Genomic DNA, 115,343 nt, shown 5'->3' with positions numbered 1-115,343 from the left:
CGCGCTTTGTGAAGACCCACTTTCTTACGTTCAACGCGACGTGCGTCACGAGTAACGAAGCCAGCTTTACGAAGTGCTGGACGTAGTGCTTCATCATACTCCATAAGAGCACGAGTAAGACCGTGACGGATTGCGCCCGCTTGACCGTTAGAACCACCACCTTTTACAGTGACGTAAACGTCAAACTTTTCAGCCATTTCAACAAGTTCAAGTGGCTGACGAACAACCATGCACTCTGTTTCACGACCAAAGTACTCGTCAAGAGCGCGTTGGTTTACTTTAATGCTACCTGTGCCTGGACGTAGGAACACACGAGCAGTAGAACTTTTGCGGCGGCCTGTGCCGTAGTATTGAGTATCTGCCATGTTAATAGCTCCTTAAATGTCCAAAACTTGTGGTTGCTGTGCTGCGTGAGAGTGTTCTGCACCAGCGTAAACTTTCATTTTACGGAACATTGCGCGACCTAGAGGGCCTTTTGGCAACATGCCTTTAACTGCTTTTTCAAGAACCATTTCTGGCTTGTGAGCAATTAGTTTTTCGAAGTTTGTCTCTTTAAGACCACCTGGGTAACCAGAGTGCGCATAGTACATTTTGTCTTGCGCTTTACGGCCTGTTACCGCAACTTTTTCAGCATTGATTACGATGATGTAATCACCAGTGTCCACGTGAGGCGTGTACTCTGGCTTGTGCTTACCACGAAGGCGTAGTGCGATTTCAGAAGCCAAACGGCCTAGAGTTTTGTCTGTGGCGTCTACCACATACCAGTCACGTTGTACCGTTTCTGGCTTAGCAACAAAAGTTTTCATTTTCAAATTCACCCGAATAATATCGTCGTTACTGATTTCTGAACACCAGAAATCACCTTAAAATCAACACAAAGACCCCTTCGAGCCGGCTGATTCTTCCACCTTCCCAAAGGTGGGCGTAACTGGGCAGGGCGCGAATTATACAGGAATTGACATAAATGCGAACCCCTAAGAATAAAAAATATGGATAAAATTTGGTCATGGAAAAATCACATAAAAATCTATGACCACTTTAACCATTCTACTTAGCGTTGACGAGACAACAGTTGAGCACTAATCAGTGTTTAACGTTCGCAGAAACGGGAAGTAAGTAAAGAAAGCTGGCTAACTAACAAATAAGCTTTCGTAACTTTCACTAAAACAGTAACTTGTCTGCCCGCACAATAGAGTTCTTAAGGTTTTCTTAAGTTTTCTGGTATACACTTTTACGGATCTCATATCGTCGAGTGTTTGAATGCGAATATTATTGGTTGAAGATGACAGGCCTTTATCTGATGCGTTAGCCTTGTCCCTTAAAAATGCAAACTATGCTGTTGACTGCGTTTATACAGGTGCAGACGCAATGACAACCCTTAGTATCGGGCAAACCGATATCGTTGTTCTTGATTTAGGCTTACCCGATACAGATGGTTTGAATGTGCTTAAATCGATACGCAAAAAGAATGCGACACTCCCGGTATTAATTCTTACTGCACGAGATAAAGTATCCGATAAAATCTCTGGGTTAGACGCAGGTGCTGATGATTATTTACCAAAACCGTTTGAAATTGATGAACTACTCGCCAGATTACGCGTTCTTGAACGCCGCCTAGGTACGGCTTCTCAAACAATTATTACGATTAAAAATGTGAGTCTTGATACCGCACACCACACGTTGACAATCGATAATGAGACCATCTACTTACCGAGACGCGAGCTTATGGTACTTAAAGCGCTTGTAGAAAATGCCGGGCGCGTATTGAGCAAAAATCAACTCGAAAACAAACTTTATGAATGGGGCGAAGAAGTAGCAAGTAACACAATAGAGGTTCATGTGAGTCATTTGCGAAAAAAAATGCCTGATAATTTTATCAAAACCATTCGCGGCGTGGGTTACTGTATATCTAAATCGGGAGAATGAGTTGTCGTCTATTCGCCGTTTTCTAATCCTTACACTAATCAGTGCTCTCGTATTGGTGATTTTTAGCGCAGCCCTTCATGGCTATCGCGCGACTCTAAATATCTCAAGTGCACTTTTAGATGACGAATTGATTGAACTCTCCCACGCCATTGCTTACTTCGATAGTAATCAACAGGAAGAAGAGCATGAACTGTTGTTTCAGATTTGGAAGAGGGGCGAACTAATAAGCACCTCTTCGGCTGAACTCACTACCCCAATAGCCGCCTTCACACCCGGTTTTTCTGAAGTCAACGCGTTAGGCACTCGTTGGCGTGTGTTTGCTAAGTACCAGGAACAAACTGCCACTTGGTACATGGTCGCCCAGCCGGTAAGCAACCGCTTTATGCTTACCGATTCACTCACCGTAGCGGCCATTACCCCTTTCATATTGAGTGTGCCTTTACTCGCTCTTATTCTGTTCTTTGGCATAACATGGGGCTTGTCACCTTTAAAACATTTATCTAGATTGCTAGCAAAGCGAAAAGGAAACGACTTTTCTGTCATTGCACTGCACAGAGAACCAAGTGAACTTACACCTGTGGTTTCCACACTGAATACCATGTTCAATCGTCTTAACGCTGCATTTGAGCGTGAACAACAGTTTGCTTCCAATGCGGCGCACGAACTTAGAACGCCTTTAAGTGTTATGAAAATCAATATTCACAACATCGCAAACGAATTGGGCGAAAAGGGTGAAGCACTTAAAACACTTAAGGCTGATACTGACAGAATGATCCACGCAGTAAACCAGTTTCTCTTGCTAACGCGAACAAGCCCAGAGACCTTTGTTGAACAACGAGAGCCTATTAATGTGCACCATGTCGCTCAAGAGGTTATTAGTGACCTTTATGGAAAAATAGAAAATAAAGCACAGGAAATTGCGCTGGAAGGAGATGAGGTTTGGCTTCAAAGCTCGCAGTTTATGCTATATACGCTGCTTCAGAATTTGGTAAGTAATGCGAGTAACTATTCGCCTAAAAATGCGCAAATTTTAATTAAAGTAGAATGTCATCACCGTGGTGTCTCATTAAGTGTATGCGATTCTGGCCCTGGCATTCCCGCTGATCAACGACCTGAGGTTATAAAACGGTTTCAAAGGGGGCCTACGAGTAAACCCACTTCGGGGAGTGGACTAGGTCTCGCAATTGTTGCGCAAGTTGTTGCTTTACATAATGCAGAACTGACACTGCACGAAAGCTCGATGGGCGGTTTAGAAGTAAGGGTGAATTTTTCAAATGACTTCGTACTTTAAGTCATCCCTTGCCTTTGCCTTTTTTGCCTGCCACGTACCAAGTGCCTGGGCGCTACCTGAGGTTGTAGTTGAAATTAAATCACATTTGTTTTACCCCCAAGAAGTCACTGTTCCAGCTGGGCAAAAGGTAAAACTTACTTTTATCAACTTTGACAATACACCAGAGGAAATCGATAGCTTCTCTTTAAACAGAGAGAAAGTGATATTTGCAAATAGCAGAGGCACCATATTTATCGGACCGCTCACACCAGGAGAATACCCCTTCTTCGGAGAATTTCATCCCAACACCGCAGTGGGTAAAGTGGTAGTGAAAAGCGCAGAGGACAATCAATATGCTCATTAATACTGTTGTGCTTTTTCTGCGTGATACGTTACCTATTTTCTTACTTATTAGCGTGCTGTTGGCCCTACCTCGCGTTTCCGCGGTCACTCTCTTATGGCGTTTGTTTGCGCTTATATTTATCGCATTATTGATCTATCCAAAGCTGGGCGTGGTGTCAGAATTTTACGAAGGCGCAGGATTTGAACTTCTTAAGACGTTATTATTTTTTATTGCGTGGATTGGCATGTGCTTTCTCGCGTCATCCGGCACATCGAGTTCATCATTGCTTAGCATTGGAATCTCGCTGCTCGTATTGGGCATTGGATTACCCAATTCGCTGCACTTTTTAGTTTACTTCATCTCTGAACTGACGAGAAACAGCGATAGCACCTTGCTATTTCTGGGAACCACTATTGGGCTTGGTATAAGCATCAGTATTGCTATCTTGCTCAATATTTTTCTCACTCAATTTGTTAGTTTAAAAACAACGCATTTCTTTGTTTCTGTTTTTGTTGCAGCGCAGGCAGCCAATATCGCTTTATTATTGGAGCAAACCGATACGTTTCCCTCGCCAAACCAACTTTGGGATAGCAGCGAAATTGTGAGCGATAACAGCGAATACGGGCACTTGCTTAACGCGCTTGTTGGCTATGAAGCCACGCCCTCTTTAAGTTATATCGTTGTCTTTTTGATTGCTTTGATTGTCCCTAATCTCATCACCTTTTTGTGTATAAGACAAAGGTCTACCCCTCTCAAGGAGGCCGCATGTTAAAACGTGCTTTTTTCTCCTTAATCACGTTTTTGTTACTGTTTGCCAGTCAGGCACGCGCAGATAACTTTACCGTCGATAAGGTATATCATCCTTACGTTCTGCCGTTTGAGCGAGAATTCGAATGGCGCCTAACATCGAGACAAAACGACGATGGAAATGTACTAATGCAACGTTTTTCATTCGGGCACGCACTTTCCGAATTTTTAATTTTAGAGGCCTATGTGGTAGGAGCGCGTGATGAGAATGAAGATTTTCGCGTAGAGGGTTACGAATTAGAACTACGTTGGATGATGACCGAACAGGGACAGTATTGGGCTGACTGGGGCACATTGTTTGAGCTTGAAAAACAACACAATACTGATGACTGGGAAGTAAAGGCTGGCTTGCTGACTGAAAAAGAGTTTGGTCAATTTAGCCTTACCACCAACATTACCGTCGTTTATGAATGGGGCGAAACGGTTGCTAACGAATGGGAAAGCGAATTTAAAGCCAAGTTTAGATACCGCTGGCTTCCCGAAATACAGCCTGGCGTTGAAGTTTATGTTGCTGAGGATTTTATTGGCGTAGGTCCAGCTTTCATGGGCATAAAGCGTTATGACAGACAGAAGCAGCTAAAGTGGGAACTGGGCTTTATAGCTGGACTAAACGGCGACAGTAAAGATCACACACTTCGCATGTCGTTGGAATACGAATTCTAGTGTAAGTTTGTACTTTAGCGCCCAACTTAAGCTTCCCTTAAGGTTCGACTTATAAAGTGCACGTCATTCGATGATTTACCAAATATTCTTATGCGCCAGTTTGACGTCAGTGTTGTTTTACCTGCTAAAAATGAAGCCAAAAACCTTTCTGCTTTGTTGCTAGAAATTTCAGAGGTGGTCCCTAATGCAACAACAGAAATTATTGTTGTAGATGATGGTAGCAGCGACGAATCTCTATCCTTACTGCGTAACCTTTCAAGCACCTTGCCGGTAAGTTGTCGTGTCATCGTCCACCCTATAAGCTGCGGTCAAAGCACGTCCGTTTTTCACGGTGTTTTGCAGGCAAAAGGAAAGTGGATCATCACCCTTGATGCTGATGGGCAAAACGATCCTGCTGATATACCGCGACTTATTCGCGCAGCTAAAGAAACTAACGCAGCGCACTTCTGCGTTATCGGACATCGTAAGAAGCGAAAAGATACCCCGTGGAAGCGATTTCAGTCTAAAGTTGCCAATCGTGTTCGCCAGTGGATCCTACAGGACGACACACCAGACACGGGCTGTGGCTTGAAGCTACTCCCAAGAAGCACCTTTTTACTTTTACCCTACTTTGACCATATGCACCGATATATTCCCGCTTTAACTAAAAGGCTTGGGGGAAAGGTGGTATGTGTATCGGTCAATCATCGCGCGCGTTTAGAAGGTAAATCAAATTACACAGCGTGGAATCGTGGCTGGGCAGGGATCATCGATATGCTTGGCGTCAGATGGCTAATGTACAGAAACAAGCTTAATCACATTGTCAGCGGAATGGGTCATGAAGACTAATATCCGCCGCCTCAAAAGCGTCATACAGTTTTTCATCGGGGCAGCTAGCATCGCGCTTATCTGCTATGTGTCGCTAGAGGTCACTGGTGAAGTATGGAAGCACGGTGATGATACAGATTGGTTGAATGCCTATATTTCAAATTTAAATTGGCAATCGCTGTGCATGATACTGGGTGGTTGTGTTGTACTTTTAACCATGGGTTTTCCCCGTCAGGCTGTCAGTTTTTTTTGCGGAGTGGGCTTTGGCGCATTGCAGGGAGGATTAATTGCCTTGTTGCTAACGGTATTGTCTGCATGTGTAGCCTACGCATTAGCAAATGGCCCTCTGCGCTCACTCGCCGTCCGTCTTTTAGGTTCAAAATTAAAACCTGTTGAAAACAAACTGGCCAAGCGAAGTTTTCGCAATGTGTTAATTGTTCGTTTATTCCCTGTAGGCTCAAACTTAATCACAAACGCCGTCGCGGGTGTGCTAAGCGTTCCGTTTGTCCCGTTTATTCTGGCAAGTGCAATCGGCTTTGCGCCTCAAACTTTTTTGTTTACCTTGCTTGGAAGCGGTTCTCGATTTGTCAGTTCCCTTGAACAGCCTTTACAAATTGGTGGCTTAATCATTAGCCTTCTTCTACTTCTATCCTTATCAGGCATTTCTCGTAGGAGTGAGCCGTCGTGAGGCTTGTGCTTAATTCAAATAGCCATGCATCTACCCTGTTCTTTTTTGCCTGTGCTCTGATATTTGTTGGTCTGGGTTTCAGAGATGCTTGGCCCCCCGATGAGCCTCGATTTGCCTTGGTCGCAAAAGAGATGGTGAACAGCGGACAGTGGCTTGTGCCCATGCGCGGTGGCGAAATTTATCCAGACAAGCCTCCTGTGTTTATGTGGTGTATTGCCTTCTTTTACCTTATAACGGGTAGCCTGAAGGTGGCTATGCTCCTGCCTAACGCTATCGCAAGCCTTGTCACTTTGGGGTTAACCTACAAGCTATCGCTAAGACTTGCCAGTGAAAAAGCGGCAATGTTGAGTATGCTCGTACTTCTACTGAGCCCTCAGTTTCTTATTCAAGCCAAATTTGCTCAAATAGATGCCCTTGTCGCCTGCTTTATCTGGATTAGCGTCTACGGACTCATTCAGCACTTTTATGTGCATGTTAATTGGCGGTGGTACTTTGCAGCATGGTTCTTTATGGGGCTTGGGATCATAACCAAAGGCGTTGGCTTTTTACCTGTTCTTTTATTTATCCCCATTGCATTTTTCGCATTTACCAGCGGCTCACATCGCGGCAAGTGGTCATTGCGCATGTTGTTTGGCCCCTTAGTCATGCTATCAGTTGTGGCGATGTGGCTTGCACCTCTACTTTATCTTGGTTTGATAAAACAAGATCCTCAAATACAACAATACTTGTCGAACATTTTGTTTAAACAAACGGCTGAGCGATATGCCAATGCCTGGCACCACATAGAGCCCTGGTATTACTATATTGTTGAAGTTATTCCTGTATTTTGGATAACTCCAATTGCCATACTTGTATCAAAAGCTAAGTCGTTAAAAGATGCACTTACTCACAACCACGCTTACTCATCCTTGTTGATATGGGTAATATTGGTTGTCATTTTCTTTAGTATCAGCCCAGGTAAACGTGGTGTTTATGTTCTACCGGCACTGCCTGCGTTGAGTATGGTTGCAGGCCTGGTACTTGCGAATTCAACTGTATCAAGAGGGTTGGTGCTTTTTGCGCGCGCAGTTACTTCGTTAATCTCTGCCGTTTTATTGATTGCTGGCTTAGCACTGCTATTTCACGAGCCCACCGCTGTTAAGCTGATGACGCGCTTTGACAGCGACAGCGAAACCCTTGTTCGTTTAAGCATAGTATTACTTGTACTCGGTTTCGCTGGGCTTTGTACTCATATTGTCTACTATGTTTACAATAAAAAGCGCAACGCAGGGGATGGAGAATTACTCGCCCGCCAATTACTGGCATGGCTTTTCATTTTAACTGTAATTCCTTCAACATTCGGTGCATGGCTGCTAAATGACTACCGAACTCCCCGTACAGTCCTTCAAAATGCAGAAAGCCAAATAAGTAATATGTTGACGAAGGATTCAACTGCCTTCGAGGTAGGGATAGTCAGCTTTAAAGAACAGTATTTGCTTTATTCACCCTTTGAAATGGCTCATTTTGGTTACCATACCCCTAAAGAAGTAGAAAACGGTACAGCGTGGGCTTGGTTGACCGATACTTCCGAGCCTTTCCGCGAGCAGACAAAGATTTCAGACCAGCGGCTTAGACCGCTAACACGTCAACGCTTTTTGTTAGTTCCAAGTGACTACAAATTTCAATGTGTAGACTTATCACAAGCCACTTCACTGGGTGTAGCTCACCGTGACGAATGGTTATTGCTTCCTGACACTGCTGCGAACGCTACCTGTGATTTACCGGCTAACGGCCCAGTTTTTAATAGCTATGACGGCTCAAGCGATTAATTAGCTTGGGCGTTCTTAACATTTTGGGCTGACATTTATAAAAGTTTTTCCCACTTAAGGTTCTCTTAAGGTCTCGCGTAAATACTCATAACATCGCAAAACCAATGAGCATGTTTATGAGTCACGTTTTAGCTTCTGTTCCAACCCAGGTTGCTAGTCAGCAATCTGCGATTGTCTCAAAGGAAAAGCCCGCTATAACCTTTATCGCGGCAAAACATGGACATAATGCCCGCCGCCGTATTGAAGCGTTTATAGCGAGTGGTTTTAAAGCTCGCTACAACGCACGAGTGACTTCCTTTATGCCTATGCTGTTTGCTCTTGACGCTAAGGGAGTTAAAGCCGCCGCAGGCGCAAGATTTGCCGCCTATGATGGTCAGTATAATTCTCTTTTTATAGAGCAATACCTTAACACTTCGGTAGAAACTGCCCTCACCTTACAAGGGATAACCGTAAACAGAGCGCATATTGCTGAAGTTGGTAACCTTTTTAGCAGTGCATCGCGCTATACCCTCCCCTTGTTATTTGCCCTGTTCTTCGTTTTAAAACGATGTGGTAGCAAATATCTGGTTTTCAGTGCGACCTCACAGCTCACCTCTTTACTCATGGGCGCGGGTATTCAACTCCTCCCCCTTGTTAAAGCCGATGCGTCAAAACTTAAAGGGAATAGCGATGATTGGGGCACCTATTATGACACCGCTCCTCAGGTTACTGCCCTGTCGCTAAATCACGTAACCCAACACATAATTGGCTGCCCTGAACTTAATGCTCATTTCCAACGTGCAATTGAGCTTATTTCCGCAAATGTGGATGCGTTAACGCAAAATATCTGCACAAAAAAGGAAACAGCGTATGTTGCTTAATCAGTATATAAACGGGCACGACGATGACGTTGCGCTGAAATGCAAAGACGGTTCAATGACTTACCGCGCCCTTTTGAGCGCCGTCGAGAACCTCGCAAGCTGGATAACAAACCACAATGCCGAGAGGGTGGGCATTGCCTTTGACAATAGCTTTGCATGGGTGATTGCTGATTTAGCCTGCCAACAGGCTAACGTTTGCTGTGTCCCCGTTCCGCTATTTTTTAGCGCTTCCCAACAAGAACATGTATTAAATGAGAGCCAGTGTCACTTTTTATTAACCAATTGCGGTGGTGAACTAAGTGAATGGAGTGAGTCACCGACTGTTATTGATAGCGAATACGACATTGTCGCTCATCCACTCAAACATGACTCTCGTGTATACACACCTGTAGGTACTAACAAAATAACCTTTACTTCTGGCTCTACGGGCTCACCGAAAGGCGTGTGCCTGTCTACTGAATCGCAATGGAAAGTTGCCCATTCTATTGAGCGCGCTGTTCAACCAGAAATAGTGAACCACCTATGTTTACTGCCATTGTCTACCCTACTTGAAAATATTGCAGGTGTTTACGCCCCTCTGCACCACGGCGGCACGGTTTATTTAGCCACGGCATCTGAGCGCGGATTTCAAGGAAGCAAACTCGTCAATCCAAACGCACTGCTGTCACTGATAGACCGCGTTCAACCAACGTCTGTGATTTTGGTGCCCGACTTGCTAATGGTGCTAGTAGAGGCATGTAATCAGGGCTGGACACCACCTTCATCACTAATGTTCATTGCTGTTGGCGGTGCACATGTAGCGCCCACTTTGCTGGCGCAAGCTCAAGCGAAGGGACTACCAGTATTTGAAGGTTATGGCTTATCTGAGGCGGTATCAGTATCAACATTGAACACGCCCAATTGCAATACGATGGGCAGTGCCGGAAAAACGCTTGGTCATAATCAACTGCACATCGAAGAGGGTGAAATCGTAGTTACAGGCAACCACTTTCTGGGCTATCTGAATCAACCTTCCTCATTTTATCCGACCCAGGTCAGAACCGGCGATTTAGGCTTTTTTTCTGACAACACACTTACGCTGAATGGGCGTATAAAAAACATAATGGTGAACAGCTTTGGCAGAAATGTATCGCCAGAGTGGATTGAATCTTTATTGCTGGGAACGGGACTGTTTAGGCAGGCTTTGGTGTATTGCGAAGCTAAACCCTACTGTGTCGCGCTCCTCGTACCCGCTTCCAATACTATTTCTAATACACAGATTCAAAGCACCGTGGCGCTTATCAATAAGCAGTTACCTGACTATGCGCAAGTTGTTAGTTTCGCCACCATCGGTCTTTGTACACCAGAAAACCAACTGCTTACCCCAACGGGAAAACTGAAGCGTGACGCAATAATTGCCCGCTACGCGACTGACTTAGACATGCTCTACCAGGGCCAAGACCAACACCAGTACAGCGTTCAAAGTACAACAGCATTTTCTTCTCAATTTGTTATCAAGGAATAATTTATGAATTTCTATCAGCAACTTCAAAGCAACACCGAACATGCCAGACAGTCATTCTTACAGGCGCCGATTATACAACGCTGCTTTAACGGTGATTTTAACCTAAACGACTATATTGCCTTTCTTCAACAGGCTTATCATCACGTTAAGTTTACTGTACCCCTGCTTATGGCTACAGGTGCCAAACTCAACGAAGATAAGGAATGGCTAAGAGAAGCAATTGGTGAATACATTGAAGAAGAAATGGGTCACCAAGAGTGGATCCTTAACGACCTTGCAGCCTGTGGTGTTGATAAAGAACAGGCGAGGAAAAGTCAGCCTGGACCCGCCACCGAATTAATGGTTGCCTATGCTTTTGATGCAATAGCACGCAAAAGCCCACTGTATTTCTTCGGCATGGTATTCGTTTTAGAGGGCACAAGTATTGCGCTTGCCGACGCGGCTGCAAAACAAATCAAAGACAAGTTATCTCTGCCTAAATCAGCGTTTAAATACCTTACCTCTCACGGTGCGCTAGACCAAGAGCACATTGTTTTCTTTGAAGGGCTTATGAACAAAATTACTGACCCCAAAGAGCAGCAAATGATCATTCACAGTGCGAACATGTTTTATCGCTTATACGGAGATATCTTTCGCGAATTAACACCTGAACACGGCCTGGAACAGGTTGCTTGAATTCAAGGGTTTACCTCTGGTGCTTATCCCCCGAGGTAAATTGATAACACGTTAAGGTAAATACAATGAATATTGAGTGGCGTAATCAAGTGGTGCTTCTTACAGGTGCTACTGGCGGTATTGGTAAAGCAATAGCCAAGGCGCTTGATGAAAAAGGCGCGCACATTATCCTAACTGGCAGAAGTAAGGCGAAGCTCGAACAGCTGCAACAAAATTTAACCCTTCATCATACCGCCGTTATGGCTGACATTACGTCAGATGAAGGCAGAGATAGAGTAGTAAGTGCCTGCCAACGACTTCCTTTAAGTATTCTGGTTAACAATGCCGGCATTACCTATGTTGGCGAGTTTGTGGGCACCCCTATCGAGTCGATTGTGTCGACAAATATGCTGGCACCCATGCTACTAACCCAACGCCTGCTGCCGTTACTAGAACGTAGACCGTCTGCGCACATTGTGAATGTAGGCTCTGCTTTTGGAGGTATCGGTTTTGCTGCGCACGGAACCTACTGCGCAACTAAATTCGCGTTGAAAGGCTGGACGGAAGCCATGCACAGAGAATTCAGCGATAGCAAAATCAAATTTCATTATCTAGCGCCACGTGCAACGCGCACCGACATAAACGACCAACGCGCTATTGCGCTAAACGACGCATTAGGCAACCAGACAGACGAGCCTGATGCAGTAGCACAAGCATTTATTAAACAGTTAGAAAACAATTTGCCAAGAGTGGCGCTAGGACGTGCTGAACGCTTTTTTGCCAAACTTAACGCGCTAGTTCCCAGTGTTGTTGACAACGCGTTGGCAAAAAAACTTCCAATAATTAAACGCTATGCCTTTCAAAAATCGCGATCACAAGACAAACAAACCAGCGCTCAAAACGATACCCGCCTGGGTAATAAGCTGATTTAACACGAGGACATTACTATGAAGAAATTAACCACGCTTAGCACCACGGTAATTCTAGGACTCGGTCTGGCATTAAGCCATACGGCTATGGCTCAAGCTAACGAGGTCACAGAAAGTACAGCGCCGACATCTGCCTTAAGTGAAACAGCAACCAACCCGTTAAAGACACTTCAGCATCAGTGGGCACATATTAACTATGAACTTGATGATGCAGAAAAGGAAAAAGCATTCGTCGCCCTTATTAATACCGCTAAATCTTTCGTTAAGGCAGAACCCAACAACCCTGAACTATTGATTTGGCAAGGCATAATTCAATCCAGTACAGCCGGTGCCAAGGGCGGACTTGGTGCTCTGGACTTCGCAAAGGATGCTCGTAAGAGTTTTGAACAAGCAATGCGATTGGACGAAAACGCACTCTCTGGCTCTGCGATGACCAGTCTAGGTGTGCTGTATCATAAACTTCCGGGCTGGCCTATTAGTTTCGGTAGCGACAAAAAAGCTGAGAAATTGCTAAAGCATGCGCTTGAAATAAACCCTGACGGAATAGATCCCAACTATTTCTACGCGGAGTATTTATTCGATAACGGTAAATATGACGAAGCCCTTAAATTCGCCAAAAAGGCGCAGGTCGCTCCAAGTCGTGCAGATCGCCCTCTTGCAGACTTAGGTCGCAAAAGAGAGATCGCTTTACTGGAAGCTAAAATAGCGAGAAAAAGTTAGTTGGCAGAGCCTAACTGTTCTAGATATTAGCGGTAGAAAGGTGTATTAGGCGCCTTTCTTCGCTTAATTAATTTACATAGGCTACGTTTATCTTAATGTATAAATTGTAAACAGTTCTCATATGAGATCGGCGCTCCTATTATGGAAGAAAAAAGGAGTGGCCTAATGCCTAAAATCCCACGTTCTTCAGACAACGACTATACCCATGATATGAGCCAGACCCGCCGTGAGTTTATTGCCCGCGAGACAGGCACTCAGTTAAACCACTTAGGGCACTACTCCATTCCGCCTGAAACCTTATCAGGCAACATAGAAAACTTTGCCGGCGTTGCACAGGTACCTATTGGCTTTGCGGGCCCAATGTTAGTAAACGGAGAGCACGCAAAGGGGGAGTTTTACGTTCCGATGGCGACGACAGAAGGCACGCTAACAGCCAGCTACAGCAGAGGTATGCGCTTAACGAGAGAGGCAGGCGGTATTACTACGACGGTTATTGATGATGCTATGCAGCGAGCACCTATGTTCGCGTTTTCTAACGCCAGAGAAGCCCTCGAATTTGGCAAATGGGTTGAGCAAAACTTTGAAGCCATCAAACGCGCCAGTGATAACACCACCAGCGTGGGCAAACTAAGGGATATCGAGCAATATGCTGCATCTAAGCTACGCTGGCTTAGATTCAACTTCACCTGCGGCGATGCCGCTGGTCAAAACATGGTGAGCAAAGCCACGAAAGCAGGCTGCGAATGGATTCAAGCGAATTACCCCGGCGCTATCGAGCATTTTGTCTTAGCGGCGAACCTAGATACCGATAAAAAGCACTCTCACTTAAACTCGCTACATACCAGAGGAAAGCGCGTTGTCGCTGAGGTCACTTTACCCAAGCAACTTATGACAGACATTATGCACTGCCCACCCGAAGCTTTGTTTAAACAGCGCCAATATTCGAACATGGGCGCGCTGATGGCCGGTAGCGTTAACAATGGCGCCCACTTCGCTAACGGCATTACCGCCATGTTTATCGCTTGCGGGCAAGATGTCGCTAATGTGGCTGAGTCGTCGGCGGGGTTTACTTACGCCGAGATCACGCCAAATGGTGACTATTACTTCTCGGTCACCATTCCATCGTTAATTGTGGCTACGTATGGCGGTGGGACGGGCTTGGCAACCCAAAACGAATGTTTAAGCGTACTTGGCTGTACACAAAGAGGTAGCGTGAATAAGTTTGCTGAAATTGTTGCGGCGACTGTGTTGTGCGGCGATCTGTCTTTGGGTTCTGCTGTGGTCGCGGATGAATGGGTGAGCAGTCACGAGCGACTAGGTAGGAACCGTTAGAACTAGCAGGTTAGTCGCAGCACGATTACCGTCAAGAAAGGGAAAGCATGCGCGAGCAAAGATTTAGTGGGTACTGATAACAATACTAAACGGCTGACATACTGGGGCGTGTAACCACAAAGTACGCGCCTACTCCCATAAACATCGCAATGCCTATATAAGCGGGAATGGGCATAGATGCAAATAGACAAACAAGAATAAAGCTTATCAACATGCTGCAGCAGGCAATGCATTTCACTTTTTTCGATATTGCCCCGTGCTTGCGCCACGCAACCAGACTCGTGCCGTATTTGGGGTGCTGAATTAGCCAACTTTCAAGGCGCGGTGAAGATTTTGTAAAACAGAAAAGCGCACCTATTAAAAATACCGTTGTCGGCATTACGGGTAAGAAGGCACCAATAATACCTAAACACGTTAAAAACAGCCCTAAGGATAAATATAGTACTTTTTTCATAAAACAGTCACGCCCAATCCAGTCCAACTCCGTGGTAAGTGTTATGACACAACACCGGCTACGCACATTTCCAACGTGCTATTTTTATACACAGATTATAGACAAAATGGATCTACATCCCTTTGCCATAAATCAAACCTACTTAATAACCATACGCCAAAATAAAGAAGTTTCCATCTACATTAGGCTAATTCGGTAGGGTTAGCATTAACCCATAGCGCATCTCAGCATTGCACTACGGATTTACTGGCATGAAAAATGACGAGTGAGTTTATGAATAAGGTGTGTTTTTAGTTCGCAAGACGTGCAAATCACTTAGCACTTGAAGACTGCTTGACCTGCTGCCACAAAGCTTCCATTTCATCTAAGGTCAATGCGTCAAGCGTCTCGCCTTGCTTTGCCGCCAAACGCTCTACACCTTTAAAACGGTTAGCGAACTTGTTACTGGCGTTTCGAAGTGCGGTATCAGCATCTACCTTGCAGTGTCTTGCTAAGTTAACCATAGCAAAAAGTGCATCGCCAATTTCTTCTTCTATGGCATTTTGATTGTCGTGAAGCGCTTCGCCATCGGACGTGCTATTGACATGCTGCGACGCTTTTTCGGCAGCGGTTTCTGCTCGCTGCTTATAATCTAATTCTAGCTGAATCTCTTCTACTTCCTCGCGCACTTTATCAATTACAGGTGCGACATCAGGCCAGTCAAAACCTACCTTTGCACAAGCTTTCTGTAGCTTTTGCGCATACATGAGTGCCGGCATGCCTTTGGGAACGCTGTCTAAAATACTGGTTTCTGCGGCATGAACACGTTGCTCAGAACGCTGCTTTTTGAGCTGTTTTTCCTGCGCTTTAATCGCATCCCACTGTGCGTTTAAGGCAGTGTCGCTGAGCGACGTTCGCTGAAGCGCTTCGCCGCCCTTTTCACTGCCTTTCCCATCATCGACAGACTGCGCGCCAAAAACATGCGGGTGGCGACGCACTAGCTTATCACTTATGCTTTGCGCTACATCGTCAAAAGAAAATGCGCTCGTTTCACTGGCGATCTGCGCGTAGAACACAACTTGAAACAGTAAATCACCTAACTCATCTTTAATGTCGTGTATATCGCCGCTGGCTATAGCGTCAGCCACTTCATAAGCTTCCTCTATCGTATAGCGAGTGAGGCTTTCCATGGTTTGTTTTACATCCCACGGACACCCAGATTCCGGGTCGCGTAGCTGCCTCATAATTTCAAGCAGCCGCTGCATTTCGCTAAGCCTAACTTTGCTTGCGTTTTGCATCAGTAATGCCTTTAAGCTGTCTTAATCTTGTCAGCACTTTCGATACCGTTTCTAAATCCTGCACTTCAATGGATATCGTGATAAGCGCCGTTTGCCTGTTTTTATCACTTAAGCTATTAACCCCTAGTAGCGGGACGTTTTCATTGGCAAGCACAGTGGTAATGTCACGCAGTAAACCATTTCTATCATGGCAGAATATGTCTATGCCGGTTTCAAACCCTACTTTAAGCTCTTCTGACCAGTTAACCTCTATCTGACGCTCAGGGTGCTGTGACAACAAGTTCTGCAGCTGATCGCAGCTTTCTTTATGAACGCTAACTCCTCGCCCTTGCGTGATGTAGCCTAGGATAGGCTCGCCGGGCACAGGCTTACAGCAATTGGCTAATTGGCTCATTAAGTGGCCCACGCCCTGTACGACCACCGCATCTTTTTTGCCCGTCCCCGCTGCCGTTTTACGGGTTTTCACCTTAGGACTTATTTCTGGTTCTGGCGCTGGCGGTTCCTGAAGGTGATGGATAAAGTTAATCACTTGCATAACCCGCACGTCGCCCGCGCCTACGGCAGTATATAAATCGTCAAGCGTTTGCAGATTAAACTTCTCGACAGCCTCGTGTGGCACTTTGGCGGGTAAATGGGCCCGCTGTAATTCACGCTCTAAAAGCTCTTTACCTGCAGCAAGGTTTTTGTCCCTGTCCTGCTTTTTAAAGTACGAGTGAATAGTGGCTCTAGCCCGTGATGAGTGCACGTAGCCGAGGCCGGGGTGCATCCAATCTCGACTAGGGTTTGGCTCTTTACCCGTAAGCACTTCTATTTGATCGCCGCTTTGCAGCAAATAAGTAAAGGGCACTATACGCCCATTCACTTTAGCGCCAATGCAGCGGTGGCCCACATTACTGTGAATGTAATAGGCAAAATCAAGAGGCGTAGCACCTTGTGGCAAGTCAATCACATCCCCTTTCGGCGTAAACACATACACCCGGTCGTCGAACACTTGGCTGCGAAGCTCTTCAACTAAATCGCCAGATTCAGCCACTTCCTCTTGCCACGCGAGTATGCGACGTAACCAGTTTATGCGCTCGTCATAGCCCGACTGTTTACCCGTGCTGCCTTCTTTGTACTTCCAGTGGGCCGCCACGCCTAGCTCTGCGTCCTGATGCATTTTCTGAGTGCGAATTTGAATCTCAACCGACTTACCTTCAGGCCCAACGATAACGGTATGAATCGACTGGTAACCATTGGGTTTTGGGGTCGCGATATAATCGTCGAACTCGTTAGGTAAATGCTTGTAGCTAGCATGCACCGTTCCTAGCGCTGCGTAACAATCCTGTAGCCGCTCGGCAATAATGCGCACCGCGCGAATATCAAATAGCTGTTCAAACGTAAGCCGTTTTTTCTGCATTTTTTTCCAAATGCTGAAAATATGCTTAGGTCGACCGTATACCTCAGCACGGATTTGCTCTTTGTCTAGCAGGCCTTGAAGGTCGTCAACAATAGCATTGATGTATTCGGCGCGTTCTCTGCGCTTTCCGTCTAACTGTTTTGCGATTTGTTTATAAGTAATAGGGTGCAAGTAGCGAAAGGCGAGGTCTTCAAGTTCCCACTTTAACTGGCCAATGCCTAGGCGGTTTGCCAACGGGGCGTAAATGCTAGCGCATTCTCGAGCCACCATTACGCGGGTTTCTTCGTCCGCTTTTTTAACCTGTTGCAGCGCGCAAATGCGCTCGGCCATTTTAATAACCACCGCACGCACGTCTTCAACCATGGCAAGCAGCATGCGGCGAATGCTGTCAATGTGCTGTTCGTCTGACTTTTCTGCAAACCCAGACCCGTTTACTTTGCGGGCATGTAAAGACTTAATAGCGTCCATTCTGCGCACGCCAACAACCAGGTCGCGAATTTCGTCGCCGAATTCTTCATGAATGTCGTCTTCGCTTAGCGCGTGCTGTTCGCAATAAGGAAATACTAAGGCGGCCTGAAGCGTCGCGTCGTCCATATTGAGCTGACACAGAATCTCTACCATTTCCTGACCGACTAACAAGCGCTCAGGAATAGACGATACAGCGCTAAGCTTGTCTTTCGTTTCTGCGTGTAAATTCAGGCTGTCTAGCCACGCTTCGAAGGGTGGCCGGTCGGCTTCGTGGACCTTTCTTGTCGATACCATATCCGTTACTCGCTACTGCTGCCTTTGCGTAAACAAGGCCATCATTTCCATGTGATGGGTGAAGGGGAACATCTCTGCTACGCCCGCTTTTTCCATTTCATAACCCCCGTTTATCAACACTTTTGCGTCTCTAGAAAACGTACTTGGGTTGCAAGAAACATACACTATCGTTTTTGGTAGTGCTTTTACAAGCGCGTGACAAACCGTCAAGGCTCCCTCTCTTGACGGGTCGAGCAATACTTTATCAAAACCCTGCTGCAAAGACGCTTCGACGTTAGCCTTATTGGCCAAGTCTAAATGCAGCCACTCAACGTTTTCAATGCCCTGTTGCTGTGCATTATCTCTAGCACGGCGCACCATCTCTGCAACCCCTTCAATTGCCTGTACCAAGGCGCCCTTTTTCGCAATGGGCAAGGTAAAATTCCCTAAGCCGCTAAACCAATCAGCGATACGTTCATTAGGGCGCGGGTCTAGCCATACTAAAGCCTGATTGATCATTTTTTCGTTAACCACTTTATTAATTTGGATAAAGTCGTTAGCACTGGGGGAAATCGAGCAGCCGTCAACGGTATGCATAATTAAGCCCTGAGCTTCCCCTACACTGCGCAGGCGACCTTGCTTATTTTCAAGCACCACATCTAAACCATGAGCTTTAGCAAAAGCATCTACCGTTTCGATAAGCGCATCTTCTAGTGCCTTAGTGTGTTTAATAACTACTTGCGCCCTGTTGTCGCCAGCAATAAGGCTGATATGCCCAATATGGCGCGCGCTATCATACCCCTCTAGCGCATTACGCAACGGGCCTATAGCCGTTGATAGTGGGTTAACGAGTATAGGGCAGGTGTCAAGGTTAACTACTTTGTTGCTGTTGGCCTCTCTGAAACCCAATTTAATATTATCTGGGTTGCGGGCATCAATAGCTAACCGCGCTTTTCTGCGATATTGAGGGCGCGGTCCTACCAGTGGAGCTTGCCAAACGCCACTACCGATAGAAAGCTGACGCTCCATCATAGTTTTAAGCGCGTTATCTCTGTACGCTAACGCAGCGTCGGCATCAATATGCTGCAACTGACAGCCACCGCAAGCTTCAAATACCGGGCAGAAGGGGGGTTGCCGCAATTCGCTTGGCCCTTGGATGCTAATTGTTTTAGCACTAACAACCTTCTTTTTGCTCGATATCACCTCTATGTCACAAGTTTCACCGGGTAGTGCACCTTCAACGAAATACATCGTAGCGCCGCGAGCCACGCCCTGTCCCATCCAATCTAATTCCTGGATGGTTATGGCATTATTATTGGCGTCTTGCGCGGTATTGTGTTCTTTTGATTGCTTGCTTTTTTTAAACCTAAGCCCGGCGACTTGCGCATTCGCCCTAGCACTTCCCTTCGTGTTTGTCTGAGCTTGGGATGGGGTTGTTTTATTTTTTTGCTTAGCGCGAGACTGTTTAAAAAGGTTTGCCAAGGGCGACTCCGGATACCTGTATTAACGTAATTAGGTGTAAATAGGGTCTGTTGACCGTTGATATTAGCCCACAGAGACTAAGGGTAAATCTACCTTGTAGGTAAGAGCGCCGCGTATCGAGAACGCTGCGTAACGAAAAGCTGCACTTTTCTATACTGTCTCTAGTATAACGGTGGCCACCGCATAATGCTGCTCATCTGAAATACTCACCACACTTCGTGTAATACCCCTGACTTCACACATCGCTGCGAACTCGCCAGAAAAGTGTAGCTCTGGCGCGCCAAGGTTATTGTTGCGCACTTCAATATGCTGCCAGCTTATGCCGTTTCCTATGCCCGTCCCTAACGCTTTCACCGCCGCTTCCTTTGCCGCAAACCGTTTTGCTAAAAAACGTACCGGGCTGGCATGTTCGCAGAACTGTTGCCATTCAGCAGGTGTAAGCACCCGCTTTGCCAAACGTTCGTTGGCGGTCTCGCCTTTTCCAAGACGCGAAATCTCAACAATGTCAGTACCGAGCCCTGCAATCGCCACGTTTTATCTTACCTTTATTAAATGCCCGCTCGCGCTTCAAGCATTAGCTTACGCATATCGGCAACGGCTTTGTGCAATCCGTCAAACGCCGCCCGTGCAATAATGGCGTGGCCAATGTTGAGTTCAATAAGCTGAGGAATAGCCGCTATCGGTTTCACGTTGTGATAGTGAAGCCCGTGTCCGGCGTTAACTTTCAGCCCAAGGCTATCGGCGTATTCGATACCTTCAACTAAACGCGCAAGTTCTTCTTGCTGCGCTTCTTCACTAGTGGCTTCTGCATACTGCCCGGTGTGAATTTCAATGTAAGGCGCATTACAGGCAGCGGCAGCGTCAATTTGCGCTTTGTCGGCATCGATAAACAGAGATACAAGAATATTTGCATTGGCAAGCCTATCACACGCCGCTTTAATATTATCGACGTTACCCGCGACATCAAGCCCACCTTCTGTGGTCAGTTCTTCGCGCTTTTCAGGCACTAAACAACAAAAGACCGGCTTCACTTCTTCAGCAATGGCTAGCATCTCATCAGTTACTGCCATTTCTAAATTCAAACGGGTATTGATAGTTTGCGCTAAAATGCGTACGTCGCGGTCTTTAATATGCCGGCGGTCTTCACGCAAATGAACAGTTATGCCGTCTGCACCAGCTCTTTCTGCAATATCTGCAGCATGCACTGGATCAGGGTAATGGGTACCGCGCGCATTGCGAAGCGTTGCGATATGGTCGATGTTAACGCCTAATAAAATCGTGCTCATTTCACCACCTAGCATGTAAGGGCATGGACAATTGTACCCTTCATATAAAAATTTCTATTAACAACGGGGTCACGTCGTTTCAACGTGCGGCAATTGTAGCAAATTTTTTTATCTAAGGTGTCGATTAAGCGCTTGTGTTACGAGAAAATAATCCGAAAAACGGTGACGATACGTTAGGGTTTCATTAGCGCGGTTTAGTCATAAATAGCTCTCGACTTTTTAACGGCTTGTCCCCAATCAGCGGCTTGAGTAAATCGCGACACAGTACCTTTGCGACCTTTTTGCTCAATGGTGTGAATTCCCCCTGAGATAGGCTAAGTAATGCTGTACCGGGAATTCCTCTAGCCCCTACTACGTCATCGGGAATCTGTATAAAACCAGCATCTAGCTGAAAGTGATAGCGACCGTTTTCTTCAATAGGCATTTCGTATTCAACATCACTGGTGAAATCAGGAAGCAACCCCATTTCATCAAGAAGAGCAAACTCTAGCTGCCGTAACGTCACTTCAATGTCAGCTTCATCTCGCAACGCCAAAAGCGCAGCTTCATAGGCGCTATATACTCCATCACTGGCTAGCCCCTGGGGCATTATTCTATTGGTCAACTCATTGACATACATTGCACAAAATAAAGCGATGCCAGTGAGGGAAATTGACGGCGCTACACTTTCCACGTGACGTAAATTCTTTAAATCAGATTTACCACTTAGCTGCAGACGCAAATGCTGAAAGGGTTGAAGCAGGCTCTTTTTATCAGACTTGCTGTTTTTTACCCCCTTTGCGACGGCACTTATGCGGCCTTCTTCTAACGAGAAAAAATCAACAATATAGCTGGTCTCCCTGTAAGGGCGTCTATGCAATACATAGGCGTTTAACCATTCGTTATTCATTGTTGCTCTCTGTAATAGTAGGGGGTTATAACAAGGCCGTTTATGTTTAACCGGCGGGATCATTCGCTGTCAGCTTTAAAAGCAAAGCACAGGAAGGCTCAAGCCAGCGGTGGGCGCGCCGTGCTAACTGCGCTTAATACGTACTACCTTCATGGTTTCAAACTCTATGCCCGCCACATCTTCTACGTGCCGATAGTAAGTGACATTAACCCGCGCGCCTTTTAGACTCTGGTATTGCTGCTTACGCCGGTAAATAAACGGTACATCAATACCTTCCAACATAATGGTGTGGCGAACCCAATCACTGTCTTTCTCTTCCCGCTGCACGTGAGAGATCACTTTAGCATTGTCTGTCTGGTTAAGTTGTTTGTGTTTTTCAACCAGCTTTTCTCTTTCGCTCTTCACCGTCGAATTACCTATTTACCTTACTTTCTACCCACACTCATAATACGTGCAATCTTTTAACTTACCGGTTTTATTTGCGCACAACCCAGCCCATCGGCCCGCCAGTGTTGCGCCCGCATTAAAACTACAGGGCTTCTATTTGCTCAACAATAAGCTGAACCGTTTCTTGTCCTCTGAATACGTTAATATCAAGGCGATAAGCTATATGCACACGCTTAACCATGGCATTAGGCCACGCTTTCAAGTCCACATTAAACGCTATAGCATCGACTTCATTAGCCCCGTCGCCTTTTAACACCATCTTAAGGTGTTTTTGCCCAACTAAGCGCTGGTCAAGAAGCGAGAATTCACCGTCAAAAAGCGGTGACTCAAAACCTTGTCCGAACGGGCCCGCTTGGCGAAGCAAATGGGCGAAGGGTAAGCACAGTTCGCTGGCGGATAAGTCACCATCAGAAAGCAGGGCATGGTTTCCATCTAATTTAGCTAAATGTTTACCGGCAATGTCGATAAACGCACGCTCAAAGTCACGCAGTTTAGCTACCGGCAGGCTAAGACCCGCCGCCATCGCATGGCCACCGAACTTCTCGATAACGCCAGGGTATCGTGTATTAACTTCATCGAGTACGTCTCGAATATGAACGCCGGGAATAGAGCGAGCAGAACCTTTAATAATAAGGTCATCTTGGTGCGCAAAGGCAATCACGGGCTTAAGGTATTTCTCTTTTAAACGCCCAGCGACAATACCAATAACACCTTGGTGAAAGTCTTCGCGATAGACCACCAGTGCGCTTGGCATATCGCCTTCATCAAGTACCATTTGCTCTAGTGCCATTTCTGCCTGCGCTTTCATGCCCGTTTCTATTTCTCGTCGCTCTTTGTTGAGTGCATCAAGTTCGGCGGCAATCATACGCGCTTGAATCGTGTCATCTTCTAATAAACACGCAATGCCTTGAGACATATCATCTAAGCGTCCAGCGGCATTAAGTCGTGGGCCTACCACAAAACCTAAATCTGTTGACGTTAAGTGGGCACAATCCCGATTTGCCATTTCCACCAGCGCTTTAATGCCAGGCCTACACTGCCCTGCACGAATACGTTGAAGGCCTTGATGTACTAATATTCGGTTATTTTTATCCAACACGACAACATCGGCCACCGTACCTACAGCAACGATATCAAGCAGTGATGCCAAGTTAGGTGGAGCTATGCCAGCTTTTTCAAAATGCCCTTGCTGCTGTAGCTTGGCTTTTAACGCAAGCATGATGTAAAAAGCAACGCCCACCCCTGCCAAATTTTTAGAAGGGAACTCGCACCCAGGTTGGTTAGGATTCACTATCGCATCAGCTGGCGGAAGCACATCGCCCGGCAAGTGGTGATCGGTAACGACAACTTGTATTCCTAACCCTTTTGCATGGGTAACACCGTCAATACACGATATGCCGTTATCCACGGTAACAATAATATCTGCGCCCTGCTTGGCTGCTTCATCAACAATAGGAACGCTGAGCCCGTACCCAAAGTCGAATCGGTTAGGCACAAGAAAATCTACGTTATCAAAGCCCATTGCCCGTAGCGCCAAAATACAAACCGACGTACTAGTTGCACCGTCGGCATCAAAATCGCCAACAATGATAATGCGTTTATTTTGTTCTATCGCTGTGGCAAGAATTTGCGCGGCCTCAGGCATTCCTTTTAGCGCGTCAAAGTGAGTAAGCCCTCTAAGCCCGTTTTCCAAATCATCGATATTCGCAATATTACGACCTCGGTAAATTCTATCAATAACGGGGTGTAAGTCGGAACTTAAGGATGCACCGCTTATCTCGCGGCGAACAATAGGCAAAATCATGAGATACCACTAAACCAAAATTGTAATTACAGCTAACGATGCACAGGATGAAGGTGCTGATACCCCCAAACAAGATTGCTTATTCAATAAGTCAAAGTTTCACTGTGCGAAAGCTGTGATGAAAATCTTTTAGGGAAGAACTGGAGAAATCATACCGCAGAAAAAGAAAAAACGCACAAGTGCGTTTTTTCTATAAACTTAAGGCGTGTATTAACGCGTTACTCTGTCGCTGCTAATGCCTTCGCTAACATTTTAGCAGGTTGATACCCTGGGATAAGTGAACCATCAGGTAACACAATATTTGGCGTGCCGTTCACCCCTAATTTTTGCCCCAGCATATATTGTTCAGCGACCTTGTTTTTACAACTTGCGCTTGCAACATCGCTTCCCGCTTTCGCTTTAGTCAGCGCTTTTTGAGGATCTTTAGCACACCATACCGATACCATATCGTCGTAATTCTGGCTGTTTAAACCAGAACGGGGAAAGGCAAGATAATGAACGGTAATGCCCGCATCGTTCAACTCATCAATTTCGTTATGAAATTTACGGCAATAACCGCAGGTAATATCGGTGAACACGCTAATTTCGTACTTCTCGTTTTCCGCTTTAAACGTAATTGACGACGACTTCATTTGTTTTACGCCGTCTTTACGCAATCCTGATAGGGCAAGCTCTGTTTCGTTACGCATTTCTTCATCAATGTTAAAAACCCGCGCTTGAAGCAAGTATTGCCCGTTTTCGCTCACATAAAATAACCCGCGGTTAGTAGAGACTTGCACCAAGCCTGAAACGGGTGAATCAGCAATCGTTTCCACGTCTAACCCTAACATTGAGGTTAGCTTGTCGCGAATGGCGGCTTCATCTGCAGCCTGTGTACTTATGCTCAACAAAGAACCTACGGCAAAGGCGCCGGCTAACAACATTTTCTGTACTGCTTTCACTTCAAATTACTCCATTGCGCCAATTTGGCTGCTACGCAGATGCTTCATCTTTTCGCCCAAGGCAACTAGCGCACCTGCTGATAATCTTCACTTTATAAACCTTTAGGCCGAAATTCATAAGCCCCGCAATAATAAGAGCGTACAAAGCGCAAAATAATTGCATTAAATTTAACTATGCTTTTATTTTACTGAACGCGCTTTGCGTTACTTTACGGCCATATTTGACTTACCTCAATCCTATCATACGCGCTGCAATTTTATATACGGCCATACCGAGCCTCATCGTACATAGGTGCCAACTTGTAGCATTAATGCCCCACTTTAGCCCCTAGGGTGATGACTGTGAATCAACGTTTGCAACCTTTCAGTGGCTACGTGCGTGTATATTTGGGTTGTCGATAGGTCGCTATGTCCCAACAACATTTGAACCACTCGCAAATCAGCCCCGTGGTTGAGCAAATGCGTGGCGAAAGCATGTCTTAGGGTGTGAGGAGACAAGTGCTGCTCTATTCCCGCCTTTACTGCATAATATTTAATGCGATGCCAAAAAGTTTGCCGCGTCATCTTTTGGCCCCGCTTACTGAGGTACACAAAATCAGAGGTTTTAGTAGCGAGTATAGGTCGCGCTGTTTTGATATAGGTAAGCAGCCATTCTATGGCTTCCTCACCTAGCGGAACTAAACGCTCTTTATTACCTTTGCCTACCACCCGTACCACACCTTGCTGAAGGCTTATCTGGTCCATCGTTAAACCGATAAGTTCACTGACTCGAAGTCCAGTAGCGTATAGCACTTCAAGCATGCTTCTATCTCTGCATTCAATGGGGTCGTCGGTTTGGGGGGCATTAAGCAAATCTTCTACCTGCTGTTCACTAAGTGAAGCAGGTAACGCTTTAGGTGTTTTCGGGTTCGACAAGGCAGAGACCGGGCTGTCCACTCTTATCTGCTTACTAATAAGGTAAACAAAGAAGGCGCGAATAGCACTTAGCGCGCGCTGAGTACTGCGGGTAGATAAGCCTTTATCATGACGATAAGCAAGGTAGTCTTGAAGCTGTTCAGTACTCAGCACTGCAATGTCTTTTATGCCTTGGTTGTTGCTGAAAACAGCAAGCTTACTAAGGTCAGTACGGTAGCTTTGTTGGGTGTGCTCTGACAAGCCCTTTTCCAGCCATAGCATTTCGATAAAGCCATCAATATGTGCCTGACTTGCTGGCGGCACATAGGTTAACTCACGCTTTGTTTTTGCCATTTAAAAGCCACGCTTTTGCTTAATCAACTCGTAAGCCGACTGAATGTCTTGGGCCTTCTTTTTCGCAATTTCCATGGCTTGCTCCGGTAAACCCTTAGACACTAACTTATCAGGGTGATGCTCGGCCATTCTTTTTCTGTATGCCCGTTTTATTGTTTTTTCATCATCAGATGAAGCAACACCCAATATGCGATAGGCATCGTCTAGGCTTTGCTGCTCCGAGTACGCCGACTGCTGACCTGCGCGGCCGTGTTGACGCTGACCCGCACCAGAATGAGTGCGTTGCCCTCCCCGCTGTCTAAAGCGGATTTCCGCTTCATACATCGAGATTAAGTAATCTAAATCACGGCGTCTAAATCCAAGTGGTTTCGCTACTTTTTCAAGTACGTTGTATTCTTCTTGAGAAAGTTGACCGTCAGCAAAAGCCGCTTGTATAAGGATTTCTAGAAATACCTGAAGGATATCTCTTCTGCCGTGGCTGGCATCGTAAAAGCCTTTTAACGTATCCACCAAAGGAAAGTCTCGTGCCTTGCCTTCTCTAAATGCATCTTGCGCTTCACGGCGGGCATCACCGGTCAGGCGCATCTCATCCATCAGCGCCGTTGCAATTTGAATTTCACGGTCGGTAACTTTGCCATCCGACTTTGCCAAATGCCCAAGTGCGCTAAATAAGCTATGAAAGAAAATGGCCTGCTGCTTGAGGTTATCTTGGTCGGTAAAAAAGCGCCCAAAGCCACCTAGCTGATTGAAATCTTGTCGATATGCTTTATCAAAAAAGTGCCCGACTAACAGCCCTAAAATGGCACCGGGTATTTTTAAAAACATGAAACCAAATAAGGCGCCGAGGATTTTTCCCCAAATTGACATCTCGTCATACTCCGTTAGTGCACGATATAAAAAGGTGATGTTTGAATTACCTATCCACGCCGCATTCAGCGCGCTAAGTAATCCATCATATCAAATACATAAGTGAATAAACTAGGGCTTAATGACCTGTGCTGCAAACCAAAAACTCGTTGTCAAAAGACCCGTTTAACCTTTGGTCTGCACCCTGTGAAATCAAGCGACACCGCAATATTTATTCAGCACTTGGATAAGTTGTACGTATAAAAGTGCATTTTTTTGCCTGAATGGTTGGTAATTATGCCAGAAGTGCTTAGAATTGGGCGCTTAAATAAATAGTAATAGCGAGTGATTCATCCCTACCTGCTAAAACATAAGTGGATAAAGGGCACTATCACTGGTTTTTTTAAACGTTATGTCGAACTAACCGAGACGCGTGCCGTCTTATTTGGGTTTATAAGCAACATACAACAAAACAGGCCACTCATTAACGCATGAAAAAGACCTGCGCCATGCTTGTTTCCGCGACTCTTTTGCCTACAGTCGCGTTTGCACAGGAAACGACAGCTTCAAATTCTAAATCAGACTCAGATGCAGTGCCTCTAGCATTTTGCTCAGTCGAGCCTGTTACCTTCAGCAGCCAAGCGTTAATGCCTAAAGGCCACGTGAAGGTTGAAGCCAACCGTACTGAGATTATCCAAGATACCGTAGCGCTGTTTTCCGGCAATGTAGATATTACCTCAGACACTGCGGTTATCAGCGCTTCTCAGGCGCAAGTCAACGGAAGCGGTCGCGACTTGATAGCGAAAGGCGACGTTACTTATCAAGATGCGCAGCTAAAAGTAGAAAGTGATGTGGTAACGCTGCGCTCTGAAGAAGAGCGTTTAGAAATGCAAAACACCCGTTACCAGTTAACGGGCTTTGTTGGTCAAGGTTCAGCAAAAGATATTGTGTTAGATACCGATACCGGCATAGTACTAAAAGAAGTAAGCTTCACAACATGCCCCGAAGGGGATGAAGACTGGCTTATTCGCGCGAGTGAAATAAGCCTGGAAAAAGGAACGGTGTGGGGACAAGCCAAGCACACCCGTTTCTACATTGCCGATGTGCCCGTTTTCTATCTGCCCTATTTTGCCTTTCCTGTCAGTAATGAACGTCAAACTGGCCTACTGTTTCCCGAGCTTACGAGTTCAAGTAGAACGGGCGTCGACTATACCCAGCCTTTTTATTGGAATATTGCGCCTAACTACGACATGACTATCTCGCCTCGCCTGATGAGTCTTCGCGGCCTTCAGCTAAATACTGAGTTTCGTTATTTAACAGCCCGTAGTCAGGGTAAAGCATACGTAGAATACTTGCCTAGCGACTCTGACATTACAGGTAACCCAGACCGCTACTTTTATCGTTTTGAGCATCAGGGCCTGATAGCCGATAACTGGCTCTTAAATGTAGATTTTAACGGTTTGAGCGATGACAACTACCTTGTCGATTTAGGCTCAGACTATTACAGTCGCGCCGATACACATCTTTACCGCAGTGTGGGCCTGAGTTATTACTCGACCAATCTATCGGTAAATATGCACATAAAAGATTTTGAAGTACTTGGCGACACCGCTGATAGCTATCGCGCCGTTCCTGAAATCAAAGTTAATTACACAAAGCCCTTGGGCGAATACTTTGAATTCAACCTCGACTCTGAAGTCGCCCATTTCGACAATACGCTAGACACGGCCCCCACCGCCACCCGTTTTCACGTAGCGCCAACACTTGCCATGCCGCTAAGAGCAGCATGGGGCGAATTTGTTGCCGAAACCACCTTATTTCAAACGGTCTACCAACAAGATAATGTGGAAGGAACGGACCTAAAAGAAGACGTAGAACGAACCCTTGGTCAGGCTCGCCTTTATGGTGCCCTGTACTTTGAACGAGATACCTCTTGGTTTAGTGACGACATGTCCATGACGTTAGAGCCGAAAGTTCAGTATTTATATACGTCATATGAAGACCAAACGGCGATTGGTTTTTACGATTCTACGCCCCTTTTAACCGACGTTGAGGGGCTGTTTCGAGGTCAGGAGTTTACTGGCCTTGATAGAATTAGCGACAACAACCAAATTACCCTTGGTGCAACCACGCGCATGTTAGATAAAAACAATCGGGAACAATTTGTTCTTAGCGTGGGTCAGATATTCTACCTTGAAGATAACGAAGTCGTTGCAGCGACCAAAAATCAAGATCGCTCCGCCTTAGCGGCTGAAGTAGACTGGCGCTTTAACAATAACTGGTTTTTCCATTCTGATGTGCAAGTGACCACTGACACAGACAAAGTTAACTTAAGCGGTGTGGGTATTGAATACCGCAAAGACGATTCGCGCTTTATTCAATTAAGTCATCGCTATGTTCGCGATCTCAGTGGCGAAACCATAGACCAAATTGGTATTTCTGCTAGCTGGCCTATTTCTGAAAATTGGCAGTGGGTAGGTCGTACTTATCGCGATCTAGAGCGCAACAGAAGTGTAGAGACTTACGCAGGCATTCAATACGAATCATGCTGTTGGGCCGTGCGACTAGTAGCGCAGCGCAGTTTGAACAACCGCTACAATGATAGCGGCCAACAAACGACGGACGACTTCGATTCCGGTATTTCGCTGCAATTTATCTTTAAAGGAATAGGTTCGTCGGGAACCCAAAGAAGCATGCTTCAAGACGGTATGTTTGGCTATCGTCAGCCTTATAGTTTAAATTAACCCGCAGTTAAGCGTTTATGAGCGCTTAAGTGCAATTAACCAATAATAAAAGAGTGTGTATGAAGTTCATTATCCGTGCATTGATGTTAGGTGCCCTACTCTCGTTTAACAGTATTGCGCAAGAAGTTATGCTTGACCGCGTTGCTGTAATTGTCGACCAAGGCGTAGTGCTTGAAAGCGAAATTGATGCCCTTGTACAAGAAGTTAAACGCAACGCTGCAGCGAATGATCAACAGCTGCCCTCTGATCGTGCGCTTCGTACACAAGCAATCGAGCGTTTAATAACCAAAAGCCTGCAGCTACAAATGGCTGAACGCATGGGTATTCGTATTAGCGACCCTCAGTTAGAACAAACCATTGGCAACATCGCTTCTAACCAAAACGCCACCGTTGAGCAGCTTCGTGCCCAATTAGCCGCAGAAGGGATTGCTTACGATGATTACCGCGAAGATATTCGTGAAGAAATCATTATGGGTGAAGTGCGCCGCGCTAACGTGCGCCGCCGCGTTTATATTACGCCTCAGGAAATTGAAACCCTTGTTGACCTTATCGAGCAGCAGGGCGCGCAGCAAGCAGAATATCGCTTGGGCCATATCCTTATCGGTTTCCCACCTGAACCGACAGACGAAGACATTCAAGCAGCGCGTGAGCGTGCTGACAAAGTAATCGCGTTATTAGAATCAGGCTCTGATTTCGCAAAAATTGCCATTGCGTCATCATCAGGTAACGAGGCGCTAGAAGGCGGTGATATGGGATGGCTTAATATCAATGCCATGCCAACACTATTTGCCGAAGCTATCCAAAACAAAGATAAAGATGCGCTTGTGGGCCCTATTCGAAGCGGTGCTGGCTTTCACATTTTGAAAGTGCTCGATACGCGCGGTATTGAAAAAGTCACTGTGGAGGAAGTAAATTCACGCCATATCCTTGTTAAGCCATCAATTATTCTTAGCGAAGACAAAGCAAAAGCCATGTTAACGCGCTTCAAAGAAGAATTGAAAAACGGTGAAGCGGAATTTGCCGACCTAGCTAAAGAGCATTCAGAAGATCCAGGCTCAGCCCTTCGCGGTGGCGAATTAGGTTGGTCTGACCCAGGCAATTATGTACCTGAGTTTAAAGAAGCGTTATCGCAGCTTGAGCCTGGCGAGTATAGCGACCCTGTGCGCACAGTTCACGGCTGGCACTTAATACAGCTTATCGACCGCCGCATGGATGACGCCACAGATAAGCGAAAAGAAGACAAAGCGTACCAGCTAATCTTCAATAGAAAATTTTCAGAAGAAACCGAGAACTGGTTACGTGAAATGCGCGATGCCGCTTACGTAGAAGTTATCGATTCATAACAATAAGTTATTCATGAGTAAACCAATTAAAATAGCAATTACACCGGGAGAGCCGGCAGGTATCGGGCCAGATTTAATTATCAAACTGGCCCAAGAAGCATGGCAAGCTCAGCTTGTCGTGTTCGCCGACGGTGACATGCTCAAAGACCGAGCCGCCACGTTAGGCCTTCCTCTTACACTTATCGATTACGATGAAAATAACCCGCAGGTACAAGCTGCGGGTTCGTTGTTTATAAAGCAAATAGATAAATCAGTGAAAGTGACTGCGGGTGAGCTTGATAGTGAAAATGGCTTGTATGTAGTAGAAACGCTGCGCCAGGCTTGTCAGGCAAATATTAATGGCGACTTCGACGCCGTTGTTACCGGCCCGGTTCACAAAGGCATTATTAACAAAGCTGGCGTGTCGTTTAGCGGTCATACCGAGTTCTTTGCGTATCAATCTAATACCATTGACGTGGTGATGCTACTTTCCACTGAAGGGCTTAATGTAGCGCTTGCTACAACCCATATCCCTCTTGAATATGTAGCAAAAGCCATAACCCGCGAGCGACTTTACAAAGTTATCCATATTATCAATACCGACCTGAAACTGAAGTTTGGTATTAAAGAGCCTCATATTTATGTGTGTGGTTTGAACCCTCACGCCGGTGAAGACGGTCATATTGGTACTGAAGAAATCCATACTATTATTCCTGCGCTAAATGAATTGAGGGAAGAGGGGCTAAATATTACGGGTCCTCTACCTGCAGATACTATTTTTCAACCTAAATACCTTGAAAATGCCGACGTGGTGCTTGCTATGTATCACGATCAGGGCCTTCCCGTGCTAAAATACAAAGGTTTTGGGGCGTCAGTGAATATCACATTAGGGTTACCTTTTGTTCGTACTTCAGTTGATCACGGTACTGCATTAGATTTAGCCGGTACCGGAGAAGCCGACGCCGGTAGTTTCAGAAAAGCATTGGAAAAAGCCATTGAGCTTGCACATCATCAACAATGAGTAAAACACATTTAGGCCATACGGCCAGGAAGCGATTCGGTCAGAATTTCCTTCACGACGACTACGTGATAGGTAAAATTGTTGCGGCCATCGCCCCTAAAAACGAACAGAACTTGGTGGAAATAGGGCCGGGTTTAGGCGCGTTAACAGACCCCGTTTGCGAAGAAGTCGACGCATTAACGGTTATAGAACTAGATCGAGATCTTGCCAAACGTTTGCGCCATCATCCGTTTAATGGTGAAAAGCTGACTGTTATAGAGCAAGATGCAATGACCATGGACTTTGGCGCGCTGTCTAAAGAGATGCCGCTCAAAGATAAAAAGCTGCGTGTTTTTGGTAACTTGCCTTACAACATTTCAACGCCGTTAATGTTCCACCTTTTTGATCATGCTCATTGCATTGAAGATATGCATTTTATGCTGCAAAAAGAAGTGGTTAACCGCTTAGCAGCAGGTCCCGGTTCAAAGAACTACGGTAGACTTTCGGTAATGGCGCAGTACTACTGCCATGTGATCCCCGTATTGAATGTTCCACCCGGTGCGTTTAAGCCGCCGCCGAAGGTAGATTCAGCGGTAGTGAAACTTGTCCCGCATCAGTCGCCACCGGTTGACGTTGTGTCTGTTAGTACGCTAGAGCGGGTTTGTGCACAGGCTTTTAATCAGCGCCGTAAAACCATTCGTAACTCACTTAAGGACAGCTTAAGCGAGGAAGAAATTCGTGAGCTAGGTATTGACCCTACCTGTCGCGCTGAAGTGCTATCTCTCAATGATTTTGCCACCATTGCCAACGCAGTGTCTGCAAAAGAGAGTCAACAAGAGCAATAGCCATCTATGGATGTACTTGATATAAAGGTGCGGGTGAAAACCCGCCACCTTCCAGACCACCTTCCTTCAGATTCAAAGCAGTTTGCTTTTGCCTATCACATCACTATTGAAAACAAGAGCAATCATACCGTTCAGCTGATCAACCGCTATTGGAAGATCACCGATGCCAACGGTAAAACCTCTGAAGTAGAAGGTGCTGGGGTAGTAGGGAAACAACCTATCTTAAAAGCCGGTGAACAGTTTGAATATACCAGTGGTGCGGTTATTGACACACCTGTGGGGAATATGGAAGGCTATTATGAGATGGAGCTAGAGAGCAAAGAACGCTTTCGAGTTCCTATCAATGTATTTCGATTAGCCATTCCAAGCATTCTTCATTAAGGTTTCTATGTCACAAGGTAACACCTACGTCATTGGCGATATTCAAGGCTGCTATGACGGTCTTCGACGCGCTTTAGATAAAGTACAATTTGATGAAGAAAACGATACGTTGCTTGCCGTGGGCGACCTTGTCGCTCGTGGTGAAGACTCTTTAAGCACCCTTCGTTTTCTAAAATCGCTTGGAGATAACTTTAATAGCGTTTTAGGTAATCATGATCTCCACCTACTCGCCGTAGTCAACGGCATTCGCAAGCCTAAGAAATCAGACAAGTTAGACGACTTATTAAGCGCGCCTGATTTGCCGGAAATGATTGACTGGCTTAGACAATTCCCCTTAGCCATGAAAATAGATAAGCGCTCTATTATGGTCCATGCTGGGCTTTATCCTAAATGGTCAATTGATAAGGCCGTGTCGTTAAGCGACGAAGTCAGTACCATTTTGAAGTCAGATAATTATGCTAATTTTCTAAGCAGCATGTATGGAAATAGCCCCGATAACTGGTCTGAAAAATGGACCGGCGAAGCGCGGCTGCGCTTTATTGTTAATGCCTGCACGCGAATGCGCTTTGTTTACAGTGATGGAACGCTCGATTTCGACAATAAATCTCACCCTAGCGCAGTGTCGCACAGTACAAGTAGCACAATTATGCCGTGGTTCGAACGAAAGAATGAACAGCTACTTGCCAATCAGCGCGTTGTATTTGGCCACTGGGCGGCTCTTTCAGGCCAAACTAATAGCGCTCAGTTTATTGGCTTAGATACGGGCTACGTGTGGGGGCAAAGTATGACCATGCTTAACATTAGCAGTGATACGCTGGTAACCGTAAAAGCTTAAAGACAAAAATGCAGGCTTTACGAGCAAGTCTGCCTACCTTGCCCACCTTATTTGAAGCGCAAACTGGTATTACCACCTATAATTACGCTACTATTTCTATACCAAGTTGCTAAATAAAATAAACATTAAGTTATTGTAGCCGATACACTTACGTAAGTTAGTAACGATGATGTTTCATTACCTTCTCTCGTTGAGGGCAAAGTCTTGCGCTTAAGCGCTATATTTTGTTAACTGAGACGGGTAATATCGTTAGGGATAAAAATAAAAACACTCATCCAGGAGTTCCGATGAAAATAACGGTAGCCACACGCGTAATCGGGGGATTTGTCGCGATTAGCGCACTTCTAATCGTCATTAGTGTTGTTTCACTTTACAACCTCAACTCAATAGGCTCTGCTACAGAAGAAGTTAATGACGTTGCTCTACCTACGGTAGCGGGCAGCAACGCATTAAAAGCCAGCTTCCTCAACATGGGGCGGCTAACTTTTGAAAGCTATATCGAAGAAAACGTCAGTGAATTAAAGGACAAACGAGCGTCTTTTAACTCTGCAAAAGATACGTTTGAAAGCGAGTATAAAAAGTTAGCGCAGGCTGTTAACAACGAGCCAGAGTTAAAAAGCACACTCAACAGTGTGCGTGAGTCATACGAAACGTATATTAACAACGTTGAAGCTATGTATAAAAACCACCAAATGTATCTTGATTTACGCAACAGTATTGAAGATAGACTAGGTGATGCGGAAGATAACGCCGATGATGCTTCAACCTACCTTCTGGACTTTTCAGATTTAGATAGCGTTCAACAAGATTCAAACCTTAGACGTGCAGCTGAGATTGGCGGTCAACTTGAAACGTCACTGCTGTCTTTACTCACCGTATCTTACGAGTACATTAAAACCCAGACGCTAGTGCGTTCACAGACGCTAGGTAACGAAGTAGACCTTGTTGTTGAGAAAGTGGTTACCCAGTTAAGCGACATGATGCAAGCTGCTGGCGGTCGTGACGACTCAGGTACGCTAGATGATATTAATGACCTTGTAAACGACGCAATAAATGCAATAAAAGCAAACGATGGCGTAGTCCAACTCCACGTGGACCGCTTAGAGCGTAGAAATGATGCAGAGAAAGCGCTGAACGCATCTGATCAAAACATTACGCAAGGTGTGGTTGCACTTGAAAACTTGCTAACGTTGGCTGACAAAAAAGCGTCACACGTAGAAAGCCAAGTAAACAGTGCCATTGCAACGGGCAACACGTTTGTTATTGTTGTTGTGATCATTTCTATCGCCGTTGCTGCGTTCATAGGTTACGTAACAGTACGCGCTATTACACGCCCACTTTATCGCGTCAATGAGTTACTCACTGTTGCCTCATCGGGTGACCTAACTCATCGTCTTGATGATTCAGCACAAGACGAATTCGGTCTGTTAGCTCGCAACTGTAATACTTTAATAGGCAGCCTTAAAGAGCTGATTACCGGCATCAATGTTCGCGCTGAGCAGTTAGCTGCGGCGTCAGAGCAAACGTCGGCAGTCACCGCGCAAACTACTCATTCAATTCAGGATCAGAAGTCTCAGATTGGCCAAATAGCGACAGCAACAACAGAAATGCACTCTACGTCTCAGCTGGTCGTGCAAAATGCTGAAGATACGCTTAGCCAAATTCGCCATGCTGATGCTGAAGCCGAAAACGTGCGTCAAATTTCGTTAGAGAATAAGAACACCATCGAAATTCTGTCTCGCGACGTGCAAGAAGCGGCCGACGTTATTAACAAGCTGCATCAAGACAGCGCTAGTATTGGCGGTATTCTGGACGTTATCCGCGGTGTTGCCGATCAAACTAACTTGCTAGCCTTGAACGCAGCTATCGAAGCTGCCCGTGCCGGTGAACAAGGCCGAGGCTTTGCGGTAGTTGCTGATGAAGTAAGAACCCTTGCTAGCCGAACCCAAGAGTCGACACAAGAAATCAATGCCATGATTGAGGTGCTTCAAGCGGGCGCCGAAAAAGCGGTAGCGGTTATGGACCAAGGCAAAGACCAAACAGCGGCATGTGTTGAGCAAACAGAGAAAGCAACGCAGGCGTTAGACATTATTACAGACGCGGTTCACAAAGCGCATGATGTAAGCTCGCAAATTGAGCAATCTGCCCGCGAACAGAACACGGTCTCGCAAGAAATCAGTGAAAAGCTTGAAACCATTGTGGGTATTGCAGAAGAAACCACAGCAGGTGCACAGCAAACGTCTGAATCTAGCCATGAAGTAGCGCGTCTGGCAGACGAACTTCAACAGTCTATCAGACAGTTTAAAGTGTAATAATTTACGCGTAATACAAACAAAAACGGCCGATATCATATCGGCCGTTTTTTTATCTTACACTTGCTTACTCAAACAATGCGCTGTGAAGCTTGCGAACCACGTCATCACTGTCTGTCTCGTTTACTAAGAACGACAAGTTATGCGGGTTTGCACCAAAGCAAATCATACGCAGGTTAAAATCTGATACCGCAGATAGAATCTTGCTTGAAACGCCAATAGCCGTTTGCATGTTGTTACCCACAACGGTTACTAAATCATACCCTTTCTCTACCTTTACATCACAGATAGTTTCAAGTTCAGCAATGGTCTCTTTATTCAGGCGCTGGGCTACCGAGTTTGCTGGGTTATCTAGGGTAAACGATACCGAGATTTCTGACGTGGTTACCAAGTCAACGCTCAGTTTGTGCTTAGCGATAATCGCAAATACCTGCTGTAGGAAGCCCTGAGCGTACATCATCTTAGGTGTTTTAACCGTTACCATTACCTGCTCTTTACGGCGGGTGATAGCGCGATATGGTGGCTCGTGCTCACAATTGCGTACAATCCACGTACCGCCCTTTTCAGGCTCTTTGCTTGACCCTACGAACACTTTAATGTCTTTGCGAAGCGCTGGCTCCATGGTGGCAGGGTGCAGTACCTTTGCACCAAAGGTTGCCATTTCTGCCGCTTCTTCAAAGCTCAGTTCAGGCAGAGGGTGTGCTGCTGGTGTAATCCGCGGGTCGGTTGTGTATACCCCGGTTACGTCGGTCCAAATCTCGCACGCCTCGGCATCAAGGGCTTCAGCAAGTAGCGCTGCCGTAAAATCAGACCCACCACGACCAAGTGTTGTAGTACGACCTTCTTCATCTGCGCCAACAAAGCCTTGGGTTACCACAATGGCCTCTTTGATTTCAGGCGTGAGCAGTTGCTTCGCTAGTTTTTCAATTTCTTCGATTTGCGGCGCGCCTTCACCGAACTCGCTATCCGTACGAAGTACCTTGCGAACGTCGAAGTTCATGGTCTTCACGCCCTGCTCAGCAAGCACTGATGAGAACATAAGCGAGGACATACGCTCGCCCATAGAAAGCAGCTGATCTTTTAAGTCGTCCCTATGAAGAATTTCTTCGTGAAACGCTAAGCTTCGCATCTCTTCAAGTAAATCGTTGAGCTTAGGTTCAACGGCCGCTTTGTCGTCAAGCTTGTTAAGAATAGCGTGCTCGATGTCGACAATGGCTTGGCAGGTTTCTTCAATTTGCTGTTGCGTCATCGGCGTGTGCGCTAGACTCACCAGGTGGTTAGTTACCCCTGCTGAGGCACTCACTACCACAATGCGCGTTTTGTCATTACCGGCAACAATTCGGGCGCAGTTTTGCATTACTTCGTAATTCGCTACGCTAGTTCCACCGAACTTGGCTATCGATAAGGCATTTGTCACTATATTAAACTCCAGAATAAAACTAGCCTACAGCTAGCGAAACCGCGCGTTTTGCGCGGTCAATCAATCGTTACTTGGTCGCCTACTTTAATGTTATTCTCGGCAAACCACCCTTGGTTCATTTCCAATGCGTAAAGTACCTCTTTCGATGATCCGACCGACTCCAAGCTATGGGGAGTGAGAGGTTTTATATCCGTTATTACGCCATTTCTGTCGATAAATGCTACGTCTAGCGGAACAAAAGTATTTTTCATCCACATCCCCGCAAATTTGGGGCTGGAAAACTTAAAAAACATACCGCAATCTTCACAAAGGGCTTTGCGAAACATCAAGCCCTGAGCGCGTTGCTCAAAGGTTTTGGCATACTCAACTTCATAGTGCTTATCGCCAATTTCAAGTGATATGGAATCGAAGTTCACCGAATCGAGCGACGATGCAGGGTCAACCTGCGCTTTTGCACACCCTAAGGTTAATACAAGTGCAGCAACAATAAAGAAAGATTTTCCCATTAGACATTCCTTTTCGCCATAAAAAAAGCCGGTCACCTCAAGGGGAACCGGCTTTGTAGTTTATACACTATTTTAAGCAACATTCAATGTCGGAATAATGCGCGCTTTTGCCTCTTCTTCTGCCTTCTTAAAGCTTGGCATTTTGTCGAAGTTTAAGTAGCGGAATACTTCACCCGACATAGCGTTAATCTTGCTGGCGTACTCCATGTACTCTTCGGCACTTGGAATGCGCCCCACAATTGCTCCTACTGCAGCAAGTTCAGCGGATGTCAGGTACACGTTTGCGCCATCACCCAAGCGATTCGGGAAGTTACGGGTAGAGGTTGAAAGTACGGTAGCGCCAGCGTCTACACGGGCTTGGTTCCCCATACACAAAGAACATCCAGGCATTTCGGTGCGCACACCAACACGACCATAAATATTGTAATACCCCTCTTCCATCAACTGGGCTTTATCCATCTTCGTTGGTGGCGACATCCACAAACGAGTTGGCAAGGTTTTATTAAACTGCTCAAGCAATTTACCGGCAGCGCGGAAGTGACCAATGTTTGTCATGCATGAACCAATAAAGACCTCATCCACCTTATCACCCGCCACCTCAGACAAGGTTTTCGCGTCGTCTGGATCATTCGGGCAGCACACAATGGGTTCTTTAATATCATCAAGGTCGATTTCGATAACCTCAGCATATTCCGCGTCGGCATCGGCGCGCATTAGTTCTGGATTTGCGAGCCACTCTTCCATTTTCTGAGCGCGGCGCTCTAATGTGCGCGGATCGCCGTAACCTTCGTTAATCATCCAGCGAAGCATAGTGATATTTGAACGCAGGTACTCGGCAATCGATTCTTCAGAAAGGTTGATGGTACAGCCTGCCGCTGAACGCTCTGCCGATGCATCGGATAACTCAAACGCCTGCTCTACCGTCAGGTTTTCTAACCCTTCAATTTCTAGAATACGGCCAGAAAAGGCGTTTATTTTGCCTTTTTTCTCTACCGTTAATAGCCCTTGTTTAATACCGTACAAAGGAATAGCGTGTACAAGGTCTCTTAAGGTAATGCCTGGCTGCATTTCCCCTTTAAAGCGCACAAGAATAGATTCAGGCATATCAAGAGGCATCACGCCCGTGGCCGCAGCAAACGCCACCAGCCCTGAGCCCGCTGGGAATGAAATACCTAATGGAAAACGGGTATGGGAGTCGCCGCCTGTTCCTACTGTGTCAGGCAACAACATGCGGTTTAACCAGCTGTGAATAATGCCATCGCCGGGACGAAGCGATACCCCACCGCGATTCATAATAAAATCAGGCAATGTGTGCTGGGTTTCGATATCCACCGGCTTAGGATAAGCCGCTGTGTGACAGAATGACTGCATGGTTAAATCGGCAGTAAAACCAAGACAAGCTAAGTCTTTGAGCTCATCGCGGGTCATAGGTCCTGTGGTATCTTGCGAGCCCACAGTTGTCATTTTGGGCTCGCAGTAAGTGCCCGGGCGAATGCCTTCAACACCACAAGCCTTGCCCACCATTTTCTGCGCTAACGAGAAACCCGCTCCGCTGTCTTTTGGTTGTTCAGGCGTGCGGAAAAGATCTGTTGGACCTAAACCTAACGTCTCTCGCGCTTTCTCTGTAAGACCGCGCCCAATAATCAGGTTAATGCGTCCCCCCGCACGAACTTCATCTAAAATCACTTTCGACTTATAGCTATATTCTGCGAGAAGCTCACCGGTTTCGTGGTTGGTAATTTTGCCTTCAAATGGGTAGATATCTATCACATCCCCCATATTCATTTTTTCCACATCGGCTTCGAAAACCAGTGCGCCAGCATCTTCCATGGTGTTAAAGAAAATAGGCGCAACTTTTGAGCCGATACATACACCACCGCCACGTTTATTCGGCACGCCCGGTAAATCTTCGCCAAAGAACCATAACACTGAGTTCGTCGCCGACTTACGTGACGAGCCGGTACCGACAACATCACCCACAAAAGCAACCGGATATCCTTTACTTTTGACTTCTTCTATTTGTGTCATTGGGCCTTTAACGCCGGGTTCTTCGGGCTCCAATCCTTCGCGAGGCATTTTGTAAGCCGCAAGGGCGTGCAGAGGAATATCAGGGCGAGACCATGCGTCGGGCGCTGGAGATAAATCATCAGTATTGGTTTCGCCGGTTACTTTAAATACTGAGTAGGTAATTTTGTCATCCATGAGTTTGCGCGAAGTAAACCACTCACCTTCGGCCCAAGACTTGATAATGTCAGTAGCGTACTCGTTACCCGCTTTGTGTTTCTCTTCCACATCGTGATAAGCATCGAACATTAACAGCGTGTGTTTAAGCTCTTTGGCAGCCAACGGCGCTAGACTCTCGTCATCAAGCAGTTCTACCAGCGTGGCAATGTTGTAACCGCCGTGCATGTTTCCCAATAGGGTTACTGCCTTTTCCTTAGAGATGAGCTCGCAGCTGTCTTCGCCTTTTGCGATGGCACTTAAAAAACCGGCTTTAACGTAGGCCGCTTCATCGACGCCAGGCGGCACACGTTCTGAAAGTAGTTCTAGTAAGAATTCACCTTCACCCTCTGGCGGATTTTTTAATAAATCGACGAGGCTAGCAACCTGTTCGGCATTAAGCGCTTTTGGGGGAATGCCTTGTTGTGCACGTTCTTCAACGTGTTTGCGATAGTCTTGTAACACAGTCTCTTCCTCTAAGTTAGCTTGCGCAATGGGAGTAAACGGTCTTGTACGCACTTGACGCAAGGAGTGTTTAGTAAATCATCATCAGTATAACTTCAAGGGCTAGATTTTTAAATTTTAAGCCCTTTTTATTCACTTATAATCACTATTCATAGCGTTACTTTTAAACGCTAAAATCGATTAAATAAAAGCCTCGAAATCAACATTAACAATTGACATATGAATAAGGTATAAGGCTTTATGAGGTAAAGACAAGGGGTAGCCTTTAGATGACCCTTTTAAGAGCAGTGAAAAACGTAAACCGTAGAAAACAGCCTTTTTAACACGATTCGTTAGGTCTATTGAAACATTTCGGCAAACTATTACTTGGGTAAATCAGAGGGCGGCCTTACACGAAGAAAGCTCGCAAACCTCGGTTTCCCGTTTTTCGTTACACCGTAAAACTTAAAGGTCACCCAGCTGCCAACAGCGGGCGGCGCTCGACGCTCTTTTTCAGAAAAGCCCGTTCCTAATTTGAACTGAACGCCGGCGGGCGTTTCTACAAGCAGCGAGCCCATCATGCCTTTGAATTTTCCTTTCCCGGCAAGGTGCGCCAGTACTTTCGCTTCAGCATCTTCAAACTGCTTTACCTTAAGTAGTTTGTCACTGCGCCCTGAATGGTAAAACGCCTTTTTGTGGTGAAGCATTAACCCTTCCCCGCCGCTTAATGTTACTTGTTCAAGCTTTTCTTCAAGCGCATTAACAGAAGAAAGGGTAAATTGGGGAACAACGGCAAACGTAGGATTGGGCGTAGCTTCTTTAAGGTTATTCAGCATGTTGAGTCGACTGTCAAAGGACTGGCCCGCTACAGGCATGTCGAACGCCATAAACCTAACCTTAGCCCAGCGTTTGCTTGGTAGGGAATGTGTAGCGGTCATGGCATCGACTGTAGATTCAGTACGAGGTAAAGATCCGGCTACAGATTGAGGCGCAACGCTCGTTAACTTTGAAAGCACAATGGAAGCCGTACGTTCAAACTGCCCTCTCGCAATCCAGAGCTCACCATCAATGGTTGCTTTAGGCCAATTGGCAGTAAACCATGCCGGAGCGTCTATTTTGTTGTTATTGCGGGTTCTCAGTTCAGTGCCGTCCCATCGTGCCCGAATGCCGTCTAATTTTTCGCTCACCCAATACTCGGCGATATTTATATCTTGCCGGCTGTGGCCATATTGCTTGGCAAGCTGTAAACCATCGACAATATCGTGCTTATCCTCTGCATTAACGTGGGTAACAGCAGTGATTAAAAGAAGACAAAATACTGTTAGAAAAAATTGCACTAAATCCACCTTGGTTCGTTAAAAGTTACCCGCTTCAACGCTTCAAAATAGAGACGTTAAAACAGAGAAGGCAGAGTAAATTACTCTGCCTTCTTGGTTTTTTTAACTGTACGTAAGATGGTTTTTCGTTTAATTGAAACGGCTCTAGTCAGTAATAATATTAATAACAGAGATAAGCACGTCTTCAGCAAAGGCTTCACCTACCGTTCGTTCTTTATTGCGTCGCAGTTGGTAAGTTTCTAAGCAGGCATTGAGTTGTTCATCGGCCGTATTCACCCCGTGAACATCTGCGTTATTAGCTTGCTCAATACAGTCTTCGGTTTGGCCTGTCGTGACGGTAGTACACCCGCTTGCTCCCACGGTAATTCCAACCATGACAACTGCAGTGCTAGCCCAGTTTAAATGTTTAAATTTGCTTTTGTGTTTCAAGGTTACTTATTCCTTTAGTAAAGATTGCAAGCGCTTTTGTCTATTTAGATAAACTTGGGGACCCTCGTGCTGCGGTGTCGAGAGCACCTTATCAAAAGCTATGCTAAATGCTTAACTAAGCTGCTTTTTCTGAATCATTTAGCTATTCAGGTGGGCGTTTACTTAACATTACTTGGTATGCAAATTTTAAGCAATAAACGAAGAGCCTTGCCATGAGTTCTCACCTTTATCAATCGCTATCATCGCCCTAATAAAGTTGCTAACATTTAGCGACCTTGTTGGCTCGAACTTTGCCCTAGTGTCTATCTGAGGCTGTGCTAATAGCTATTTATCGCAATTACGTGCAGTACTCGCTCATCAACCGCACCTTATTGGTGCAAATAATAAATTAAATAAGGTCACTATGCGCTTAAGTAGTTTTGTTTTTTTCGTGTGTATATCGCTGTCGTCTTTAGCAAATGACGATACCAGCCAGTACGGCCCTAAAGATTTTTCCAATGTTAAAAACAAATGGACAGCCATGGTTGCTGCTTACGAGCCAGAAATTGAAGCGATTGACGCCGCGTTTGCAACCATGGACGATGCTCAGATTACGCAAACGGTTTATATTAAAGGGGTTAAGTATCAGTTAGGTACTTATAAAGGTGAGCCCATTGTTGTATTTAGTACGGGTGTCAGCATTACCAACGCAGCGATGACCGTACAGATGGCGCTGGATTACTTTCCTATTGATAAACTGGTAATGATGGGGATTGCAGGGGCCATAAACCCGAAATACACGCCGGGCGATATCGCAGTACCTGAACGTTGGTACTTCCACGATGAATCTGTCTATATCAACCCGAAGAAAGGTGACGCTAACGTCTACGAGCTACCGGACTATTACGCTAAGCAGCTCGAATATTACAAAGCGCGACGGGAGACTGATAAGCACTCGCCTAACTATAAAAACATTGGGTTTATTCACCCTACCGAGGTTGCTGTAGTTAAAGAAGGTTGGGACACCCGCAAAAGAATGCCCTATTTTACGGCAGACAAAGCGCTATTGGCGATGGCACAGCGTGCTTTGAAAAAAATCCCGCCTATTACTATGCCATCGGGTAAAGAAATACTGGTGGATATTGGCGGTAACGGGGTGACAGGTTCGGTATTTGTCGATAACGCAAAATACCGCGAATGGCTTCGCGATGTTTACACTGCCGATGTAGCAGAAATGGAATCAGCAACCGTTGCACAGGTGAGCTTTGTTAATGACGTGGATTGGTTAATTATCCGCTCAATTAGCGACCTAGCGGGTGGGCAGCACGGTAAAAATGTTGAAAATGTATTTGACGCAATTGCCTCTGGCACCGGCACAAAACTACTACTTGGTATACTCGATGAACTCGTAACAACCGAGACTCAGTAAATAATAAATGGGGTCAGAGATAAAAAAGCCCCAACCTTGGTTGGGGCTTTTTAATGTTTTGTTTAGCGGTAAGTGCTTATACGCGCTTAACTGCTACGTCTGCTTCGAACTTAGGCTTAACAGCTAAGTCTTCAGATGGTGGAGCAAACTTAGTTAGGTCAATGCCTTCAACCGCTTGCTTGTACTCTTCCGTGGTTGGGAAGCGACCAAGTACAGTTGAAAGTACTACTAGCGGCGTAGAGCCTAGCAGTGACTCACCTTTTTTCTCATCAGAGTCAGCAACAACTCGACCTTGGAACAAGCGAGTAGACGTTGCGATTACGGTATCGCCCGGCTCAGCTTTTTCTTGGTTACCCATACATAGGTTACATCCAGGGCGTTCTAGGTAAAGAATATTGTCGTACTTAGTACGCGCTGCTTCTTTTGGCTTAGCATCGTCGAATTCAAAGCCTGCGTATTTCGCAAGTACTTCCCAGTCGCCTTCGGCTTTTAGTTCGTCAACAATGTTGTATGTAGGTGGCGCAACAACAAGTGGCGCTTTAAACTCTACAGAGCCGTTAAGCTTCTCTAGATTACGCAGCATTTGCGCGATAATTTGCATGTCGCCTTTGTGCACCATACAAGAACCAACGAAACCTAGGTCTACTGGCTTACCATCGTAGTAAGAAACTGGACGGATAACGTCGTGGGTATAACGCTTAGACACGTCTTCGTTGTTTACGTCTGGGTCAGCAATCATTGGTTCGTCGATTTGATCTAGGTCGATAACCACTTCTGCGTAGTACTTAGCGTTGTCATCTGGTGCAAGCGCTGGTACTTCGCCAGACTTGATTTCAGCAATACGCTTGTCAGCAAGGTCGATTAGACCTTGAAGCATGTTCGCTTCGTTATCCATACCCTTGTCGATCATGATTTGGATACGGCTCTTAGCAAGCTCAAGTGACGCAACCATAGTCTCATTGTCAGAGATACAGATTGACGCTTTCGCTTTCATTTCTGCAGACCAGTCAGTAAACGTAAACGCTTGGTCAGCAAGTAGAGTACCGATTTGTACTTCAATTACGCGACCTTGGAACACGTTCTCGCCAGCGAATTGCTTAAGCATTTGCGCTTGAGTAGCGTGAACCACGTCACGGAAGTCCATGTGTTCTTTCATGCTACCTTTAAAGGTCACTTTCACAGACTCTGGAATTGGCATTGCCGCTTCACCTGTCGCAAGTGCTAGTGCTACCGTACCTGAGTCAGCACCGAACGCCACGCCTTTCGACATACGCGTGTGTGAGTCACCACCAATGATGATAGCGCGGTCGTCTACCGTGATGTCGTTAAGCACTTTGTGGATAACGTCAGTCATTGCGTGGTAAACGCCTTTAGGGTCACGGGCTGTGATTACACCAAAGTTGTTCATGAATGACATTAGCTTAGGAATGTTAGCCTGTGCTTTCTTATCCCATACCGACGCCGTGTGACAACCTGACTGATAAGCACCGTCAACAGTAGGTGAAATAGTCGATGCCGCCATTGACTCTAACTCTTGGCACGTCATTGGGCCGGTAGTGTCCTGAGAACCTACAATATTTACTTTAACGCGTACGTCAGAACCCGCGTGAAGTGGTGCGTCTGAGTTTACGCCTACCGCGTTGCGGTTAAAGATTTTTTCTACAGCAGTAAGGCCTTGGCCTTCGTGTGAAACCTCTTTTGATTGCGCGTAAACTGCTGGTGCTTCAACACCTAGTGTACGTGCAGCAAAAGATTGTAGCTGCTTACCGAAAACTACGGCGTAAGAACCACCCGCTTTCATGAACTCCATTTTCTGAGGAGTAAATGACGCAGATACGTCAGCAAGTTCTTCTGAACCATTGAAAAGCTTCTTCGCTTTGGTATCGATGGTCAGTACCGTACCTGTTGCTACAGAGTAAGCTTCTTCAAGCACTGGGTCGCCGTTTGCATCGCGAACGATTTCGCCATTTTCGTCTGTTTTCTTAACCCAGTTTTTAAGGTCAAGACCAATACCACCGGTTACGTCTACAGTAGTAAGGAAGATTGGTGCGATACCGTTAGTACCAGCAACAATTGGCGCTTTGTTTACAAAAGGAATGTAAGGGCTTGTTGGCTCACCGGCCCATAGTGCAACGTTGTTCACACCAGACATACGAGAAGAACCTACACCCATGGTACCTTTTTCAGCAATAAGCATAACTTTTGCGTTAGGGTGTTTTTTACCTAGTTCAACAATTTCTTGCTGCGCTTCTGGCGTGATCATGCACTGGCCGTGAAGTTCACGGTCTGCACGAGAGTGCGCTTGGTTACCAGGAGATAGAAGGTCTGTAGAGATATCACCTTCAGCAGCAATGTAGGTAACGACTTCGATTTTCTCTGGTACGTCAGGCAGCTTGGTGAAGAATTCAGCTTTCGCGTAGCTTTCTAGCACGTCTTTAGCAATCGCGTTACCCGCTTTGTATGCTGTCTCTAAACGCTCAGTATCAGCTTCGTATAAATAAACCTGCGTTTTCAGTACTTCAGCCGCAGGGTTTGCAACCGCTTCATCGTCAGAAAGCGCAAGGTCTAGTAAAGCTTCTACCGATGGACCACCTTTCATGTGAGAAAGAAGCTCAAGTGCAAACTCAGGGGTGATTTCTTCTACTTTTTCTTCGCCAAGTACAATTTCTTTTAGGAATTGTGCTTTAACACCGGCAGCAGGTGTAGTACCCGGCAAGGTGTTATAGATAAAGAATTTTAGAGAGTCTTCGCGGTGCTCGTTTGTTGTATCTTTAATTTGAGCAATAATTTCAGACAGCAGTTCTGCACTGTCAATTGGCTTAGGGTTAAGACCTAATTCCGTTTTACGGGTTTCGATCTCTGCCAGATATTCTGAATACAAACTCATATAGTTCTCTCGGTCTTAGTTTTACTTGAGCGTAGTGTTAAGTCGGTCTTAGCTATACGCATATAAAAATGAGGGATATTTTAACCGATTTTTAGCAGTTACGTAATGACTGAAAGTAATCAGATAGGCAAACATCTCGCTAGCGTGTAATTATCTTGCGCGCCGAGAAAAATGGCAGCAAACCCGAAACTTTGCAACAAACAAAAATAAACATTCTATTACAGCAACTTATGAAAAATAAAAGCTAAATGCACCCTACTTCCACCCTCTATTGGTAATACCAATACCGATAAATAATAGTGTTGCACTTATGACAGACATTCACTTTACTTATGGTGCTACCAGTATAAATTACCATCAATATTGAAACAAAGTTTCAATCAATCGTTAGTTTTTGGCAGTGTAGCTTTCTTTGAATGAGAGTTTGAACACCTTCGCGCTTTCACCATCTGTAAGAAGTAGAATATTACCGTCGCTATCTACTGCAATATCCCTTAATCGTTCATTTAGCGCGTCAAAGACCTTCGTTGACGTATAACCATTTTTGTCATGCGATACTGCGAACAAGGCTTTTGCTTTTAAGCTGGTAACCAGCAGCGTATTGCTGAAATGAGGCTGCTTTGAATTTATGTAGTAAAGCATAGAAGATGGCGCGATAGAGGGCGTCCAATCTACAAGCGGTCCTGTCATGCCGGCATACTCCGAAAAGGGCGAGATTCTTGCGCCCGAGTAATCTTTTCCTAAAGTAACCACAGGCCAACCGTAATTATTCCCTTTTTGAAGAAGATTTAGTTCGTCGCCTCCATCAGGCCCGTGTTCGTGTAAGAAGATTTGACCGTCAGCGCCATACACTAAACCTTGTGGGTTTCTATGACCGAGCGTAAACACATAAGGCGCCTCTGGAAAGGCCGGTGCGGCCAGCGGCTTACCATTAATTGTAAAGCCAAGCACTTTTCCAAGCTGGGAAGTGACAACTTGGGCCTGTTCGCGATAATCAAAACCGTCTCCGGTAGTCACGAGGAAGGCATGCTCTTTAGCATTTTCTCCTTTAGTCACGTTATCAATTTGAAGTAGTTTTCCACCGTAATGAACGGGTGTATCTTTCGATTGAGCAATGTCGAGTACTGGCTGCACATCACTGATCCCAGCGGTTAGAGAGAACTGTGCTTTGACCACAGCTAAATGATTGGCTTCATCGCTTCCCTTCGAATAACTCAGCAGCACGGTTTTATCTTGAGGATAAGTAAAAGGGATCAGTATATCTAATACGCCGCCCTGCCCTTTCGTATAAAGGTTATCTAAGGGCAAAGTGAAGCGGCTTACTTTTCGTTCATCGTTAACAACAATTAGCTCACCGTCTCGGGTGGTTATTATTATATGCGTGGTTGATTTTTCTTTATCCACGACGGTTGTTATTGCCTTAGGGTAGGACAGCGCGTCAATAACCGTGTTGATTTCTACGCGCTCAGCCAAACTTTGTAAGACGCTTGGCTGCGTGGTGTTTAATGTACTATTTAATGTGCTGTTTTTAACACTTTCACTCTCACTTGCTAACAAGGCAGTGCTAAATAACAGAGCGCTTAACGCGAGCCATGATTTCATTGTTATTGTCCTCTTTTAATCAGCATACTATGGCATATCCCATTCATACGCGCATAATGATGGCACTTATTTCACGCTATTTAGCTTAACCGGATAAATAAGGTCGACAGACTTTAGGTTGTAAATTATGAACAAAGCCATTCGCCACATTCTATTTAGCTTTATCCCTGCATGGGCCGTGGGCTTCTTGCTGGCAAGTATATTTCACTCCATTGCCGTTTTAATCAACCTTTCGCTCATTCACGTTAAATTGCAGCCACGCGATTGGTGGTTCATGATAAGCCAAGACCTAGTAGGGCTGTTACCTACCTACGGGCTTATCATAGGGTTTTCTCTGTTTTTAGCTTTTATAATTGCTCATAAGGTTACCCGTCGAGTCGAGAAACATTTAGAGCGCCGCACCACTGTGAGCACCCGATTGTTATTATTTGGCGCTGCCGGCGGCCTATCTTTTTTAATCATGTTGCTAGCGATGCAGCCTATCTTAAACGTGACGCTAATTGCTGGCGCGCGCTCTGTCGCAGGGCTGTGCGCCCAATGTTTGGCTGGTGTGGCGGCTGGCAGTGTTTACACCTATTTAAGTAATAAATTTGCGCTTAAATAATAACTAAAACTTATAGAATTAAATAACCCAACACAGATGTAAATAAAAAGTTAAGTTTGCTACTGTATGGCGTAGATTGAATTTTTACGCCCTACTAGGAACAAGCAACATGATAACTTACCCTGATAATGTGACCTGTCTTGCCGACTACATTGAAAGCGTAATGCAGCGATTTGCTGACAGGCCCGCGTATACGGCCCTTGGGCAAACCCTTACCTTTGCTGAAATTGATAGCAAGTCATCAGCCTTAGCGCGCTACTTTGTTCACGAAGCTAAGCTTACCCCTGGAACCAGAGTTGCTATTCAACTTCCTAATTTAATTCAAAACCCCATTGTCGTTTATGCTGCATTACGCGCAGGTTTAGTGGTAGTGAATACCAACCCGCTCTACACAGAGCGCGAAATGAAGCATCAATTTACTGACAGCGGCGCAAAAGCCTTAGTCATACTTGGCGATTTACTTCCTAAATTTACTAGTATTAAAAATGATACGAGTATCAATACGGTTATTACCACATCAGCAACAGAGCTCTTAGACCCCAATACGGCCCCCGCATTAGATGGCACAGTATCCCTTAGCCAAGCGGTAGAAATTGGCAAAGGTCTTCCGCAATTCGAACGCCCTAAGATTCAGTTAGATGATCTTGCCATGCTGCAGTACACAGGCGGTACCACAGGGGTATCGAAAGGGGCAGCGTTAAGTAACAAAAACGTACTTGCTAACTGTATTCAAATGCTTGACCGTATTGGCGATGGCTTTAAAGACGGTGAAGAAGTGTTGGTGTGCCCATTACCGCTATACCATATCTATGCCTTTACCGTAGGAATGACGGCGCTTTTCGCCAAAGGAACACAAATTATCCTGATTCCAAACCCTCGCGATATTGACGGCTTTATACAAACCTTAAAACCTCATAAAATATCTGCCTTCATGGGTATTAATACGTTATTTGTTGGCCTTGGTCGTCACCCGGAATTTGCCAAACTAGACTTTTCTAATTTACATCTCACCATGTCAGGCGGTACGGCTCTTACACAAGCTGCGGTATCTATTTGGCAAGATGTGACGGGTAACACCATTACTGAAGGCTACGGCTTATCGGAAACAGCCCCTGTTGTGTCATTTAATATTCCAGGCAAAGAAGAAATTGGCACCGTAGGCCACGAACTTGAAGGCACGGAAGTCGCGTTGTTAGACAGCCAAGATAAACCAGTTGAAGAAGGCGACTCTGGGCAGATAGCGGTGCGCGGGCCACAAGTAATGATGGGATATTGGAACCGTGATGACGAGACGGCAAAAGTCATGACCGAAGATGGCTTTTTTAAAACCGGAGACATCGGCATACGCACAGAATCTGGTGCTATAAAAATAGTAGATCGCCTTAAAGACATGATCATTGTGTCTGGCTTTAACGTGTACCCGAACGAAATAGAAGACGTATTAACCTCTCACCCCAATGTTATGGAAGCTGCAGTGGTAGGAAAGCCCGACGATAAAACTGGCGAAAGGGTATGCGCCTACATTACGTTATCCAGTGAAGTATCCACCGATGATGTAACCGAATTCTGCAAAAAGCACTTAACCAACTACAAAATCCCAAAATCTATCACCGTATTAGAAGAACTTCCCAAATCCACAGTGGGTAAAATTTTACGTCGAGAATTACGTTCAGCGTAAGCTTAGAAGAGAGAAGCAATCAGAAAACGCATAGTGATAACTTCCTATGCGTTTTTCACATAAAAATCAGATTATTGCTACCAAAGAATAAGCTTAGCTTATTGAAAAAGTTTTAGTTCTGGCTAAAACTTAACCTTACACTTTTCACTTTCGTTGCACTTATGCAATTTATGACATTCTCAGTCAACAAGTACCGAACCACTCGCTTTATAAGACGTCCCTTTAAAGGGATCGAACTATGAACGCTATGCTACTGCAGCGACAAGCCATGGACAAACATGGCATGGTCGTCACCATGGATGTAAAAGGTAAAATTCTTAGCGCTAATGAAAAGTGTAGCGAACTTTCAGGGTTTGCAGAACATGAAATTGTTGGTAAATACATTACAGCCTTCGATATTACTAACATTTCAAATTCAGATATAAGCGCAATTTTTAGCGCTCTTGCCTTAGGGAATATTTGGCAAGGCGAAGTACACAGCTTAAGAAAAACGGGCGAACCTTGGTTTGTGTTTGCCACCGTCGTACCTGTTGTAAAGAAAGCCCCTCTTGTCGATCACCTTATCGTAATCGCTACCGACATTTCCCAGCAAAAGCGTTTAGAGAAAAGCTTATCTGAAGGACGAGCATTTTACCGCAGCATCACCGATAGCATCGGCGAAGGGGTTTACGCCGTAAACGCAGAGGGCAAGACCCAGTTTCTCAACCCGGCCGCTTCTCGATTACTAGGTTGGACGTTAGAAGAACTTCAAGACCGCCGTTTTCACGATACGGTTCACTATCAAAAAGGCGACGGCACCCTTCTTAAAAGAGAGCAATGCCCCGTTAATCTCACTATACGCGACGGGAAATCTTATACTTCCTACGAAGATTTTTTTACCGACAAACGAGGGAGACTGTTTCCCATCTCCATTGTAGCAGTACCACTACTTAACAACGAAGGTAAACCCGATGGGCACGTAGGTGTTTTCAACGATATAAGCAGTCAAAAAGCGATTGAGCATAAGCTACAGAAGGCGTATGACGAAGCACAAAGTGCGAATAAAGCGAAAACTGATTTTCTCGCTACCATGAGTCACGAGATCAGAACACCGATGAACGCAATAATCGGTCTAACGCACTTGGCGTTAGAGACTCAGGATAACGACCAACGCCAGCAATATTTAGAAAAAGTCCAGAAAAGCTCTAACGCGCTGCTTGAGTTAATGAATAGCATCTTGGATTTCTCCAAAGTTGAAGCCAATAAAATAGACATTCTTGACGAGCCTTTCACTCTTACGAAAACCATAGATAAACTGGCTCAAGTATTTCAGGTAAAGGCACAACAAAAGCAGCTTCAGCTTCTTTTCGATATTCGATGCAGTACCAAGATACGGTGCAGTGGTGATAGCGAGAAAATCTACCAAGTTTTGCTCAACCTTTTGAGTAACGCCATCAAGTTCACAGAAACAGGCCATGTTTTGCTTAAAATTGATAAGCGTGGTAACGAGCTCGGTTTTAGCGTAAGCGATACCGGCATGGGCATTAGCGATACAGGTAAAACCAAATTATTCAATGCTTTTGAACAAGCAGACGCATCAATCTCGAGAAAGTTTGGCGGTACAGGGTTAGGACTTGCTATTTGTAAACGACTCGTTGAGCTAATGGGTGGCGAACTAACCATTGAAAGTAAGGTTAACGAAGGGACTAATTTTGCATTTTCACTGCCAATTTGTATTGAAGACACTGAACCAAGCGACTCTCTTCTTCCTGTGTCCATCCCTTCTGAAGTACTTTGTATTCAAACACATAAAAGCGTAGAACAAGGCTGTCAAATCCTTTGTCAAACGTTACAAAGGTTCAATATTCACTGCCTCATAGCTGACCCAAATGAGAACCTTCTACCTAAACAAGCAGACTTTAGCATTGTTTTTTTACCTGTCGATGAGTCCAGCTGGAAAAGCTTTTTACGTCATGTCCAGTTTGGTGAATACCACGAGCTAAACTGCAATGTGCTAATAAGTCCGTTTAGCAAAGAAGAAGTGCAAAAGCGAATCGGAACATCCCTCTCTAAAAATATTCGGATTATCGAGCTTCCCTTCACGGAAGGTGAACTTATTTCCGCTTTGTCTCCGCTGCATGCGTCGACGAACAAAAAAACGAGTGAAGGGCTGGAAAGTAAAAAGTGGCGAACTAAGCGCCTATTGAATAAGCGCGTGTTAGTGGTCGACGACGACTTAATTAGCGTTGAAATAAGTCAGCAGATACTGAAAGATTTAGGCGTCAACGTGGTATCGGCGATGACTGGCGAGCAAGCGCTAGCGCTCTGCAAGTCGAATACATTTGACGCTATATTGCTGGACTGCCACCTTCCAGGCATAACAGGTTATGACATCGCTGAAACGCTTACACATAAAGAAGGGTGTTATACCCCAATCATTGCGTTGAGCGCGGATGAAACGAATGAAGCGTCTGAAAAAGCGTTATCTGCCGGCATGTGTCATCACTTAGTAAAGCCCGCAACCGCAGACGAGATTGTACACACAATCGATATTCACATACACGCCGGATACATGGAAATTACCCCGCCAAGCGAGACAGACGCATTTATCGCTTCACTGTTGTCTTTTTACGAAACTTATAGCCAGCGTAGCGTAATGTCTAATTTACTCAATATTTTTCACGAACCGACACACACCAGTCAGCTATTAACCGAATTACTTGCTGACGCCCAGAAAATAGGAGCAACAACATTAGAACGGTGTTTACGTCGTTTTATGGAGGCGAAGCAGAGGCCTGATACTATCAACGCAAAGCACATATCAGTCATCTCCTTCGAGCTAGATGCAACACTTCGCTTAATTGCTCATACTATTGATAAAAGTGACGTGGGCAATGAGTGTAATGAAAACAGCGATGTGGACAATGCATCACTACGCTCTTCTTTAAAAGAGGTAAAACAGGCCCTTGAAGCCTACGATGCTAGGGCACTTGAGTTAATAACAGCGCTTGCAGCTCGCCACTTCGGGCTGGGTCATTCACATACGTTAAATCAATTGAAAAAGCTTGCCTCTATATATGATTTTGAAGGGGCTTTGGTCGTAGCGCAATCACTGATAGATGAAATTAATAATGACCGAACAGAATAAAACAAAACATAGATTTAGTATTCTCGTTGTTGACGACGAGCCGGCAAATATCGATATTTTACTTGGAATTCTTGGCCCTTTTTATGACGTTAAAGTAGCACCATCTGGCGCCATCGCTCTGAAAATAACGCAGCAGTTCACGCCCGATCTTATTCTGCTAGATATTATGATGCCGGGAATGGACGGGTTTGAAGTCTGTAGGCAGCTTAAGTCGGATAAACTATTGAGCCGTATACCCGTCATTTTTGTAACCGCGCTAAGTCAAGGCGAGAACGAAGAAAAGGGTTTTGAGTTAGGTGCGGTCGACTATATCACTAAGCCCGTTTCCCCCAGTATTGCGCTAGCCCGAGTTAAAACTCACATTAGCCTTGCACACCAAATGCAGACCACGGAAAACCTTGTGGTCGCACGCACAGAAGAGCTAACGAGAAGTCAACAGAGCGCCATTACCATGTTGGCAACAGCAGGGCATTACAACGATACGGACACCGGGCACCACATTTGGAGAATGGCGGCTTACAGTAAATGTTTAGCTATTGCATCGGGGTGGTCTTATAACGATGCATGTCTGCTTGCGCAAGCCGCCCCCATGCACGACACCGGGAAAATTGGTATACCCGATTCCATTTTGAAAGCCCCACGCCGGCTTACAGACAGCGAAATGGAAGTAATGCGAACCCACGCACAAATAGGGCATAAAATTCTTTCTCAATGCGAAACCCCGCTGTTTAACCTCGCCGCCGAAATAGCCCTATGTCACCATGAAAAATGGAACGGTACAGGTTATCCAGAAGGATTAACTGGCGAAGAGATTCCCGAAAGTGCGCGTATTGTTGCAATTGCGGATGTGTTCGACGCACTAACCATGCAGCGCCCTTATAAGAAAGCATGGACTGACGATGAAGCGTTTGCACATTTAACAAATGGTGCCGGAGACCATTTTGACCCAGACCTAGTCGACTGTTTTTTATCAATTAAAGAAGAAATTATCGAAACTAAACGTTACTGGAATGCGTTAGAGGCAGAGGGGTCGATGATATCGATAGGCAGCTTGCTTTAACAGGAAAGATAGTTAATCACCTAGCAAACTTTACATTAAGTATCAACGCTATTTAGGACGGGTCAACGGCAAGAAAAAAGGGTCGAATTCTCGACCCTTTTTATCGTGTGAAGCTTTAGCTCACGGTTTAACTTGCACCTAGCTCGGAAGCCAGTGCGTCAGCTTGGCGCTTTTCGCCTTGAACAAACTGTTTCCACTGCTGTGCCATAGCACGGCTTTTCTGATGCTTTTCCGCTTCTGCTAGTTGATTAAGTGCTAGAGCGTATTGCTTCTTGTTGTAAAGCGCCATGCCCTTGATTAAATAAACCAAACCAGGGTTTCTTAAGTCACCTTTTTCAACCGCTCGATCAGCCGCTGCTATTGCGTCATCAAAACGCTCTTCATTAAGAAGAATTTGCGCTAACTGCGCGTCTAGCTCGCCATCTTCAGACAGTTCAGCCGCTTGCATCATTACTGGAATGGCTTTGTCTTGCTCTTTAGCAAGTGACCAGCTTTGTCCTAAGAACTTAAGGTTGCGCAAGTTTTTCTCAAGCACACCATCGTTCATCGCTTGTTCCATCAACTTAGCACCTTTATAAGGTACACGGTGATAGTAATAAAGCTGCGCCATGTTGAACACGTCAGCTGACGTATTAACAAAACCACGCTGATAAGCGGTTTCCATGATAGCCAACTGCTTGCGCTCTTCACCTAACTCACCGTACATACCGGCGAGCTGGATCCAATACTTAGGTTCGTCAAACAACTTCACCATTTTAATAAGAACGTCTTTAACCTTTTGAGGCTGCTTTAGTTCATAGAAAATAGCACGTTGAAGAATTAACCAACCTTCATCAGGGATCATGCCTTCTGCTTCGTGATCAGCAACGGCTTCAGAAATCCACATTGCAGCTTCGTCGTACTGTTTATTTTGATAGTACGCTTGGGCCTTTATCACCTTGTTTTTTACAGGTACTGGACCGGTGTTTAGACTTTCCCAACGCTCCAAATAGGTGATGGTTTCGTCGTAATTACCCTGCATTAGGTTAAGCTGCGCCAAACTGAAAAGTGTGGTCATTTCAAACTTTTCAGGAATAGGCTGCTGCTCTACCACTTTGGCAAACGATTCCAGCGCTTTAACGTAGTCTTCATTATTGTAATAAATGAAGCCGAAAAAGTTGTACATCATGGCTTTTTCGTAGGCGTTCATTGAGTCAGACTTATCTTCTACTTCTTTCAAAATAGCGATAGCTTCTTCAACGTTACCCGCTTCATCCGCTGCCGTTTGTGCGCGGGCTAGCTGCTCGTACACCTTGCCCCGTAGCGTAGGCACGCGACGGGTTTTCTTTTCGCTTGCTTTTTGCGCTTGCGCAACAGCGTCGGTGGCAACCAACATGCTAGGTACAGATACCGTGGCCGATGCAAATGCAAACGCCAGTGCACTAAGCAATGTATTCGTCTGTTTTCTCATCATGTTCTGTTACCCGTCAATTTGGAACGTAATACGGTTTTGCACACCAGAAACCTCTGTTGCTTCGCCATTTACCACACGAGGTTTATATTTGAACTTCATTGCTGCATCAATGGCCGCTTGCTCAAAAATACCTGAAGGGTTAGCTTCAACAACAATGGGGTCGCGCACCGCGCCCTGCTTAGTTACTGTAAATTCCACAATAACGAAGCCTTCGATACCGCGCTGAAGCGCACGTCGTGGATAAACCGGCGCAACCTTAACAATGGGCAAGTATTCACCGTCACCAGACTCAAGGGCCAACCCGCCTTCCAGTGAGATGTCATCACCCACTTCAGCGCCAAAGTCCATCGACGTGCCTTCTGCATCAGGAGAAGGTGAGTCCATTTGAGGCTGCTCCATCTGCGGTGGCGGCTCTTCTGGCTTAGGTGGCTTCTTCGGCTTACGATCTTTTTTCTCAACCTGTTCATCCTGCTTGACCCTTACAAAGTCAAGCACGCTTCCCTTAGGCGGTTCAGTTAGTGCGCTGCCACCCATCTTGATCAGCGATTGCATCAAGAAGAACAGGCCTAACGTGATCGCAAGGGATAGTGCAAATGCGATTAAATATCGTGGCATGATTTATGGCTCTTGGGCTGCAATCGAAACATCGTAAACGCCGGCGGCTCGCGACGCATCCATAACCTTAATCAAAGTTTCTGTTGTGGCCTTTTTATCAGCTTGAATAACAACAGTTCCCTGAGGGTTCTCAGCGTGCAAACGCTCAATGTTCGCCTGTACTGCACGAACGTCGATGCGGCGTTTGTTAATCCAAATTTCACCTTTATCTGAAATAGCGATAAGAATGTTGGCGCGATCCTTTTTCACAGCCGTGGCTGCTTCTGGACGGTTAACATCAATACCGGCTTCTTTCACAAATGACGCAGTCACGATAAAGAAGATCAACATGATAAATACAACGTCCAGCATGGGCGTCATGTCGATGTTTGCTTCTTCCTCATCGACTAGGTTTTGAAAGTGCTGCTTCATAATAAATACCTTACCTTAACGCTTAACTAGCATTAACGTTGAATAATCAATGCATCCTCAAGATGCGTGCGTTCTGATTTCACCATACGAGTTAACCAAGTAGCGGCGAATACGCCTGAGAGTGCGCCAACCATGCCCGCCATTGTCGGGATAGTGGCTTTCGATACACCTGACGCCATTGAACGAGCATTACCTGAACCCGCAATCGCCATTACATCGAACACTTCAATCATACCGGTAACCGTTCCCATCAAGCCCAGTAGCGGACAAAGCGCAACCAGTGACTGGATAATGGGGATGCTGCCGTTAAGGCGCATGGTTAACTGTGAAATCGTTTTCTGACGAACTTGTTCAGCGAACCAAGAAGAGCGGTCGGCACGTGCTGTCCACATTGCTATCGCTTCTTTCTTGGCCTGCTTGTGCCAAACCATCAGATACATCGCACGCTCGAGGATCAAAAGCCACATAACGAATATCAGCAGACCGATGACCAGGAGAACCTGGCCACCTGTTTCTGTGAAGTCGCGAATTGCTTCTAGAAACTCGATCATGATTAGCCTCGCTCAGCGCGCTCTGCAATTACGCCAGACGCCTGTTCTTGTAGGATGTACACAATGTTCTTAGAACGTGTGTTTAGCATTGCATAAAGCAGTGTCATCGGAATCGCTACAACAAGACCTAGTACTGTTGTTACAAGTGCTGTTGAAATACCACCAGCCATTAGTTTCGGGTCACCTGTACCAAACAAGGTAATCGCTTGGAAGGTGTTAATCATACCGGTTACCGTACCTAGTAGACCCATAAGCGGTGCAACTACTGAGATAATCTTGATGATAGTTAGGTTGCGACCTAGCTTAGGCACTTCGCCCAAAATCGCTTCAGTAAGGTGAAGCTCAAGCGCTTCTACGTCTGCGTTTGGATACTCGTCACGCACTTTAAGTACACGGCCAAGCGGGTTGTTTGTATTCACTTCTTTGCTCTTAAGCTGCTTGTTCACTTTCATGCGCGTTAGCGTAAGTGTTACTAGGCGCTCAAGTGCAAGTAATAAGCCGAACGCACCAACGATAAGAATGATGTAACCTACTACACCGCCCTGCTCTACACGCTCTTTAAGATTAGGCGCTTGAACAAGAAGACCTAGGATAGAACCCCCTGTTGGGTCGATACCGAACTGGACTAGCTCACCATTTGATGCTTGAAGTTCTGCCGCAGAATCGTTGTAACGGTCAGCTGGCTGGCGCACTAGTTCAGACACTGTGCCTGTTACACCGTTGTAGTCTAGGTATTTACCGTCGGCAACTAGCGCAAACGGACCTACACGTACAACAGACTTGTTCACTTTCTCGCCGCCTGCTTCAACAACGTCAGTGGTAAAAGTAGTCACCTTGCCTGATTCCGTCATTTCACGCTGCATTTCGAACCACACGCGCTCAATTTCTTCAATTGAAGCAAGTTTAGAACTTGAACCCATGTCCTGTGCCATCTGATCTAGGAAATCAGAGCGGCCTGGGATTTGGGCCGAAATAACTGAGTTATAGAATTTATTTTTCGTGTCACCAGCAATTTGCTGCAACACACCGAATAGCTCTTTAAGTGAACCTAGACGGGTGTCTAGTGCACCGTTAAGATCTGCTAGTTTAAATTCGTTTTCTTCGAATTGAGTTTCAAGCTGCTCAGACTGCGCTAACATTTGATCGCGCTGCTGACGCGTTTCGCGAAGAATGCGATCTTGCTCTGCACGTTGCGCTTGGAAGTCCCGCTCGCGCTGTTTATTTTGCTGTGACTGTGCAAACTGACCTTCTTCTAGTTGCTTAAGAAGTGCGTCTAAGTCCATTGCACGGTCGCTTTGTGCGAAAGCACCAACGCTGATGCTAAGGGCTGCTAGACCAACAGCGATACGTTTTACTGTGTTAAACATTCTTATCAACCTCTTAGTCTGTAATTGCCACTGGCAGCATTAGCAAGTCTGGTGCAAGTTGCTTCTTCGCCATGCGCAGACCTTTTGTAATTTGTGTACGATAGCTGCTATCAAGCTCTTCCCACTGACGGGTTTGCTTGTTCCAAACACCCTGCATGCTCGCATCGCGTGTTTGATAAATTAGCGCTGTACGACCAAGGCGTAGGAATTCAACATCACGCTCTTGACCGTTAATTGAATGAATACCGCTGTACGCTTCCATTGTGCGGCCGTAGTCCATCTCTACTTGGTAAGCTTCCATTACGCGACGGAATTTTTCAGACGCAGCAACGTCGGCACGGTCCATCATGGCGCGAAGGTCAGCTACGCGATTCGCGCGCTCTTCTGGAAGAAAAGGAACGTCTAGTTCAACGAACTGCTCTAAACCGTCAATCATACGCATCATGAGTGGCGTGATTTGACGCTCAACAACAGACACTTCATCAATAGCAGCGTTTAGGTCTGCCATTTCTTGTTCTTGGTTATTGATTTGCTTACGAAGCTGAGTGTTATAAACCTCAAGGCCTTCGATTTCTTTCATCAATGTTTTGAACTGTTGAAGTTTGCTGTCAATCTGGTCAGTAATGCCGTTGATTTTTTCTTGCGACTTCGCTGCTGATTCGTTTATTTTCGCTGCCTCATCGACAACGGGTTTTAAGACTTCATCGTCTTGTGCAAGCACGGGTGTCGCGCTAAGCGCACCAGCTACAAGCAAGGCATTGATAAGCTTCATACATTCAAACCTTTAAAGTTAAAAGAAATCGGTTGTATCCGACTATAAATTTCTGGGCGTAGGATAGGAGTTTTCTGTGACAGTTTTATTACGGAACTGTCATAAATAAACCAAAAGTGTCATCTATGGCATATAAAAAAGGCCGCTGATTAGCGGCCTTTGTATCAAGTTCAGATTTAGAAGTCGTATTTAAACGACAATCTAATACCTGTCCCGCGTGTCTCAGACCTAAGCAGCGTATCGTTAAACTCAATTTCACGATCTTCACCTAAGATATTCTGAACACGTAATGTGACAGTGCTATTAAAGTCTGGGTAGTACTTGTAAACCATATCCAGTGAGTGGAATGGCTGTTCGAAGTTATCGTCGAAGCCATCGATACCCGGAATGAGAATACGCTCACCAAATACGTTGTATACCAACGACGCAGAGTGTTCGCCGTTGTCTGAGTCGTAACCTAACTGCATGTTTAACACATACTGAGAGTGACCCGTCATACGACGTTCAACGTTGGTAATCGCCGCAGATACACCGGTTTGCTCTACAATGTTCTGACGGTCAAGTACAATTTCAGAGTCACTCACGGTAATGTTACCGGTAGTAAATAGGTTGTCCCAAATACCATCGCCAATAAAGGCTAAGTCTTGAAGGAACTCAACTTCAACCCCGTAAACTTCACCAGATTCAGCATTAGCAATACGAATAAGCGGTGGGCCATCCTGGGCCGGAGACTGTACCGATTCAATTGGCGCTTCCATATCTTTGTAGAATAAGCCTACCGATAGGTTATTGCCTGCTTCACGGTACCATTCCCAACGTAAGTCATAGTTAATAATATCAGTCGTACTTACACCCGGCGTACCCGCGATTGGGAAGTTAGTTAACGGGTCTAGGTAAGTCGCTGAAGATACTTCACGAAGATCTGGGCGAACTACCGTTTGACCAATACTTGCACGCAGTTGCATATCATCTTCAAGGAAGTAGGTTACAGCAAGCGCTGGATAAAACCCGTCTTCTTGGAACGCTAACTGCGAACGATCGGCTTCGTCACTTAAATCAAACTGATTAGTACGCGGGTCTAATGGCGCCACTACCTGACGGAAGTCTTCATAACGTGCACCACCAGTGAAACGCCACTTGTTGTCGTAGAAGAAATCAGCTTCTAGATAGTAAGCATCGATTTTTTGACCTGCTACGTAATCATCGCCCGCAATGGTCGTGTCGCGAATAAGTGGGCGGCTAGACAGTGAAAGCGTGTCTAACACATCGTCGCTGAAGATTTCACTAAAGTCGTTACCATCTAAAATAGAGCGGTCTTCAACACCAAGTGTATTGATGTCGAAACGGCGGTTTTCAGCAGTACGCGTTTTCGTAACAAAGCTTGCGCCCACTTTGTACTCAGTTTCCCACTTACCGAATGACATTGGGTAAGTCACGTTATAGCCAAAGTTCTCCAAGCGATCGTGAAGGTCTTGGAAAGTATAACGTGCAGCAGTTTGTGCATCTGACAAGAAGATTTCGTTCTCGGCGTCGAAGATACCGTCCTCATTCGCGTCTTCCATTACGAAACGCGCGTTGAAGTTACCCGGTGCGTGACGTACTGAGCGACCTAATGAGTAAGTCCAGTCAATGCCCATGAAGTTTAGTTCAGGGATGGTGTGCTGACCTTTAAGCTGATTGGTATAAAGCGAACGCTCTTCATATTGAACGTCGATATCGCGAATACGCAACCCTTCTGCTTGGTTCAAGTTTTCCGTATTACCAAACATTTCACGAATTTCATCGCGGGTATCGTTTAGCACAATAAGACTATAATCAATACGATGTTGACGGTTATAGTCTACACCTAGTGTTAATAGTGAAGACCAGGTAACCGTTTGCTCAGTACCTTGGATATCATCAAAGAAGCGTACATTAATAATGTCATCGCCCACTAAGTCAGGGTCTTGTAGTTCGTATTCTTCAGAAGAGCGGGTTTGGGCTGAATAACGTGAAGTTACCAAAAAGCCAAAGCGCCAGTCGTCATCATAATCGTAACTATCACCATAAGTGACGTTCACGCGCATATCAGGATCAGCAGACTCTCTTTCTAGCCCGTATTCTCTGTTCACGCCTTTAAACAACTCTAGTGCTTCTTCTGGCTCCAGGTCGTCTAAGAAGTTTTTAGAATGCCAACGTTCTTGAATAGCGGCAGACGCAGCACGTGTGCCGTCGTCTTCACCTGTCCAATCGCGACCGCCACCGGCATAATCTAACACGTCACCAGAGTTTTCCGTATCGATACCAACGGCTGCAGATACGTTAAACACGCGCTGTGTAGGTATAGATTTTAATCGGATATTTACGTTACCACCACCGAATGCTGCAGGCATTGACGGTGAATACGATTTTTGAACCGCTAGGCTCTCAATAATACTCGATGGGAATAAATCGAGAGGAATAACATTACGCGTAGGGTCTGGGCTTGGAACAATGGCACCGTTTAATTGTGTTGATGAGTAACGCTCACCAAGACCACGAACGTAGATGAATCGACCATCTACCAATGTTAGACCAGTTACACGACGAAGCGCTCCCGCTGCATCACTATCACCGGTACGAGCTATTTGCTCAGCACCCATAATATCTGCTACGAAAGCTTGGTTTTTACGTTCTTCCATTACTGCCGTTGCGGTACCCTTTAGGCGTGTACCAGTAGCGACAACTTCCTCAATCACTTCATCTTCATTTGATTGAGCGAAAGCTATAGACGTTGGAAGCAACATGCTTGCAGCAACGGCTAAGCTGATGGGTTTTAGAAGAAACCTGTTAGCAGGTCTGTTCATGATGAACCTCTTTAGAAAGGAATACTGTCACGAATAAAATTCGTGTCTTACAAACTTAAAAGCAAGTGCGCTACTTTTGCAACGCACTTGCTTGTCTAGGGCTTAATGGGTTAGGCCTTATTCAAGACCTACAGTCCAACCCGCTGTCCAATCGTTGTCAGCGTCTTTTACTGCACCGATAAAGTCTACTGAAGAGAAGAAGCTATCTAGTGTAGACACATCTGTTGCAACTGTTGCATCTACTGTGTAGATACCGTTAAGTACTGTCGCAGTGTTATCTAGCAACGTGTTTCCAGTTTGCGCAGTAAACCATGCTTCTTGGTCGAAATCACCAGAGTTATTGATGTTTTCAGCACAAGCTAGTACTGACGTTTCAAAAGTAAGCTGTGGCGTGTTAGTGCCATCCATGTTAGCAAGTAGCGTAGTGTCGCCATCGCTTAGGTCAGCTTCAAAACACTCACCCATGCCTGCAGGGCCTGTTACAACAAAGTTGTAAAGCTGTGCGTTAGTTTGGTCGCGAAGTAAAACACCTTCTGAATCAGCGTCAGCAGTATCGAACTCGTTGCCAATAATCGTCATGTTAGCAATCATTGGGTTAGAGAACGCTGTACCGTCGCCGCCGTCACCGTCGCCTTCAATTGCGCGGTTAGCATCAGAGTTGTCGTCTGCGTGCTTAACAAGAACAAACTGTAGCTTACCTTTATAGCCGTTATCCCAGTCTACAGAGTCGTCTTGAATACCGGTTAGCGTAAGGTACTTAACGTTTACTGCACCACCGAAGAACTCAACACCGTCATCTGCGTTTTTGTGAACCTGTACATACTCAACAGTAGTACCAGAGCCCACACCACCAAACGTAATACCGTTTAGTTCGTTATCTGGTGCGATTTCAAAACCACCGTGCATTACACGTACATAGCGAAGTGTACCTGAGCTATCTGTGTTGTCAGTTCCGCCAAACACTGCACCTTCTTGTGCACCTTCAACCTGAAGTGAACATGACGTACCGTCTTGAGGGCATTTAGTTGATTCACCGTTACCTAGCACGATCATGCCGCCCCATTGACCAGCTTCACCCGCTTCTAGACCGCCAACAACGTGGTCACGTGAAGTGAATGTAATTGGGTTTTCAGCAGTACCGTTTGCGTTGATTTCAGAGTCACGGCTGATTACTAGGTAGTCGTTACCCGACGCGCCGTAAACGGTTACGCCTGGCTCAACAGTAAGGGTTGCGCTGTTCTCTTTATCTCCACCTACAAATACTGCACCTGAAAGCGCGTAGAAGTTACCTTCTGTAAGCGTAAGGTCAGATGTAATAGTACCAGACACTTCACACGTAGTGGTTGAACCGTCTACTGGTGTAATTGAAGTGGTACCTGATGGACAGCCTGAAGCAGATTGTACTAGCTCGATGTTACCGCCACCGAAACCAAATGCCCAACCTTCACGCCAGTCAGTTTCACCAACCGCACCAACAAATGTGTTCGCTTCAAAGAAAGTATCAAGCAATGTAGACGCGTCGCCACCCGCTGTAAGAAGCGCGCTTTCTGCGGTTAATGTACCGTCAGGGTTTAGACCAAGGTTAGCACGGTCTTCAAACGCGATAAGCTGGTTGCCGTCTTGGCCTGTGAACCACGCTTCTAGATCAACGGCACCTTCAGGTGAGTTAAACGGCTCAGAACATGCAATTGCTGAATAAGTCATGGTTAGGTCACCGTCAGAAAGGTTAGCTTGAACCGTTTCGTCAGTGTCCATTTCTAAACACTCGCCCATTGCTTCTGGACCAGTGATAAGGAAGTTCATTAGATTTGCGCCAGTTTGGTCGCGAAGTAGAAGACCTTCAGAGTCAGCATCGGCTGTGTCGAACGTGTTACCGATAACTGTCATGTTAGCGATCATTGGCTTAGAGAATTCAAGGCCGTCACCGCCGTCACCGTCACCTTCGATACCGCGGTTAGCGTCAGAGTTGTCAGCAGCGTGCTGCACGTAAACATACTGAAGCTTACCTTTATAACCGTTGTCCCAGTCTACTGAGTCATCTTGGTTAGCAGTAAGTACTAAGTGTTTCGCATTAACCGCACCGCCGAAGAATTCAACACCGTCATCAGCGTTGCTGTGAACCTGTACGTAATCAACTTCTGTACCTGAACCAACACCACCAAAAGTAATACCGTTAAGTTCATTGTCTGGTGCAATTTCAAAGCCCGCATACTTAACAACAACGTACTTAAGGATACCAGAGTTGTCTGTATCGTCAGTACCACCGAATACCGCACCTTCTTCTGCACCTTCTACTTGAAGCGCACAGTCAGAACCATCTTGTGGACACTTAGTTGACGTACCGTTACCAAGGATAACAACGCCACCCCATTGGCCTGCGCCAACTTCATCACCTACCACGTCATTGAATGATGTCATGATGATAGGAGCAGATGCAGTACCTTCTGCTTCAATTTTTGAATCACGGCTTACAACCAGATAATCTGCACCAGTACGACCGAAGATTATTGTACCTTCTTCAATAGCAAGCGTTACGCTGTCTGCTTTGTCGTTACCGATAAATACTGGACCTTCAAGTGCCCATACTGTGTCGTTAGTTAGTGTGATTACGCCTTGGTCGTCTGCGTCATCTGCAGTTAAACGGCCGGTAAGTACGCGAACTTCAACGTCTTGACCGAATGCGTCGCTTACTTCGCCGCTAAGGAAAGTACTTGATTCACCTGGAGCTGTATCATCTGAACCTGTATCGCCACCTGTATCACCACCAGTGTCGCCACCGTTGTTATTAGTTACGCTGTTATCAATATCGCCTTCACTGATATTGATGTCGCCGCCACAGCCTGCTAGCACAAGCGCTGTAGCGATAGCCGAAGCTTTGAAAAGTTGCTTAAGTTCCATGTGTTTCTCCAAGTACGGTATAATTATGGATTTTGAAAACGCGGAAACTTTACCTAAGGTAGATGACACATTTGTTACATTAAGGCGCTGTAACAAAAGTTTCACGGAAAAAGTTCATTTTTGAGCTAAAAAAAGCAAGTTAAAACGACTAACTCCGTTCAAGCTTTTAGTTTTTAACTATTTTTTTGATGCTGGCAAACTACTCGTCGTCTTTATGGCTGTGATGTGAAAGAGGTTACTCAACGTCGGTTCAAGTTAAAAAAGCACAAGATAGATGCCATTGGGCGCATGGACGCATTTTTTATGACGCTATTATGACAGGGCGAGCTATGGCAAAAAGCGGTGTAAGCACTATAGCTTGGCGCTTAATTATTCACTCAACAAGCGACGCTGACGAACAAGCACATCTTCACGAATGGGGAAATACCCATCCCTTAATACTTGTCGCTGCCCTTCTTTAGATAATATGTACCGTAAAAACTCTCGTTCTAGGGTGGGTAACGGTTCGCCCGGCTTTTTATTGATAACTAAATAAAGAAAGCGAGCAAAGGGGTAGGATTCATTGCGAACAGTATCGATAGACATGGGGATTAAGTTGTCCATAGACTCACCTAATGGCAGTGCGCGCACGCCCGCGGTTTTATAACCATAGGCAGCATAACCGATGGCGCCAGTACCGCTGGCTACCGACAGCACCACCGATGCAGAACCCGGCTGCTCGTTCACCGTATTTTTAAAATCGCCGTCACACAGCGCCATGACTTTAAATAAACCATAGGTTCCCGATACTGAGTTCCGGCCATATAGCCGGATAGGAGAACGGTACGCTACGTCATTCACCCCGAGTTGAGACCACGTCGTAATTTCATTATCGCTACCACAAAACTGGGTCTCGGAAAAAACCGCATCCACCTGATCAAGGGTCATACCCGGTAGCGGGTTGCGTCTATCAACAAAAATTGCGATGGCATCCATTGCCACTTTTAATACTGTGGGTGGATAACCGTGTGTGCGGGTGAAGTCTCTTATTTCGCTAGGCTTTAGTTCACGACTCATTGGCCCTATTGTCGCGGTGCCTTCGATAAGCGCTGGAGGGGCAGTCGATGAACCCGAAGCTTGAATTTGAAAGCCTACTTGAGGATAAAGCGTTTTAAACTCTTGAGACCAAAAGGTCATTAAGTTCGCCAATGTGTCTGAACCTACTGAAGATATCTTCCCCGCTACGCCCGGTACACGTTCGTAAGCCGGCACTTGATAGGCTTTCGTCACGGTCTGTTCACGCTCTTGCTCTAAAACCACGGCTGGCGTTTTTAACGACAATAGAGTACAACCAAAAAAGACCAAGCTTAACAGGCTAAAACGATGTACGCTCACTGATACTCCCCCGTAATCACCTGGTGTTCTGATTGCATAACTATCACTTTTAAAAACCTTAAACACTACAGCTGCTCAGCAATAAGTTCTTTATCTAATACAAACGAGAAGTTACTGCCCTCGCCAAGTGTACTCGTAATCTCTAGGCGAGAATTATGATGACTTAGCACGTGTTTTACAATGGATAGGCCCAGCCCCGATCCACCGGTTTTGCGAGAGCGCGCTTTATCCACGCGATAAAAGCGCTCGGTAAGGCGGTTTAGATGATTTGGCTCAATACCATCACCGTTATCTACCACAGAAAATTGCGCGCCATTGGGTTTACGTCGCCAGTACACATTAATTTCACCACCGGCAGGTGTGTAGTGCACCGCATTGAACACCAAGTTTGAGCAAGCACTTCTAAGTTCGGTTTCTACGCCAAATACATAAAGCTCTTCATCAATATGAAAGTTTATTTTGTGGTTCTTTTCTTTATTGAGCGCCTGTGCTTCTCTTTCCACTTGGGCTAGCACTGTAGGAATATTGACCACGTTTTCGTAAATGCGTTCTGAACTTGCCTCAATGCGTGACAATACCAGCAAATCTTCTATCAGGTTTTGCATGCGATGGGTTTGCGATGTCATTTCCTTCATCGCTTTATGCATAAACGGGTCTGATTCTTCATCTACAGGAAGAATTTCCAAATATCCATTAATCACCGTTAGCGGCGTGCGAAGCTCATGAGATACATTGGCCACAAAATCTTTGCGCATTTCTTCAAGTTGAGAAACCCGTGTTATATCACGGGCAATAAGCAGCAAGTGCTCTTCCCCGTAGGGCATGATGCGATATTCAAAGGTTTTATTCGGATTAGTTGGCGACGGTACTTCAATCGGGTATTTATAGTTACCTGCATGAAAGTACTGAATAAACTCAGGATGTCGCAGCAAGTTGTCTATTCGACGGCCTGAATCCTGTGGCCACTTAAGCCCTAAATCTAGTCGCGCTAGGCGGTTACACCAAATAATACACGCCTTAGCATCAACTACCACAGCGGCATCTGGCAGGGCTTCAGAACCTTCTCTGAAGCGCTTAACCAATTCGCCCAATTCCTTGCGTTTATTGCGGTTACGGCGCTGAAGATAGTAAATGCCTTCATAGATATGCTCCCACACGCCACGCACAGTAGGTGGAGACATCTTACGGCTATGCCATAGCCAACGGTTAAGTTTATAAAGGTGCCAATAATTAAACAATAAGAGCAGGGTTGCACCTATTGCTACTGCGAACAACATGTCATCCAAATACCACCCCACCAGCGCAAAAACCACAAGGAATAGCACTAGTCGCAGTGTACTTCTCAACCAAGAGAAAGGGTAATACATGAAATAACTCGCGTTGTTAATGGTGGAAAATACATTCGCTCAAAAAGCGTAAAGGCAAGAGGGAATAGCGCATTGCCACTCCCTTAACATCTTCGTTAATTACAGTTTAGTAGAAAAACGATAGCCCGCACCGCGTACGGTTTGGATCATAGCATCATGGCCATGACGAGAGATAGCTTTGCGCAGGCGTCGGATATGAACGTCTACCGTTCTATCTTCTACATACACGTTTGTTCCCCACACGTTATCAAGTAAAAGTTCTCGACTGTACACACGCTCTGGGTGCGTCATAAAAAAGTGTAATAACTTGAACTCAGTTGGGCCCATGTCTAGGGGCTCTTCGTTAGCCATAACACGGTGGGAAACCGGCTCTAACTTAAGCCCGTTAAATTCGATAGGCTCTTCGTTTGAGGTCGGTGTTACTCTGCGCATGACCGCTTTTATTCGCGCCACTAACTCTTTAGGAGAGAAAGGCTTGGTGACGTAATCGTCAGCACCTGCGTCAAGGCCGCGAATTTTGTCTTCTTCTTCGCCACGCGCGGTAAGCATAATTACCGGTATATCACGGGTAAATTCATGTTGCTTTAAACTTTTCGCTAGCTGTACACCGCTTCCTCCCGGCAGCATCCAATCTAATAAGATTAAATCCGGATAGGGTTCGCAAATTTTTTCTTGCGCGATGTCATAATCTTCGGCTTCAATAATATTAAAGCCCGACTGCTCAAGTACGAACTTAAGCATTTCACGGATAGGCGCTTCGTCCTCAACCACCAACACTGTACGAGACATCGTTATATTCCTGCTCATTATTAAACGCCGTTATTATTAATGTGGTCTGTGACAGTTTTATTAAAACGATTACATTAATGTGTCAAGTTTAATACGGTAATAAAACAACTTCGCCCAAAGTTTAAGCGCTTAATCTTGTTTATTATTTCTTTTACGCATATTCTTGAATCGTCGAAATTACCAATCACTCTATGCTAAAACGCAACGCTCGAAACTATGTATAGAGAATATAGAGTCTGATGTAACAGGGGTATGTTTATCAATGACTGCGGTCAAGACAGGGTTATCAAGGAAGCTCTTAGCCAGAGTGTTATCGGTGTATTTCTCGCTGACTCTTCTGGTAACAATAGGACAGATCTTCACAGAGTACCTCAGCACTAAAAATCACGTAGAAAGCGAACTTCAAACTTTGAAGAACACGTTTTCCTCTAGCCTTACCCGCGCAATGTGGGAGCTCAATAACGATCAGGTCCGCGCCATCTCCGAAGGGCTGATGTCACTGCCCATCGTTGAAGGCCTGCAGGTTCGCGGAGAAAACGGCAACTACATTGCAGACTATGGTATTCGTGCAAAACGTTCACTTGCGCCCATTGATCGCGAAGTTATCGAAGACCATTCTGGCGGGGTATTCAGCTACAGTTTCCCTCTCGTTTTTAAGTTTTCGGGACGCGAATCAACGGTGGGTGATGTTACCCTTTATTCTAGTTTTGATACTATTTTTAGTCGCATAGAGGTGGGCGTATTTTTCCTTATCGGAAACGCTATCGTAAAAACCACATTTCTTGTATTTCTGTTCATGACAGCCTTTCGCACTATGCTCTCAGAGCCGCTTCAAAGTATTACCGAACAAATGGGTAACTTCGACCCCGAGCACCTCAGAGACAGCAAAATCAATATAGAGCTAGAAGACGATAACGAGCTTTTACAGCTCAAAGAGTCGTACAACGGCGTCATTGACGATTTGATAGTTTCGAAAAACAATCTTAACGACGCCAAAAGCGAATTAACCCTCGCCAACAGAAAGTTAGACGACCAAAACCTTATTTTAGAACAAGAGGTGGCAAAGAAAACCGCTTCTCTTTCTCAAATTATGCTGGATTTGGAGCAGCAAAAAGACGAACTTATCGCCCATCAGCGGGAGTTGCGCCAAGAAAACGAGAACCGTCAGTACATAGAAGCTGAGCTTAGAAAACGTAATCAAGAATTAGCTAACTCCATGAATACGCTTCGTCAGACTCAAGAACAACTTGTAGAGTCTGAGCGAATGGCGTCGCTTGGTGGTTTAGTTGCAGGTATCGCCCATGATGTGAATACGCCGTTAGGCGTAAGCGTTACCGCAGCAAGCTTTCTTCAAGAGCGCCTAAATAACCTAAAAACCGACTTTGAAGATAAAAGCCTAACCAGTAAAAGCATGTCGAGCTTTATTGATGAAGCAGAACAAACCGCCCTACTGCTACTGAACAATTTAGAGCGCGCTTCTGATCTCATTGCCAGTTTCAAGCAAGTAGCGGTAGACCAGACAAGTGAAACAGAACGAGAATTTGTACTTGGCGACTACATTAATGAGATTATTCTGTCGCTTAAACCAAGCTTTAAACATACCGAGTATGAAATTAATGTCTCTTGCCCCGACAACTTAGTAGTGAAATGTGCGCCTGGCGCTATTGCACAAATTGTTACCAATATGGTTGTGAACTCGCTTACCCACGGCTTTGAAGGTAAAACCACCGGCACCATTAATTTAGTGGTGAAAGACGCGGGTGACAATGTGGTTATCGACTACACCGATAATGGTAACGGGCTAAATGAAGAGGCATTAGAAAAACTGTTTGACGCCTTCTTCACAACAAAACGTGGACAAGGCGGCAGTGGCTTGGGAACGCATATTATGTATAACTTAGTGACGCAGTCACTAAACGGGCATATTGAAGCGCAAAGTGCGCCAGAGCAAGGCTTGCATTATACTATTCGCTTCCCCAAAAAGAGTACGTGACACGCCTAGTATTCATTTTTAGACAGGTCGCACGTTAAGCGTACAGTCATGACTTAATACCTTTTTATTCAATTGCGCAGTGCCACTTACATTGGTACGCTTGCGCCCTATTTTTATCAAGAGAATGCTTACACTATGTGGTTTAAAAATGTAAAAGCCTATCAAATTACTCAACCGCTATCGCTAGATGAGGGCGATTTAGAGCGTGCCCTTAACGAGCATGCTTTCCGCCCGTGCGGCAGCCAAGATATGGCAACTATGGGGTTTGCTTCCCCGTTTTCTCAGGCTGGTAAGCAAGGCACCATGTTTCACGTTGTTCAACAGCGTTTTTGGATAACGCTAAAGAAACAAGAAAAGATTCTTCCTTCTGCTGTGGTTAATGCTGAACTTGATGAAATGGCAGCCAAGATAGAAATGGAAACAGGCTCGCCGGTTGGCAAAAAAGCCAAAGCCGACCTTAAGCAAGAAATTCAAACCCGCTTGCTGCCTCAGGCCTTTACAAAAAACACCTACACTCATGGTTTTATCTCGTTAGCCGACAATTTGGTGGTGGTTGATGCGTCTTCTGACGGCAAAGCCGAAGCCTTTTTGGCCATGGTAAGAAAGGCCATAGGCTCGCTGCCTGTTGTGCCGTTTACGCGCAGAAGCCTTCAAAGCGAACTTACCCATTGGGTTACTGAGGCAACGCCTGAAGGCGTAGGCTTACTTGAAGAAGCTGAATTTAAATCAACTGATGACACAGGCAGCGTTATCCGCTGTAAAAACCAGCCGCTAGACAGCGAAGAAATTACTATTCACCTAGATGCAGGTAAGCTGGTCCAAAAAGTCGCATTTGAATATGCAGAGACGCTAACGGCTATTATGTGTGAAGATGGTGCAATTAAACGTATTAAGTTCACCGACCGCATTAAAGAAGAAACTGACGACGTACCAAAAGATCAGGTAGAAGCGCGCCTTGACGCGGAATTTGCGCTGATGTCAGCCGAAATTTGTACGCTGCTAAACTTCCTTCGTGGTGCGCTTAATCTTAACGACGATAGTTTGTGAGCGAGCGATCAGTAGAACGCAATCTATTCTCTAATATCAATTGAGCATTTAATTCAAAGCCTAATCACTATTACAGTAATTAGGCTTTTCATAAATATCCCTAGAGTACCGTTTCTAATTAGCTTGCTTTTGTAGAAGCGATTTTTTACAAAGGCTTTCTAGCCGCTCAAAAAACATTACTTAGCCACTTTAAACAGGGTAGTGAATTACCACAACAAAGCGCGTTTCTCCTACTTCATCTCGATAACCGTGTGGCTGATCTGCGTGCAATATACATTGCTCTTGCGCTTGATAGGCTTGCCATTGACCATCTTGCAAAACCCCTAACTTCCCTTGTAATACGTGAATGTGTTCTGTTACACCTATTTGGTGCGCCGAAGAGTGCTGCTCATGAAAGTCCTTCAAGCAAAGCTCAAACATTTCAAACTGAGTGACTGCATTAAACGGGAATAGCGTTTTAATGGTTACGTTTGGGTCGTTAGCGAACTTATCATCTGCGTGTTGAGACGTAGGTGCTGTTTCGTCACCAGACAAGAAAGAAGAAAAAGAACATGCAAGACCTGTGGCTATTTTCCATAAGGTAGCGATAGTTGGGCTAGACTCACCTCGCTCTATTTGCCCAAGCATGGCTTTGGACACCCCTGTTAATTTGGCGGTTTTATCAAGTGAAAGGCCTCGCCCTGTACGAACTGATTGCAGGTGTTGAGCAATGCTTTTTGAAATAGCAGAAGGCTGCGCATTTGCTTTTGTCATGTAATAAAGGCCTTTTACTTCGTCTCTAATGTTGATAAAGCAGTTGTGCGTTATAACGCACGAATGGTAAGTTACCTATTGTACGTTATAGCGCACAAAAAGGTAGAGTAGCACATCAATAGACGCTAAAAGCGTGTTTTTATCACTCAGTCGATTCCAAATCGAAATTCCATCACGAGGGTTTTCATGAGTAAATGGAAGTTAAGTCATATCAGCGCAGGGCTTACCGCCGTTACGGTAGGTTACAGTAGTTCTGTCGTTATTATCATTGATGTGGCACGTAAGGCCGGCGCTAGCGATGACATGGTAATAAGCTGGTTATTCGCGCTTGGACTAGGCATGGGTATTACCTGTATTTTATTTTCGTGGCTATCCAAGCTGCCCGTTGTTACCGCTTGGTCTACCCCTGGCGCCGCTTTCTTGTTAACGAGTATCGGTAATTACCGTTTAAGCGAAGCCATTGGTGCTTTTGTAATATGCGCAATGCTTTCTCTTGTAACGGCTCAAAGTCGTAGCCTGCTTAAACAAATTAGTCGGATTCCGCCTGCAATCTCATCGGCACTTTTGGCCGGTATTCTCTTACCTATATGTCTTGCTATATTCAGTGATGTGAACGATGCGCCGCACTTAGTCGCGTTATTTCTCGCGATTTATCTAATAGGAAGCCGGCTATTTCCCCGCTATCTTATGCTGTTATTACTGGTTATGTCGGTGGGCATTAGTGTGTTTATGAGCAGTGCAGACGGTGGTGTTGCTTTAACACGCGATTCATCAGGGCTGTCATCACTATTTACCCTGCCCGAGCCTATTTGGGTAACACCCACTTTCTCGCTAAGTGCGACTATTGGGTTAGCCTTTCCCCTTTTTCTTATTACTACACTTTCTCAAAACTTACCTGGTATTGCTATTCATCACGCCCACGGCTATACACCCGACCATAAGCCTATATTATCCGGTATTGCTATTGTACAAGCCCTATTAGCACCGTTTGGTGGGTTCACCTTTAACCTAGCAGCAATAACGGCGGCATTGTGCATGGGTGAACAAGCGGATAGTGAAAAGTCACAGCGCTATAAAGCGGCTATTGCAGCCGGTGTGGCGTATATATTTATGGGGCTGTTAGCGTCTGTGGTCGTAGCATTATTTGTTAGCATGCCCAGTATCATTATTCACCTACTTGCTGGGCTAGCTCTGTTAGCTACGCTTCAAGGGGCGGTAGTTCGTGCTATGGAAATAGAACATCACAGGGCCCCTGCACTGCTTACTATGCTGTGTACTGCGTCAGGCTTTAGCTTATTTTCTATGACTTCAGCAGTGTGGGGGTTGGGGCTAGGCTTAATATTGCTGTATGTTCAAAAGAAACCTGCTAACGCCTAGTGTTGCTTATTTAGCGCTGTACCCATAGCAACTTACATAACAAAAAGGCCGATACGTTTTGAAGATTCACTTCTGTATCGGCCTAACATTATTGTGTAGATCTGGGGGTAGCTTAACTGCTTATAAGAAAATTTGCTTCGCTGCGCTTGTTAGCTCTTCGAATTCATCAGAGTGTAGTTCACCCATATCTTCTACAACACCGCGCTGTATCGCTAAGTTTAAAATAGCATCTTTTTGACTGCCGGCAGCCCCTGACACCGCCGCGCCAACACGTACAAAATCGATATAGCTCAGGTTATCAGGCAGGTAGCTTAAATCTTTCCAGTTTTTAGCCACATTAACGAAACTATCGCCAAAGCCCCATTCTCTCATTATGCTCGCGCCGATTCGCCCCGACAATTGATCTATCGCAACTTCAAGAAATGTTGGGTTAGCAAATACTTCAGGGTGGCGCTCTGCTTCGGTTAAAATAGGCAACACACCAATGTTATGAACAAGGGCTGCCAAAGTCATAGTATCCATGCTCATTTCACGATTTTTAGTCCGGGCGATATAAAGCTGTAAAACCGCCATGGCACTAGCCACTATGTTCACAGTATTGGCCCATTCCTGCTGTAAATACCGAGCAACCACGTCGTTTTTCGATACAAATAGCTGTTCCATTGCCAGGGCAGTAGAAATGTTCTTAATTTGGCGCAGACCAATACGCGTTACCGCCTGACTAACTGAAGTCACTTTAACGCTACGCCCCATATAAGCACTATTAGCAATTTTAATCATTCTTGCGCTTAATGACGGGTCCTGACCTATAACCTCGCCCATTGCGTTTAGGTTTATATCAGGGTCGTCAGCTGCTTTACGAACTTTCAATGCGATAGCAGGAAGTGTAGGAAGGACGAGAGTATCGTTGTTAATTTTTTCAACCAAGATGGTTGAAAGCGCGTTCTGTGTAGACATATTTCTACCCTTAGGAAGTTCCAAATAGCCCAGAAGGCAATCAGTTGCTGTATCAGTTAATCAAGTTGGTACTCGTAAACCAGCATCAACTATGACCGTTTATGCTTTGCTCTCCCTGCTTTATTAGCATAAGGCATTATTCGTTACGCAAAAATACAGGAGGTTTATTGTTTTATTATGATATTTCTATCACCATACTATAGTAGCGCTTCGGTTTCGACCAACTAAAAAATAGCAATTATCTAACCGGGGTTTTCGCACCGACCGAGTAACCAAAGCTTTTAAAAGTATAGACAACCAGTAGCAAAGCACTATTCAAATTACACAAATAATTTTCATACTTTTGTATAAAATCAAAAGCATAGCTATAGTGAGCTAGCTATTTTTCGACAGATAACACGGTAACCTTCATTATGAAAAACACACTTTCACATTACACTCCTATTGCTGCCGCAATAGCAGGGTTATTTATGCTTACAGCGTGCGGTAAAAGCGCCGACACAACACAAGCAACAACGGCACAACCCGAGACGACAACCGAGCAAACCTTATTAGTTGACGAATCTCGCTTGTCTATTTATCACGGTGTAGACCTTACTAGCGATTTGTCACACCTTAGCGACAATCAGCACAAAATGCTTTCGCTGTTAATCGATGCATCAAAAATCATGGATGACTTATTCTGGAAACAAGCGTTTTTTGAAGATAAAGATGCATTTCTTTCATCAATAGACGATGAAGACGTCCGCCACTTTGCTGCCATTAACTACGGGCCGTGGGACCGCTTAAACGGAGATACCCCTTTTATTAGTGGCTATGATGACAAAGCGCCCGGTGCTGAATTTTACCCCCATGACATAGATAAAGCCGAATTCGCTACGGCAAGCTTTGAAGACAAACAAGGCCTTTACTCTATGGTAAAACGTGATGAAGCAGGTAACCTTTATTCAGTGCCTTATTCAGAAGCATTTAAAAGCGAGTTAATGAAAGCCTCTGATTTACTTAAAAAAGCATCAGAGCTGGCGGAAAATGAGAGCTTCAAGCAATACCTGCAGCTTCGCGCCGAAGCACTATTATCCAATGACTACCTTGCCTCTGACATGGCATGGATGGATATGAAAACCAACCCGATTGAGCTTGTTATCGGCCCCATTGAAAGCTATGAAGACCAACTTTTTGGCTATCGCGCTGCGTTTGAAGCTTACGTACTTATTAAAGATCTAGCGTGGAGTGAAAAGCTCGCAAAGTATGCGGCTTTCTTGCCTGAACTACAGCAAGGCCTGCCCGTCGCTGAAGCCTACAAAGCCGAAATGCCGGGCTCGGACGCGGACCTTAACGCATACGACGTCATTTACTATGCGGGCCATTCTAATGCAGGCAGTAAAACCATTGCCATAAACCTGCCTAACGACGAACGGGTTCAGCTAGAAAAAGGGACCCGCCGTCTGCAGCTCAAAAACGCTATGCGTGCAAAATTTGATACCATTCTCGTTCCTATCGCAGATACGCTCATTGTACCTGAGCAGCGCAAGCACATTACATTCGACGCTTTTTTCGCGAACACCATGTTTCACGAAGTGGCCCACGGTTTAGGGATTAAAAACACCCTAGACGGTTCAGGTACCGTGCGCGGCGCACTAAAAGAGCATGCATCAGCCCTTGAAGAAGGTAAAGCAGATATTCTTGGCCTGTATATGGTACAAAGCCTTCTCGAAAAAGGTGAGATTACCGAAGGCGCATTAGAGGATTACTACGTAACCTTTATGGCAGGCATTTTCCGTTCAGTGCGTTTTGGTGCAAGTTCTGCACATGGCAAAGCCAACATGATTCGCTTTAACTTCTTTGCTCAACAGGGCGCATTTGAAAAGACCGAAGACGGGCTATACCGGGTTAATATGGAGAAAATGGGCGCTGCGGTAGAAGCGCTATCGGAACTTATTCTTACCTTACAAGGTGATGGCGATTACGATGGCGTGGCTGAATTGGTTGAGACAATGGGTGTGATTAAACCTGACCTTGCATCAGATTTAGCGCGCTTAGAGGCAGCGAGTATTCCGGTTGATATTCACTTCAACCAAGGTAAAAAAGTACTAGGGCTTAGCGAGTAACTTCGTTAGCTTACTTAAATACCAAAAAGGCCGCTTCCTAAAGCGGCCTTTTTATATAACAGGGTGAAACCTTGCTATTCAACGTGTTGTTTCATATTTTCCGTGTACGGAGGCCACCCCAAAGGCTTGCCCGCTAGCACGTGAAGATGAATGTGATAAACCGTTTGCCCGCCATATTCATTACAGTTCATCACAGTGCGGTAACCCTGATCGGCAAACCCTTCTTCTTTGGCGATTTTAGCCGCTACAAAAGAAAGATGCCCCACCACTTCCCTGTCTTCTTCAGCAATATCATTGACTGTAGCAATCTGCTTTTTCGGAATTACCAGAAAGTGATAAGGAGCTTGAGGATTAATATCTTTAAACGCCAGCGATAAATCGTCTTCATAGAGAATCTCTGCTGGGATTTCTTTATTGATAATTTTATCGAAAATAGTTTCTGCCATATCTTACTTCCCTTATCAAAATGTTGTTTCTCGCAAACTTTAGGGCTTAAGTACAAGTGTTCAGTTATAGCTTTGAAGCTAGGCACTATGCCCTGTGCGAATTCATATCCAATTCTTTACTACGCTTTCGCTGTTTTATCTTTTATTCGCTCACGCTTAAGCAAAGACAAACCACAAAAGCACAGCACCTAACGCTAAACGGTAAATAACAAAAGGCAGCATACCAATGCGTGCAATCCAGCTTAGGAATAAATAAATACACAAATAAGCGCTAACAAATGAAAAGGCGGCACCATAAAGAAGCGCAGACCAATCCACCGCTTCGTTGGCACTTAGCAGGTCGAGGGTTGCTAAAAGCCCGGCACCTAGAATAACCGGAATAGAAAGCAAAAATGAAAATCGCGCGCATGCTTCACGTTTTAGCCCTAACATAAGACCCGCGGTCATAGTGATACCTGAACGAGACGTGCCCGGTATTAAAGCCAATACTTGTGCTAAGCCAATGTATATAGCTTGCTTTAGGGTTAAGCCTTCAAGCTCTTGCTCTCGTTTTGCGGTAGCGTCGGCATACCAAAGTAATAACCCGAAGATAATCGTCGTACCCGCAATAACAAGGGCAGTTCGAGCGTTTTCTTCTATCCAGCCTTTCATAAGAAAGCCGATAATAACAGCCGGAATCGTACCAACGATCACATACCACGCCAGCTTGCTGTCGGTGGATTGCTGTTTACTGAAGCCTTGCGTGACCCATGCAACCGTCATTTGCCCTATCTCTTGACGAAAATAAATCATCACGGCCAATAGGCTCCCCACGTGCACGGCAACATCAAAGGCTAGCCCTTGGCTTACCCACCCCAGCAATTCGGCAGGCAAAAGCAGGTGCCCAGAACTGCTAATAGGAAGAAATTCAGTTACGCCCTGAATAATTGCTAAAATAATGATTTCAAAAAGTGTCATTCCTTTGCTTAACTCCAAGTAAAGTCAATTGGCCATAATTGCTGTTTCTGTTTATCAAATTTTTGCCACATTTGGGCGTAGGTTTCTTGCGTTTCAGGGTGAACGTCATTTGGCACAAGCTCAGCTAACGGCCAGAGCACAAAGGCGTTGTAGCAAATTTCTTCGCGAGGCAAAACCACAGGTGTTGTTGTTACTCTACTATCATAAGTAAGCAGATCTAAATCAAGAGTTCTTGCACAGAACTTTTTGTCTGTGTGTACCCTACCATTGTCTTTTTCAATGCCTTTGAGTGTGGCGCACACCTGTTCAATATTTTTAGACGTCGTAGCCCTCGCTACCGCATTGTAAAAAGGGCTGCCGTTAAATCCTACCGCTTCGCTCTCGTATACAGAAGACACGGTTACATCGGAAAAGTGCTGCTTTAGTGCCACTAAAGATTGTTTAGTGTAACGCTCGCGCTCAATGTTTGAGCCAATACTTATTAAAATGGTATGTGAGGACATCAAACGCGCTCTTTACTCATTTCAACTGCCACGGTTTTCGCATTAGGAAGGATATTTGGTTTTACTATTTTAAGCGTTATGGTTGATACCGCAAAGTGTTCGCATACGGCGTCCATCACTTTGCTTCCAAACGCTTCGAGTAGTTCAAACGTACTTTGTTTACCTACATCTACAATACACTCTGCCACTTTCGCGTAATCTACGGTATCTGCTACGTCATCGCTTTGCATTGCGGCGCGCAGGTCAACGTCAAGTGTTACATCAAGCAGCAGTTGCGTTGTGCGTACTCGCTCCCAATCATAAACACCAATCAGGGTGTCGACTTCAAGCCCTGTTATATAAATTTTACCCATGGATTTTTTCATCTTGTACTGTTATCAACCAGTTAAACACAGTGATACTGGTCTTACTACTGCGCTTTTACCCACATTATTGTAGGTAAACAGTGGTATATCGCATTTGGATGGAGTAGCTTTACGCTTGTGTGGCACAACTATACCGCTGTATGACAACTGGGGGCAACCAAGGTTTTATAATTTTAATAAGCGCAAAGCCTGTTAACCTGTAGTGTATGAATTTCAGTCTCGATAAAAAGCAACGGTCTTTAAACAAAACCTTTTATAACTAGAATGATAAAATGACTCCGCTAACTCTGTTAATGATTACTGTTGCCTATCTCTTTGGCTCGCTTTCCAGCGCAGTAGTAATAAGCCGCCTATTCGGTTTACCCGACCCGAGAACCGCAGGTTCCAAAAATCCCGGTGCCACCAATGTTTACCGCTTAGGCGGTCGCATTCCTGCGCTGTTAGTACTGATTATGGATATTTTAAAAGGGACAATTCCAGTCTACGGAAGCTATTTTTTAGGGCTAAACCCCATTGTATTGGGTGTCATTGCCATTGCGGCGTGTTTAGGTCACATTTTCCCACTGTATTTCGGTTTTAAAGGTGGAAAGGCCGTCGCAACCGCGTTTGGCGCTATGCTTCCTATTGGCCTCGACCTAGCAGGCTTACTCGTTCTCAGTTGGGTGGTAGTCGTCTTTCTCACCGGTTACTCTTCTTTAGGGGCGCTTATTGCCGTGTCACTCGCGCCCCTATTTACTTTTTTGATTAAGCCTTTGTATACCATTCCGGTAGCCATGCTTTCGCTGCTTATTATTCTGCGTCACAAAGACAACATTACCCGTCTAATGGCAGGTAATGAAAGTAAAGTGTGGGACAAGGGTAAAGTTAAAGAGTAAGACCTTGTGCCAAGACGTCTAGCTCACCGTCAATAGGAGTTAGTGGCGTAATACCCAATATTTTTGCCAGTGCAGGGTAAACCTCTAAATTGCTAAACGCCGGTAATGTCTTATTTATTTTAAAGGCGGGACCCGTAGCGACGAAGGTTGCGCCCATATCAGGCAGCGTATTCTCATACCCATGACCGCCCTTGCTTGTATGCATGCTACCCGCGTTTTTAAATCGCGCCGGCGGCGCAATTTCTAAAATGATATCCCCTGTTCTATTTCCCGCTTCCATATGACGCAAAGCGCGCTGCTGTTCGTTTAAAACAAGGTAGCGGTTTTGCGCAATGGCGGTAAGGCGGTCGAACTCTTCTGTAATGTCTTCTCTCGATACGCTCTCTTTTGCGTACAGGTGAACTTGAGCGCCTTCATTTTCAATAATGAAGCTATCAGGAATAGATAACGATTCCACTTCGATTAGTTGCGCTTCATCCACCGGTGTCATGCCGTGATCGGAGACCACCACGAGATTTACCGGCAAATTAAGTGCTTTTATACGTTGGTGTAACTGACCGATAAGCGCATCGACGTTTTGCACTGCATGGTGCGTTTTTTCTGAGAAGGGCCCTTCGTCGTGACCCACTGTGTCGGTTAAAGAAAAATAGCCTGCGATAAAGCGAGGGCGAGCTCCCTCAGGAAGTTTAAGCCAATGTATAATTTGGTCGATGCGCTGCTGATAATCCGCATATTTTGAATAGTGGAAAAAATAGCTGGGCTGCGCGCCCGAAATACGTGCATCGGATTCTGGCCAGAAAAACGTGGCCGCTTTCATGCCGTGATATTCCACTAAATTCCAAAAAGGTGTTGCGGTTATCCAGGTACTATCCATGCGCCCGTAACCTAATTTGTATTTGGCATAACCGTCTTTGGCGGGGCGCGATTTATCATAAAAGCGGTTGTTTACAATGCCGTGATGTTTAGGCAATAACCCGGTTACCAGCGAAATGTGATTAGGAAACGTGTTGGAAGGGTAAACCGGTATCATTGAAGCGGCTCTTACCCCTTCTTTAGCAATCGCGCCTAAGTACTTAGCATTGTGCAGTTCAATATAGTCATGGCGGAAACCATCAAGGGAGATGAGTACCACATATTGTTCATCATGGCGTTTTGCCTGCTCACTTTCATGCACTGTCTCTATCGGCAATTGCTTCAAACCCACGGGGTTTGATTGGGCTGAGCTGGCTTGCTCGGCGGCGACGGCATCAGACGACATAAAGCAAAATGAAAAAATTAGCATCGTAAATGCGAATAACGTGTTTTTCTGCGTTGCCAATGTATTTGAGCCCATCCGTTTATTGTTCCTTGTTACCTATTTCATTGGGTATAGCCGCAGCGATACCACAAGCCCATTAAATTGCCGATAAGGTGTCAAGAGGCCAGCGCGGCTTTGCTTGAGAGGAAAGCGCTAAGGTTTCCCCTGCTTTTAATCGCTGCATGCCGGCATAAGCAATCATGGCTCCATTGTCAGTACAATACGCCAAGCTAGGATAAAACACTTCACCTTTTAGCGCTTGCATTAGCGCTTTCATCTCACTGCGTAGCATGGTGTTCGCACTTACGCCGCCTGCTATAACAAGGCGCTTCATTCCCGTTTGTTTTAACGCCCGCTTGCACTTTATTATCAGTGTATCAACCACTGCCTCTTGAAACGCATAAGCAATGTTGGCTTTAATTTGCTCTGCATTATCGCCTGTTAAATCAGCGTCGCGGATAGTATTAGCCGCAAAGGTCTTTAAGCCACTGAAGCTAAAATCAAGACCAGGTCTGTCTGTCATAGGGCGAGGGAACTTGTAATGCCCTGCTTCGCCTTTTTCAGCCAGCTTCGCCAAAAGCGGCCCGCCGGGGTAATCTAAGCCAAGGAGTTTAGCGGTTTTGTCAAAGGCTTCGCCCGCCGCATCATCTATAGATTCCCCAAGCACTTCGTATTGACCAATACCTTCTACTTTAACCAGCATCGAGTGGCCGCCAGATACTAAAAGCGCAATAAAAGGAAATGCCGGTGCGTCGTCTTCGAGCATAGGCGCTAATAAATGCCCTTCCATATGGTGAACACCTACCGCAGGTACGTTCCACGCATAGGCCAATGAACGACCCACTGATGAACCGACCAATAATGCGCCTACCAGACCTGGGCCTTGCGTAAAAGCAACGCCGTCGATGTCTGATGGTTGCGTGTTGGCATCTTCCATGGCTTTTTCTATCAAAGGAATAATTTTTCTCACGTGATCCCGCGACGCAAGTTCTGGCACTACACCACCATAATCGGCGTGTAGCTTCACTTGGCTATATAATTCGTGGGACAACAAACCTTTCTCATCGTCATAGACAGCGATGCCGGTTTCGTCACAAGATGTTTCTATTCCTAAAATACGCATGGGGAGTACCCTTTTACTACAAACTACGGTGCCTGTTTTTTACTACGCTCAGCGATAAAGTAGAGTTAGCCACTTCGATAAAACGTACGATCAAAAACTGAATAAATAATTCTGGCGATCCGGCGCGATGATCTTTATGATCCGGCCGCGATCTTAACACTACCCTTAATAAGATCTGTCCACGTTTTATTTTTGATCAATGATGTATTAATCAAAGAAAAAACAAGGTGAACACGTTCTGATAAGGGCGCTTATGTGAGCCGAGTTAAACAACACAGTGCTTAACGAGCGCAGAGTTTACCTTTAATCCTGCATTCATGGAATGCCGGCGAACGGGTAAATGAATGGTAATTGCACAATATTGTCTATTTTTTGGCAATTCATCCTTTACTTTCTCTGTAGATATGATTAGAATTTCGCACCATTTTTAACCCGGGTGGCCTTTTTAGCGCACAATTTTACCCGGATTTACACAGTAAAAGTTTTGAGGTGAGTGTTTAATGCCTATCGTTAAAGTTAGAGAAAACGAGCCGTTTGATGTGGCGCTGCGTCGTTTTAAGCGTTCTTGTGAAAAAGCAGGTGTTCTTTCTGAAGTTCGTCGTCGTGAATTCTTCGAAAAGCCAACTTGGGAACGCAAGCGCAAGAAAGCTGCCGCTAAGAAGCGTCATCTTAAGAAGCTAGCTCGTGAAAACGCACGTCGCGTAAAACTCTACTAATATAGGGTTAAGTAACGAGTCTGAAAGGTGTTGCAATTGCAGCACCTTTCGCGTTTCTGGGCCTTTATTTTTTGGATGCTATTTTATCTATCCTAAAATATCCCGTTTGTTTCCCTTCAAATGGTTGCATTTGATTTTCAACCTGGGGCTTAATAATACCAGTCCGCATAGATGATTACCCTCTCAGCGAGAGTTAAAATGTTTGGAATCGCGGCGTGTTACCGCAGGTATAGTGGTTCTACATCAAGGTGACACAACAAAGAGTACAGACATTTTAAACTCGCCCTTCGGGAAGGTCTGGCAAGCTTCATTCTGGGAAATTGAAAGGGAACAACCATTCCTGCATTCCCACGCTTCGCTAGGAAACTTGCCAGCGCCTTCTGAGTGGGCAATGATCTATGCGGATTGGTATAAACTCACTCTACTAATAAAAATCAGGAAGCATCATGGCACTAATTGATGATTTAAAAGCAGCGCAGAAAGATGCGATGCGTGCAAAAGAAAAAGTACGTCTTGGTACTATTCGTATGGCTATGGCTGCCATTAAGCAAAAAGAAATCGATGAACAAATTACGCTAGACGATAGCGCAATCTTAGCGGTGTTAACCAAAATGGTTAAGCAACGTCAAGACGCTGCCGCGCAATACGACGCCGCCAATCGCGATGACTTAGCCAGCAAAGAGCGTGAAGAAATCACTTATATTGAAGATTTCTTGCCACAGCCTTTGACTGACGATGAGCTAAACGCCCTTATCGACGAAACTATGGCTGCGACTGGCGCATCGGGTATGCAGGATATGGGTAAAGTAATGGGCGCGTTGAAGCCGAAGGTTCAGGGTCGCACTGACATGGGCGCACTGAGCGCGAAAATTAAAGCGCGCTTAAACGCCTAGGCGTAATACATCCTTATGAGGAGTCTTACTCTGTAAGATTAAAGACGAACGAGGGTGTGAATGCCATACCTTCGTTATTCTCATTGTTGTACTTCCCTGTTACAGTACTTTACTCTTTTAATTTTGTTGTGGCAGCTCGTATTCGTAGGCGCCGCTGCTTATCTTTACTGGTCCTTTTAAATACCCCATGGCTGGAAAAATACCTCGCGATTTTATAGATGACTTACTCTCTCGTACCGATGTGGTAGAAGTCGTTGATAGCCGAGTAAAACTAAAAAAAGCTGGCAAAAACTACCAGGCGTGCTGTCCATTTCACAACGAGAAAAGCCCGTCGTTTACCGTTAGCCAAGACAAACAGTTCTTCCACTGTTTTGGGTGTGGCGCTCACGGCAATGCGATTTCGTTTATTATGGAATTCGACCGCCTTGAATTTGTCGAGGCCATCGAAGAGTTGGCGCGCTATCACGGGCTAGAAGTCCCTCGTGAAAAAGGCAGTCGCCCTGCCATGAGCGAAGAGAAAAAGCAGCAACAGCAAGACGACTATGCTGTTATGGAGCAAGTAGCGCGCTTTTTCCAACATCAGCTGCGCCAAAACGGCAACAGCAAAAAAGCCATCGAATATCTAAAAAACCGTGGGCTTAGTGGCGACATCGTCAAGCAGTGGGAAATTGGCTACGCCCCTGATAGCTGGGATGCGTTGTTAAACACTTTTGGCAAAGACCCACAGCGCATCAAGCAGCTGGTCGATTTAAAGCTAGTCAATAAAAACGACCAGGGGCGCACCTACGACTTCTTCCGCGACCGCATTATGTTTCCCATCAGGGACAAACGGGGGCGGGTTGTAGGGTTTGGTGGCCGTGTATTAGATGACGGTGGACCAAAGTATTTAAACTCGCCAGAAACCCGCATATTCCACAAAGGTAGCGAGCTATTTGGATTTTACTCAGCTCGCCAGAACAACCGTACCTTAGATACGGTTGTAATTGTAGAAGGCTACATGGACGTAGTGGCGCTAAGTCAGTTTGACATTAACATTGCCACGGCCGCGCTAGGCACGGCGACGACGCCTGAACACATTCAAATGTTGGTTCGTGCTACTTCGCATATCGTGTGTTGCTACGACGGTGACAGGGCCGGTCGAGAGGCTGCATGGCGGGCATTAGAGAACGCCTTACCGGCATTAAAAGACGGCGTGCGTATTTCGTTTTTATTCTTACCCGATGGCGAAGACCCCGATACTATGGTCCGCCAAGTGGGTAAAGAAGCGTTTATGGAAATGCTTGATAGTGCTATGCCGCTGTCTCGCTTTTTCTTCGAAAACTTATTAAAGACCCATAACGTTGGGACCCCTGAAGGTAAAATTGCCTTAAAAAAAGCGGCCATGCCGCTTATCGAAAGCACCTTGGGTGAAGATCAAAAGCAAATGCTCTTAGAAGAACTTGCAAAGCACACCGGCGAGTTTGACCGTTTTAAGCTTCAGCAGGACATAACAAAAGCCAACCAGGGGTCGAAGCAAGCCTATTCACCTAGTCGTAATCAAGTTAACAAACCCAAGCTTTCTCCACTGCGTATGCTAATTCGCTTGTTACTTGATAAGCCTGAACTGGCATCAATGTGTGAAGACGTTCAAATTGATATTTTTGCCGGCAGCAAAGCCGCTGGCATGGATTTACTACGCGACGTACACCGCTATTGTTTAGCTAACCCTAAGGCTAAAACTGCGCAGCTTGTTGAAAATTTCCGCGACCATCCCCATTCTTCTACTATCGCGAAATTATTGTTACAAGAGCACTTAGTTAAAGACGAGGATGCTGAGCGCGTATACAACGACAGCTTCGCTCGCTTACTGGACGGGCATTTCGATAGCCGTATTGAAACCTTAATTTCACGCTCGCGGGTTCAGCCGCTTACTCAAGCGGAAAAACAGGAATTGAACCTGCTTATGAGGGAAAGACAGAAGAGTTAGCCTAGTTAGCAAAAATTCTTATGCGAATTTTATGACCGCTGGGTTAACCTGATGTGCTGTGTATTTTTCTGTTCGCCCTATTACCCAACTTTTTACCTAGTAAAGGTTACCCGCGGTTTTGTGTAGAGCGAACATGAAATTACTGGCTAAAAAATCGGCCGTCAATCTGGTAAAACCACCGGTTAATCTGCTATACTGGCTAATTCGCTGCAGACATGTTTAAACATGCTTCACCCTTTAGAGTGAACAAAAATGCAGCAACACGAGTAGCAAAGATATAGCCGAATATAACGGGCAGAACCGAACCCGAGCAGATGTGCATCGTAAAAGTATTGGTTTACACCAACGTGGCATCGAGCATTAACGGCCTTGATACAAATGCAGTACTACAGCAGATCAGGGAACATACCTAGGTGTATGTTGTCTTTTCTATTGCAAACTAATTGAATGTGAGAAGTGTAGGGTATATGGCGCAAAGCAAGCAGTCTCAGATTAAACTCCTGATTGCAAAAGGTAAAGAGCAAGGTTACTTAACCTTTGCAGAAGTTAACGACCACCTGCCGCAAGATATTGTCGATTCTGATCAAATCGAAGACATAATCCGCATGATTAACGACATGGGAATTCAAGTTTCTGAATCAGCTCCTGATGCAGATGAACTTCTCATGCAAGAAGCGAATGCTGACGAAGATGCCGCGGAAGCGGCGGCGCAAGCACTGGCTACCGTAGAAAGTGAAATTGGCCGTACAACTGACCCAGTTCGCATGTATATGCGTGAAATGGGTACTGTTGAACTTCTTACTCGTGAAGGCGAAATTGAAATCGCTAAGCGAATTGAAGACGGTATAAACCAAGTACAGTGTTCGGTTGCTGAATACCCAGAAGCGATCACTTACCTGTTAGATCAGTGGGACCTTTACGAAGCCGAAGAAATTCGCCTAAGCGATATTATCTCGGGCTTTGTTGATCCTAACGATGATCAAGATCTCGCACCAACAGCAACCCACGTGGGCTCTGAGTTATCTGAAGAAGAATTAGATGACGAAGATGGCGACGATGATGAAGATGAAGACGAAGAAGAAGACGATAACGGCGTAGACCCAGAGCTAGCGCGCGAGCGCTTCTCAGAGCTTCGTGAGCAGTACATCAAAACTCGTGAAGTTATCGAGAAGAAAGGCCGCTCTCACGCCGATTCCCGTACCCAAATCAACGCTTTAAGCGACGTTTTCAAAGAGTTCCGCTTAGTTCCTAAGCAGTTCGACCGCATGGTTAAGAACATGCGTGCGATGATGGACAAGGTGCGTATCCAAGAACGTCTTGTTATGAAGTTCTGCGTTGTTAATGCAAAAATGCCTAAGAAAGACTTTATCAAAGCATTTGCGGGCAATGAAACCTCTACTGCATGGTTGCATGAAGCTGTTAAATCAGGTGCGCCTTATGCCGCTGATCTTGCAGTTAACCAAGAAGAGATTGAACGCTGCATTAGTAAGATGAACCAAGTAGAGCAAGAAACTGGCTTGGTTATCGCAGATATTAAAGACATTAACCGTCGTATGTCGATTGGTGAAGCGAAAGCCCGTCGCGCGAAAAAAGAAATGGTTGAAGCCAACCTTCGTCTTGTAATCTCAATTGCGAAGAAGTACACCAACCGCGGTCTGCAGTTCCTTGACCTTATTCAAGAGGGTAACATTGGCCTAATGAAGGCGGTGGACAAGTTTGAATATCGTCGTGGTTATAAGTTCTCGACTTATGCAACATGGTGGATTCGTCAGGCTATTACTCGCTCGATTGCAGACCAGGCGCGTACAATTCGTATTCCTGTGCACATGATTGAGACGATTAACAAGCTAAACCGTATCTCTCGTCAAATGCTTCAGGAAATGGGTCGTGAACCTACACCTGAAGAGTTGTCCGAGCGCATGCTAATGCCTGAAGACAAAATTCGTAAGGTACTTAAGATTGCTAAAGAGCCAATCTCGATGGAAACCCCTATCGGCGATGATGAAGATTCACATCTTGGCGACTTTATCGAGGACAGCACTATTATTCAGCCCCTCGATTCAGCAACTGGCGGTAGCTTAAAAGGCGCAACACAAGAAGTTTTGGCAGGTCTAACAGCCCGTGAAGCAAAAGTACTGCGTATGCGTTTCGGTATCGATATGAATACCGACCACACGCTTGAAGAAGTAGGCAAACAGTTTGACGTTACCCGTGAGCGTATTCGTCAGATTGAAGCTAAAGCACTCCGCAAGCTTCGCCACCCTAGCCGTTCTGAGCAGCTACGCAGTTTCTTAGACGAATAGGTTAAGGCTTAACTTTATTTGTAAAAATCCCCAGCTTGCTGGGGATTTTTTTATGCGCTTTCTGTTTATGCCTGTCGATAGTCACTGTCGTATATTTACTACAACTACCAAACTCTGCCCACAAAAAAGCCCCCTCGCGGAGGCTTGTTACGCATGTAACAGTCTAAGCTAATATAACGCTAAGGCGGCAGCTAAGGCCCAAGTAATCACTACTAGGGGCCGTAGACTTACACTCTGAACTGCTTAGCAATAGACTCTAAATGTTGTGCCAAATCAGCAAGCTCATTACACATTGTGCCTAACTCAACAGAGCGACTAGAGGTCTGTTCTGTGCGCTGGTGAATCTCATCGACATGGCGAACTATGTCTACCGCTACCGTACGCTGGTCTTCTGTGTTGTGCGCTATCTGCTCGTTCATTTGATTAATGCGACCGATAGTACTGGTAATGGTTTCAAGACTGCTTCCGGCTTTGTTAGCAGTTTCTACACTGCTAGATGCCTGCTCAGTTCCACGTGCCATCACTTCAACTGCAGAGTGCGCTGCGCTTTGAAGCTGCTCGATAGTACTTTGAATTTCTTCTGTAGATTGCTGTGTACGCGATGCCAGTGTTCTTACTTCATCTGCCACTACCGCAAAGCCACGGCCCTGTTCGCCTGCTCGCGCTGCTTCTATCGCCGCATTCAGTGCCAGTAAGTTAGTTTGTTCAGCAATGCCTTTAATGACATCAAGTACCGAGCCTACTTTGTTTGAATCAGACTCTAAACGCGCTATCACGTCTGCCGTCTCACGCACGTTCTCTGCAAGCTGCTGAATGCTCGTTACCGTCTGCTGAACAATTTGACGGCCTTCACTGGCGGCGCTGGTTGCTTCGTTGGCGTCACTTGCTGCCTGGGCAGCACTGTGTGCTACACCGTCTACTGAGCCACTCATTGTATCCACAGCACTTTTCGCATTAGTCGCAGATTGCTGTTGAACATTAATGGTACGTTGGGTTTCTTCCGTTACCCCGCGTAAATTTTGTGCCAAATTAGAAAGCGGTAAGCTTGCTTCTACCACATCGCGGACAACCCCTTGAAGCTTGTCCATGAACTGGTTAAACCAATACACCAGTTCGCCAATTTCGTCTTCGCTTTTCGTTTCAATGCGTACGGTTAAATCGCCATTCTCTTGGGCAATATCTTTAAGTGAGCGCACCACGTCGTCGATACTCTGCTTAATTCCACGCACAATAGGCACTGCGGTAGCAAACAAAAGTATGGTAACAACGATAGCTAAAATAACGCCTGTACTAATGAGGGAAGTGTTTGCTCTGTCGGTATTTTCAAAGGCTTCTTCAAACGCGGCCTGCTGCGCATCTCTGAATGTAGACATGGCGGCAATAGCATCGTCATAAGAGCTATTCATTTGCGATGAAAGTTCACCTAAGCGACTGAAGTCAGCGGTACCATCAACCATCGATTGAGACACGTCAAACGCCACTTTAAAGTAATCATCAAACCCTGCCGAAATTTTAGCTATTTCGGTGCGAAACTCTGGACTAATAGACTCTATTTGGTTGAGCCCAGCTTTCACTTCTTTCGCCAGGTTCTGCGCCATGATGAGCGTATCTTGGTCACCGGTTGTAACCGCACTAGATAAGGTATCGCGCACCTTCTGCATATCGACAAGGGTAGATGCCGATTGTTGTAACGCTGGGAACTGGACTTGTTGAACTTTCTCTAAGGTTGCGCCGTTATTTAACGCGGTGTATACAGTAATAAGTAAGTAGATAACAAAGCTTATCGCTGCGATCCCCGGTATGAGAAATATCTTACTCGCAATAGACATTTTTTTTAAAAAGTTCATTCGCTGTCCCACTGTTATTATATTCGCGCAATAGCTACCTGTTTTAATAGGAATAACTATCTTATTCTAATTTATCTACTTAATATCGAAAATCTTTAATAAAATTTGGCCTCGCACTATCACGCGAGGCCATAGTAGACACTTAGAACGTGTAATTAACGCCAACTTTTAGCAAAGTAGCATCGTTTAGGTCATTCAAATCGTCTGAGTACCAAGTTACGTCTGTTTTAAGCGCGAAACCGGGTTCAACGTCGTAGCGCAGGCCTACAGTAACGGCAGAAACATCAAGCTCTTGCTGAGCAGCAATACCTGCAGCACCCTGATAGATTGCAGACCAAGTCGCATCGGTTACCGCGTCACCCGTTGCAATCTGTGGTGGTAATGATGCAACTAGGCCTAGCTGGGTCCCATTGTCCGCTTCTTCTACTTCGTACGTAATGTGAGGTGTGAACTTACCGAAACGCATACCGGCTGTTACATACCATGCTTTATTATCAGCAATGATAGAGCCGTCCACTTCTGTTTGCGTAAATTCAGCGCCTACGAACCAGTCATACTTATCAATATCAACCGCTACTTCAAAGAAGGTACCTGTATCGTCATTCACACTAAAACCTTCAGCAACTTCAGATGCGTTAGGAATAGCGGCGCCAAATGCCGATATACCGTCTACAAACCCATCGAATTCCGCATTCGCAGCACTTGTTTTACCGCGTGCTAGCAAAGTACGCGCACTAAACCAGTCGCGTGTAGCTTCAAATGAAACCGCCACTACGTTTTTAAGTTCTAGTGCAGCAGGTGTGCCTGAAATAGTGGTATCGGTTTCAACTCGGCCCATAGTAAGCTGCGCACCGTACTCCCAGTCACCGGAGTAATTCATGTAATCAACGCGAATACCGTCAATGTTGTTGAAATCAATACCATAGATTGAATCTGGTGGTGTTAACCAGTGGTAAGAATAACCAATATCTAGCGATGCTGAGTATTTGAAAAGCGGCATACGCATGCGACCAGCACTAATATTAACGTTATTGTTTAACATATAAGTCATGTAAGCCCACTCGAAATCAGCGTCATAGTCTTCACTACCACGACCGACTAACTGCGCTGTAGCAGATAACTTATCGCTAACATCGCCGCGAACTTGCAGGCCAAAAACGCTGGCAGGGTCGAAATTGAAGTCACTGTCATAGCCGTATACTGATTCATCGTCGTCTAGCGTCATTCCAGCAATAAGGTTAGCAAAGCCGTTAATTTGAATTTCAGCCATTGCCGGGGTAGCTAACAAGCCAGCCATTGATAAGATTGCAAGTTTGGTTTTCATGCGTGTTCCTTAAATTCTTTATATAAACGGGAGTTAAAAGGTGGCGACAACGCGCACGCTGTCGTTCACTGAGCCAGCGTCAACGTAGCCAATAGCGCCAGGATTAGCTGCTACTGCAGAAACCACTTCAGCGTCGCTCGCTAATGCCTTAGGCGGTTGCCCCTTACCCGTAAATACTAGTTTTGACCAAAACGCAGTAAGCTGAGCTGCTGTTTTGTTTAATACTTTGCCGTTAAATTCGTCAGTTGCAGCTTGGCCTTCTGCCAACGCCACTGGCTCAGCGTTTGTACCGCTAGGGAAAGCTTTTGCTTTATTTAAGAAAATTCGGCTAATGCTATCTTTGTCTAGCGTATCGCCATTACTGGGATGTACGATCACTGCTACATCAGCGAACGCTACGTTACAGCATAGGCCAGCTGCAAGTATCCATTTTTTCATCATTTGTCCTCTAGAATCTGTTGAAGTATCTGCTCATCGTTTTCTACTTTCTTTTTAAGGCCGCGTGAAGCGACGTTTGAGTATTTGAACGACATAGGCCAAACAGGTGCTTGTGTACTAACAATTGCAACGGTGTAAGTATTAATCACAACTTCAATATTCGCCAATTTGAGCTTGAAATATTTATCTTATATAAATTAATAGCTTATATAAGGTAGTGGAATTGACGCGAAGTGTAGAGGAAGTGAGAAGTTAAACAACTATACCATTGTCTAATGCATACTCGTAAAACTTATAACGTTTCATAAGAAACAGTGATGGAAAAGTAATAAACATAAATATCTAAGAAAATTCAGCTACTTGCTAGCTTAACAAGTTGATTACAATGTAATAACCAACCATATTTAGGTATATTAAAACATACCCTAGCTTACCGTGATAAGTTGAAATGTTGCCCAATAACGGGGAAATACGCAGGGCTTACGCCCTGCAAAAAACTTAATCTTCCCCTTTTTTATACGGGATCGTTTTTTCTAATCGTTCTATTTCATTGGTTCGCTTAAGCGGCGATCCTGTGTTGCGCGCCAGCCAGCTGTAGGCCGTAGGAACAACAAACAACGTCATAAAGGCCGACACTAAGACACCTGAAAAAATGACCATACCAATTACCATACGACTTTCAGCGCCGGGGCCTGAGGCAAGCACCAGAGGCAAAGCGCTAAAAACAGTGGTAAAACCGGTCATGACAATAGGTCGCAAACGCTGGGCAGCAGCCCGTTTTAGTGCATGTTCGAATTCCATGCCGGCGTCCCGCAGCTGATTTGCAAACTCAACAATGAGTATGCCGTTTTTAGCCGCCAAGCCAATTAGCATTACAAGCCCAATTTGACTGTAGATATTAATCGTCATGCCGCTGAAAAACAGCCCAATATAAGCCCCCACTAAGGCTAGCGGTACCGTTAGCATGATCACTAACGGATGTACCCAACTCTCGAACTGAGCAGCTAATATGAGATAGGTAACGGCAAGCGCCAGCATGAATACATAAATAAATGAATTCCCTGCCTCTTGGTAAAGCTGAGATTCGCCTTTGTAGTCAATCGACACATTATCTGGCAATTCGGTAGCGACAATGTTTTCAAGATAGGCTAGTGCCTCACCTAATGTGTATCCCTCTGCCAAGTTTGCTGAAATAGTGACTGCCCGCATTCTATTGTAGCGATTAAGCCTTGAGGATGTGGCCTGCTCTTCAAACGTTAGCAAGTTATCCATCGGAATTAATTCACCGGTTCTTGCTGAGCGTACATACAAGTTTTCTATACTATTAGGGCTTCTGAAATCTTCTTCTATGCCTTCTAGAATTACATCGTACTCCTCTCCCCTATCAAGGAAAGTAGACACACGGCGCTGCCCTAACATCACTTCTAATGTACCGCCAATATCGCTGATAGACACGCCAAGATCTGCAGCCCTATCGCGGTTAATATTCACCAGCAGTTGAGGAGAGGTTTCTTTATAATCAGAATCTACGCGAACCAAGCCTGGGTTTTGCGCTGCCTTCTCAAGCACTATATCTCGCCATTCAACCAGGTTTTCATAGGTATCGCCCTGTAATACGAACTGTACTGGACGGCCTAAACCTCCCCCTGAAATCCCACTTCGCATGATTGCGAAGGCGCGTACATCAGGCACAGAATTTAGTTTAGCGCTAATTTCATCCATGAGAGAAAACGTACTAAAGTCGCGTTCGTCCCAATCTGCGGAGCCAACTATGGCAATACCCGCATTGCCCCCGAAACCAGGGGTGCGAACTAACAGGCGGTTTATCTTTCCGTTTTCTCGGTAAGGCATTAATATGCTTTCAATCTTCTCCAGGTTTTTGGCGTTACTTTCAAAGCTTGCCCCTTCCTGTGCATTCATCAAGATAAAGAAATTGCCCCTGTCTTCTTTAGGCACAAATTCACTGGGCACTTTTTCAGATAGCTGCACCAGCGCAACAACCGCAATCACCAACAAAAGCAGCATTAAAATAGGCTGGTGTAAGGTTTTACCCAGCGCAGTGAAATAGCCATTTTCCAACTGCGAGAAGCGCTTATCCATCCAGCTTCCAAAGCCTGAAGAGCGAGTGCGCTTTTTAAGGATCTTCGATGCCATCATGGGCGAGAGTGTAAGGGCAGTAAAGCTTGAAAATGCCACAGCCGCCGCAATGGCTAGGGCAAATTCGGTAAATAACCTGCCTATGTTACCTTCTAAAAATACTAAAGGTACGAACACTGAAATCAGTACAAGAGTGGTAGCAATAACCGCAAACCCCACTTCTTTAGCGCCGCGGTACGCTGCCAAAATAGGCGGCTCGCCCATTTCGATGCGTCGGTAAATGTTCTCTAGTACTACGATAGCATCATCAACCACCAGTCCAATCGCGAGCACCATAGCAAGTAGAGTAAGTAGGTTGATAGAGAACCCCAGCGCATACATCACGATAAATGCCGCAATGATGGAAACGGGTACCGTAACGGCGGGAATTAATGTAGCGCGAATATTACCTAAGAATAGGTAGATAACGATAACCACCATTAACATGGCAATACCTAAGGTTTCGTACACTTCGTCAATGGATGCTTCGATGAACACAGACGAATCGTAGCTTGGCACAATAAAAATATTATCGGGAAGTGTGGCTTCTATTTTTTTTATTTGCGCTTTTGCCGCTCGCGCTACGTCAAGGGTATTAGCTTTAGACTGCTTAATAATACCCAGCCCTATCATATTCACACCATCGCCGCGAAACTCGGTTTCATCATCTTCAGCGGTTAACTCAACGTGGGCAATTTCACCAAGGCGAACCAAGTAACCGTTATCGCCTACCACCACGGTAAGGGCTGAAAAATCATCAGGAGAAAGAAAAGTTCTTGCCACCCGCACTTCAAAGTTTCTGTCAGTACTTTCCACCTCTCCTGCCGGCAACTCTACGTTTTCTGCACGAATAACTTGTTCAACATCACTTACCGTAATACCGCGCGCCGCCATTGCGTTACGGTCTAGAAATACCTTCATGGCATAGCGTCTACCACCACCAATTTGCACGCGAGCAACGCCGTCTACAATTGATAACCTGTCCACTAACACGCGCTCGGCGTAATCGGTTAGCTCCATTGTATTTAAGTTGGTGCTGCGAAGGTTGTACCACACCACCGCACTTTCATCAGAGTTAGCTTTTGATACTTCAGGTGGATCGGCCTGATCCGGTAAGTTGTTCAATGCCCGGCTAACGCGTTCGCGTACATCATTGGCTGCCGCGTCTATGTCTCTTGAAAGCTTGAACTCAATGGTAATGTCTGAGCGGCCATTTCGAGACGTAGACGTGACATTTTTAATGCCTTCAATGCCCGAAATTCTGTCTTCCAACAGCTGCGTAATACGGGTTTCAACAATATTGGCCGACGCCCCTGTATAGGTTGTACTTACAGAAACGATAGGAGGGTCTATGTCTGGGTATTCTCGCAGACTCAACATGGAAAAAGCGACAACACCAAAGATAATGAGCAGCAAGTTTATAACGGTTGCAAAAACCGGGCGCTTTACAGATACATCTGACAATAACATGGCGTAAGCTCCCTAGCGGTTTAATACATTAACCGGCGACTGGTCGCGAACGCGAAGCGTACCTTCGGTTATCACTTCGTCCCCTGCGCTTAAGCCACTTACTATTTGTACCAGGCCGGGACGGCGCTCCCCTATTTCGACTTCGGTTTGGTGCGCTACATCGTCCTTTACTACATAAACGAATTGCTTGTCTTGAACGGGTACCAGTGCTTTTTCTGGCAGTACCAAGGTATTTAACACCCGCTTTTTTACTACTACGGTTAACAACATGCCAGGGCGCAAGCGCTTATCTTGGTTATCTAGCGTCGCCCTAACTCGAATAGAGCGGCTAATAGGGTCAAGTCGTGTATCGATATTCGTGATCTTTCCCGAAAAGCTTTCACCGGGGTAGGCTACCGACGAAGCGGTGATCGTCTGCCCTTTTGCCACACTAGCCAAGTGGTTTTCAGACACACTAAAGTCGACCTTTATTACGCTAATATCATCTAAAGAAGTGATGGTATTGCCTGGCTGCACCAGTGAGCCAACACTGATCTCGCGGTTACCTAACAGCCCACTAAACGGCGCGCGAATTTGCAAATCATTAAGCTGAGCCTGCGCGATATCTAGTTGTGCTTCAAGCGCTTTCACGCGGGCCTGTTGCTCATCGAGTAATTGTTCGGAAGTGGCGTTAGACTGGCGCAAGTCCGCTATACGGGTGAACTGACGTTTAGCCTCTTCAATGTTTGCTTTTAACTCTTCGACTCGAGCGCGCTCCTCGGTATTGTTAAGCTGAACCAGCAGCGCTCCTTTTTTCACTTCATCGCCATCTTCAAAATGAAGTGCCTTTACTGTATCGGTAACTTGAGCAGTGATATTGACCGACTCATTGGCAATTGCTGTGCCTAGCGATTCGATGGTAATAGGAAATGCCTGAGAGGAAACCATCGCGGTATTGACTGGCGTAGCCCTAGGACCACCTTTATTCGCACTCTGCTCTTCGGGCATATTCAAGTACACCACTATACCAGCAAGCAAAACCACACCAATTAACAAGGGCGATAAAGAAAATCGTGAAGACATAACCTTTCCTATAGGTAAAAAGTACCCACTGAATATCCGTGTTCGGTACGGGATCAATGGGTGTACGAGCACACTATAATGGCTTATTAACGCGGCGGCTTATTAGACATAGTAAGCACAGCCTAACCTTACATTGGTGTACTGCGTCATTATTGTTTTATTTTAATTTTGTTTTTGCGTAGAGTCTGTCTCTAATGTTGCATTACTTATACAACTTTCATTAACAGCCTTAGAGTATTTTACCCAATTCGATGCCTATCTTATTTCGCTTATCAGCTATATTCGCTGTTTTAACGCTTTTCGCATGCACTCACCCATCGCCTGATCCGCCCATATGTCGTGTTTCAAATTCTCTAGTGCAGGTGCAACAGAATATAGGCCAGCAAGCACAGGCTTCTCCTATCGCTGCCGCATGTCTAATTAAAGCCAACTCAAAAGTATTGCTGGTTGAACATCGGTTATCAGGGAAATTTGATTTTCCCGGTGGTGGGCGTGGTGAAGGGGAATCCCTCGCCTGTACCCCACACAGAGAAACATGGGAAGAAACGGGCTTTAACGTTGAAGTATCCCAATACCTGTTAACAACCAAAAATGGGTTAGTTTTATTTGGGTGCCAATTAGATGCCGGCCTAGAGAGCTTACCAGACAAGTTTGAAGCACCTCGTTGGGCGCAAGTAGAAATTACGGGGTTAGCAAAAATAGACCCCTTTGTTATTGACCAAAACGCCATGCGCTTTGCGGATGATCTTATTCCCTTGCGCGATGGCTATACCCAATTCGTTATAAACCAGCCCTGACAAACCATTGTTCATTGCGATGGGTATTGGTAAATTGTCTCCACACAAAAAATAGGAGAGATGGCTTGTTTTCACTGCCAACCTTAAGCCTTAAAGGCAAAGTATCAGATAAAGAGTGGCAAACTCGTGTAGACCTCGCCGCCTGCTACCGCCTAGTGGCAGATATGCGTTGGGGCGACCTTATTTACACCCATATCTCAGCTAAAGTGCCAGGTACCGACCATTACTTGGTGAATGCATTTGGCCTAACCTTTGACGAAGTTACTGCGTCTAATTTAGTTAAAGTCGATTTAGCAGGCAATATTCTGGATGACACGCCTTACGGCATTAACCCAGCGGGCTTCACTATTCACAGCGCCATCCATGAAGTGCGCCACGACGCTCAATGTGTAATTCACTTACACACGTTAGCGACTATCTCAGTGGCATCTGTGAAAGGAGGGTTAAAGCCCTGGAGTCAATACTCTATGTTCTCTTTGCCTTCGCTGTCTTATCACAGTTACGAGGGGCTGGCGGTTGACGATAGCGAGAAAAAGCGCCTGCAGGATGACTTAGGCGATACGAATCACATGCTTCTGCCCAATCATGGCGGATTAACATTAGGCCCAAGTGTTGGTGATGCATTTATGCGCTTTTACGATTTACAGCGAGCCTGTGAAATTCAGCTAGCCTTGATGCAGTCTAACGAAGAGGTCATAGAAATACCGCAAACCATCATTGATGGCATTTACGCGCAGGCTAATGTGGTTCACAGCGGCGAAACCGGCGGACAAAAAGCGTGGCCTGCCATGTTGCGCAAAGCCTACAAGTTAGATCCGAGCTTTTGCGAATAAACGCCGCTCGCTTGTCGGAACACCCATAGCTGCGCCACGCCGCGCCAACTAATTTTCAACCGGAATTGTTTTAATACTATGAAAGTCACCAAAGTAGAAATATTTGATATTGAATGCCCTAAACGCCCACAGTGGAACCCTGTTTTCGTACGGGTTTACACCGATGAAGGTATAACTGGCGTAGGCGAAGCAGGTCTTGCTTACGATTGGGGGCACAGTGCAGCCGCCCATATGATTAAAGAGATTGCCGAGGCGATGCTCATTGGCTTTAATCCGTTCCATACCGAGCTATTGTGGTCGAGAATGCTTCGCGAAGGCTTTTGGGGGCTTGGAGGCGGCCCGGTGATTTACGCGGCGATGAGTGCTATCGACACGGCACTTTGGGATATTAAAGGTAAAGCGCTAGGGCTCCCTGTGTATGAATTACTAGGTGGTAAAACAAACGGAAAACTGCGTAGTTACGCCAGCCAGCTTCAGTTCGATTGGGATAAAGAAGTCACTAAGCTTAACGACCCTGCTGACTACGCTCGCGCGACGGAAAAAGCGCTTAAAGACGGCTATGACGCTGTTAAAGTAGACCCTATCGTTTATGACAAAGACGGCAATACCCATTTCGATAGAACCAAGCTATTTACAAAACCTGAGCTGAGACTATTTAAAGCAAGGCTTCAGGCTATAAGAGACACCATGGGCGAAGATGGCGACATTATTTTTGAATGCCACAGCTTGTTAGGCGCATCCACCGCTATTCAGCTGGGTGACATTGTTGAAGAAATTGGCTGCCTATATTACGAAGAGCCCGTGAACTACCTTAACTCGAAGCTTCACGACAAAGTGGCGAAAAACGTGAACGTGCCTATCGCTGGCGGTGAGCGCTTGTATCATCGCTGGGATGTACGCCCTTACCTTGAAGACCAGTCTATTGATGTGCTTCAGCCGGATGTTGGTTTATGCGGCGGTTTCACCGAAGCGAAAAAAGTGTGTGACTATGCGGATATTTATGATGTCCGTGTCCAGGCTCACGTGTGTGGCGGGCCGGTAGCTACGGCCGCAAGCCTTCATTTAGAAACGGCAATTCCAAACTTCTTAATTCACGAACACCACACTTACGCGATTAAAGACTGGAACCGAGAGTTATGTATTCAAGACCCTCAGCCAGTAAACGGTTTTATAGAGGCGCCTGACACACCGGGAATTGGTATCGACCTTAATGACGAGGTAGTTTATCGCTCGCCTTACATGACGGTAACCGCACTGAAATAAGTGTTACCTTTAATAGCTAAGCGAGGCCGTACCATTGCTTAGCGTTTAATGAAAATAGCGCCGCCTTTTGATGTTCACAAAGCGGCGCTGTCATATTAAGAAAGCCTTGCCACAGTGCTTCATAGGGCATGCGCCACTGACAAAGTGGATAGTTGCTTGCAAACATTAACTGCGCCACGCCTACCGTATTAACTAGCGAATTAAAAAGAGGTTGGGCACGCCGCCACTGCCAGTTGCGGTTTTGCATTTCTAGCCCAGAGAACTTAAATATTACCTGCTTGGTTTCACTTAAGTGGTGAATATTCTGCTGCCAATGCTTAAATGCCAAGCTATTGAGTTCAACAGGCGCCACTGCGCTATGGTTAATGGCTACCCGTAACCTAGGGTAGGTTTCAAGTATGGCAAGTAGCGCTTTTACAGCGCCCCTACCGGCCAAGTTAAACTGAGCTTCAAAGCTTAACCCTTGGGCAGCCATATACCCTAACCCCCACTTTACCTTTGGTGAGGTCAAAAGCGCGTGGGCGTTTTCGTCTAATATATGGCGAAGGCCGCAAACCGAACCGTAGTTTTTCAACGTATCAATGAGGCTGCCAGCGCGCATAGAGGTTAAATCTATACTCGCAATAGAACGAAAAGGCAGTGAGCAATGGCGCATTAGAAAATCGATTTCTCGCCAAGGGCGTTCGTTGTCAAACCCCGCTTCAATGTGAACAAACCCTGTAAGCTTGCCCTTTGAAGCGCGACGTAAATGATGCTCGTAAGTGCTTTTTGCGATGACATCTTTATCTGGCCAAAACGGCGGGTTGTTCGGCTTTAACCAGTGGTAATCGCCTTCTTGTAAACCAAATAAATGAACATGTGGGTCAATCCAAGAATGTGTTGCAGCGCTCACGTTTACCTTACCTCTTGTTAGTTATTATTGCGCTGTGTAGCCGCCATCGACCGCGTACAAACTTCCTGTAATAAACGACGCTTTATCACTACACAAGAAATAGGTGAGCTCGGCCACATCTTCTGGCTGACCTAAGCGACCGATGGGCTGCGCAGCGGCTTCTTCTGCCACCACCTCGTTTTTATCAGCGCCAGAGCGTGATACATAGTTATCGATAGCATTGTGAAAAAGGGGCGTTTCAATTGTGCCGGGGCAAACCGCGTTCGCTCGAATATTAAAGCTCGCATAATCCAGTGCTGTAGTTTTAGCTATCGACGCGAGTGCTGACTTTGTTAACCCATAGGCAAATGAATTACGCTTTCCAACAAAAGATTGATCGGACCCCATTACCACAATGGCACCGTTTCGCTGGTCTTTCATGGTAGGTAAACAAGACTTAATAGCGGCGTAGGCGCCTTTCACATTAAGATTGAGTACCTTATCAAGCAAGGCTTCGTCAGTATCTTCGATAGTGGCAGAAACGTGCATTCCCGCATTGCACACTAGTGCGTCAATACGCTTATACGTTATCAAGACCTCGGCAATTGCCGCTTCCACGTTGCTAACCACGCTTACGTCGCAGGGCTTCCACGTTGTGTTAGGTAGCGCGTGTTCAAAGTCTCTGATATCAAGATTAATCACCTGGTAGCCATTTTCACTAAAAAGCTTACATACCGCATGCCCTATCCCCAAGCTTCCGCCTGTTACAATACACACAGGACGTGTGGCGTGTTTATACGTTCCATTATCAGTGCTCTCAACCGCGCTTGAAGTTACATCTTGTGATGACATGTCGTTGTGTACCACGCTCTTTTTGTTGCATTTAATAAAGTTCGCCTAAGCATGCCAGTGCCAATTAGAAATGCAAGCTAACTTAGCGCAAGCACGTATGCCCTCTTTATTCTCCCTGACACCTCTTACATTCACTGCTACAAACATAATACAAATTTATTATTAACTTTCCTTTAACGGGCTATTCCGACTACGCTTTTTGTGACTATAATAGGCAAAATTAAAACACTTGTTTGAAAAAGGAGTCATCCATGCCTCTGTACCATGCCCCAACAACTGATTTTCAGTTTTTATTAAAAGATTGGCTTGGACTTGATGCCCACTACCAAAAGCTTGGCATAGCCGATTTTGATAGCGAATTGGCGAATGAAATTATTGCTCAAGGTGCCAAGTTTGCATTAGATGTAGTTGCCCCTTTAAACCGTGAAGGCGATGAAGAAGGCTGTAAGTTAGAAGACGGGAAAGTAACCACGCCAAAAGGCTTCGCTGATGCCTATCAAGAATACGTAGCCAATGGCTGGAACGCCATGCTAGGGGTAGCCGAGTATGATGGCCAAGACCTACCTTACACGATGGCTGTGCCTGTTCACGAAATGCTAAATGCAGCAAACCTAAGCTGGCGTTTAACCACCATGCTTACAGAAAGCGCTACCCTTGCGGTAACCAAGCATGCTAGCAAAGAACTTAAAGATATTTATCTTGCCAAACTGATTAGCGGTGAATGGACAGGTACCATGAACCTTACCGAGCCTCATGCGGGAACCGATCTCAGTTTACTTAGTACCAAAGCTGAGCCACAAGGCGACGGCAGCTATATGATCACGGGTAACAAGATATTTATCACGGCTGGAGACCAAGACTGGAGCTCGAACGTTATTCACCTTGTGCTTGCCCGCCTTCCCGATGCGCCCAAAGGGGTAAAAGGAATAAGTCTTTTCTTAGTACCTAAGTTCCTGCCAGATGCGAACAATGAACCAGGTGAAGCAAACACCCTGTCCGTGGGCAGTATTGAACACAAAATGGGAATTAAAGCGAGCCCTACTTGCGTGATGAATTTTGACGGCGCTAAAGGTTACTTGGTGGGTGAAGAAAACCAAGGTCTAGCCTGTATGTTCACCATGATGAATGACGCGCGCTTCCAAGTGGGCCTTCAAGGTTTAGGGGCTGCAGAAGCGTCTTACCAGGGTGCCCTGACTTATGCACGTGAACGTGTGCAGTCTCGCGCGCCTCAAGGTATTCAAAATCCAGACGGCAAAGCTGACCCTATTGTCTTTCAACCTGACGTAGCTCGAATGCTGCTTACTCAAAAGTCTCTGATAGAAGGCTGCCGCGCCCTTTCGCTTTTTTATGCGAAGTTTATGGACGTTGAGAAGCTCGGTGAAGGGCAAGAAAAAGAAGATGCAGAGAAGATTCTGCAATTCTTAACGCCAATCTGTAAAGCCTTTATGACCGATATGGGCCTTGAAACCACAAGCTTAGGTGTTCAAGTGTTCGGTGGCCACGGCTTTATTCGCGAGTGGGGAATGGAGCAGCTTATGCGTGATGTGCGCATTGCTATGCTTTATGAAGGAACTAACGGCATTCAAGCGCTTGACCTAATAGGCCGAAAGCTAACCCGCGACGGTGGTCAAATGATGGAAGCGACCTATAAGGCATTCTCTGCTTTAGTTGGCGATATACAAGACAGCGAAGCGAAAAATCTTGCGCAAGGCATCCTTGATGATTGGCGCGCCTCTTCTGCTGATTGCTTAGGTATGGATGCGACTACGGCAGCTTCAGCAGCCTGCGATTATCTAGCTTACAGCGCGTATTCACTCATTGGCGTACTTTGGTACAGTATGGCTGACAAAGCTCAGCATGTCGGCAATGCAGTGCTCGCGGCATCGAAGATGAAAACTCGTGATTTCTACGTGGAGAGAATTCTTGTACGTCGCGATGCTCACAAAGCCGCATATAAAGCAGGCCCAGAAAGTACCCTCGCCGTTTCAGGTAATGAGTTTGATTACCTTTAAAATATAACAGCTAAGCTCGGCTTATCTACTTCTGATAAGCCGAAGGCACAAAAAAGGTCACTTCATTGAAGTGACCTTTTTTATTGCCTTAAGTCTCTGCTTGCAATATGCTCTGCAGCTGCCCTAATTCGTTGCGGCAACTTGCGTAGAAAAAGTATCGGAAAACCAGTCATTCAACATGGCTTTCTCATAAGATAAGGACTCTGTTCGGTTGCGACGAATATTCGACTCCATAAAATCCATATCTTTAAGCTTCACATCTTTTGCACTTAAAATCACCTTGCCATCTTCGCTGGCTAACGTGTAGCTAAAGGTCATGCGCGGTATATCGATGCGTTTGATAATGCGAACGTCGCTTCCCGCACCTGAGCCAAAGCCGACAAACTGGCTCGGCCATACCTGTCCGGCAAGGTCTACATTAGTCACTGTCATAGAGAGCACTTGTGATTCCGGTAAGCTACTCGCTAGCTCTGCAATATGGGACTCAAGCTCTTCTAACGTGCGTTCGCGAAAACGTTTGCGCGATTCATTGGTTGGCCTTACATCGCTGTAAGATTCAGGCTCTTCCCACGTAATGTTGACTTCCGCTGCCTGGGAGGGAGCAAGAGCCGCTAGTAAACCTACTGCTGCGGCGCAACTCAAACAAGAAAAAGTACGTAGTTTATTCACTTTTATGCTCCTAAATTCAGTCGATTCGACCATAAGTTAGCAAGCTTTAAAAATAGTTTGTCCGAACTATAATCGCCCTGCGCACTACACACCTACAGAGTTAAACTTAGGTTAGTTTTGCTTGGCGACCTGCATAACCGGTGACTGCTTGATGATTAGGCAAAGTTGAGCGCGTTTAGTTCCCGTAAAATTTGGGTTTATGTCGTCATTTTCACAATAGGTAAGGTAGAAGCGCTTCACACTGGCACTGCTAACCGTTATTTGCTTCACGTAGGTTTGCTGATAGGGCTTCAGCGGGCTTAACTCAATATTAATTTTATCCTGCAGGCTTCCTAACTCTTTGCGTTCTGGCAAGGTAGAAAAAGCCACAAGCCAATCTGACACTGAGTGTTGGATATCCTCAAAGTGGTACTGAACAAACGGGGATCGCAGTACCAAAACCAGAACGATTATTTCAGCCGCGATAATAAAGAACCTTAACATAACTTCCCAGTTAACGTTGACGCACGTTTTAAACAAATAGCTTCAAGTTACACACAACTTAAAAACAGATCACCTAACTTCTTTTTGCCAAATTCCATTTTAGAGTAAGTCTAATGTACATGATTTAGACAGTATTTGACCATAATATTGTCGCCGATATTAATGGCTTACGGGTTTATCTGTAAATACGACAATCTATACTCATGTATAGTAGTACGCATCTAGAACGATTTTCACGAGCTGTATAAAAGTGTTTACGCTTAAACGAGAAATCAACGCGTTACGCTATGTCATTCGTGAAATTTCTAAACTTTCAGTATTGACTGAAAGTCCTAAAAGTTAGATCATACGCCCCATTATTGATCTATATTAAATACGATGTTGAGATCGCAGTTATACTGCGCAGGCAGTTCGCTACATCTACATAAGGTTAAGCTATGAATGAAAAAATACCGGTAAAGACCGTTACGCCGGTAAAAGTGCATAAGCCGAAAGGTGGTGCAGAGGGTAAGCGCCATGATTCACGCAGCCGTATTTATGTGCGCGCCGTTCAGGGGCCTCTTGAAACCTTCAGACGTTTCTTTGGCCTTTTCTTTTTGGCCTTGTTTGCCGTTATTCCATGGATTCAATACAACGGCCACCAGGCGGTTCTACTAGATATTGGTGAGCAGCGGTTTACTATTTTCTCGCTTACTTTATGGCCTCAAGACCTTACTTTATTAGCCTATATATTCATTGTTTCGGCCTTTGCACTTTTCTTTGTGACAACCTTTGCAGGGCGAGTGTGGTGTGGCTTTATGTGCCCACAAACCACGTGGGTTTATATCTACACGTGGTTTGAAGAGAAATTCGAAGGCCCACGCAATAAGCGCATAGCGCTTGATGCGCGTAAAATGGACGTAGATAAATTTCTAAGGAAAACAGCCAAACACACAGCGTGGGTATTAGTTGCCTTGCTTACTGCCTTAACTTTTGTGGGTTACTTTACCCCCATTGGTGCCTTATTTATTGACTTTGCTACCTTTGACACAAGCTTTTGGGCGGGCTTTTCGGTTATTTTCTTTGCAGTCTGTACCTATGGTAACGCGGGTTATATGCGAGAAATCATGTGTACTCATATCTGCCCTTATGCCCGCTTCCAGTCAGCCATGTTCGACAAAGATACCTTCACTGTATCTTACGACGCAAATCGAGGTGAGCAGCGCGGGCCGCGCCCCCGGAAACTTAGTCACGAGCAGGTAAAAGAGAAAGGCTTAGGCGATTGCATTGATTGCAACCTGTGCGTACAAGTGTGCCCCACTGGCATTGATATTCGTAACGGCCTTCAATACGAGTGCATTAACTGTGGTGCCTGTGTCGATGCCTGTAACGGCGTTATGGATAAAATGGGTTACCCCAAAGGCCTGATTAGTTTTACGTCAGAAGAAGAACTGGCCGGCGGTAAAACGCACGTTTTACGCCCTAAGCTGATTGGCTATTTTGTAGTGCTTATCGTTATGACAGGCTTACTATTTGCCAACATTTGGACGCGAAGCCCCACCGAGGTGGACATTATTCGCGACAGAAACTCGCTATACCGTGAAACCAATGAAGGCCTGATAGAAAACGTATATACCATTAAGGTTTTAAATAAAACTCAGCAAACCCAAACCTACACTATTGCAGTGAAAGGGCTACCTGATTACGAATACATAGGTGAGCAAACGGTTACGGTTGTCGGTGGTGCGGTTTACAGCACACCGATTTCAGTTGCAACCGACGCCTATAATCTGGAAGATACGGTTACCGATATTTTTATCAGTGTAACCACCACAATTGATGGAGAAACGGTTACGGTTGATGAACCAACGAAGTTCCTTTATCGATGACAGATTTTTCTTTCTCTGGGCTTAGCCCAGATACCATATTAGATGCCCTGGAAAGCCAGGGCATTTTTCTTCAAAGCGGCTTGTTAGCGCTTAACAGCTATGAAAACCGGGTTTACCAATTTCTTGCCGAAGATGGCAAGCGTTACGTTGCCAAGTTCTATCGCCCAGGCCGCTGGAGCGACACTCAAATCAGCGAAGAGCATGAGTTTGCTCAAGAACTTATAGAGAATGAAATTCCCTTGGCCGCGCCTATTGCCATAAACGGCAGTACGTTGCACCATCACAAAGTAGGTGAGACCGACTACCGCTTTGCGCTGTTTCCCTCTGTTGGCGGCAGACAATTTGAAAATGATAACCTTGACCAACTCGAGTGGATGGGCCGCTTTATAGGTCGCATTCATCGTGTCGCTCATTCCAAAGCATTTACTTCTCGCCCTTCCATTGATGTTGAAAGCTATCTCAACGAGCCAAAACAAGTGCTCGAGCAAAGTACTTTGCTACCTGATCATTTAAAAACCGCATTTTTTGCCATATTAAATCCCGTCATTTCTGCCACCAAAGAAGCGTATAAGCCCACCACTTCCATTCGCTTACACGGCGACTGTCACCCGGGTAATATTTTATGGCGAGACGGCCCGACATTTGTCGATCTTGACGACTGTCGTATGGGCCCAGCCATTCAGGATTTATGGATGATGCTAAGCGGCGACCGTCAACAGCAGCTTTTGCAGCTTGATACCTTAGTTGAAGCTTACGAGGAGTTTCACACCTTCGACACGTCGCAACTTCCGCTTATCGAGCCCCTTCGCGCCATGCGTATGGTGCACTATATGGCGTGGCTATCAAGACGCTGGGAAGACCCTGCGTTCCCCCGTGCGTTCCCTTGGTTTGCAGAAGATAAATATTGGGAAGGACAAATTCTTGCATTAAAAGAGCAGCTATCTGCGCTTCAAGAGCCTTCATTAAAATTGGGCTATTAGCCCATTTAACACGTGCTTTTTCACTACGCCTTTTCGCAGTGTATTAAAGACAACGAAAAGGCGTAAGGTATAAAAAACTGTATTCGCTATCAATTTTTAACTTCTATATAATCGCCCACGCGTAGGTGCCCTTGTTTATCAACCGATGACGACGATAACTAGGGTTAAACGGGAAATCAGTGGAAAACTGATGCTGCCCCCGCAACGGTAAACTCAACGCTATGTCGTTTTCTTTTCATACGCCACTGTCTTTTGTAAGTGAGCGCGCTTTTGCGCTAGTAAACACTATTAGATGGGAAGGCAAAAGAGCTATCACTTTAAATGTGACGGTGAGTAAGCCCGGATACCGGCCTGTGCCTCACGGTGTCGTTTGCTTGTAGCCTCAAAATTAGCAAATAGAACGCTTCCCTTAAACATGTGCTCGGGCGGAGTGCATCAAAGAAAATATAAAAAACCATGCGTACATATTTTAATAAAGCAGCGCTAAGTGCTGCGGTTCTCTCGTGCTTAAGCACACCTGCTTACTCTCAAACACTCAACCAAGATATTGAAACGCTTACCGTAACCGGAACGCGTTTGCCCATATCGTTAACGAAACTTCCCGGCTCTGTTTCAGTACTCACCGAAAGCGATATACAAGCTTCAGGTGCACTGCAACTAACCGACCTTATTCGCGGTTTGCCGGGCGTTAGCCTAGCTCAATCTGGTAGCCCAGGCGGCTTAACTGAAGTGCGCGTTCGCGGAAGCGAAACCAACCATTTACTTATATTAATTGATGGCGTTGTATCTAACGATATAGGCCAAGGCAGCCTGGTTGACTTGGCCCACTTAACCAGCGCCAATGTGGTGCGTATTGAACTGCTTCGCGGCCCTCAAAGCGCCCGCTGGGGAAGTGGCGCTATTGGTGGCGTGCTGAGCATTACAACAAAGTCGGGCCAATTTGCAGCCAATGAGTCACACATTGATTTCTCTGCAGCAGCAGGGACACAAGGCACGCTACAAGGCAGTATGAATGCCCGCTCTCAAAGCGATAATGTGGGTGTGTCTGCCTATGCTAGCTATATCCGTACCGATGGCGATAATGTTTCGCGCGTAGGCAATGAAGATGACGGTTACGATAACATGACCGCTGGTCTTAACCTTAACTACGCTGTATCTAATGAGCATACGCTAATTGCTAATTTGCGTACCGTGCACTATGAAAACGACTACGACGGCACTGACTTTGCTGTTACCGGCTTACCAACTGACACCGATAATGTGACCGACGGCGCACAACTTAGCGCTAAATTACGCTGGGAGTTTGCCCCAAACAATACGCAATATCGTTCTGCATTAAGTGCACACTACCGAAAAGACGAGAATGACAATACCGAATCAGGCGTTGACGCCGGCGGTACAACTGGGGAGCGTATTGAGTTAAATTGGACAAGCTTTTACACCATTAAAAATTGGGATTTTGCTGGCGGCGTTGAATACCTACAGCGACTGTTCGACCAACGCGGCCCCATCAATTTTGGCGATCCTAATCAAAAGCAGCACGACAATACGTACAGCGTTTTTGCAGAATCTAACGGTCAATTAACCGAGTCTTTAACGGCTACGTTAAGCGCCCGTTATGACAACAACAGCGAGTTTGATAATGCACTTAGCTATCGCGGCGGGTTAAGCTGGCAATTAAATAACCACTACACGCTGTTTACCAGCTATGGAAGCGCGGTTAAAACGCCTACTTTTACAGAGCGCTTTGGCTTTTTCCCAGCCAGCTTCGTTGGCAACCCCAACCTAGAACCTGAAACTAGTGAAGAGTGGGAAGTAGGTGTTAAAGCTAATTGGAAGAAGGTTACGGGTCAGATTAGCGTCTATACTGCCGACTTAGAGGATGAGATAAACGGTTTCGTTTTCGTCCCAGACGCTGGCGCATTTAGCGCCGACAACATTGACGGCGAAAGCGCTCGTGAAGGGGTAGACGTAGAGCTTAACTGGAACAGTGGCTATGGTAACATTACTGCCGCTTACAGCTATTTAGACGCAGAGCAAACAGATAATGGCGTTACCACCACTGAACTTCGCCGTGCGCGTCATCAAGGCTCAATCACCTATACCACAGACTTTGGAACAGATGCATTCAGCTTGTACACGAAGCTGGCTTATACGGGTAGCCACTATGATACCTTCTTCCCGCCGTTCCCTGAGCCATCGCAGACACTAGCGCTGTCGGCCTACACGCTGGCAACGGTCAACCTTAGTTACCAGATTGATGCTAAATGGCAGGTTTCACTAAAGGTCGATAATGCCTTTAATACCGACTATGAAGACATTGTGGGCTACGCCGGTCAAGAGCGCCGTGCGCTCCTGTCAGTTAACTACAGCATGTAGGAAACCCCACTTACGGCACAAGTATAAAGGCTATATCCACGGTATAGCCTTTTATTTTTTGCTAGGCTAGATTGCGATTGAAAACACACAAGCCAAGCGCGATTAAAAACACGTAAGCCACGTGTCATGTTGCCACGTGAGTACCCCAAAAACCTTGATACCCGCCTTAATTCATCTTTTGTTCAGTTTGGCAGTTTTACACTTACGTCCTGTAAAACCTAACCCACACGTTGAAATCTGCGTTCGCACCATACCGGTTATTACAAGAGTTTGTATGAAACGGCAGCCATTCGTGTAACACACTAGGCTTTGAATCTCGTTTTTTGGTGAGCTTATCGCGTATAAGGTTTTGAAGAACAACAGAACCTAGTTAAGCGAACAATGCTGTGATAATCTCATCACCGATAATATTTTTGAACATAGGATCATATTCCATGAAAAAGTTTGCAGTAATGTTTGTCATGGCAATGCTTTTGCCATTAACGGCCTGTGCACAAGAGCCAGCGTCTAAATGGAAAGAAGGTACGCACTACAAAGTACTTGATAAAGAAGCCACAGATAAGCCAGTAATTACTGAGTACTTCTCGTTTTGGTGCCCACACTGTTTCCAGTTTGAGCCTATCGTTGCGCAAATTAAAGAAAAGAAAAGCGACGGAACCAAGTTCAACAAAGTGCACGTAAACTTTATGCGTTTTACTGGCCCTGAAGTGCAGGACGATGCAACGAAAGCCATGCTTATTGCCCGCGCTATGAAGCAAGAAGATGCCATGAACAAAGCCATCTTTAACTACATTCACAAACAGCGCGCGTCAATTACCGGCCTAAAAGACCTTCGTAACATCTTCGTTGTAAATGGCGTAGACGGTGAAGAGTTTGATAAAATGGCAAAAAGTTTTGGCGTAAACAGCATGCTGCGTAAAAATCAGCAGCAGATTGACGAATACCGTGAGCACTTAACGGGTGTGCCAAGCTTCATCATTAACGGTAAATATCAGCCAACATTCACCGCTGACATGTCATTTGATGACATTGCTGATTTAATCGTGTGGCTATCAGAGCAAAAGTAATTACGCCATTCGTATCTACATCAATTAAACACATTATGGGCGCTTAAGCGCCCATTTTTATGTCTTGGAGAACCCAATGCACGCAGTAAGTGACTTTGCTGATTTCATATGTGAGCTAGACCATTTAAAAGCCGTTAAAAGGCAAATAACGCTACCTTGTGATAACTATCGCCAGGAAAACTCAGCCGAGCACAGTTGGCACGTGGCACTAATGGCAAACATGTTAAGCCAGTACGCCGCTAAGCCCATTGATGTCAGTCGGGTTATTCGCATGATCCTTATTCACGATATCGTTGAAATAGACGCCGGTGATATGTTCGCTTTCAATCACCAAGCCGACCACGATGAACAAGCAGAAAAAGAACTAGCAGCGGCTAAACGAATCTTTGGCTTGCTTCCAAGCCCACTAGATAGCGAAATGCTTTCCCTTTGGCTTGAATTTGAAGCAGCGGAAACCGCCGATGCTGAGTTTGCTAAAGCGATGGACCGTGTACTTCCCGTGTTTCAAAATATGAAAGACAATGGCGGTAGCTGGAAGCGGCATAATATTGCAAGAGAGAAAATAGAAAAGCGAAACGCGCATCTTAAAACCTGCGCCCCCGCCCTATGGGATTATGTTTTACAGCAGCTTGATATCGCGGTTGAAAACGGCTGGCTAAGCAATTAACAAGCAATGTTAATATCACTATAGCCAGCGTATTTATTCATGGTGTGGAGAGCTAACACAAACAGCGTTGTTAGCACGGGGGGATAATCTTAAAAACGTGTCCCCACCCACATCCAGAAGCGGTTCGCGTCTACTTTAATATCGCCTGCATCATAAGTACCGTACTTGATGCCAAAGTTATATTTACCTGCAAATTTCTTCGTATATTGAACATTAATTTCGCTACCTAAATCGTCTACCCCGTTGCTACTGTCATCGGCAGTGAAGTCGTGGTAGGCCAATAGCCACTTACCACCAGCAAGGCCACCTGATAGGGAAAACTTGAGGTCTTTTAGCCCCTGCGCAGGTGTACCTAGGAATTGATCGGTCCAACCATTGAATTTATGCAACGTGGCCAGCGGTGTCGAGAACCCATATTGGCCGTCATCTGAACCCAGAATCTCGTAATCAACTTTAGCCGTTACGCCAGAAAAGCTGGCAGCTAAATAGGCATTAAGATATGACGCATCAAAATCCGTCGCGGTTTCACCAGCGCCCGATTCACTTGACTGAGTGGCAAACTCAGCCCCATACGCCCAGTTAACCTTTTCACCTTTCGTTTTCCCGTCGTAACTGACGCCATAAGTATCGAGTGCATTATCAGTATCACTATCGATTTCGAGTAAGTACGCATAACCCACGAACTTACCTATTTTAGAGGTGTAGGTGGCGTGTAAGATATGGTCGTTAGAGTCCAAATCTGCCGCTTCGGCAAAGATGCGATTGCGTTTGTAAAGGTAGCTGTAGAAAAGCGATAAATTCTCTGATGCAGCATACTTTGCACTCACTGCATCAAAGGTTTGGCGGTCTTGTCGCCAGCCAACGTGACCCACAAAGCGATGGTCGTCTAAAGTAATAACTTGACGACCTACCTTTGCAGTGAAGTTATCCGCTTTATATTGAATAAACGCTTGGTCGACTTCAGTTGTTTCGGGGTCAGCAATAACCGAGTATTCGCCCACGTTAAAGCCCGTTGGGCCCACAGTAAATTCATCTTGGCCTAATACGATACGACTATCTTCAACCTCTGCGGTAAAGGAAAAGCCGTTAACGCTGCCCGAACTAAAGCCTAATCGCGTGCGCAGCGTTAATGCGCTGGCATCTTCTAGTGCATTATCTTGCTCTACAGACTCATAACGCAAGTTTAAATCGGCCCACGCAGTTGCGTCGCTTAGCGCAGTGTGAATATCATCGGCCATGGCGCTTGTACCTATCAGCGTAATGACAGAGGTAGCGAGTATTTTCATTCCAAAGTTTCGTGACGAGTTCATGTGTTTTACCTACCGGTTCTTTATTTTTGTTGGTCAGTACTTTCCCGCCCGACAGAAAACGCCGGGTGAAAAGCGATAGTTAAAATGCGTGGGCGGTAAGGTATACCGCCTTATTCAGATGCCGGCAGTGCTAGGCGGCATCTGATTTTTTAGCGTCTTTTTTTTCAGATGACACCTCATTGAATTTACTGTTTTTCTGTGAAGCAGAGTGATTAGCCCGTGAAGGCACGGTTTCTACTTTCTTCTGCTTATCGTAAAGGAAAGTCAGCACTTCATGTCGATAGTGGTTGTATTGCTTATTATCAGCGAGCGCTAACCTGTTTCGAGGACGTGGTAACTCAATATCTAGAATTTCACCTATCGTCGCCGCTGGCCCGTTATTCATCATAACAATACGATCAGACAGCAGTACCGCTTCATCTACATCATGGGTAATCATGATCACCGTATTGCCGAGGTCAGCGTGAATTTCCATAAGTGAATCTTGCAGGTGTGCGCGAGTGAGAGCATCAAGTGCGCCAAACGGTTCATCCATCAGCAATACTTTTGGCTCCATCGCTAACGCTCTGGCAATACCTACTCGCTGCTTCATTCCCCCAGATATCTCATTGGGAAGCTTGTCTAAGGCGTGGGTCATGTGTACAAGTTCTAAATTGTGCATGATCCAGTCGCGCATTTCGCCTTTGCTTTTACCTCGCATGGTAGATTTAACCGCAAGTTCTACGTTTTTATACACCGACAGCCAGGGTAATAAAGAGTGGTTTTGGAATACTACCGCACGCTCTGGGCCAGGTTGTTTAACTTCAGCGCCATCTAAAATTACACCGCCGGTAGTGGCTTGGTGTAGACCAGCCACGATATTAAGAACCGTTGACTTACCACAACCCGAGTGCCCGATTAATGAAACAAACTCACCTTTGGCAATTTTTAAATTCACGTCTTGTAGCGCGGTAAACGGGCCTTTAGGCGTAGGGAAATCGATACCTACCTGTTCTAACTCTAAGTGTTTAGTGTGCATAAATATCTCCTCAAAATTAGCGTAGTACGCTCGACTTGTCCCAGCTTACAGCGCGCTGAATTGATAACATTAAGCGGTCTAATACAAAGCCTATTACGCCAATGGTCAGCACGGCCACCATAATTCTGGCTAACGATTCTGAACTGCCGTTTTGAAACTCATCCCATACAAACTTGCCTAACCCTGGGTTTTGAGCGAGCATTTCAGCGGCAATAAGCACCATCCAGCCAATGCCAAGGGACAGGCGAAGGCCAGTAAAGATCATAGGTATTGACGATGGCAGAACAATTTTAGTTAGGTGCGCTAAAGGCGTTAGTCGCAATACTTTACTCACGTTGATGAGGTCTTTATCAATGTTTGATACGCCTACCGCCGTGTTAATAAGCGTGGGCCACAAGCAACAAAGCGACACGGTAAAAGCCGAAGTGACGAAAGACTTTGAAAACGCGGGATCGTCGCTAACGTAAAGCGCACTCACAACCATAGTCACCAAGGGCAACCACGCTAATGGCGACACAGGTTTGAATAATTGAATTAAGGGGTTAATCGCCGTATAGGCAGACTTGCTCAACCCGCACAGTATTCCCACCGGTACCGCTACCACTGATGC

The 115,343-nt window shown here is 45.6% G+C and carries 96 protein-coding genes and 1 riboswitch (2 of these 97 running past the window's edge); of the genes, 44 read left to right on the top strand and 52 right to left on the bottom strand.

Going from position 1 to position 115,343, the window contains the following annotated elements:
• Positions 1 to 365 carry the 5' portion of a 30S ribosomal protein S9 gene (gene rpsI, locus ACTRWF_RS03200; protein WP_015066273.1) on the bottom strand. 28 nt of this gene lie to the left of the window's left edge, so 365 of the gene's 393 nt are visible here — the first part of the coding sequence; its start codon is at positions 363 to 365; its stop codon lies beyond the left edge, outside the window.
• Positions 366 to 377: 12 nt separating this feature from the next.
• On the bottom strand, positions 378 to 806 hold the full coding sequence (gene rplM, locus ACTRWF_RS03195; RefSeq protein ID WP_012517329.1) for a 50S ribosomal protein L13: 429 nt from the start codon (positions 804 to 806) through the stop codon (positions 378 to 380).
• A gap of 454 nt (positions 807 to 1,260) precedes the next feature.
• Between rplM and ACTRWF_RS03190 the strand changes: the two genes are divergently transcribed.
• From ACTRWF_RS03190 to ACTRWF_RS03125, 14 genes are all read left to right on the top strand, one after another.
• Positions 1,261 to 1,926, top strand: a complete 666-nt coding sequence (locus ACTRWF_RS03190) for a response regulator (protein WP_024015747.1) — start codon at positions 1,261 to 1,263, stop codon at positions 1,924 to 1,926.
• A gap of 1 nt (position 1,927) precedes the next feature.
• The gene (locus ACTRWF_RS03185) at positions 1,928 to 3,217 is read left to right on the top strand and encodes a sensor histidine kinase (RefSeq protein WP_024015746.1); all 1,290 of its coding nucleotides are present in this window, start codon (positions 1,928 to 1,930) and stop codon (positions 3,215 to 3,217) included.
• A complete protein-coding gene (locus ACTRWF_RS03180; RefSeq protein WP_012517326.1) occupies positions 3,201 to 3,560 on the top strand; it encodes a cupredoxin domain-containing protein in 360 nt (119 codons plus the stop codon). Before ACTRWF_RS03185 ends, ACTRWF_RS03180 begins: the two co-directional genes overlap by 17 nt.
• On the top strand, positions 3,550 to 4,311 hold the full coding sequence (locus ACTRWF_RS03175; protein WP_462835125.1) for an FTR1 family iron permease: 762 nt from the start codon (positions 3,550 to 3,552) through the stop codon (positions 4,309 to 4,311). Before ACTRWF_RS03180 ends, ACTRWF_RS03175 begins: the two co-directional genes overlap by 11 nt.
• A complete protein-coding gene (locus ACTRWF_RS03170; RefSeq protein WP_012517324.1) occupies positions 4,305 to 5,009 on the top strand; it encodes a hypothetical protein in 705 nt (234 codons plus the stop codon). The genes ACTRWF_RS03175 and ACTRWF_RS03170 overlap by 7 nt, the downstream gene beginning before the upstream one ends.
• A gap of 90 nt (positions 5,010 to 5,099) precedes the next feature.
• On the top strand, positions 5,100 to 5,837 hold the full coding sequence (locus tag ACTRWF_RS03165; protein WP_462835124.1) for a glycosyltransferase: 738 nt from the start codon (positions 5,100 to 5,102) through the stop codon (positions 5,835 to 5,837).
• A complete protein-coding gene (locus ACTRWF_RS03160) occupies positions 5,827 to 6,504 on the top strand; it encodes a TVP38/TMEM64 family protein (protein WP_020745386.1) in 678 nt (225 codons plus the stop codon). Before ACTRWF_RS03165 ends, ACTRWF_RS03160 begins: the two co-directional genes overlap by 11 nt.
• Before the next feature lie 5 nt (positions 6,505 to 6,509).
• Positions 6,510 to 8,312 carry a glycosyltransferase family 39 protein gene (locus tag ACTRWF_RS03155; RefSeq protein ID WP_462835123.1) on the top strand — a complete coding sequence of 601 codons (1,803 nt, stop codon included), beginning with the start codon at positions 6,510 to 6,512 and terminating at the stop codon, positions 8,310 to 8,312.
• A 116-nt stretch (positions 8,313 to 8,428) separates the two neighbouring features.
• A complete protein-coding gene (locus ACTRWF_RS03150) occupies positions 8,429 to 9,172 on the top strand; it encodes a thermostable hemolysin (RefSeq protein ID WP_015066264.1) in 744 nt (247 codons plus the stop codon).
• Positions 9,162 to 10,676 (top strand): AMP-binding protein, encoded by a 1,515-nt coding sequence (locus ACTRWF_RS03145; RefSeq protein ID WP_462835122.1) that lies wholly within the window; start codon positions 9,162 to 9,164, stop codon positions 10,674 to 10,676. The genes ACTRWF_RS03150 and ACTRWF_RS03145 overlap by 11 nt, the downstream gene beginning before the upstream one ends.
• Before the next feature lie 3 nt (positions 10,677 to 10,679).
• Complete coding sequence (locus tag ACTRWF_RS03140; protein ID WP_156085960.1) at positions 10,680 to 11,351, top strand: TenA family transcriptional regulator; 672 nt, start codon at positions 10,680 to 10,682, stop codon at positions 11,349 to 11,351.
• A gap of 65 nt (positions 11,352 to 11,416) precedes the next feature.
• Positions 11,417 to 12,262 carry an SDR family oxidoreductase gene (locus ACTRWF_RS03135; RefSeq protein WP_287149782.1) on the top strand — a complete coding sequence of 282 codons (846 nt, stop codon included), beginning with the start codon at positions 11,417 to 11,419 and terminating at the stop codon, positions 12,260 to 12,262.
• Between the two features lie 15 nt (positions 12,263 to 12,277).
• Entirely contained in the window at positions 12,278 to 12,979 is a 702-nt protein-coding gene (locus ACTRWF_RS03130; RefSeq protein ID WP_024015740.1) for a tetratricopeptide repeat protein, read from the top strand.
• 165 nt (positions 12,980 to 13,144) lie between these two features.
• Complete coding sequence (locus ACTRWF_RS03125; protein ID WP_462835121.1) at positions 13,145 to 14,311, top strand: hydroxymethylglutaryl-CoA reductase; 1,167 nt, start codon at positions 13,145 to 13,147, stop codon at positions 14,309 to 14,311.
• Positions 14,312 to 14,396: 85 nt separating this feature from the next.
• Here ACTRWF_RS03125 and ACTRWF_RS03120 read toward each other — a convergent pair whose 3' ends face one another.
• From ACTRWF_RS03120 to djlA, 12 genes are all read right to left on the bottom strand, one after another.
• Positions 14,397 to 14,765 (bottom strand): YbaN family protein, encoded by a 369-nt coding sequence (locus ACTRWF_RS03120; protein WP_024015738.1) that lies wholly within the window; start codon positions 14,763 to 14,765, stop codon positions 14,397 to 14,399.
• A gap of 311 nt (positions 14,766 to 15,076) precedes the next feature.
• Positions 15,077 to 16,042 (bottom strand): nucleoside triphosphate pyrophosphohydrolase, encoded by a 966-nt coding sequence (mazG, locus tag ACTRWF_RS03115; protein ID WP_024015737.1) that lies wholly within the window; start codon positions 16,040 to 16,042, stop codon positions 15,077 to 15,079.
• On the bottom strand, positions 16,020 to 18,203 hold the full coding sequence (gene relA / locus ACTRWF_RS03110) for a GTP diphosphokinase (protein ID WP_462835120.1): 2,184 nt from the start codon (positions 18,201 to 18,203) through the stop codon (positions 16,020 to 16,022). The genes mazG and relA overlap by 23 nt, the downstream gene beginning before the upstream one ends.
• A gap of 12 nt (positions 18,204 to 18,215) precedes the next feature.
• The gene (rlmD, locus tag ACTRWF_RS03105; protein WP_015066255.1) at positions 18,216 to 19,664 is read right to left on the bottom strand and encodes a 23S rRNA (uracil(1939)-C(5))-methyltransferase RlmD; all 1,449 of its coding nucleotides are present in this window, start codon (positions 19,662 to 19,664) and stop codon (positions 18,216 to 18,218) included.
• 150 nt (positions 19,665 to 19,814) lie between these two features.
• Positions 19,815 to 20,195, bottom strand: coding sequence for a holo-ACP synthase (gene acpS, locus ACTRWF_RS03100; RefSeq protein WP_015066254.1), 381 nt, complete (start codon positions 20,193 to 20,195; stop codon positions 19,815 to 19,817).
• A gap of 17 nt (positions 20,196 to 20,212) precedes the next feature.
• A complete protein-coding gene (pdxJ, locus tag ACTRWF_RS03095; protein ID WP_012517308.1) occupies positions 20,213 to 20,950 on the bottom strand; it encodes a pyridoxine 5'-phosphate synthase in 738 nt (245 codons plus the stop codon).
• A gap of 184 nt (positions 20,951 to 21,134) precedes the next feature.
• A complete protein-coding gene (gene recO, locus ACTRWF_RS03090; RefSeq protein WP_015066253.1) occupies positions 21,135 to 21,839 on the bottom strand; it encodes a DNA repair protein RecO in 705 nt (234 codons plus the stop codon).
• A 123-nt stretch (positions 21,840 to 21,962) separates the two neighbouring features.
• Positions 21,963 to 22,244: a hypothetical protein gene (locus ACTRWF_RS03085; protein ID WP_012517306.1), complete on the bottom strand. Its 282-nt coding sequence runs from the start codon at positions 22,242 to 22,244 to the stop codon at positions 21,963 to 21,965.
• A 124-nt stretch (positions 22,245 to 22,368) separates the two neighbouring features.
• Positions 22,369 to 24,090 (bottom strand): single-stranded-DNA-specific exonuclease RecJ, encoded by a 1,722-nt coding sequence (gene recJ, locus ACTRWF_RS03080; RefSeq protein ID WP_015066252.1) that lies wholly within the window; start codon positions 24,088 to 24,090, stop codon positions 22,369 to 22,371.
• Between the two features lie 218 nt (positions 24,091 to 24,308).
• The gene (dsbC, locus tag ACTRWF_RS03075; protein WP_012517304.1) at positions 24,309 to 25,031 is read right to left on the bottom strand and encodes a bifunctional protein-disulfide isomerase/oxidoreductase DsbC; all 723 of its coding nucleotides are present in this window, start codon (positions 25,029 to 25,031) and stop codon (positions 24,309 to 24,311) included.
• A gap of 321 nt (positions 25,032 to 25,352) precedes the next feature.
• On the bottom strand, positions 25,353 to 26,279 hold the full coding sequence (gene xerD, locus ACTRWF_RS03070; protein ID WP_071950808.1) for a site-specific tyrosine recombinase XerD: 927 nt from the start codon (positions 26,277 to 26,279) through the stop codon (positions 25,353 to 25,355).
• The gene (gene djlA, locus ACTRWF_RS03065) at positions 26,280 to 27,146 is read right to left on the bottom strand and encodes a co-chaperone DjlA (RefSeq protein WP_012517302.1); all 867 of its coding nucleotides are present in this window, start codon (positions 27,144 to 27,146) and stop codon (positions 26,280 to 26,282) included.
• 470 nt (positions 27,147 to 27,616) lie between these two features.
• Here djlA and lptD point away from each other — a divergent pair, with 470 nt between their 5' ends.
• The 7 genes from lptD to ACTRWF_RS03030 all read left to right on the top strand — a co-directional run bounded on the left by lptD (position 27,617) and on the right by ACTRWF_RS03030 (position 36,564).
• Entirely contained in the window at positions 27,617 to 29,869 is a 2,253-nt protein-coding gene (gene lptD / locus ACTRWF_RS03060; RefSeq protein WP_462835119.1) for an LPS assembly protein LptD, read from the top strand.
• A 59-nt stretch (positions 29,870 to 29,928) separates the two neighbouring features.
• A complete protein-coding gene (gene surA, locus ACTRWF_RS03055) occupies positions 29,929 to 31,212 on the top strand; it encodes a peptidylprolyl isomerase SurA (protein ID WP_462835118.1) in 1,284 nt (427 codons plus the stop codon).
• 13 nt (positions 31,213 to 31,225) lie between these two features.
• Positions 31,226 to 32,212: a 4-hydroxythreonine-4-phosphate dehydrogenase PdxA gene (pdxA, locus tag ACTRWF_RS03050; protein WP_012517299.1), complete on the top strand. Its 987-nt coding sequence runs from the start codon at positions 31,226 to 31,228 to the stop codon at positions 32,210 to 32,212.
• Positions 32,209 to 33,036, top strand: a complete 828-nt coding sequence (rsmA, locus tag ACTRWF_RS03045; protein WP_012517298.1) for a 16S rRNA (adenine(1518)-N(6)/adenine(1519)-N(6))-dimethyltransferase RsmA — start codon at positions 32,209 to 32,211, stop codon at positions 33,034 to 33,036. The genes pdxA and rsmA overlap by 4 nt, the downstream gene beginning before the upstream one ends.
• 6 nt (positions 33,037 to 33,042) lie before the next feature.
• Positions 33,043 to 33,417 (top strand): Co2+/Mg2+ efflux protein ApaG, encoded by a 375-nt coding sequence (gene apaG, locus ACTRWF_RS03040; RefSeq protein ID WP_020742914.1) that lies wholly within the window; start codon positions 33,043 to 33,045, stop codon positions 33,415 to 33,417.
• Between the two features lie 7 nt (positions 33,418 to 33,424).
• Positions 33,425 to 34,252: a symmetrical bis(5'-nucleosyl)-tetraphosphatase gene (locus ACTRWF_RS03035; RefSeq protein ID WP_024015733.1), complete on the top strand. Its 828-nt coding sequence runs from the start codon at positions 33,425 to 33,427 to the stop codon at positions 34,250 to 34,252.
• A gap of 287 nt (positions 34,253 to 34,539) precedes the next feature.
• Positions 34,540 to 36,564, top strand: coding sequence for a methyl-accepting chemotaxis protein (locus tag ACTRWF_RS03030; RefSeq protein ID WP_462835117.1), 2,025 nt, complete (start codon positions 34,540 to 34,542; stop codon positions 36,562 to 36,564).
• A gap of 67 nt (positions 36,565 to 36,631) precedes the next feature.
• Here the strand turns inward: ACTRWF_RS03030 and lysC are convergent, their stop codons facing one another.
• The 5 genes from lysC to ACTRWF_RS03005 form a co-directional block, all read right to left on the bottom strand.
• Positions 36,632 to 37,981, bottom strand: a complete 1,350-nt coding sequence (lysC, locus tag ACTRWF_RS03025; protein ID WP_024015731.1) for a lysine-sensitive aspartokinase 3 — start codon at positions 37,979 to 37,981, stop codon at positions 36,632 to 36,634.
• A gap of 59 nt (positions 37,982 to 38,040) precedes the next feature.
• Positions 38,041 to 38,490 (bottom strand): DUF192 domain-containing protein, encoded by a 450-nt coding sequence (locus ACTRWF_RS03020; protein WP_012517293.1) that lies wholly within the window; start codon positions 38,488 to 38,490, stop codon positions 38,041 to 38,043.
• Between the two features lie 72 nt (positions 38,491 to 38,562).
• The gene (gene acnB, locus ACTRWF_RS03015) at positions 38,563 to 41,175 is read right to left on the bottom strand and encodes a bifunctional aconitate hydratase 2/2-methylisocitrate dehydratase (protein WP_462835116.1); all 2,613 of its coding nucleotides are present in this window, start codon (positions 41,173 to 41,175) and stop codon (positions 38,563 to 38,565) included.
• 362 nt (positions 41,176 to 41,537) lie between these two features.
• Positions 41,538 to 42,491 (bottom strand): DNA ligase, encoded by a 954-nt coding sequence (locus ACTRWF_RS03010; protein ID WP_462835115.1) that lies wholly within the window; start codon positions 42,489 to 42,491, stop codon positions 41,538 to 41,540.
• A 144-nt stretch (positions 42,492 to 42,635) separates the two neighbouring features.
• Positions 42,636 to 42,920 (bottom strand): DNA ligase, encoded by a 285-nt coding sequence (locus ACTRWF_RS03005; RefSeq protein ID WP_462835114.1) that lies wholly within the window; start codon positions 42,918 to 42,920, stop codon positions 42,636 to 42,638.
• A 403-nt stretch (positions 42,921 to 43,323) separates the two neighbouring features.
• Between ACTRWF_RS03005 and ACTRWF_RS03000 the strand changes: the two genes are divergently transcribed.
• Entirely contained in the window at positions 43,324 to 44,328 is a 1,005-nt protein-coding gene (locus ACTRWF_RS03000; protein ID WP_462835113.1) for a phosphorylase family protein, read from the top strand.
• A gap of 76 nt (positions 44,329 to 44,404) precedes the next feature.
• Here the strand turns inward: ACTRWF_RS03000 and ACTRWF_RS02995 are convergent, their stop codons facing one another.
• Together ACTRWF_RS02995 and ACTRWF_RS02990 are read right to left on the bottom strand one after the other, a co-directional pair.
• Positions 44,405 to 47,215: a bifunctional aconitate hydratase 2/2-methylisocitrate dehydratase gene (locus ACTRWF_RS02995; protein WP_462835112.1), complete on the bottom strand. Its 2,811-nt coding sequence runs from the start codon at positions 47,213 to 47,215 to the stop codon at positions 44,405 to 44,407.
• 387 nt (positions 47,216 to 47,602) lie between these two features.
• Positions 47,603 to 48,817 carry a PQQ-dependent sugar dehydrogenase gene (locus tag ACTRWF_RS02990; protein ID WP_015066241.1) on the bottom strand — a complete coding sequence of 405 codons (1,215 nt, stop codon included), beginning with the start codon at positions 48,815 to 48,817 and terminating at the stop codon, positions 47,603 to 47,605.
• Between the two features lie 127 nt (positions 48,818 to 48,944).
• On the opposite strand from ACTRWF_RS02990, the gene ACTRWF_RS02985 reads away from it, so the two are divergent.
• The 4 genes from ACTRWF_RS02985 to ACTRWF_RS02970 all read left to right on the top strand — a co-directional run bounded on the left by ACTRWF_RS02985 (position 48,945) and on the right by ACTRWF_RS02970 (position 55,286).
• A complete protein-coding gene (locus tag ACTRWF_RS02985; protein WP_012517286.1) occupies positions 48,945 to 49,421 on the top strand; it encodes a hypothetical protein in 477 nt (158 codons plus the stop codon).
• 109 nt (positions 49,422 to 49,530) lie between these two features.
• Positions 49,531 to 51,099, top strand: a complete 1,569-nt coding sequence (locus ACTRWF_RS02980) for an AMP-binding protein (RefSeq protein WP_462835111.1) — start codon at positions 49,531 to 49,533, stop codon at positions 51,097 to 51,099.
• 238 nt (positions 51,100 to 51,337) lie between these two features.
• Positions 51,338 to 54,226 (top strand): ATP-binding protein, encoded by a 2,889-nt coding sequence (locus ACTRWF_RS02975; protein WP_462835110.1) that lies wholly within the window; start codon positions 51,338 to 51,340, stop codon positions 54,224 to 54,226.
• Positions 54,210 to 55,286, top strand: coding sequence for a response regulator (locus ACTRWF_RS02970; protein WP_462835109.1), 1,077 nt, complete (start codon positions 54,210 to 54,212; stop codon positions 55,284 to 55,286). The genes ACTRWF_RS02975 and ACTRWF_RS02970 overlap by 17 nt, the downstream gene beginning before the upstream one ends.
• A gap of 127 nt (positions 55,287 to 55,413) precedes the next feature.
• On the opposite strand, the gene ACTRWF_RS02965 is transcribed toward ACTRWF_RS02970, so the two are convergent.
• From ACTRWF_RS02965 to phoB, 11 genes are all read right to left on the bottom strand, one after another.
• Positions 55,414 to 56,739, bottom strand: coding sequence for a tetratricopeptide repeat protein (locus ACTRWF_RS02965; RefSeq protein WP_462835108.1), 1,326 nt, complete (start codon positions 56,737 to 56,739; stop codon positions 55,414 to 55,416).
• Between the two features lie 6 nt (positions 56,740 to 56,745).
• Complete coding sequence (locus tag ACTRWF_RS02960; protein WP_015066236.1) at positions 56,746 to 57,354, bottom strand: energy transducer TonB; 609 nt, start codon at positions 57,352 to 57,354, stop codon at positions 56,746 to 56,748.
• A 3-nt stretch (positions 57,355 to 57,357) separates the two neighbouring features.
• Positions 57,358 to 57,765 carry an ExbD/TolR family protein gene (locus tag ACTRWF_RS02955; protein WP_015066235.1) on the bottom strand — a complete coding sequence of 136 codons (408 nt, stop codon included), beginning with the start codon at positions 57,763 to 57,765 and terminating at the stop codon, positions 57,358 to 57,360.
• A 32-nt stretch (positions 57,766 to 57,797) separates the two neighbouring features.
• Complete coding sequence (locus ACTRWF_RS02950) at positions 57,798 to 58,316, bottom strand: MotA/TolQ/ExbB proton channel family protein (RefSeq protein ID WP_012517279.1); 519 nt, start codon at positions 58,314 to 58,316, stop codon at positions 57,798 to 57,800.
• A gap of 2 nt (positions 58,317 to 58,318) precedes the next feature.
• Positions 58,319 to 59,683 carry a MotA/TolQ/ExbB proton channel family protein gene (locus ACTRWF_RS02945; protein WP_015066234.1) on the bottom strand — a complete coding sequence of 455 codons (1,365 nt, stop codon included), beginning with the start codon at positions 59,681 to 59,683 and terminating at the stop codon, positions 58,319 to 58,321.
• Between the two features lie 13 nt (positions 59,684 to 59,696).
• Positions 59,697 to 60,455 (bottom strand): DUF3450 domain-containing protein, encoded by a 759-nt coding sequence (locus ACTRWF_RS02940; RefSeq protein WP_012517277.1) that lies wholly within the window; start codon positions 60,453 to 60,455, stop codon positions 59,697 to 59,699.
• 176 nt (positions 60,456 to 60,631) lie between these two features.
• On the bottom strand, positions 60,632 to 63,280 hold the full coding sequence (locus tag ACTRWF_RS02935) for a TonB-dependent receptor domain-containing protein (RefSeq protein ID WP_462835107.1): 2,649 nt from the start codon (positions 63,278 to 63,280) through the stop codon (positions 60,632 to 60,634).
• Positions 63,281 to 63,397: 117 nt separating this feature from the next.
• Positions 63,398 to 66,178 (bottom strand): hypothetical protein, encoded by a 2,781-nt coding sequence (locus ACTRWF_RS02930; RefSeq protein WP_015066232.1) that lies wholly within the window; start codon positions 66,176 to 66,178, stop codon positions 63,398 to 63,400.
• Positions 66,179 to 66,547: 369 nt separating this feature from the next.
• Positions 66,548 to 67,477, bottom strand: coding sequence for a phosphate ABC transporter substrate-binding protein PstS family protein (locus ACTRWF_RS02925; RefSeq protein WP_462835154.1), 930 nt, complete (start codon positions 67,475 to 67,477; stop codon positions 66,548 to 66,550).
• A gap of 140 nt (positions 67,478 to 67,617) precedes the next feature.
• Positions 67,618 to 68,919, bottom strand: a complete 1,302-nt coding sequence (gene phoR / locus ACTRWF_RS02920; RefSeq protein ID WP_012517273.1) for a phosphate regulon sensor histidine kinase PhoR — start codon at positions 68,917 to 68,919, stop codon at positions 67,618 to 67,620.
• Positions 68,920 to 69,018: 99 nt separating this feature from the next.
• Positions 69,019 to 69,708 carry a phosphate regulon transcriptional regulator PhoB gene (phoB, locus tag ACTRWF_RS02915; RefSeq protein WP_012517272.1) on the bottom strand — a complete coding sequence of 230 codons (690 nt, stop codon included), beginning with the start codon at positions 69,706 to 69,708 and terminating at the stop codon, positions 69,019 to 69,021.
• A gap of 262 nt (positions 69,709 to 69,970) precedes the next feature.
• On the opposite strand from phoB, the gene ACTRWF_RS02910 reads away from it, so the two are divergent.
• The gene (locus ACTRWF_RS02910; RefSeq protein ID WP_020742893.1) at positions 69,971 to 71,701 is read left to right on the top strand and encodes a sensor histidine kinase; all 1,731 of its coding nucleotides are present in this window, start codon (positions 69,971 to 69,973) and stop codon (positions 71,699 to 71,701) included.
• A gap of 135 nt (positions 71,702 to 71,836) precedes the next feature.
• Positions 71,837 to 72,748, top strand: a complete 912-nt coding sequence (gene rdgC / locus ACTRWF_RS02905) for a recombination-associated protein RdgC (protein WP_020742892.1) — start codon at positions 71,837 to 71,839, stop codon at positions 72,746 to 72,748.
• Between the two features lie 189 nt (positions 72,749 to 72,937).
• Here rdgC and ACTRWF_RS02900 read toward each other — a convergent pair whose 3' ends face one another.
• Entirely contained in the window at positions 72,938 to 73,501 is a 564-nt protein-coding gene (locus tag ACTRWF_RS02900) for a helix-turn-helix domain-containing protein (protein ID WP_012517269.1), read from the bottom strand.
• A gap of 186 nt (positions 73,502 to 73,687) precedes the next feature.
• Here ACTRWF_RS02900 and ACTRWF_RS02895 point away from each other — a divergent pair, with 186 nt between their 5' ends.
• On the top strand, positions 73,688 to 74,878 hold the full coding sequence (locus ACTRWF_RS02895) for a benzoate/H(+) symporter BenE family transporter (protein ID WP_462835106.1): 1,191 nt from the start codon (positions 73,688 to 73,690) through the stop codon (positions 74,876 to 74,878).
• A gap of 120 nt (positions 74,879 to 74,998) precedes the next feature.
• On the opposite strand, the gene ACTRWF_RS02890 is transcribed toward ACTRWF_RS02895, so the two are convergent.
• Positions 74,999 to 75,835: an HDOD domain-containing protein gene (locus tag ACTRWF_RS02890; protein ID WP_015066226.1), complete on the bottom strand. Its 837-nt coding sequence runs from the start codon at positions 75,833 to 75,835 to the stop codon at positions 74,999 to 75,001.
• A 413-nt stretch (positions 75,836 to 76,248) separates the two neighbouring features.
• Between ACTRWF_RS02890 and ACTRWF_RS02885 the strand changes: the two genes are divergently transcribed.
• Positions 76,249 to 77,943 carry a dipeptidyl-peptidase 3 family protein gene (locus tag ACTRWF_RS02885; RefSeq protein ID WP_462835105.1) on the top strand — a complete coding sequence of 565 codons (1,695 nt, stop codon included), beginning with the start codon at positions 76,249 to 76,251 and terminating at the stop codon, positions 77,941 to 77,943.
• Between the two features lie 74 nt (positions 77,944 to 78,017).
• On the opposite strand, the gene ACTRWF_RS02880 is transcribed toward ACTRWF_RS02885, so the two are convergent.
• The 4 genes from ACTRWF_RS02880 to folB all read right to left on the bottom strand — a co-directional run bounded on the left by ACTRWF_RS02880 (position 78,018) and on the right by folB (position 80,202).
• Positions 78,018 to 78,389, bottom strand: a complete 372-nt coding sequence (locus tag ACTRWF_RS02880) for a histidine triad nucleotide-binding protein (protein ID WP_012517265.1) — start codon at positions 78,387 to 78,389, stop codon at positions 78,018 to 78,020.
• Positions 78,390 to 78,545: 156 nt separating this feature from the next.
• Complete coding sequence (locus tag ACTRWF_RS02875) at positions 78,546 to 79,346, bottom strand: undecaprenyl-diphosphate phosphatase (protein ID WP_015066224.1); 801 nt, start codon at positions 79,344 to 79,346, stop codon at positions 78,546 to 78,548.
• 8 nt (positions 79,347 to 79,354) lie between these two features.
• Complete coding sequence (gene folK / locus ACTRWF_RS02870; protein WP_015066223.1) at positions 79,355 to 79,849, bottom strand: 2-amino-4-hydroxy-6-hydroxymethyldihydropteridine diphosphokinase; 495 nt, start codon at positions 79,847 to 79,849, stop codon at positions 79,355 to 79,357.
• Positions 79,849 to 80,202 (bottom strand): dihydroneopterin aldolase, encoded by a 354-nt coding sequence (gene folB / locus ACTRWF_RS02865; protein ID WP_015066222.1) that lies wholly within the window; start codon positions 80,200 to 80,202, stop codon positions 79,849 to 79,851. The genes folK and folB overlap by 1 nt, the downstream gene beginning before the upstream one ends.
• Before the next feature lie 284 nt (positions 80,203 to 80,486).
• Here folB and plsY point away from each other — a divergent pair, with 284 nt between their 5' ends.
• Positions 80,487 to 81,089, top strand: coding sequence for a glycerol-3-phosphate 1-O-acyltransferase PlsY (plsY, locus tag ACTRWF_RS02860; protein WP_012517261.1), 603 nt, complete (start codon positions 80,487 to 80,489; stop codon positions 81,087 to 81,089).
• Here plsY and ACTRWF_RS02855 read toward each other — a convergent pair.
• Both ACTRWF_RS02855 and tsaD read right to left on the bottom strand, forming a co-directional pair.
• Positions 81,079 to 82,422 (bottom strand): alkaline phosphatase family protein, encoded by a 1,344-nt coding sequence (locus tag ACTRWF_RS02855; protein ID WP_462835104.1) that lies wholly within the window; start codon positions 82,420 to 82,422, stop codon positions 81,079 to 81,081. The two genes, plsY and ACTRWF_RS02855, sit on opposite strands and share 11 nt — an antisense overlap.
• Positions 82,423 to 82,483: 61 nt before the next feature.
• A complete protein-coding gene (gene tsaD, locus ACTRWF_RS02850) occupies positions 82,484 to 83,509 on the bottom strand; it encodes a tRNA (adenosine(37)-N6)-threonylcarbamoyltransferase complex transferase subunit TsaD (protein WP_012517259.1) in 1,026 nt (341 codons plus the stop codon).
• 500 nt (positions 83,510 to 84,009) lie between these two features.
• Between tsaD and rpsU the strand changes: the two genes are divergently transcribed.
• The 4 genes from rpsU to rpoD all read left to right on the top strand — a co-directional run bounded on the left by rpsU (position 84,010) and on the right by rpoD (position 89,387).
• Complete coding sequence (rpsU, locus tag ACTRWF_RS02845) at positions 84,010 to 84,225, top strand: 30S ribosomal protein S21 (protein ID WP_012517258.1); 216 nt, start codon at positions 84,010 to 84,012, stop codon at positions 84,223 to 84,225.
• A 446-nt stretch (positions 84,226 to 84,671) separates the two neighbouring features.
• Positions 84,672 to 85,118, top strand: coding sequence for a GatB/YqeY domain-containing protein (locus tag ACTRWF_RS02840; protein ID WP_012517256.1), 447 nt, complete (start codon positions 84,672 to 84,674; stop codon positions 85,116 to 85,118).
• Positions 85,119 to 85,305: 187 nt separating this feature from the next.
• Entirely contained in the window at positions 85,306 to 87,084 is a 1,779-nt protein-coding gene (gene dnaG / locus ACTRWF_RS02835; RefSeq protein ID WP_015066220.1) for a DNA primase, read from the top strand.
• A gap of 467 nt (positions 87,085 to 87,551) precedes the next feature.
• Positions 87,552 to 89,387, top strand: coding sequence for an RNA polymerase sigma factor RpoD (gene rpoD, locus ACTRWF_RS02830; RefSeq protein WP_462835103.1), 1,836 nt, complete (start codon positions 87,552 to 87,554; stop codon positions 89,385 to 89,387).
• 227 nt (positions 89,388 to 89,614) lie between these two features.
• Here the strand turns inward: rpoD and ACTRWF_RS02825 are convergent, their stop codons facing one another.
• The 5 genes from ACTRWF_RS02825 to ACTRWF_RS02805 all read right to left on the bottom strand — a co-directional run bounded on the left by ACTRWF_RS02825 (position 89,615) and on the right by ACTRWF_RS02805 (position 97,664).
• Positions 89,615 to 91,234, bottom strand: a complete 1,620-nt coding sequence (locus ACTRWF_RS02825) for a methyl-accepting chemotaxis protein (protein WP_020742883.1) — start codon at positions 91,232 to 91,234, stop codon at positions 89,615 to 89,617.
• Positions 91,235 to 91,376: 142 nt separating this feature from the next.
• Positions 91,377 to 92,558: a topoisomerase IV subunit B gene (locus ACTRWF_RS02820; protein WP_015066217.1), complete on the bottom strand. Its 1,182-nt coding sequence runs from the start codon at positions 92,556 to 92,558 to the stop codon at positions 91,377 to 91,379.
• 33 nt (positions 92,559 to 92,591) lie between these two features.
• The gene (locus ACTRWF_RS02815) at positions 92,592 to 92,996 is read right to left on the bottom strand and encodes a substrate-binding domain-containing protein (protein ID WP_015066216.1); all 405 of its coding nucleotides are present in this window, start codon (positions 92,994 to 92,996) and stop codon (positions 92,592 to 92,594) included.
• 498 nt (positions 92,997 to 93,494) lie between these two features.
• On the bottom strand, positions 93,495 to 96,602 hold the full coding sequence (locus ACTRWF_RS02810; protein WP_462835102.1) for an efflux RND transporter permease subunit: 3,108 nt from the start codon (positions 96,600 to 96,602) through the stop codon (positions 93,495 to 93,497).
• Between the two features lie 12 nt (positions 96,603 to 96,614).
• Entirely contained in the window at positions 96,615 to 97,664 is a 1,050-nt protein-coding gene (locus tag ACTRWF_RS02805) for an efflux RND transporter periplasmic adaptor subunit (RefSeq protein WP_462835101.1), read from the bottom strand.
• Between the two features lie 362 nt (positions 97,665 to 98,026).
• On the opposite strand from ACTRWF_RS02805, the gene ACTRWF_RS02800 reads away from it, so the two are divergent.
• The 3 genes from ACTRWF_RS02800 (at position 98,027) to ACTRWF_RS02790 (ending at position 100,557) form a co-directional block, all read left to right on the top strand.
• On the top strand, positions 98,027 to 98,461 hold the full coding sequence (locus ACTRWF_RS02800; RefSeq protein ID WP_462835100.1) for an NUDIX domain-containing protein: 435 nt from the start codon (positions 98,027 to 98,029) through the stop codon (positions 98,459 to 98,461).
• A 65-nt stretch (positions 98,462 to 98,526) separates the two neighbouring features.
• Positions 98,527 to 99,294 carry a class II aldolase/adducin family protein gene (locus ACTRWF_RS02795; protein WP_012518232.1) on the top strand — a complete coding sequence of 256 codons (768 nt, stop codon included), beginning with the start codon at positions 98,527 to 98,529 and terminating at the stop codon, positions 99,292 to 99,294.
• Positions 99,295 to 99,372: 78 nt separating this feature from the next.
• A complete protein-coding gene (locus ACTRWF_RS02790; protein WP_278385181.1) occupies positions 99,373 to 100,557 on the top strand; it encodes a mandelate racemase/muconate lactonizing enzyme family protein in 1,185 nt (394 codons plus the stop codon).
• 16 nt (positions 100,558 to 100,573) lie between these two features.
• On the opposite strand, the gene ACTRWF_RS02785 is transcribed toward ACTRWF_RS02790, so the two are convergent.
• Together ACTRWF_RS02785 and ACTRWF_RS02780 are read right to left on the bottom strand one after the other, a co-directional pair.
• A complete protein-coding gene (locus tag ACTRWF_RS02785) occupies positions 100,574 to 101,449 on the bottom strand; it encodes an amidohydrolase family protein (RefSeq protein ID WP_015066212.1) in 876 nt (291 codons plus the stop codon).
• A gap of 24 nt (positions 101,450 to 101,473) precedes the next feature.
• Positions 101,474 to 102,280 carry an SDR family NAD(P)-dependent oxidoreductase gene (locus ACTRWF_RS02780; RefSeq protein ID WP_015066211.1) on the bottom strand — a complete coding sequence of 269 codons (807 nt, stop codon included), beginning with the start codon at positions 102,278 to 102,280 and terminating at the stop codon, positions 101,474 to 101,476.
• 251 nt (positions 102,281 to 102,531) lie between these two features.
• Between ACTRWF_RS02780 and ACTRWF_RS02775 the strand changes: the two genes are divergently transcribed.
• Positions 102,532 to 104,292, top strand: a complete 1,761-nt coding sequence (locus ACTRWF_RS02775) for an acyl-CoA dehydrogenase family protein (RefSeq protein ID WP_278385180.1) — start codon at positions 102,532 to 102,534, stop codon at positions 104,290 to 104,292.
• Positions 104,293 to 104,415: 123 nt separating this feature from the next.
• On the opposite strand, the gene ACTRWF_RS02770 is transcribed toward ACTRWF_RS02775, so the two are convergent.
• Positions 104,416 to 104,961, bottom strand: coding sequence for a DUF3016 domain-containing protein (locus ACTRWF_RS02770; protein ID WP_012518237.1), 546 nt, complete (start codon positions 104,959 to 104,961; stop codon positions 104,416 to 104,418).
• A 111-nt stretch (positions 104,962 to 105,072) separates the two neighbouring features.
• Positions 105,073 to 105,444: a hypothetical protein gene (locus tag ACTRWF_RS02765; protein WP_462835099.1), complete on the bottom strand. Its 372-nt coding sequence runs from the start codon at positions 105,442 to 105,444 to the stop codon at positions 105,073 to 105,075.
• A 437-nt stretch (positions 105,445 to 105,881) separates the two neighbouring features.
• Here ACTRWF_RS02765 and ccoG point away from each other — a divergent pair, with 437 nt between their 5' ends.
• The 5 genes from ccoG to ACTRWF_RS02740 all read left to right on the top strand — a co-directional run bounded on the left by ccoG (position 105,882) and on the right by ACTRWF_RS02740 (position 112,405).
• Positions 105,882 to 107,312, top strand: coding sequence for a cytochrome c oxidase accessory protein CcoG (gene ccoG / locus ACTRWF_RS02760; RefSeq protein WP_278385179.1), 1,431 nt, complete (start codon positions 105,882 to 105,884; stop codon positions 107,310 to 107,312).
• A complete protein-coding gene (locus ACTRWF_RS02755) occupies positions 107,309 to 108,292 on the top strand; it encodes a serine/threonine protein kinase (RefSeq protein WP_015066208.1) in 984 nt (327 codons plus the stop codon). Before ccoG ends, ACTRWF_RS02755 begins: the two co-directional genes overlap by 4 nt.
• A gap of 106 nt (positions 108,293 to 108,398) precedes the next feature.
• Positions 108,399 to 108,661, top strand: a riboswitch (cobalamin riboswitch).
• Between the two features lie 87 nt (positions 108,662 to 108,748).
• Positions 108,749 to 110,671, top strand: coding sequence for a TonB-dependent receptor domain-containing protein (locus ACTRWF_RS02750; protein WP_462835098.1), 1,923 nt, complete (start codon positions 108,749 to 108,751; stop codon positions 110,669 to 110,671).
• A 434-nt stretch (positions 110,672 to 111,105) separates the two neighbouring features.
• Entirely contained in the window at positions 111,106 to 111,738 is a 633-nt protein-coding gene (locus ACTRWF_RS02745; protein ID WP_012517252.1) for a thiol:disulfide interchange protein DsbA/DsbL, read from the top strand.
• Between the two features lie 76 nt (positions 111,739 to 111,814).
• Positions 111,815 to 112,405 (top strand): HD domain-containing protein, encoded by a 591-nt coding sequence (locus tag ACTRWF_RS02740; RefSeq protein WP_015066206.1) that lies wholly within the window; start codon positions 111,815 to 111,817, stop codon positions 112,403 to 112,405.
• Between the two features lie 89 nt (positions 112,406 to 112,494).
• On the opposite strand, the gene ACTRWF_RS02735 is transcribed toward ACTRWF_RS02740, so the two are convergent.
• The 3 genes from ACTRWF_RS02735 to ACTRWF_RS02725 all read right to left on the bottom strand — a co-directional run.
• Positions 112,495 to 113,715: an alginate export family protein gene (locus tag ACTRWF_RS02735; RefSeq protein ID WP_015066205.1), complete on the bottom strand. Its 1,221-nt coding sequence runs from the start codon at positions 113,713 to 113,715 to the stop codon at positions 112,495 to 112,497.
• Positions 113,716 to 113,845: 130 nt separating this feature from the next.
• Positions 113,846 to 114,733 carry an ABC transporter ATP-binding protein gene (locus tag ACTRWF_RS02730; RefSeq protein WP_020742874.1) on the bottom strand — a complete coding sequence of 296 codons (888 nt, stop codon included), beginning with the start codon at positions 114,731 to 114,733 and terminating at the stop codon, positions 113,846 to 113,848.
• Positions 114,734 to 114,749: 16 nt separating this feature from the next.
• Positions 114,750 to 115,343, bottom strand: the 3' portion of a protein-coding gene (locus ACTRWF_RS02725; RefSeq protein ID WP_012517248.1) for an ABC transporter permease. The gene runs 402 nt beyond the window's last position; only the last 594 of its 996 coding nucleotides appear in the window; its start codon lies beyond the right edge, outside the window; it ends in the stop codon at positions 114,750 to 114,752.

The sequence above is a fragment of the Alteromonas sp. G5_S2_22_S1 genome (assembly GCF_054968525.1).
Note: the sequence above shows the minus strand (reverse complement) of the source record. Positions and strands in the feature narration are given on the sequence as shown.

What these genes read in the sequence shown, in the direction of transcription:
- ACTRWF_RS02960 (WP_015066236.1), bottom strand. Translation starts at nt 57,354, where the DNA reads ATGCCACGATATTTAATCGCATTTGCACTATCCCTTGCGATCACGTTA.
- surA (WP_462835118.1), top strand. Translation starts at nt 29,929, where the DNA reads ATGAAGTTCATTATCCGTGCATTGATGTTAGGTGCCCTACTCTCGTTT.
- ACTRWF_RS02750 (WP_462835098.1), top strand. Translation starts at nt 108,749, where the DNA reads ATGCGTACATATTTTAATAAAGCAGCGCTAAGTGCTGCGGTTCTCTCG.
- ACTRWF_RS02780 (WP_015066211.1), bottom strand. Translation starts at nt 102,280, where the DNA reads ATGTCATCACAAGATGTAACTTCAAGCGCGGTTGAGAGCACTGATAAT.
- ACTRWF_RS03145 (WP_462835122.1), top strand. Translation starts at nt 9,162, where the DNA reads ATGTTGCTTAATCAGTATATAAACGGGCACGACGATGACGTTGCGCTG.
- ACTRWF_RS02790 (WP_278385181.1), top strand. Translation starts at nt 99,373, where the DNA reads ATGAAAGTCACCAAAGTAGAAATATTTGATATTGAATGCCCTAAACGC.
- ACTRWF_RS03140 (WP_156085960.1), top strand. Translation starts at nt 10,680, where the DNA reads ATGAATTTCTATCAGCAACTTCAAAGCAACACCGAACATGCCAGACAG.
- ACTRWF_RS03170 (WP_012517324.1), top strand. Translation starts at nt 4,305, where the DNA reads ATGTTAAAACGTGCTTTTTTCTCCTTAATCACGTTTTTGTTACTGTTT.
- ACTRWF_RS02900 (WP_012517269.1), bottom strand. Translation starts at nt 73,501, where the DNA reads ATGACAAAAGCAAATGCGCAGCCTTCTGCTATTTCAAAAAGCATTGCT.
- ACTRWF_RS02820 (WP_015066217.1), bottom strand. Translation starts at nt 92,558, where the DNA reads ATGAAAACCAAACTTGCAATCTTATCAATGGCTGGCTTGTTAGCTACC.
- plsY (WP_012517261.1), top strand. Translation starts at nt 80,487, where the DNA reads ATGACTCCGCTAACTCTGTTAATGATTACTGTTGCCTATCTCTTTGGC.
- pdxA (WP_012517299.1), top strand. Translation starts at nt 31,226, where the DNA reads ATGAGTAAACCAATTAAAATAGCAATTACACCGGGAGAGCCGGCAGGT.
- ACTRWF_RS02890 (WP_015066226.1), bottom strand. Translation starts at nt 75,835, where the DNA reads ATGTCTACACAGAACGCGCTTTCAACCATCTTGGTTGAAAAAATTAAC.
- rsmA (WP_012517298.1), top strand. Translation starts at nt 32,209, where the DNA reads ATGAGTAAAACACATTTAGGCCATACGGCCAGGAAGCGATTCGGTCAG.
- ACTRWF_RS02975 (WP_462835110.1), top strand. Translation starts at nt 51,338, where the DNA reads ATGAACGCTATGCTACTGCAGCGACAAGCCATGGACAAACATGGCATG.
- ACTRWF_RS02945 (WP_015066234.1), bottom strand. Translation starts at nt 59,683, where the DNA reads ATGTTTAACACAGTAAAACGTATCGCTGTTGGTCTAGCAGCCCTTAGC.
- phoB (WP_012517272.1), bottom strand. Translation starts at nt 69,708, where the DNA reads ATGTCTCGTACAGTGTTGGTGGTTGAGGACGAAGCGCCTATCCGTGAA.
- recJ (WP_015066252.1), bottom strand. Translation starts at nt 24,090, where the DNA reads ATGATTTTGCCTATTGTTCGCCGCGAGATAAGCGGTGCATCCTTAAGT.
- rplM (WP_012517329.1), bottom strand. Translation starts at nt 806, where the DNA reads ATGAAAACTTTTGTTGCTAAGCCAGAAACGGTACAACGTGACTGGTAT.
- relA (WP_462835120.1), bottom strand. Translation starts at nt 18,203, where the DNA reads ATGGTATCGACAAGAAAGGTCCACGAAGCCGACCGGCCACCCTTCGAA.
- recO (WP_015066253.1), bottom strand. Translation starts at nt 21,839, where the DNA reads ATGAATAACGAATGGTTAAACGCCTATGTATTGCATAGACGCCCTTAC.
- ACTRWF_RS03030 (WP_462835117.1), top strand. Translation starts at nt 34,540, where the DNA reads ATGAAAATAACGGTAGCCACACGCGTAATCGGGGGATTTGTCGCGATT.
- djlA (WP_012517302.1), bottom strand. Translation starts at nt 27,146, where the DNA reads ATGTCAATTTGGGGAAAAATCCTCGGCGCCTTATTTGGTTTCATGTTT.
- ACTRWF_RS03120 (WP_024015738.1), bottom strand. Translation starts at nt 14,765, where the DNA reads ATGAAAAAAGTACTATATTTATCCTTAGGGCTGTTTTTAACGTGTTTA.
- tsaD (WP_012517259.1), bottom strand. Translation starts at nt 83,509, where the DNA reads ATGCGTATTTTAGGAATAGAAACATCTTGTGACGAAACCGGCATCGCT.
- ACTRWF_RS03175 (WP_462835125.1), top strand. Translation starts at nt 3,550, where the DNA reads ATGCTCATTAATACTGTTGTGCTTTTTCTGCGTGATACGTTACCTATT.
- ACTRWF_RS02825 (WP_020742883.1), bottom strand. Translation starts at nt 91,234, where the DNA reads ATGAACTTTTTAAAAAAAATGTCTATTGCGAGTAAGATATTTCTCATA.
- ACTRWF_RS02950 (WP_012517279.1), bottom strand. Translation starts at nt 58,316, where the DNA reads ATGATCGAGTTTCTAGAAGCAATTCGCGACTTCACAGAAACAGGTGGC.
- ccoG (WP_278385179.1), top strand. Translation starts at nt 105,882, where the DNA reads ATGAATGAAAAAATACCGGTAAAGACCGTTACGCCGGTAAAAGTGCAT.
- phoR (WP_012517273.1), bottom strand. Translation starts at nt 68,919, where the DNA reads ATGTATTACCCTTTCTCTTGGTTGAGAAGTACACTGCGACTAGTGCTA.
- ACTRWF_RS03150 (WP_015066264.1), top strand. Translation starts at nt 8,429, where the DNA reads ATGAGTCACGTTTTAGCTTCTGTTCCAACCCAGGTTGCTAGTCAGCAA.
- ACTRWF_RS02810 (WP_462835102.1), bottom strand. Translation starts at nt 96,602, where the DNA reads ATGTTATTGTCAGATGTATCTGTAAAGCGCCCGGTTTTTGCAACCGTT.
- ACTRWF_RS02940 (WP_012517277.1), bottom strand. Translation starts at nt 60,455, where the DNA reads ATGAAGCTTATCAATGCCTTGCTTGTAGCTGGTGCGCTTAGCGCGACA.
- ACTRWF_RS02775 (WP_278385180.1), top strand. Translation starts at nt 102,532, where the DNA reads ATGCCTCTGTACCATGCCCCAACAACTGATTTTCAGTTTTTATTAAAA.
- ACTRWF_RS02970 (WP_462835109.1), top strand. Translation starts at nt 54,210, where the DNA reads ATGACCGAACAGAATAAAACAAAACATAGATTTAGTATTCTCGTTGTT.
- ACTRWF_RS02840 (WP_012517256.1), top strand. Translation starts at nt 84,672, where the DNA reads ATGGCACTAATTGATGATTTAAAAGCAGCGCAGAAAGATGCGATGCGT.
- ACTRWF_RS02895 (WP_462835106.1), top strand. Translation starts at nt 73,688, where the DNA reads ATGAGTAAATGGAAGTTAAGTCATATCAGCGCAGGGCTTACCGCCGTT.
- ACTRWF_RS03135 (WP_287149782.1), top strand. Translation starts at nt 11,417, where the DNA reads ATGAATATTGAGTGGCGTAATCAAGTGGTGCTTCTTACAGGTGCTACT.
- lptD (WP_462835119.1), top strand. Translation starts at nt 27,617, where the DNA reads ATGAAAAAGACCTGCGCCATGCTTGTTTCCGCGACTCTTTTGCCTACA.
- ACTRWF_RS02965 (WP_462835108.1), bottom strand. Translation starts at nt 56,739, where the DNA reads ATGATGAGAAAACAGACGAATACATTGCTTAGTGCACTGGCGTTTGCA.
- folK (WP_015066223.1), bottom strand. Translation starts at nt 79,849, where the DNA reads ATGTCCTCACATACCATTTTAATAAGTATTGGCTCAAACATTGAGCGC.
- apaG (WP_020742914.1), top strand. Translation starts at nt 33,043, where the DNA reads ATGGATGTACTTGATATAAAGGTGCGGGTGAAAACCCGCCACCTTCCA.
- ACTRWF_RS02985 (WP_012517286.1), top strand. Translation starts at nt 48,945, where the DNA reads ATGAACAAAGCCATTCGCCACATTCTATTTAGCTTTATCCCTGCATGG.
- ACTRWF_RS03125 (WP_462835121.1), top strand. Translation starts at nt 13,145, where the DNA reads ATGCCTAAAATCCCACGTTCTTCAGACAACGACTATACCCATGATATG.
- rdgC (WP_020742892.1), top strand. Translation starts at nt 71,837, where the DNA reads ATGTGGTTTAAAAATGTAAAAGCCTATCAAATTACTCAACCGCTATCG.
- folB (WP_015066222.1), bottom strand. Translation starts at nt 80,202, where the DNA reads ATGGGTAAAATTTATATAACAGGGCTTGAAGTCGACACCCTGATTGGT.
- ACTRWF_RS02765 (WP_462835099.1), bottom strand. Translation starts at nt 105,444, where the DNA reads ATGTTAAGGTTCTTTATTATCGCGGCTGAAATAATCGTTCTGGTTTTG.
- ACTRWF_RS02805 (WP_462835101.1), bottom strand. Translation starts at nt 97,664, where the DNA reads ATGTCTTCACGATTTTCTTTATCGCCCTTGTTAATTGGTGTGGTTTTG.
- rpsU (WP_012517258.1), top strand. Translation starts at nt 84,010, where the DNA reads ATGCCTATCGTTAAAGTTAGAGAAAACGAGCCGTTTGATGTGGCGCTG.
- ACTRWF_RS02880 (WP_012517265.1), bottom strand. Translation starts at nt 78,389, where the DNA reads ATGGCAGAAACTATTTTCGATAAAATTATCAATAAAGAAATCCCAGCA.
- ACTRWF_RS02995 (WP_462835112.1), bottom strand. Translation starts at nt 47,215, where the DNA reads ATGAGTTTGTATTCAGAATATCTGGCAGAGATCGAAACCCGTAAAACG.
- ACTRWF_RS03035 (WP_024015733.1), top strand. Translation starts at nt 33,425, where the DNA reads ATGTCACAAGGTAACACCTACGTCATTGGCGATATTCAAGGCTGCTAT.
- ACTRWF_RS02855 (WP_462835104.1), bottom strand. Translation starts at nt 82,422, where the DNA reads ATGGGCTCAAATACATTGGCAACGCAGAAAAACACGTTATTCGCATTT.
- ACTRWF_RS02755 (WP_015066208.1), top strand. Translation starts at nt 107,309, where the DNA reads ATGACAGATTTTTCTTTCTCTGGGCTTAGCCCAGATACCATATTAGAT.
- ACTRWF_RS02740 (WP_015066206.1), top strand. Translation starts at nt 111,815, where the DNA reads ATGCACGCAGTAAGTGACTTTGCTGATTTCATATGTGAGCTAGACCAT.
- ACTRWF_RS03180 (WP_012517326.1), top strand. Translation starts at nt 3,201, where the DNA reads ATGACTTCGTACTTTAAGTCATCCCTTGCCTTTGCCTTTTTTGCCTGC.
- ACTRWF_RS03130 (WP_024015740.1), top strand. Translation starts at nt 12,278, where the DNA reads ATGAAGAAATTAACCACGCTTAGCACCACGGTAATTCTAGGACTCGGT.
- ACTRWF_RS02955 (WP_015066235.1), bottom strand. Translation starts at nt 57,765, where the DNA reads ATGAAGCAGCACTTTCAAAACCTAGTCGATGAGGAAGAAGCAAACATC.
- ACTRWF_RS03165 (WP_462835124.1), top strand. Translation starts at nt 5,100, where the DNA reads ATGCGCCAGTTTGACGTCAGTGTTGTTTTACCTGCTAAAAATGAAGCC.
- mazG (WP_024015737.1), bottom strand. Translation starts at nt 16,042, where the DNA reads ATGCAAAACGCAAGCAAAGTTAGGCTTAGCGAAATGCAGCGGCTGCTT.
- ACTRWF_RS02930 (WP_015066232.1), bottom strand. Translation starts at nt 66,178, where the DNA reads ATGGAACTTAAGCAACTTTTCAAAGCTTCGGCTATCGCTACAGCGCTT.
- ACTRWF_RS02735 (WP_015066205.1), bottom strand. Translation starts at nt 113,715, where the DNA reads ATGAACTCGTCACGAAACTTTGGAATGAAAATACTCGCTACCTCTGTC.
- pdxJ (WP_012517308.1), bottom strand. Translation starts at nt 20,950, where the DNA reads ATGAGCACGATTTTATTAGGCGTTAACATCGACCATATCGCAACGCTT.
- rpoD (WP_462835103.1), top strand. Translation starts at nt 87,552, where the DNA reads ATGGCGCAAAGCAAGCAGTCTCAGATTAAACTCCTGATTGCAAAAGGT.
- ACTRWF_RS02875 (WP_015066224.1), bottom strand. Translation starts at nt 79,346, where the DNA reads ATGACACTTTTTGAAATCATTATTTTAGCAATTATTCAGGGCGTAACT.
- ACTRWF_RS03160 (WP_020745386.1), top strand. Translation starts at nt 5,827, where the DNA reads ATGAAGACTAATATCCGCCGCCTCAAAAGCGTCATACAGTTTTTCATC.
- ACTRWF_RS03020 (WP_012517293.1), bottom strand. Translation starts at nt 38,490, where the DNA reads ATGGGAAAATCTTTCTTTATTGTTGCTGCACTTGTATTAACCTTAGGG.
- ACTRWF_RS02935 (WP_462835107.1), bottom strand. Translation starts at nt 63,280, where the DNA reads ATGAACAGACCTGCTAACAGGTTTCTTCTAAAACCCATCAGCTTAGCC.
- ACTRWF_RS02990 (WP_015066241.1), bottom strand. Translation starts at nt 48,817, where the DNA reads ATGAAATCATGGCTCGCGTTAAGCGCTCTGTTATTTAGCACTGCCTTG.
- ACTRWF_RS03190 (WP_024015747.1), top strand. Translation starts at nt 1,261, where the DNA reads ATGCGAATATTATTGGTTGAAGATGACAGGCCTTTATCTGATGCGTTA.
- ACTRWF_RS02910 (WP_020742893.1), top strand. Translation starts at nt 69,971, where the DNA reads ATGACTGCGGTCAAGACAGGGTTATCAAGGAAGCTCTTAGCCAGAGTG.
- ACTRWF_RS02885 (WP_462835105.1), top strand. Translation starts at nt 76,249, where the DNA reads ATGAAAAACACACTTTCACATTACACTCCTATTGCTGCCGCAATAGCA.
- ACTRWF_RS03000 (WP_462835113.1), top strand. Translation starts at nt 43,324, where the DNA reads ATGCGCTTAAGTAGTTTTGTTTTTTTCGTGTGTATATCGCTGTCGTCT.
- ACTRWF_RS02730 (WP_020742874.1), bottom strand. Translation starts at nt 114,733, where the DNA reads ATGCACACTAAACACTTAGAGTTAGAACAGGTAGGTATCGATTTCCCT.
- xerD (WP_071950808.1), bottom strand. Translation starts at nt 26,279, where the DNA reads ATGGCAAAAACAAAGCGTGAGTTAACCTATGTGCCGCCAGCAAGTCAG.
- ACTRWF_RS02815 (WP_015066216.1), bottom strand. Translation starts at nt 92,996, where the DNA reads ATGAAAAAATGGATACTTGCAGCTGGCCTATGCTGTAACGTAGCGTTC.
- ACTRWF_RS02745 (WP_012517252.1), top strand. Translation starts at nt 111,106, where the DNA reads ATGAAAAAGTTTGCAGTAATGTTTGTCATGGCAATGCTTTTGCCATTA.
- dnaG (WP_015066220.1), top strand. Translation starts at nt 85,306, where the DNA reads ATGGCTGGAAAAATACCTCGCGATTTTATAGATGACTTACTCTCTCGT.
- ACTRWF_RS02980 (WP_462835111.1), top strand. Translation starts at nt 49,531, where the DNA reads ATGATAACTTACCCTGATAATGTGACCTGTCTTGCCGACTACATTGAA.